This is a genomic window from Spirochaetia bacterium 38H-sp (assembly GCA_039023545.1).
In the GTDB taxonomy this organism is placed as follows: domain Bacteria; phylum Spirochaetota; class Spirochaetia; order Winmispirales; family Winmispiraceae; genus Rarispira; species Rarispira pelagica.
The window spans coordinates 346,028-461,370 of record JBCHKQ010000002.1; the positions used below are offsets into that span (position 1 = coordinate 346,028).

The following is a 115,343-nucleotide window of genomic DNA, read 5'->3' on the forward strand; positions in this document are numbered from 1 at the left end:
CGGAGACAGAATAGTTCTTGGAATATCAGGAGGCAAGGATTCTCTTGCACTGGCTCTTCTTTTGTCTCTGAGAAGGAAATGGCTCCCCATAGACTATGAACTTAGAGCTGTACAGATAGAATGGCAGGAATTTCCCATGACAGATGAGCAAGTCTCTCTCATAAAAAGTTTTTTTAATATCATAGATGTTCCTTATGTTAGACTAACGGAGACAATGTTCCCCGGCTCTTATAAAGACGATTTTAACTGTTATAGATGTGCAAGGAACAGAAAACGAATACTCTTTGATTATATGGCAAAAGAAGGGTTCTCCAAGCTAGCGCTGGGACATCACCTTGATGATATTGTTACTACAACAATTATCAATATGACCATGCGAGGAAAGCTCTTTACCATGATGCCTATCCAGGAGTTTTTTAAAGGCAAACTGCATATTATACGACCAATGTGCGAGATAAGAGAATCCGCCATAATAACAATAAAAGAGCGCCTTAATCTCCCTGTTGTAAAAGCCGCATGCCCGTATAAAGATACAAACCTCAGACTGTCCATACAACCTGTTATGGAGAACCTCTTTTCTCTTGATCCTCATGCCCGGGAGAAAATATACAGGTCACTTATAGAAATAAAACCAGATTATCTGCCTTACAGCTTGAAAACCTAGCAGGCTGGCATTACACTCTACATATAGAGGTTTTTATGAAGATACACAACTTGATGGAAGAAGTTGTAACAGATGCGGTACATAAGGTTGTACAAGAAGAAAAAGCAAGAGGAAAAACCGTATCCGAGGATTATATAACAGATATCGTATGCTATGTATTAAACAGAATCCCACCCAAATACGTATCTACAGGTAAGGGAATCGCATATAGCACCACAGAATACTTCTCCGATGCACAGCTTATGGTAGATATTGTTGCTCTTGCTACAGAAGGCTTCAAACGCATAACAGGCACTGAGCGTTCTTACTATCAGCATAACAGGAAATTTTTTCCCGATTCTGACAATGTATTCTTTATACCACTTATCAAAGGAAGATTGCTTTTTGGCAAGACCTTTGAACCTGCATATGACGTCGACATTATCCTTCTGCATGGAGACATGCCCGCTCACATGATAGATGACAGATGGCAAAATCCCTATAGAATCACCAGTTCACTCCCCGGCACATTTGTCTTTATGCCCGCTCCTTTTCCGGCAAAGGAAAAAGGACAGAAAAAGGCTTTTAAATTTTGTGTAAGCATTGATAAAGAGGGGTTTAATCCCATAAGACATTATTTTGACGTTGCCTCAGTCTCTGTTCCTAGAGAAACAGAACCGGATATAGAGCATAGTATTATTCTGTCAGACTTATACCTGTCAGAACCACATGATGAAGACTCCACATTCTTCTAGGTCTTTTTTTTAAATAGCCGCAGGCAGGAGAACATGCGCCTTTTCTTATACCGAACGCACAGTCCGCATACGCGGTCAGTGCTGCCTCCCGGCGGAAGCAAAGCAAGAGAGGCGCATGGGCGACGTTCGGTATAGAATTTTATTTATAGTATTCTGTGTGGAACCAATAATCGTATATTCTGCCCTGTCCTTCTGATTCTATAAACTCAAGAACTTTGTTGAGCTGTTTTCTTCCATGCTCCGCAGAGTTGGAAACCACAGCAGCACCAAATTCTGCAAAGCTATGACTGTCGTTGAGGTCTACTTCTGCAAAGCTTATTTTATATCTCTGTTGTACTTTTCTCTTGAGAGAGCTTATTATGCTTCTTTTTTCTTTTATTGATCCTATGGCAGGAAGCTCTATGATAATCCTGAGTATGTTTACTACCATTTTTACAGCAAATCTTCTATGTCCGATAGAGACAAATCCATTTCTGTCTCCGTGTTTTCTTCTATTTTCCTTGGCAATATTTCTTCGTTATATGCTTGTGCCAATTTAAAAACTTCATGCTCAGCATAGCGGGGATAGATTTTTACTGCAAGCTTGTATCCAGAGTCTGTGATGCCTTTTTGCATCACATATATGGGGTCTGTTACAGTGATAGCAAAATGTGGGGCATATATGAAAAGAAGGAAGAATACCGTAAGGATTACAGAGCTCATCATTATCAGGCTCGTGCTTGAGGACTGTACGTTTATCTGCCTCATGTCAAAGTATATATGCATATCTTTATCTGCTATATAAGCATAGTCTCCAGGACCTATAGCTTTTTTTATGATATCAAGCGGATATTTTGTATATAGAGGTTTGTCGTTTTCTTTTATCATGAGTATTTCTTCCCTGGAAGCTGCAAATTCTATAAGTGTTTTCTCAGGAAGGCTTTGTTTATTTTCCAGTATCAGACTACCCGCAGATATTGCCCTCTGTGTATATTCTTCCTCAGGTCCGTCAATACCCACTAATACGGGAAGCATGGAGAAAACAAGCATGACAAACAAAAGGGAGCTTACAACAAGGGTCGTTATTCTCGATATGTGATGCTGAGCCATTACTGACTGGATGTTCTTAAGCTGCTTTACCAACTTGAGTGTTCTAAGAAGTCTGAGAATCCTTGCAATTCTTATTATTTTTATGACCTTTAATATCTTGAGCTTTCCGGCAATACTGCTCATAACACTTGTACCGTAGAGTAAAGAAAGCATTGCAGGGCCTGAATTGAGAGTAAGAAGAGGAACAGAGGCAAGGAAATCTATCCAACCTTTTTCTGCCGTAAGATATTGCATGCCTTTTCCCCGAGCTATTGCAGAGAACATACGGGTAAAAAACTCTACAGTAAAAAACAGGTCAAAAACAAAGCCAGATATAAGTAGTATTTTTCTAATATTCCAGTCCCACATGGATATGTTTGCCACATCCTCCAATATGGTCTGAACTATTACAAGAAATATCGCTATTGTTACCAAGTTCTCCAGAATATTTGTTGTTTCTTGTTTTTGCTTCATACTCACCACCCGTATTCTGCTGATATTTTGTATAACTCATCCAGCATTTTGATGTCAAATCCGTATCGTCTGTAATTTTTTCTTATTGCATAAAACCAGCTCTTATCCGGTGTTTCTGCACCTTTGTCCACTTTTATATTGGGCTTGTATGTTCTACAGCGCTGAGAAAGCATGGAGGCAAGCCTTGCAGTTGCTTCTATCTTGTTGTTTTCTTCAAAGGACACATAGGAGTTAAGCACGCTTCTTATTACAGGCTCTGGTAGGGCCGGCAATTCTTTTCTTAGTACTGGGAATACCTTCTCAGTAAAAGAACTGCGCACAAGACCTCCCATTCCGCCGGAATGAGCTCCAAACTCTGGAGTTATAAGATATATGGCAGGTCGCAAAAGTATAACAAGATTGAGCATATTTTTTATTTCTTCTTTACCCATCTTGAGTTTTTCTACCTTAGTCAACTCAAAGTGTATATAGCTTTTTTCATCAAATATTGCATCTACATATCTTGAGGACACTCCGTAATGTACAGCCGAATGAGAACCTATAAAGATTTCCCTGGGTTCATTGCGCTCAAGAAGTTTCTTAAGAAGAGCAAGCACCTGTTCTTTTACAGAGGGAGAAGCCTGATAATTTCCATTTCCAAGCAGCGGAATAAAGTTAAGAGATATTCTGGAAAGTTGTTCTTCCAACAGAGGATACATAAGTCCATCCGTAATTTCTCTCAATGCCGTAAGAAGCTCAGAAAGAACCTGACTCCATGTTTTTCCTGGGAATTGTACACGGGTCAGTGTAGGCGCAAGGACTTTTGAATTTTGCGATAAAAACTGAATTATCTGTTCTTCCCTCTGAAGCGGAATTATTGCAGAGAGTGCGGGATTAGTAAAAAGATGTTTTACAAACTTTTTTGCCTGCTCCTGAGGGGCAACTTGTGTTTGAGTGTCCATTTTTTTCTTGCCCTCCTGTGTTCCTCATTTACATAATGAGCATTTTTAAAGAATAATACAAGAGGTGAGAAATTTTATAAAAAAAATTGTTGTGATATTATCTTTGTTACTTTCTGCTCTATCATTGATAGCTCAAAACACGCCCCCAACTCTTCCGGAGGAAGCACCAGAAACCCTCTTCTCTACAAATATAGACGATAATGATGTCAAACTCTTTGCTTCCGGCTCATGGAATATTAGGACGGGCTTTGCTATAGGTTATCTCATAGATGAGGATGGCAACTGGATATACGGCTATATGCCGGATAATACTGACAATGGATTTTTTTATCAGCAGGAAGCAGCTCTGTTTCTCTCTCTTCTTTTTATGGACAGACTGTTTCTGGACATTGTCCTTACGGACAATATGGAAGACAACCGCTACATTACAGGATATATCGGAAAAGAAGATGAGACAATAAGAAATATAAGTATTGGTAACGATAGAATTGCCTTTAAAAACTCTTACAGGTATATGGACATCTCTGCTCAAAGTCCATCGGATATAGGAATCTATGGTCTTTTTGCAACGAATAATAGCGAACATGAAATAATACTGCGACTGGATTCCACCTCGGATGGACATGTGAGATATATAGGCACATCTCTTGCAGAAGAAAAGTATCTTAATCTCTATCAATATATAAGAGGTAGATTTTTTATACTCCCGGATACCAATATTGATTTTCTTACCGTATATATAGAGGATGAGGATGGCACAATAACAGCCCCAGATGGAAGTAAATTTAGAAAAGCTACTGAGGCAGAGCTATCATACTCTCTGTCGGAAGGCACTCTGCAACTTAATACAGCCGCATCAACACGTATTGCTGTGTTCTACCAGTCTGGGGGTAAGGATGTGGGAGACAGCAGCCTGGGACGAGGGGCCCTCTGTGGTACATCAGGAGGCTTTCCCGACCCTACAGCTGGGAGTATTGACTTTGACTGGTCTCTTTCTTCTTATATGGGCTATAATGCAACCGACTGGCAAATAAAACTGGAGGGAAAAAACTGTCTTCTGGTTTATATACCCAGCGGGTGGACACCCTTTGAAGACTTATCCCACTATACTAACAATGGAGCTCAGGAAGTAAGGATAGTAGAAAACGGCTCTACAACAACCTCTTCCATAGAAGATGACTATATAATAAAAAACGAAGAATACATAGTAAGCATATACGCCAAAGACATCCCAGACACATCACCTGCTTCCCGCTATCCGTTATCAAAGCTATACCCAAAAATATACGGGCCTTATGCGATAAATAATTCTAATTATCCTTCTCATAAGCTGCTTCTTTTATCTCTGTCTTCTAACAACACAATCACTGCTCCTCGGGATGCAGTACCAGAGAGCATACGTGTATATGTAAACGGCAGAGAAGAAAGAAACGTACAAATAGACCCGTCCACTCTGCAGATAGACTTCCCCTACCCAATAAACAGCTATGACAAGGTGGACATATACTACAGGACAAAAAAAAGCAGCAATTATAATGACTTCCTGGCTGCAAGTGGTAATATGTGGACCATAGGAGACAATGCTTATATCAAGTTTGCCTCCATGCTTAGATATCCTATAAGCGACATACAATATGCAAGCACAGCCCAAGAAGCCAAGGCAGATATAATAAGCTCTGTAGAAGGAGCATATCAGGGGAAGATACTGGATACAAGAGCGGATATGGGGCTGATCTACAGCATAACCAATACCACAGGATATATAAGGCTCTTTTCTTCTGACAATACAAGTACAAGCCTTTCTTATTCTACAAGCATATATCCTGCAGCGCCTCCTGAGGATACCAGCGATTCCATGGACCAAGACTGGCAGCTTACAGGCATAGGTATAAGCGGGCTTGATGCATACAACAGAGGCATACTCTACTACAAAGACTTCTACCAGTACACAAGCTATGGCAGAGGAAGCCTCCAAGAATACACATGGTCACCTCCAACAACTCAGATTGCAGATTACGCAGACGGCCAAAAGCCAGGCCCATATATAGCCTCTGCCAGCACAGAAGGGAAATCCGATGCTATTATGGTAATGGATTTTCTCATGCAAAGCTCAGAAGAATGGATAGGAGCCCAGCTTGCAATGCCAGACAATACAGGAGAGATAAACTCCATATCACTTGACTATAAGGTGGCAGAACTTGTAACAAGCGGAGGAGAACAGCTAAACATCTATCTACAAGTAGGATTCCCTAGCGAGGATATAGATGATGACCGCATAATCGATGAAGAAACAAGCTCTTATTCTGCAGGATTTGATTTTTACGATGTTGCACACGATGTACGCATGGTCATAGGAACAGATGCAGCAAACCTTCCTGATATGGTAAAACAGAGCGAAGACATAGATGGTAACGGCATACTAGATAAGGAGAATCAATCTACAACTACAACATTTCTTTTGGCTCAAAACATAAGTTCTGTAAGTGGATGGAACAGTATAGATATAAAAATACCAGAAGCATTCCGTGCACGGATAAGCAGTGCAAGGGCAATAAGAATAATAATAACAAGAAACACAACAGGTATCACAACAAGCGGCAAAATACTATTTACCCCTCCGGTTATCAACAGCTCCAGCTTTTATACAACGACAGAAGACAGCGATGCACAAATAAACAGCATAAGCATAAGTGATACAAGCCTTACATCGAGCTCAGACCTTGTAAAAAACACATTTTCCTACGGAAATACGACACAAAAAGTAACAGAAATATCATGGAAGAATCTTGATACACATGGATTTACTGCAAAAACAGGCATCACGGAAATAGACAGCCGTTACTATAAAAAAATCTCTTTCTATGCAAAAAGCGACAGCAGTATTACAATAGATGTAACGATTGGAGCAAACAGTACAGAAAGCATAAAAGCAAGCGGAATTTCCCTTTCTGCAGACAGCACATGGCACCTTATAGACCTGGATATAAAAAACAGAACAGTATACGTTGACAATAGCATAGAAAGCAGTGCAAGTATAAGCTATACCCCCCTTGCAACATCTCTCAACCTGCTTACGATAGAAACATCAATACCGTCTTCAACATCTGGTACGCTTTATCTGGACGAATTGTACGCATCTGAGCCGGAAAACAGCCTAAGCCTTATAAGCTCATTGGATATAAGGCTCAACACAGAAGAAGATTTGCTGACATATGGCACGACAAGCATAATAGGACAGACAAGCATAACGCAAAATATAAGCACATATTATGAGATATTGCCGGATACAATTACAAGCCTGGACAGCTCCACAATACTATCAAGCAGTATCTGGATAGTACTCACAGAGATATACCTCGATATAAGCACATATGATAATTACATAAGCAGACTGGGTGCAGGACATAATATAAAAATCCCTATAGGTATAGCAAGCATATCGGAAAACTTCTATCACATAATAAAAAGCACTCAAAACACATCCCACGACATATCAATAGCCATAAACACAGAAAAGACAAAAATATCGCTCTCACACAATATGCACAACAAAGACACCACCCAGAAAAAAATATATACACTTGATACAAATACGGATAACAGACCGGTAACACTTGATACAAAAACAAAGCTTACACAGACAAGAGACCCTATAGACACAATAAACACAAATTATCCGGAAGCCTATGCAACAAGCTGGCAGCAAATAATCCCATACACAGACAAAGATGATATACAAAGGAGTACAGAACTAGAAATAATCCCCGGATTTTTGACAAACAATACAAAAACTGCACTGGAAGCAAAAATAAAACACACAAGCCTACCACAATTGTCAGAACAAAATACTCAGGAGGAGCTCAAACTATCAAGTACCATAGAAGTAGAACGCATAACACTAAGCCCCTACTACCTGCGCCATACAGAAACAAAGAAAAGTAACCAGACAACAAGCTATATAGAAGACTGGGAACAGGCACTCATAAGCATGCAGGAAATCCCGCTCATATTAAGCACTATCCCCTTCTACGAGCTATGGCAAGACAAAGAAGACATATACGCCGGCATTCCCTCCCCTTATACAAAAACAAGCCACAAGGCAGAAACCGGCATCCAAATAGAACGTCCGCCATTCCCTGGCATAGCAGATCTTTTTGTACCGCAAAGTGCAGGAATAAGCCTGGGAACAACATACACAAAAACAGGTGACAGCCTTGCCACAAACCGCAGCCAAGGCCTCAAGCTGGCATTCCTTGCCACAAATCTTTTTGGCAGCACAGCAGCCAAACCCCTTACTGAGGCCTATACAATGGACGAGTTTAGCCGCAGTCTGGATATAAAAAGAACCACACAAGTAGAAAGCTTGCAAACAACATGGCAAATAGACTGGACAGAAACTATAAGCCTTTTTACACGCATACCACGTGGACTCAACCTAACCAACACACTCAGTCTTACACTCGCAGAAAAAACCAGCTGGAGTAACACAAGCCAACTAGCACTCACATGGACGAGCCCCGCCCCTTCATGGGCAAACAATCCGCCCATAGAAGCCTGGCAGCACACCCCACCGGAGCTAGAACACACAGAAAACCTGAGCCTCATAACAGAAAGCAACACCACAGGCGACATGGACTACACAATATCGGTCACCCACACAACCGGACTCGTATACGGCACATCTGGCAGATTTAACCTATATTTTAACAACACAATCCAAAAAAAAGATAAAATTATGCTAATTGGCTGGATATTGGGTGCAAATCTAACTCTACAATTTTGAAAAACACATTATACCGAACGTCGTAAGCGCGCCATAATAAAGTAAAAAAACAAGCAAGGGCGTGCTTACTCCTGCCTTCGGCGAATATAAAGCAAAAACAATAGCATCCAGAAGCCCACTGCCGGAGGCAGCGCAGGACGCGCCAGCGTCCTTGCGCGTTCGGTTATAAGATTCTTTAAAAAAAAACAAAAAGGGAATACAAGAAAAACTATTATTTTTGTACTATAGTTATATAATGGCTATAGTCACCATAAGGTGAGGGAGGATTTATGAAAAGAATAAAACAGTTTTTGTTCATAGCTACGCTTTTTACTGCTCTTTTTGCATGGGCACAGGAGAACACACCGGCTCAGAATGACTCTGCCGGGCTGGGCTTTGCTATGGGGATATCTCTTGGTGTGTCTACATTTCCCAATTCCGACGGAACGGTGGAGAGTTATAACTCCATAGGGCTTGTTCCAGACATTTCTATAGGCAAGTTTGGTATAGGATTCAATATAGAGCTCAATTACAGATTTGCGGACAGCAATGGCAATCCTGGTTTTGAAGTTAGAACAGAAGATTGGGTACCAAACAGTAAAACCAATTTTTTTGAGCTTTATCTGCCTAAGATAAGATATATACGTTACGGACAGAAAGGAGAGCCCATTTTTATAAAGGCCGGTACTCTGGACGGAGTAACACTGGGGACAGGTTTTCTGGTAGGCGGTTACAGCAACGGTACGTTTTTGCCTGATTTGCCTGTCTGGGGATTGGTTTTTGACCTGGATGGTAATCTTTTTTCTTTTCCTTTTATCGGTATGGAAACCTTTGTTGCCAATTTATCTGCCTTTGACCTCTTTGGCGGGAGGTTCTATATAAGACCGCTTGCAATAACGGACATCCCCATTATAAAAGATTTGCAGGTTGGTACAACCTTTGCCATGGACAGAGATCCGTATTATTATCTCAAGAAAAACTCTGAGTATACAGGTCCCACATCTGCCAGCGAGCCTGTTATGATATGGGGTGCGGATGCTATACAGCCTATTCTATCCAATACAATTGCAAAGCTGTCGGCATTCGGCGATGTGGTTATACAGAAGGATACAGCGGGGAGCATGCTTGGTGTAGGAGGAAGGCTTTTCGGATTCCTTACTTACGGAGCTCAGATGAGATTCCTGGGCAAAAATTTTATACCCAGCTACTTTGATGTAGCTTATGACCAGTACAGAGCCGCAAAATATGCTGTATATACCAGAGAGGTAAGTATCCCTGCTTATACGGGCTGGCTTGCATCGCTTGGCTTCTCTGTGCTTGAGGATAAGCTGGCTTTTTCTGCAACAATGGATGGTCCCATAGGCTCCAGCGAGATTAAGCCACATCTGCTGGCAAGTTTTGTACTTGGAGAAGGGATATTACCAGGATTTTTCTTTGATGCTGTCTACGACAAAACCAATATAGACAGTTGGGATGCAATGGCAAAATGGCAGGAAGACTCTTATATGAAACTTAATATTCATTATAAAAGCGGTCCTGCTGTACTTACTCTGTTCTATAATCTGCGTTATGACCTTACAGATACAGGCTATGAGCCTGTTGTTTCCAGTGGAACAGAGGTTTCAATCCAGTTTTAGGAGGATACTATGAGAAAACTATTTATATTGCTTATTGTTTTTGCAGTGCTGTTTCCTGTTTTTTCTCAGGAAGTCACTGCTGTACTTGAGTATTTTGATGACCCTGCAGAGCTTGAGATAACAGATGCTGATGGTTTTACCGTGGAGGGAATATACTTTGGGATGCCAATATCTGAGGGGGAGACTATAAAGACATATAATTCTTCTGCAGAGCTAAGTCTTGATCCCAACGGGACAATCATCAAGCTTGCTCCCAATACTACGTTTTCTGTAACCACATTGCAAAAAGAAGATGGACAGGAAAACAGCTTTAACATCGCTCAGGGTAAAATGAGAGCTGTTGCCGCCAAGGTAAAAAAAGGTGGATACAGGATATCAACTCCAACTGCTGTATGTGGAGTAAGAGGCACCGACTTTGGTATCAATGTTGTTCCAGGACAAGAAGAAAGCCTGTTTGTGAGAGAAGGGCTCGTAGCCTTTAGCAAAGGAGGAGAAGAGATAGAGGTAGGAGCAGGTCAGATTGCTAATGCTCTTGCAGAGACTTTTTCTGCTGTTCAGATGTCGGCAGAACAGCTCTCACAGCTTTATAGCGACCTTGACTTTAATGTACTCAATCCAGACGATGTACCTCAGGCAGAACCTGCCAAAGACGAAGCTGAAAACAACAAAACAGAAGATACATCAGCTGCGGATACTGGAGATATGGGACAGCAAACTACTGCCAATAAAGAAGAGACTGGAGGAGCAGAACCACAGGAAGCTGCACAGGAAAATCCTTTTATGGAGTGGCTAAGAAATGCTGTTGGTCTTGAAGTTGGCTCCGTTACCATAGATGGGCAGACCTATTCCAAAGCCATTCTTCAGCCAGTTATAGCATTGGGTAAATTTAAAGCAAGCCTATATCTTCCAATAATATACACACGGGATATGTTTGATCTCAACGATTGGTACAGACCCAAAGGCAATAACGAATGGTCCTTTGGCAGTGATTATGACTGGGGCAAAGAGCCTGTAAATGGTCTTGCGGATTTCTTTGCAGATTTGGCTCTCAAAATAAGGTATATAGAATACGGCAAGCAAAGAGACCCATTCTTCTTCAAAGTAGGCAACATAGAGGGTGTAACCACAGGACATGGTATACTCATGAACAATTACACCAACAATACGGAATTCCCTGCTGTAAGAAGAGTGGGACTTAACCTAGGTATAGACTCTGGCAAGGTAGGAACAGAGCTTATACTCAATGACCTGGCAGAGCCAGAGATTTTTGGAGGAAGGCTGTATGTGAGACCTGCTGCTCCAACTTTTAAAGCTGCAATAGGACTTACAGCCATAGCCGACATTGACCCTGCAGGAGATATTTCTTCCGATACAACAGATCCTGTTTCAAAAGCAGCTTTGGAAACAGATCCTATTTTTCTTAATCTTGCACTTGACCTCGATATTCCCGCGTTTGAGACTGAGCTTGCAAGTCTGATATTCTTCAGTGATGTAGGCGGCATGCTGCCATTTATAAGAAACTCATATGGCGGCATACAAGCGGGTTTTAGCACAAGCAGTCTTGTGTATCAGAAGAGCAGTACAGAGGCTGAGCTCAGAAACTACGGATTTACTGCTGGACTCTTTGGTAACATTGCAATAATGACATACAGGCTTGAGTACAGATATTTTACAGGCACCTTTAAAAACGGCTTCTATGGCCCGGATTACGAAAGAAAACGAGCAGAATATGCCAAGGAACTTGTATCTTACCTTATGGATTCTTCCAATCCCGATTTTCACAATACAACCATGGGTATATACGGAAATGCAGGCTTTAATATAGCAGATAAGGTAACCTTTAATGCGGGATATTTCTGGCCCTGGGCACTGGATTCCAACGGCAATGTACTTACATCAGATGAGGATGAACTCAATATGGGACTTATCTTGGAAAAAGGGCTTGTTCCTGTTCCTAGGCTGGAGGACATAAGTGCTGCTTTCTATTACACAAGAACGCACTTTATCCCAACAATTTTGCAGAAAGGCGACTTTAAGGGTACAGGACTTTTTGATGCCAACACTGTTTTTCGCGGAGAGATTATATGGGCTGCAGCCCCTACACTTGATATCGTTACTATAGTAACAACTAACATTATAAGAAACTCCGATGGAAGCATTGCATACGATGACAACGGAGCTCCAAAATGGGCACCATCCATATCTATTGAAAGCAGAGTACACTTTTAATATATTGTATGCATGAATAAATCAAAGGATAAAGCCTCCCCCAGAATACATATTCTGAGGGAGGCTGTTTTTAAAAAGATAGCAGCTGGAGAAGTAATAGACAGACCGGCTTCTGTTGTAAGGGAGCTCTTGGATAATTCTATCGATGCCGGTGCTACCGACATAATCGTAGAAATAGAAGACGGGGGATTAAAAAAAATAGTAGTAACAGACAATGGCTCAGGCATTCATCCAGATGACCTTGAGATATGTTATCTTCCTCATACCACTTCCAAGATAGAAACCGAATCAGACCTGATGGCAATACGTACTCTCGGCTTTAGAGGAGAGGCTCTCTCCAGTATAAGCACAGTATCCATAACAAAGATATACTCCACATATCAGGATAACACAGAGGGGAAATACATCATTCTAGAGGATGGAAAAATAAAAGAGAAAGGACCTGTCGGACTTCCCCGCGGTACGCGCATAGAGATAGAACGTATATTTGATAACTATCCAGCAAGAAAGAGATTTTTAAAAACTCCAGCAACAGAAGCTGCAATGTGCAAGAAGGTTTTTTTGGAGAAAGCTCTATCCTTCCCTGATATAAGCTTTAAACTCATAAAAAACGGCAATATGGAAGTATTTTTGCCACAATCCGACATGACAGAAAGGATTGCCACAGCATATCCGACAATTTTTACAAAAAGCAGGATAAGAACACTGGAAGAAAAATCAGGCAATATTTCTATAAAAGCAGTTCTTCTGTCCCCGTCTTTTCCTCAAAGGGATAGAAGAAACATATACATATACATAAACGGAAGAAATATACAAGAATACAGCCTTGTGCAAGCAATAAGCTATGGATACAGAGAGGTACTACCTGGAGGACAATACCCAGCTGCTGTTCTATTTGCAGAAATACCTTCGGGAGAAGTAGATTTCAACATCCATCCTGCAAAAAAAGAGGCCAAGATTAGGATTCTACCTGAGCTTCATAGTCTGGTATCAAAAACAATACATAAAGAGCTAAGAAACTGGCTGATGCCTACAAGTAATGCTCGTAGCAGTATAAAGTCTGATGATAAAGATACTCAGAAAAACTTTAATATTACTTCAGAAAAACATGACAGGAGTACTTTTTTTATTCCTCAAAATTATTCTTATAACGGTCTAAACATATCAGAAACAACCACTGCTTACAGACATAAAAAAAAGCCTGATCTCTGGACAGTCAAAAATTTCAATCAACCGGACATGATAAAAAAGATAAAAGCAGTTAAAACAGGAGAGGAAACAAATATAAAGTATCTAGGTCAGCTTTTTAATCTTTTTCTAATAATAGAAAAAAACGATGCTCTTTTCCTCATAGACCAGCATGCAGCACATGAGAGAATACTATATAACCAACTCAAGAATAATCCTGCTAGACAAAAGCTTCTTATACCTCATACCTTTACAGTAGAAGAAGAGGAACTTAACACCATAGAAAAAAAAAGAGAAGAAGCAACAAATCTTGGTATAGAATATAGTATGGCAGACAATAAATGCATAATAACACATCTGCCTCAAACAATAAGCAATACACCTGTAATAGCAGAAAAATGGCTAAGACAGCAAAGCACAAACTCGCCGGAGGTAGACGGATATGCTACCATAGCTTGTAGAGCAGCTATAAAAGAAGGAGAATTATTGGATAAAATAAGTGCAACAGAGCTTGCAGAAAGGACTTTTGAGCTTCCTGAGCCATATTGTCCTCACGGTAGGCCTGTATGGATAAAAATAACAAAAGAAGAATTGCTCAAAATAATAAAAAGAACAGTATAAGTCGAGCAGGCCTTTTAGGCCTGCCTTTATTATAAACCAGATAAAAGAGATTCTATCTCGGCTTTCTTATCATAATCAGGTTTTTTTGTAAGAAGTGTGGATAGAATCTTTTTGGCTCCATCCTTTTCTCCAAGAGATATAAGAATCTTCCCCAGCTGATAATAAGCATCCCAATAGGTAGAATCTATCTTGATAAGATCTTCCAGGACCTGTGCAGCACTATCTAGATCCTTGGCATCCATATGAGCAAGAGCAAGATTGTACCTTACAAGAGTATCTGCAGGATTTGCCTCTATGGCAGCTTTGTAGTGCTTGATACTCTCACTATAAAGCTTTTTACGTGCATATAAGTTACCAAGATTGTTATTAACCTCAAAAGATTTTGGCTCAATTTTATATGCATCCAAGAGATAAGACAAAGCTTTATCATAATCCCCCTTGTCCTGGTACATAATACCAAGCTGTATACGAGGTTTTACATAAGAAGGATTGAGCTCTATTGCATTGTTAAAAGCAGCTTCGGCTACAGAATAAGCTTTTATATTATATGCTGCAAGCCCAAGAGTATATTGATATTCTGGTACTTTGGGACTTTTCTCGACGGCTTTCTGGGCATAGGTAAGAGCATCTTGCGATTTGTCTTGTTCTATAAGAACAAGAGCAAGGTTATAGAAAGAAACTGTATCGTCCGCTCCTTTTTCCGTAGAAATAGCCTTTTTTAACATCTTCTCTGCATTCACAGGGTCTCCGGCATAATAATATGTAAGACCAAGACCCCTAAGAGCACGATATTCATCTGGAGAATATGCTATAATTCTTTTATAATAGGTCTCAGACTCCTTGTACTTCCCCTCGTCCCTGAGATATTCACCCAACTTAAGAAGTGCTCCGGTATTTTGAGGATCAAGAGCAATAACACTCAAAAACTCCTTTTTTGCCATGGCTCTATCAGAAAGTTTCTCATAAGTAAGAGCTAGATTATAATGTGCATTAATCCATGAGGGCATGATTTCCAGACATCTAGAAAAAGAAAGTCTTGCATCGTTAAACTTTTGCTTACTGAGTGTTGGGTTGCTTCTCTGCTTAGAAAGCCCCATCATATACTGGACCTTCCCTAGCTCATATAGACTTTCCGCACTTTGTGGATTTAAGGCCAGAGCTTTTTTAAACTGTTCCTCGGCACTCTCATAGTTTTTGTTGTCAGAATATATTTTTCCAAGAACATAATAGGACTGCCATACATTTTTGTTGGTATCTATAGCCTCTTGAGCTTTTTCTACCGCACCTTTGACATCACCCTCTTCATAAAAACTTTCTGCCGTATAAGCAAGAGCAGTAGCATGATGCTCTGATTCTTTTATGCTATCCTGCAAATCTATACCAAGAACATCGGAAAACTTCTGTCTTGCTGCAACATACTGCTGCTCTTCAAGAGCTTCTGTTCCTTCCTTTATTAGAGCCTTTATCATCTCTTCTTTTTTTCTCTCTTCTTCACTCAGTTTTGCAAGTCTCTCTTCTTCTTTTCTTTTCTCTTCTTCTGCCCTCCTTCTTGCTTCTTCTTCCGCTTGTCTCTGCTTATCAGCAAGACTCTCCGCCTGATTATTTGCGTTTTGCGATAGACTTTGACTTAATTGGGACAGAGAGCTGTTTAGTCTCTCCTGCTGCCTTGCAAGTTCATCCAATTCTTTTTTCCTGAGGTCTTCTTCATAAGCCTTCTTTTCCTCAAGTATTTTATCCTTAAGCTCCCTAACTTCTTTGTCTCCCGGATTTTTGAGCAAAAGTGCATCCAAAATATCCAGTGCCCTCTGGTACTCATTTTGTTCTGCATATTCTTTTGCAAGGACCATTGCATTATGTCTTTCTGCATTTTTTGCATCTACAATAAGAAATGCTATTCCACCTACAAGCAAAAGAAAAAACACTATACCAATGCTTATAAAAAGCATTTTTTTTGTTTTATCATCTTTCTTCATTTTTTCAGTCTTTATCTCGTCCAAATCAGTCCTCCTAATCCGCAAGCTCAAGTTCTTCGGAGTAATCCTGTACTCCCTCTGTCCCTGCGTCAATATCCTGAGTCTCTTCTGCAGCAGAATCAAGAGACTTAAGTACAGAATCAAGGAGAGCCTTCTGTCTTGCCTCTTCTTCCTTCCTTCTCCTTTCTTCCTCTTCTTTCTGTCTCTGCTCTTCTATAATTTTTTGGCTGAGAAGAGATATCATTTTTTCTATATTTGCGCGTTGTGATGTATCCGGCTCAAGACGCAGATACATGGTATAATCATCTATGGCATCCTGATATTTACCAAGTTTTACTCTCATATTTGCTCTGTTGAGATAAGGGTTGGAATAAGTTGTCTTAAGCCCAACCGCCTCGCTATACATAAGCTCTGCGGTATCAGGCGTCCCCATGGATACATAAACGTTCCCAAGATTAAAAAAGAACACCGCATCATATCCATCCGTATTATCAATGCCTTTTTTATAAATATCAACAGCCTTTTTATAAAGACCCAGCTTATGATATATTGCTCCAAGATACAAATAGATCCTAGGATTAGCTTTTTCTTGCTCTAGAGATGATTCTAATAGAGGTAAAGCCTGCTCAAGATTATTTTGCATAAAAAGATCTTCTCCTCTTTTAAACAAAGATTCATCCTGTGCATGCAGAGGCATAACTGTAAATATTATAAGAAATATAAAAAGAAACCTTTGTTTGACAATATCAGCAAAAAAAGTTAGTCTTTTATAAGCAGAGAATAAAAAGATATGCATAAAGGATAAATGACCTATGTCCATGTTAATTCCTTTTATTATAATCGGCATAGGAGTCGGAGTATTTATTTTTTTGATGCTCAGAACCATACTCCTACCTAAAAGAATAGCCTCCATAAGAGATCTTCTCAACCAGGAGAAATATAATCAGGTTATAAAAGCATGTAAAAAGATAATAGAGAAAAATCATAAAAATGCAGAAGCACATTATATACTGGGAATGGCATATTTAAAAAGCAATAGACCAGAATTAGCTTTGATGGAGCTTAAACTGGTAAATTCTATAGGAATATTTACAGATTATTGCCCGGAAAAAGAATTCCGAGAAACCATAGCAAAGCTGTTTAAAGAATTTAATCAGATCGAAGAAGCCTTAAAGGAGTATTTGCTTCTTATAAAGAAGTTTCCTTCCAACTCTTTATACTATCTAAATGCAGGAGAATTATTCGAAGAAAGAAATCAGCAAGATAAAGCCTTTATATACTACAAAAAAGCAGCAGATATAGATCCAAGGAACTCAAGAGCATTCTATAAAATAGGCGTAAGCCTATACAGAATGAGAAAAACACAAGAGGCAAAAAAATATCTTGAGAAGGCAATACAACTAGATCAGAGCAATCTCAAGGCCTATTATTATATTGGAAGAATAGCAAAAGAAAATAAAGATTATAGAACCGCTCTTATAGCTCTGGAAAAATCTCTAAGAGACCCCGAGTACAAGATTCGATCTCTCGTAGAGCGCGGAGCATGTTATATGAGTATGGGAGATTATGATACCGCAAGCTTGGAACTAGAACGAGCAATAAAACTATCGAAAGAAAACACATCCCCGGAATTTCTTTACTCTAAGTACTTCCTCTCCATATGTTATGAGAAACTAAGACGTATGGAAGAAGCAATAACACAATGGGAGGAAATATACGAGATAAATCCAAAGTTTCAAGATGTGGCAGAAAGATTATCACAATATCAGGATATCCGGCAGGATGACAGAATAAAAGATTTTCTTACATGCAGTGACGAACTTTTTATGGAAATATGCAAAGGCATAATAACAGCTTTAAACCTTTCCATAAGCAGTATAAAATCCATTCCTGATGGAGCGGAGATAATCGCAATAGAAGCAAACAAAGACTGGAGAAATACCAAGAGCATACCCAAACTGATAAGAATACTCAGAAAAACAGAAATACTGGATGAATCAGCTGCAAGAAATCTGTACGAATCTCTCAGACAGCAAAACATTATGGCAGGTATAATAATAACTAGTTCTCCTATATCCAATCTGGCAAAGCAATTTGCAGAGACTCGCCCCATATATCTCTACGATATGGAAAAACTGAGACAGATATTAAAAAAAATAGACATGAATACTGGAGAATTTAAAGGATGAAAATACTTTGTGTTTCCGATGAAGTTGACCCACTTGTATACAGCCCCAGAGCAAAAGAGCATTTTCCGGATATAGACTTCATTTTAAGTGCCGGTGATCTTCCCATGGAATATCTGGGGTTTATTGCCAGTACCTTTAATAAACCACTCTTTTTTGTATTTGGAAATCATAACCTAAAATATCTGTCCATGTTTACAAACAAAATAAGAGCTACTCCATTTAATACTGTGGACATATCTCCTCATAAATTCGGTTCTACTTATATTGATGGCAAAATTACAAGATATAAAGATATAATAATAGCAGGAATAGGCGGCTCATATAAATACAATAACGGCCAAAATCAATTTACAGACTTTCAAATATACGTGAAATTGATAAAAATGATTCCAAGACTATTATACAATAAGATAAGATACGGCAGATATCTAGATATACTCTTAACTCATTCGCCACCTTATGGGATAAATGATAAACAAGATATCTGTCACAGAGGATTTAAAGCCTTTCTATGGTTTATAAAAACTTTTAAGCCCTCATATCTTCTGCACGGACACGTACACTTATATAACTCTCTGGAAACAAGAATTTCACAGTATTATAATACAAAAATAATAAATGTATTTAAACATTATCTCCTGGAGGTATAGATCACAATATGAATGATTTTATACGAGAAAGAGCAAAGAGAGATTTTGAAAAAGCAAGAATGCAGGAGTTTATAGATAGGATAACAGGAATATTTAATCCTCAAGCAACAGAACTCCTTTCTCTAGATGATGTAAAAGAAATAATAAAACCCCGAGGAGAAAAATATCTTGGAATAAAGACAGTTGAAATAGACAAAATAGTTGGCAGCGAAGGCAGATATCTGGATTTTAACAAAAAATTCTTACCAAAACACTCTATAACCAGAAACCGTTGGGAAAGTATAGATTCCGCTCATCTCAAATATAAAGAGCTTCCTCCGGTAAAGCTATATGAAGTAGGAGGAGTATATTTTGTCAGAGATGGCAATCATAGAATATCCGTTGCAAAATCAAGAGATGCAAAATTCATAGATGCAGAGGTAACAAGTCTTAACTCTCACATAGAAATCACACCTGACATGACAATAAATGACATAATAAAAAAGGTTATAGAATACGAATACAAAGACTTTAAGAAAAAAACAAGACTCAAAGAAATATTACCAGATGTGGACATATATTTTAGTACCCCTGGTAGATATGACGAATTATATGAACACATACTTGTGCATAAGTATTATATAAATATGGACAAGGATTATGAAATTCCCTTTGAAGAAGCACTAATATCATGGTACAAAAATGTATACAAACCAATTATAGATATAATAAGAGAAGAAGACATATTGGATATGTTTCCTGATAGGACAGAGGGAGACCTTTATATATGGAGTGTGAGACACTGGGATGATCTTAAGAGACAGTACGGGCAAAACTATGATTTAAAGGATGCTGTAACCAAGTTTGCGAGAGAACATGGCTCATCCGGGAATAAACCTTTAAAAAAATTTTTTAAGACAATCCTTAGCCCATTTTTGGCAATAAAGAAATTTTTTACAAATCAAAATAAGTAATAAGGACCCGTCATAAGCCTGTAGTCCTCTCCCTCGTATACAGCAAAAATATAAGCTATATTAGTATCAAAACTATCCTTGGCTAGGGAACCTCCTGGATCCAAAGTCCTAGAAACTATCATTCTGCCCTCCGTAGAATAGCCAAGAATCATTATTGCCTTATCGGAGAGAGACTGGATATTTAGGTCTGATAACTTTATGGAAGGAAAAGCAGTCTTTTTAAACAAACGAGGATGCTCCTTTATAGTATAGCTTGTCTCATCCTCTCTTCCGGCATAATCTCTTACGATTATTTTATATTTTCCTGCAGGAATGCTAATACCATATGGAGGCAGGATATTGAAACTTATCCACTGCATCCCCTCATGCTGTATATTTTTCCATGTATCCCCTTTTATTTCCCAATAAAGCCCATTGTCATCGGAAGATATTATTATTTTTTCTATATCACCTATTCCATCTTTGTCATCAACAGCCACTGAAAATAAAATAGAACTCTTTTGATATCCTTTTAAAGGCTCTAAAGTATACAACAAACTCATATCAACTTTTAAAATTCCTGGAGGAGAACCAGAACATGAAACAACAAAGCCGACAAACCAGAAAAATAATAATATTTTATTTTTTAATTTCATGATTATATTTTTACATATTGTCAGATAAAAAAAAAGATATAAAATATTGACATTTAAATAAAGTTTCTCAGATACTCTTATATAATTTGCAATCATTACAAAAGAGGAGTTTATGAATTATCTGGAAATAGCAATAGAGTGCGCAAAAGAAGCGGAAAAAATACATAACTATTATAGAAAAGAAGGTTTTACAGTAGGGACAAAAACATCTCATAGAGATAGAGTCACAACAGCAGATATAGAATCGGAAAAAACAATAACCAATATAATAGAAAAATATTTTCCCAATCATAATATCATAGGAGAAGAAAATAGCTATCCTGAGAAAAAATCTGAGTTTACCTGGGTGATAGATCCACTTGATGGCACCAACAATTATTCCAGAGACTTCCCATACTACGGAGTTTCCATAGCATTGCTGCAAAACAATGTTACAATCTTAGGAGTAGTATATAATACAGTATGTGGTGAGCTCTTTTATGCGGAAAGAGGAAAAGGAGCTTATCTCAATGAAACAAGGATACAAGTATCGGATACAAAAAGAATAAAAGACAGCCTCATTATTACAGGATTTTATCAGACACAAAGTAAGGCGGTACTAAAAAATCTGGATGTTGTAAAAGCCTTTTTTCAAGAAGGTATACTTGGTTTGAGAAGAACAGGTTCGGCAGCTTTGGACCTATGTCAAATTGCAGCAGGAAGAGCAGATATTTTCTGGGAACCTATTCTTAATGCATGGGACTTTAAAGCAGGCGAACTAATAGTACAAGAAGCAGGTGGTATGTGTACAGATTACTCAGGAAACACTCTACCATTGGCAAAAAGTACAATTGTAGCTACTAACAAAATTTTGCATAAAAAAGCCATAGAAATAATAAATAGCAGCCTGCAAAAATAAAAAAGGCGCCGTTGGCGCCTCTATTTATCTTCTGGAAGATTCTTTTTCCTGAAGTTTCCTGATTTTTTTCTGAAGCTTACGCTCCATGGCCTTTTTCTTCTCGTTCTTTATCTTAGAAGGTTTAACATAGAATTCTCTCTTCTTCCATTCTCTGATGACACCCTCTTTCTCAACAAAACGCTTAAATCTCTTTAAGGCCTTTTCCAGTGGTTCATTATTGTCTACAGGAACGTGGATGATAGTAATCACCTCCCCTCTCTTTAATTTTGTTTTATTTTAATCACTTTTTTTATAATGTCAAGAAGGCTGCAACCTATAAGAGAAAAAGGACTAACCGGCACACCGGCAACTCTGACTTCCCAGTGTAGGTGTGGACCGGTAGAAAGCCCTGTTGTACCAACCGTGCCTATAACAGTACCAGAAACAATCTCTTCCTCTTTTTTGACAAATATTTTATCCAGATGGTAATAAAGAGAATATACACCAGGAGCATGACACACAACAACTGTATTTCCTGTCACTATTCTATTCTCTGCCATCATAACTCTACCATAAACAGGCAGTATAACAGGGGTACCTTTCTCGCTGGCTATATCTATACCACTATGCCGAGAATAGGCTTTTTCTCCATCACTATAGACAAATTCTCGTATATCACCGAAATAAGAAGAAAATCTACCGGACCCTACAGGCATAAACCATGTATCAAAAAGTCCACCATGATAATCCTCAAACGACACAATAAGCTCATACAACATCCGAGACTCATATTGGCGTCTTTTAGAAGTATCCTCACGTATGCTAGTTAAAGTTCTGTCAAGCTCAATAGTCTCAGAACGATAAGTCTGTGTAAAAAAAGGCACTGTTTTTTCTATAAGAATTTTGGAATCTGCAGAGAAAATGATGGACAAATCTTTATCTGCAATCTCATATCCGTATGGAACAGCAAGAAAAGCATAGTAAGTATAAGCAGAATCAGGAAAAAGAAACATCGGTGAAGAAACTATTTTCTCATTTTTATACATAATAGAAACAAAAAAAGAACCGGGAAAATTGTCTTCTGCATACAGAAGAACAGGAAAAGGAGTAGCCTCTACTATAGCAAGAGGAACATTAGCTCTAATATCCGCAGCTATAGAAAACAAAATAAAAAAAAACGTAAAAATAAAAAAGAATCTGCAAAACCTTAACATTTTTTTATATCCAGAAGAACAAGCTGTAAACTTTCTCTGCTATTATAAAAATTTCTTCCCAGAGTAAAAAGAACATCCACCCTATCTTTGGCAGAAAAATCTCTATTTACCCTATCGGAAGCATTCCAAAAAACAGCAGGCCACAGAGAATTCCCCATAAAAAGCTGCAGTTGCAGATGATTGCTCTCTTTACCTACAAATCTAATATCTTCTATTCTTGCATTCCTATACATAAAATGAATAGGACTATTACCCTCTCCGTAAGGCTCAAAAAAATCCACAACTTTTATCAAATTGGGAGTCATCCATTTTTCAGGAATTTCAGCATCAACATCTATTACAGAATCCTCCGCTCCTGTTGTATCTAGCTCTGCAACCAGCACCTTAAGTCTATCTATCAAAGAATCAAGCTTTGAAGGATGAACAGAAAATCCTGCTGCAAAATCATGTCCGCCATACTCCATAAGCAAGTCTTCGCAAGCTGTCAATACATCAAGAATTGCAACACCATCGGGACTTCTTAGAGATCCAACCAGCCTGTCCTCATCCAAAGGTGCTACAATCCCGGCAGGAACATTAAACTGCTTGGAAAGCCTGGAAGCCAAAATACCAGTTATTCCTCGTTGTACAGAATCATCATAAACAAGCACAAACTTTCCTTTAAATTCATCAAAACTGTTACGTGCATACTCCTGGATACTATTCCATGCAGAATCACCTATTTTTTTGCGTTCGTTATTGAGAGAAATTAGCTCTTCAACAATCAACTCCGCTTCTTTGGGAGAATCACTCAAAAAAAGTCTGACAGCCTTATCCGGCTGCCCCATTCTACCGGACGCATTTATAATAGGAGAGACACGCCATAGGATATCCCTGGTAGACAAACTCTTGCCATAAAGCCCCTGCTTTGCAAGAAGAGCTTTGAGCCCTACCCTTTCGGTAGAAGAAATAAGATTGAGCCCTTTCTTCACAATAATTCTATTCTCATCGTTAAGAGGCATGAGATCGGATAATGTACCCATGGTTGTCATATCTAGAGCCTTGTTTATAACAGAAAAAACCCCTGACACATCAAGAAAAATACGCAAGAATAACATAAACAATACATCTATTTCTTCGCGTCTTTTATTGTCAAAAATATTTCTCTTGAAAAATTCTCTTATTCTTAACAGTGTATATCCTGACAGATTGGGAAAAGCCTTATAAACAGAATCCGAAATATCCATTGCAGAAAGCTCTACAGAAGTCCCAAAAGTAGCAGCAAAAAGCCTTTTTTGCAAAGCAATATCAAAAACATAAATCGGTGAACCAGCCAATAACTCATAAGTCCTTGTTTTATCAAGAGAAAGCAGCCCCGGAACGACATGCTCTATAAGCCTCTCAGTGACAATAAAATTCTCAGCCTTTATCACCTCTACAATCATCACATCATTACCGGGCCTTATATTTAAGAGACAAACTTCTCTATTAAAGAAATCAGAAAACCCTATTTTGAGAGCCCATATAAACTTGAGAGCAACAGCACAACCTGCGAGATCCCTAAAAGGATACCCAGAACCTTCCACCTTGGGATTTATTATCGCATAAGCAGGAGGCAAAACATCTCTTGGAATATGATGATCTAAGACAATAACATCTATACCAAGCTCAGAAGCTCTGGCTATCTCATCATGATTGGAAATACCGCAGTCCACAGTAATTATAAGAGAGCCACCACTGGCAGCATGCTGCTCAACAGCATCCAGAGACAAACCATACTGCTCATCTCCCATAGGAAGCTGCCATTCTACCTCATACCCCATGCTCTGCAGAAACTCCACAAGAATTACAGTAGAAGAAATACCATCAGCATCTCTATCTCCAAAAACAAGAATCTTTTCTCCCTCATCTCGAGCAGCAATAACCCTCTCTACAGCTTCAACCATATCCTCAAATAGAAAAGGATTATGCAAAGAAAACAAATCGGAATCCACAAAAAACTTAAGATCAGATGGAGAAATAATCCCCCTTCTCACCAAGATAGCAGAAGTTAAAAGATCCAAACCATATTTTTTTGATATATCAGAAACAAGAGACTTATCAATATCCTTCTTTTCCCAACGCATAAAAACTCCGTGCAAACAGAAATAATTCCCCAAAATAGAAATAAATATTATTCCTCCAATAAACTACACAAAGAGAAAACAAAACTCAATACTTTATATTGGACACTAAGCCTTATCCGCCCCTATAACCTCAATAACAATGGAAGAGCTATCATAACTTGTAACATTATCTCCATCTTCTGTATCCACAACTACAGCAGAACGCAATTTATCCGTAACCTCATCTAAAACTTCCTCAGACCTCCCCCATACCCGCATAACGACATCACCTGTAGAAACACGCTCCCCTCTCTTTCTCACACACTCCACCCCAACATCCGGCAAAACACTATCCTCCACACGACTTCTTCCCACCCCCAACGCAACCCCAGCCATCCCTACAGCCCTTGCATCAACACTTACAACCACACCATCATGCTCAGCCCTAAACTCCCGACAGACTTCTGCCCTATAACGCCCCATACGCTCCTCCACCCACGAGACATCACCACCCTGGAGTTCTACATTACGGCAAAACCTATCATAAGCAGAACCATCATCAAGAGAAGCAGCAAGCATAGAAGCCCCCTCATCCGCATCCCCCGCCAGACCTGCAAGGACAAGCATCCAACCACCCAGCACACAAACAAGCTCTCGCACATCCTGAGGCCCTGCGCCACGCAGAACCATAACTGACTCCTCTACCTCCAACCAATTACCAACCAACCTACCAAGAGGCTGACTCATATCAGAAACAACAGCCACACCCCTGCGGCCCAGACCTCGTACCCCTGCAACAAGGGAGGAAGCGAGCCTTCTAGCATCATCCACAGAAGTCATAAAAGCACCACCACCAGCCTTAACATCAAAAACAAGCCCCCTTGCCCCCTCGGCACACTTTTTGGACACAATACTCGCAGTAATCAGGGGGACAGACTCCACAGTCGCAGTAACATCCCTGAGAGCATACATTCTCTTATCCGCAGGAACCATATCCTCGGACTGACCAAACATAACAAAACCACACTCTCTCAAAACCCGCTCCACCTCTGACACAGAAAGCGCCGTCCTGTATCCCTCAATGGACTCAAGCTTATCAAGCGTTCCCCCCGTATGTCCCAGAGCCCTCCCGCTCATCATAGGCACAAAAGCCCCACATGCAGCAACAGCAGGCGCAAGCACAAGCGACACCTTATCGCCAACCCCACCCGTAGAATGCTTATCCACAAGCGCATTACCCAGATGAGAAAAATCAAGAACCCTGCCAGACTCCATCATAGCACGCGTAAAAACAGCAAGCTCCTCATCTGCCATTCCCCTAAAGAAGACAGCCATGAGAAAAGCAGACATCTGATAATCCGGAACCTCTCCCTTGGCATAGGACGACACAAGAAACTCAATCTCGTCCGGAGACAACCCGCCCCCATCCCTTTTTTTTGCAATAATATCGACAACCCTGTAACTCATAAAAAAATTCTAATACAAAACAAACAACAATAAAAGCAAAAACAAAAAATAATTTATACCGAACGTCGGGACTGCTCCCCCTTACAGAATTTCCTTACCGGAGGCAGCGCAAAATGCATCTGCAGGCTGCGCGTTCGGTATAAGAGCGCAGTCCCTCCTGCCTGCGGCACAACCCCTTACAAGCAAAATACAAGAAAAACTATTCCACAGGCTCAAGCCTCCCCCCCCCCAGCAACACTCAACTCACTGATACACGTATCCTTATATCTGGCACCCGGATACACATCCAAAATCATAAACCTAGCCACAAAAAATAGAAAAACACTGTCTAGCCTCCTGTACCTTGAATAAAGCCTTACAATAAGTTCAATCCTCTGACTTTTTATACTACCCTCAAGCTCAATGACCTGAAAAAATCAAGTACAGGCTCTACGGAACGATAGAAATAATCATTCTCCAAGGCAAAAGGTATATCGTAGAGCCTAATCTCAGTCAACTTTAACCCATTATTTGACTTATGCAAAAGCCGTTTTTCACAATAATAGAAAGCTTATACCATAGAAACTTTATACTGTCATAAGGAGGAATATCAGAATCCACAAAACAATATACATATTCTCCTATACCATCCCCTGTAACACTCTCACCCCAAGTAGTCTCAGAATCCCCATCACAAAGATTTCCTACCTCATACGCATCCACAGCCCTTCCCGATTTTATAATTCTGGCAGAGAAGTTTTCCCCGGATTGGCAAAGCAGCTGTCGTGCATAGCGATGAGCTCTTCTGTCTCCCTGACATCCTGAGCAAACAAAAGCCCACAAAGAAAAACAACACAACAAGAAACTGTCGCATAATAAGACACCTCCCTTGTATCAGAATAGCAGTAGATAATTTTCGGTATAACATGTAGTAGGCACAGAATATAAAAAAGGCCGGCTGACAGCCGGCCTGCTTTTGGGGAGGCGACCTTACTTAAAAAGTAAGACCATAATTATAAGGGAAAAGAGCCTTTCCCTCATCTTCTATCTTAAGAGGTAAATCCGATACAGAACGTGGCCATGCAAAAGGAAGCTTGCCAACAGGCTTAAAATCACCCATTAAAACATCAGCAACACCAGCACCTTCTGTTCCAGGAAGCCATGCCGCAACAACAGCATCAGCATAATCCAGAACTTCATTAATCAATATAGGCCGCCCCGACAAAATTATCAAAGCTACAGGAATATTTTTTTCTGCAGCAGTTTTGACAAGGCGCACATCCGTAGCAGAAAGCTTAAGAGACCTATTATCTCCTTTCATCTCGGCATAGGGATTTTCACCTACAACAACAACAGCAACATCTGCATCAATCTCATCAGAAGGAGAAAGATTCTTATGATAAACTATCTCCGTAGAATCGCCTGCAACCTCACGCAAGCCCTCCAGAATAGTAGTACCCTTGGTAATATTACCGCTCTTTCCCTGCCAGCTTATTGTCCAGCCGCCACACTGAATGCCAATATCATTGGCTTTGGACCCTATAACAGCAATCTTAGCCCCCCTCTTGAGAGGCAGGACAGACTTATCGTTCTTTAACACAACAAGAGACTTACGCACAGCCTCTCTGGCAATAGCCCTATGCTCAGCAGAACCTACTACATCAGCAGGAGCAGACACGACAAAGGGATTATCAAAAAGCCCCAGTCTAAACTTGGTAAGAAGAATATGATAAACAGCATCATCAATCCTGCTCATAGGAATCTTCTTTTCTTCAACAAGCTTGAGCATGGTAGAATAAAAGTCCTTGTAGCTATCAGGAATCATAATCATATCAAGCCCAGCATTGATAACAGTCTCAAGCTGCTGGGCAAGCGAGCCCTTAAGCTCCGTATGGGCAGCCCAGTCGGAAACAAGGAGTCCGTCAAAACCAAGCTTGGCTCGCAGCACATCCATTATAAGATGCTTGTTAGAATGCATCTTGACTCCGTTGATACTAGAAAAGCTTACCATAATAGTTGCAACACTATTTTTTACGGCATCTACATAGGGTACGAGATGAATATTTTGGAGTTCTTCCTCTGTAATCTTGGCATCACCACGGTCAACACCACCCTCCGTACCTCCATCTGCAACAAAATGCTTGGCAGTGGCAAGAATAGTATCCGGTCTGCCTAGAGAAGAAATATCTGAGCCCCCCTGAAAACCGCGAATAGCTGCAGCACCAAGCTCTGCTACAACTGCGGGGTCCTCGGAAAAGCCTTCGTAAGTTCTTCCCCACCTCTCATCCTGTGGAACAGTCACACAGGGAGCAAAGGTCCAGTGGATTCCTGTTGCAGCAACCTCAAGAGCAGTGGCACGCTCTATGCGTTCTACAAGCTCAGCATCACGCGTAGCACCAAGTCCTATATTATGGGGGAAAATGGTGGCACCGTAGACATTATTATGCCCGTGTACAGCATCTATCCCATAGAGGAGAGGAATTCCCAGCCTTGTGGAAAGAGCCTTCTTCTGATAGCCCTCAACCATGCTCCTCCATGCCTCCACTGTATTTCTGTAGGGAGCCGAGCCTCCTCCACTGAGAAGAGCACCTAGTTTATACTCTGCAATATCTGCCTCTGATGCAAGAAACTGTCTGTCTACCATGGCCATCTGGCCAATCTTTTCCTCTAAGCTCATATACTGCAAAAGATCTCTAGCTCTATCCTCAGGAGAAGCAGAAATATCTTTATAAAGCGCATCAGAAGGAGGAGCCTTTTCCTCCGTACTGCCCACTCCAACACAGGACGCTACAAGAAAAACCATAAAAACAAGCAAAAAAACATAAAAAATCTTTTTCATAAAGCCCTCCGGGTAAATACTACCATAAGAATATGTTTCCGTAAACAGCAAAATTGATTACAACAACTTTCTATTATAGTTAAAAACTTATACTTATTCCACATGCACGGTATAAGGTTTATGGAAGCAATGTCCACAATAAATTTACTCACGCATCGCCAAGGAAAGTGTTTGCAAAAATAGAATCAAGTAAAACTATAACAATAAATCTCATTTTGCCAAAGACAGGCGCAGCAAGGCTGCGCCGTTCGGTTTATGTATTTTATTTTTTTTCTTTAGGCCATTTGTCGTACATGTGTTCTTTGAGTATTTCTTCTGGTATGTCTGGCTTTTCTTCCAGTGCTGACGGGTCTGATAAAAAGTCTTTAAACATATTAATCGTATTTGCCCAGTAGATTCCCTCAGAAACCCTGTCATCAACTGTAAACTTGGCCTCCATTATGGTCTTTTCTACTACATTACCATCTTCTGCGGTAACCTTTTTTTTCTTCATTTTGCCCATGACAAAGAATACAGAGGCCGTGCCCCACTCATAAAGATGATGGAAGGGAGCATCCAAACCAAGACTGGAGAGGTTGGCAAGGAACAGGCTGGTGTAAAGCGGGTCAGTCTCAATCATGGATTTTGGCGCAATGCCAAAATAATCCAGAAAACGAAAAACTCTCACTATGGTGTTGACAATAAAGCGCGGGAAACTGGTCACGAGGTCCATCTCTTTATCCGTATCATTGCCAGACTTATCGCGTGCAGCCTTTACGCTAGCATGAAGCTTCTCAGCGACATCTGCAATAGTATCAAAGGGACTAAAGGCTATCTTGGTTGTACTCTCCTGCCCCTCCTCTGTGAGGTCCTTCTTTACTACAAAAGATATCTCGATTGCTCTGCGCTGGTAGATAAGCCTACCAGAAACAAAGCGATTTGCCTGAGGTCGAAAAGCTATGGTCCTTACAGCTGCAGCAAGAATCACGTGGAAAAGACTTATAACTTTTTGCCCTGGTTTTCTTCTGCGATTATAATCACGGATATATGCCAGAGTCTTGTCCAGCTCTATCTCATCCGGATAATATACAGCAGACTCATTGCGTCCTTTCATAACATAAGGATTTATCTTTCTAAAGCCAGGGAGATCTTTTATAAGTATACCATCCCAACGATGTCTTATTCCCATAAATCCTCCTGCCATAGGATACAATATTTTTTGCTATATAACAAGTTTGTTTTATAACATAAAATATACCGAATGTCGTACCTGCTCCATGCATGGTAAAGGCGCAGGTACTCCTGCCTGCGGCATGGTATAAATAATGCCTTTTTTGCCTAAGGCAGTGTCTGACTGCATCCTGCAGTCAGACACGTTCGGTACAAATGCCTATTTTATAAATTGATTATTGTTAAAAGCAAGATTAGTCCAACTTGCCTGTAAGCTGCCACCAGAGTCTGATAAAAAAATCTGCTATGATTCTCCATATGCTGCCGCGCTCTACACTGACAGGGGATATTATTGGGCAGCTGTCAAGTGTACGCTCGCCATCTGTAAGTCTTGCCGTGCCTAGTATGTGGCCGTTTTGCATCGGGGCAAAATAGGTTTTTTCTATATCGGCTTCCAAGCGGAGCGAGGAGAGTTTGTCTTTTTTTATGGTGGCTGTCAGGGGGCGGCTGAGAATAGGGGTTATGGTTGTGATTTCTCCTCCCCATATTCTTAGTGGTCTAATATCGATTGTGCTTTTTTCAACGCGTATATAGCTGGAAAAGCCCCAATCCAGAAGCTGTGCGCTCTGTTTGTCGCGTTCTTCCAGTCCGTCCCAGTAGGTGGGAGCAAAAATGCCAAGAACAACAGAAATAAGCCGCAGTCCTTTTCTTTCGGCTGTTGCAACCAGATTAAAACCGGATTCTTCTATATATCCTGTTTTTAGACCGTCCATTCCTAGGTAGCTTGCAAGCAGCTTGTTTCTGTTGTAGAACAATCTGCCTCGATATTCCACATATGGGATGGAGTGATATCTTGCAAGTGCATATCTAAATCGTTTTATATAATCCGCTGCAAAAAAAGCCATGGAACGCGCGGAGATGCGGTTTTGGACAGAGAGTCCAGAGGGTTCTGCAAAGTGCATATCAGCATAGCCCATAGAGCTAACCAAAGCGTTCATTCTATCTGCAAAAGCGTCTATGGAGTCATCTATTATGAGTGCCAAAGCATAAGCTGCATCATTGGCAGAATACACAAGAAGAAGGCTGAGGAGCTCGTCAAGCTGTATCTTTTCTCCGGGAGTAAGGTGTGCAAGAGAAGCATCTGGAGGAAATGGTATTTCTGCAAGTTTTTCTGGAACAGTAACACTACCTTCCGAAATCTCTCCCCTATCTAGCAAATCGAGTACAATATAGGCTGTAACAAGTTTTGTTATGCTTGCCGCAGGAAGAATATCAGAGGTATTTTTTTCAAAAAGTATGGTTTTTGTATCCGAATCTATGAGAATTGCAGAGCGAGCACTCAGAGAAGGTTCTGCAAAGAGAAAAGAAAGCTGCAATAATATTATAAAAATGGCTACGCAGGTTTTTATACGCATAAACAGCACATTCCCGTCAAGATAATCTTACGGGAGTCCTCCCGGTATCATAGATGATGCAGCACGAGAAGCAATAGAGACAGCAAAGTTGCAGACAGTTTCCATATCTTTTCTATTTTGTAAGGCAGAAGATAGAGCAGCAGTAAAAGCGTCTCCACAACCTGTTGTATTTATACTGGTTACTAGCGGAGGAGATAGCCTTTTTATTCCTATATCTGGAGAAAAAAACATAACATCGTTTTTTCCATCCGTTATCACTGAGATTATTTTGTTGTGTTTATATAGTTCTGTTATTTTTTCTGCTATAATGGTCTCTGATACTTTGTTGTTTTCAGGGAAGAAGGTTTCTATAAACTCATCTTTGTTTATTTTGAGTAAAAAACCGCCTTCTTTTAAAAGTGGCTCAAGATAAGGGCCTCTGGTATCCACAATCACAGGTATGTTTTTATTCTTTGCAGCTTTAAAAAGGTCTTTATAAACATTCTCAGAATATCCCTTGGCAGGTTTTCCGGAAATAATAAGCAGTTCTGATTTTTTTAATATGGCAAGCCCTTTTTTTATAAGCTTTTTTTCCGTATCAAAAGAGACCTTCTCCGCTTCTTCCACCAGCTCCGTAGTTCTTCCGTCCTCCACAATTGTGGTACATATTCTTACTTCTGCTGAGGAAGGGACAATATTGAGAGAAAGTCCTTCGTTCTTTGCAAGATTTAAGAATATGTTCTTGAAGCTTCCTCCAGCATGAGTAAGAACAGTGGATTCTTTTCTAAGGGCCTTAAGTGTTCTTGCAACATTGAGACCTTTTCCGGAGGCATGGGTAAATACTGATATAGCTCTATTGACCTTTCCGGTTTTAAAAGATGAGAAAAACATGGTTCTTTGTATCGTTGGGCTGGGTGAGACTATAAAAATCATATCAACAAAGACCTTCTTTGAGAATTTCTCTTACTTCTTGAGATGTAAAAGTACAGGGGTGATTCTTATGGGAATATATATTGAGTATATAATCTATATCGTCTGTTTTTATTCTTATAGGCGAAAATGTAACCTGTGCCTTGTCAAAAAAAGCATCCAATATCTTTATAAGTTCATCTGGAGAAGACCTATAGCCACAGGATAAAAGAGAGGTTATTTTTTTTAGCTTGTCTAGTATGATGAAATCCTTGTTTTTCTCAGACTTTTTAATAGTACGGTATAAAACAGGCATTATAAGCCTAGCACAGGCTTCTCCATGAGGTATTGGCAACCTTGCGCCTACAGGTCCTGCAAGTCCATGGACAAGCCCCAGTCCTGCTCGGCTAAGAGCAAGCCCGGAATAATAAGCAGCTTCTGCCATCTTTGTCCAGATACTGATATTGGAAGTACCTGTAATTATATGCTCAAAGGCCTGACCAGCCAACTCAAGACCACGTACAGAATATTCTTCTGAGACAGAATCGGAGGCTGTAGATAGATATGCCTCCACCAGCTGGCTTATGGCATCCATCCCAGAAAAAAACGCAGTATGTCGCGGAACAGAGATAAAAAGCAATGGGTCTATGACGGCAAGGTCCGCAGCATAGTCTGGATGCCTTAGAGATTTTTTATATCCATATTCTCCTGGCTCCGAAAGAACGGCATTATGAGTTGCCTCGCTTCCCGTGCCTGCCGTAGAAGGTACCAGAACAAGAGGCAGTCTTCTGCCATCTGGCTTTAGGCTGCCTATCCCCTCAAGATATTCTTTTACAGGATGCTCCATAAAAAAAGCAGCACTTGCTGCCTTGGCAAGGTCCATGACACTTCCGCCGCCTATTCCTACAACAGCCTGACAACCTGTTTTTTTTATAATAGAGGCAGCATTCTCTACCATAAAAGGAGAAGGCTCTCCTGTTACCATATAAGTCTCACAAGTAAGTAAAGAGTTTATATCAGACAGAAAAGACCTTGCATACTCGTTTTTTAAAAACAGTGTTTTGCTGTGGCATAAAAGAATTCTTTCTGCACCATGTGTATTGGCAAGATATTCTTTAATATGGGATATAGCACCTTCTTTTATTACAACGTGAGGTTTTTCTCCCGGCATACTGTCTATTGATACGGACATCGTAATTCCTTGTCAACAGGATGAGAAGAAGTCTACCGGCTTGGTATTGTTATATGTCTGTTATCAGGCTCACTTGCCTGTCTGTATAATATTGCTACGTTACCTATAACTGATACCTCGTAGGCTCCAAGAGTCTCTGTTATTTTCCTACATATATACCTTTTATCCTCTTTGTTGGCAACAAACCTTATCTTTATAAGTTCCTCTCTCTCAAGCGCATCCTCTATCTCTTTTAAAACCGCAGGAGTGGCACCGGCCTTACCAAGGAAAACAACAGGTTTTAGATCATGGGCAAGTTTTGCAAGATAGCTTCTCTGATAGCCTTTTAGTTCCATTAATTCCTCCGTCTATATTGTAGCCTGTAATCAGATTGTACGCAATTGCCCACTATTTGCTTGCTTTTACACAGTATTGGTAATACAATATATAGTTAGAGGTTTTTGATATTTTTAAGGAGAAGCAAATGAAAAATCTGTTGCTTATGTTAAAAAACATAATGCAAACATATCCCAATATGCCTGCTCAGTATGTTAAGGATAAAGAAGGAAAGTTTAAGCCTATAATGTACCCGCAGTTGTGGGATGATGCCATAACTTGTGCATTAGGACTTAGGGCCATAGGATCGGGTGAAGAAAATGAACCAATAGCACTAATCTCCGAAAACCGAAGAGAATGGCTTATTGCAGACCTGGGTACAATGGCAGCTGGTGCTGCGGATGTTCCTAGAGGCTGTGATGTTACACAACAAGAGCTGGAATATATACTCACAAAAACAGAATGCAAGACTGGTTTCTTTGAAAATTCCACACAATTAAAAAAAGCTCTTGCAGGAAACGGCTCTAAATATCTTAAAATCGCAATACTTTTCGATTGGGATGAGGATTTTTCTCCCCCTTCGTCCGTTACGATAATAAATTTCTATGACCTTATGGAGGAGGGGAAAAAGGCTTCTCGTGAGGATAGAGAAAAACTGATAAAAGAAATTGACAAGATAGAAAGTAACCATCTTGCAACAATAATATTTACAAGCGGAACAACAGGAGAACCCAAGGGGGTAATGCTGTCTCACGGAAATTTCCTACATCAGGTAAAAGGTGTTCCTTTGCTCATAAATGTGGGGCCCGGAGACATATGGCTTAGTGTTCTGCCTGTATGGCACTCCTTTGAGCGTGTTATGCAGTACGTTGCACTGGGAACTGCATCCGCAATTGCCTATTCCAAGCCAATAGGAAGAATAATGCTTGCAGACATGGCTGAGTTAAAGCCTACATGGCTTGCCTCAGTGCCGAGGATATGGGAAAGCGTAAAAAGAGGCGTGTTAAGCAATATAGAAAAAGGACCATCTGTAACCAGAGCTATATTTAACGGAGCACTTGCAATAGGTAAGGCATTTGCCGTATCAAGACACCTTGTAAAAGGCGAGTTTCCACGATTTAAAAAGCGTCCACGCATTCTGGATTTTGCAGCAGGGATAGTTCCTTTTATAATTCTTTTTCCGTTTTATAGCCTTGCAAAACTAATCGTATTTAAAAAGCTGCATGATAAGCTTGGAGGCCGTTTTGTTGCAGGTATATCGGGAGGAGGTGCGCTCCCACCGGATGTGGATTCCTTTTTTGATGCGGTTGGGATAAAGGTTTTAGAAGGCTACGGGCTGACAGAGGCAGCTCCTGTTTTGGGCGTAAGAAAACAAAGTCATCCGGTACCTGGCACAATAGGCCCTGTATTTCCCGGGACGGAGATACAAATCAGGGATAAGGATGGAAACGTCTTAAAACCGGGACAGCAGGGCATAATCTTTGCGCGTGGTCCTCAAATTATGCTTGGTTATTACAAAAACCCCCAGGCAACAAAAGCTGTTTTGGATGATCAGGGCTGGCTAAATACTGGCGACATAGGCATGTTGACATGGGATAACGAGCTTAAGATAACAGGCAGGGCAAAGGACACTATCGTTCTGCGTGGAGGCGAGAATATAGAGCCAGCACCTATAGAAACCAAGCTCAAGGAGCATCCACTTGTCTCCAATGCCGTTGTAGTGGGACAGGACAAGAAATTTCTTGCTGCCCTACTCTTTATAGATACAGAAAGCCTCAAAACATGGTGTGAGCTCAATTCCCAGGACTTTGACGACAATATCTACAGAAACCCTGTTCTGGAACAGACTCTCATGGAATTTATATCTGCAGAGATAAGCCATCACAACGGTTTCAAAAGCTTTGAACGGATATACCGTGTAGCAATTCTACCTGACAACCTTAGCGTTGGCGAGGAACTGTCCGCAAAACAGGAGATTAAGCGTCACGTAATTCTGGAAAAATATAAGGAGACAATAGAATCTCTTTTCCAATAAAACCGAACGCACAGAGACGCTAACGCGTCCTGCGCTGCCTTTGGCAAAAGGAATTTGAGCGGAGAATACTGCTATGCTTTTTATCTGCCGCAGGCAGGCAGAACCGCGGAACTCCCCCATGCTCTTCTATGCATGACGCGGTTCTGCCGTTCGGTATTGGAAGTTTTTATCTTATCTGCTAGTTTTAGGAATGCCTTCTCACATAACTCATGCACTCATAGTCTGGGATGCTTATGGAAGGGTTTTTGGACCTATTGGAGACAAAAAAGAGATATCGGACTCACCTCAGCTAAGGGCGCTTACTCTGGGAGCTCAGGGGCCGGACATTTTTTTCCATAATAGACGCACGATGCCTTCTGGGATATCTATGGGGAGCCTTGCTCACAGGAGGGATTACGGACTTATAAGCGAGGCAATGCTCCGTAGAACGGCAGAAAGCAAAGTACAATCGGAAGAGCTTATGTACGTTGCAGGCTGGCTTAGTCACTCAGTGGTAGACAGGATCTTCCATCCTTATGTTATATATCGCTCCGGCTGGTTCTCCAGCAAAAGCGATGCTACAAGGCGTTATATACGCTGGCATAGTATGCTAGAGCGTATTATGGACAGAATACTTCTGGAGAGTCTGAGAGGGGAGAATGTGTCTGACTACGATATGTATGCACTCTGCTCTATAGGGGATACCATACCATTGTGGCTCAAAAAACTGCTTGTATACTCTTTTAAACAGGCTTACAGGGAGGTAAGGCGTGATAAGAAGGTTTCTCTCAGGGTAGCCAATGCATATGCGGATACTATGGCTTTCTACAGGGATATTCATCCATCAATAAAAGAAAAGCTTTCTCCGTATCTTGCAAAGAGACCTACCAGAGAGACAAAAAAACGCTCTGTAAGCCTTTTGCACCCGCCTTTTTCTCCAGACTTTGATGTGCTCAACTTGGAGCATTCCATATGGTACAGCCCTTTTTGCAAAGAAAAAAAATATACCTCATCAGTTATGGAGCTTTATGAAACAGCAGTAAAAAAGGTCTCGGATATCTTCTCTTTTATAAAGTCTAGGAAAATAGAAGACATACCGCAGGAGATACTGGATACAAGCAACCTTAGCAGCGGAGAAGAACGCGGTAGGCAGACACCTCTATACAGCAGTCCGTTTCCAATGGACAGCTACATAGAAAAAGTAGTGGATTACTATGAAAAATATGATAATTTACTTTGAGCTTTTTACAAGTGAGATAAAATCCTTCTCGGGAAGCGGTCTAGAATAATAAAAGCCCTGAAAAATATGACAATTAAACTGTTTTAACATAAATATCTGCTGCTCCGTCTCAACGCCTTCTGCAATAACAGTAAGACCAAGCCCCTCTGCCAATGTAAGTATGGCATGTATTATTGCAAGGTCTTCTCCCTTGTGAGGAAGCCCTGTTACAAAAGAGCGATTTATCTTGACAGACTTCACGGGATATTCTTTGATATACTGAAAAGTAGAATACCCGGTACCAAAATCATCTAGAGATATCCCGACACCTATGTTTTCCACTTCTCTAAAAAAAGCGTCCTGACCCGCATTTTCCAGAAAAGAACGCTCTGTTATCTCCAAGCTGATATATTCCGGATTCACTCCATTATTGTGTATACTATCCATAAGGACAGTAAGAAGACCATTATCCTTAAGCTGCTGGGGAGACAAATTTATAGACATGGTAAGAGGCGGCAAGCCCTTATCCTGCCATCTTCTCCATGCGGAGCAGGCTTCCTGTATTACCCATTGTCCTATAGGCAATATAGCACCCGTATCCTCTGCAATATCTATAAAGGACGAAGGAGGCAGTAAACCTTCTTCAGGATGATTCCACCTTATGAGAGCCTCTGCACCGGTTATCATGCCATAAGCATTGACAAGAGGCTGATAATAAAGCTCAAACTCTCTATCCCGTAAAGCCTTGCGGATATCTCTCAACCTGCGCATCTTTCTTGTGGATTCTTCGTGTATATCATCAGAATAAAAGCAAAACCCACTTTTATTTTTAACAGCCTGATGCAATGCTGTCTCGGCATGCTGAAGCAGTTTTGCAATCTCCGTAGCGTCATCAGGATATATGGATACTCCCACGGCTGCTATAATATATACCGGAGCATTTTGTACGATAAACGGCCTGGAAAAACTATCCATGACACGCTGTGCAAATACCGCTATCTCCGTCTGGCTGGGAGAACCGTTTATCACAAAGAGGAACTTAGTATCATCTATATGAAACAGCTGGTCTTCCTCCCTCTTGAGCTCATCAAACCTGAGCGCAATCTCTCTAAGAAGTGCATTTCGTACTGGATGACCGTACAGATCTGTAATCTCATCTATATTTACAGGACTCACAACCAAAAGAGAAAATCTGGCAGTATTATTAGACGTAATTTTTTTACCTAACTTTTCGTAAAAAGATTCTACAGAATCAAGACCTGTTATCTTATTCTTATGTATGAGTATATCAACCTGATTTTCCAGCTCCTTCTCATGACTGATATCTTCCATAAATCCAACAACAACAGGATGCCAGCTTCCATTCTCCGCCATATAAGAAAGACCATATAAACGCACATAACGCAATTTCTTATCTCTGTTCTCCACTCTGACATCTATGGAAAAGCGTTTTCCTACGGGAGAATCGGATATATTCCTAAGAGTATCTTTTGCAAGCTCAACATCATCCGGATGCAAATTCTCAAAAAGTACAGAAGAAGGATAAGCAACATCCGGCTCCACCCCTATATCAAAGAGAGCACAAAAACGCTTACTCATTATAAAAACATCTTTATGGGGAAGATACCTAAAAAATCCCTCATCTGCAGTATCAATAGTAAAACCAAACTCTTTTCTAAGCTCTCTAAGCTCTTTTTTATGTCTGCGCAAAATCTCAAAAACCACACCTCCGCCAAGAGTAGATAATTCTATGATCCTGAGCATCTCTGTAAAAAACATATAGCCGGAATAGTGTGTAAATCTAAGCATCTCAAAGAAAGAAACAGTTAATACAGCAAGCACAATACCAGAATATTTAAAAGGTTTATAGAAAGAAACAACAAACGGGAGATAAAAACAAACTAGGCTGTACATACCCCATACCGGCAGAAAAAAAAGAAAAAGCAAAACCGAGATAAACCAGCTAATCAAGCTAGGAAAAAGAGATATGACTGATTTTAAAGAAAAGCCATGTTTCATATCCGTATACAAGATATCATGCAATCGCAAAGCGTGCAAGAAAATTAATTTTTTTGACTTTTTTATGCTTTTTGACTTTTTTACAGCTGTGCTGCGAGGTGCTTTAAACTGCATTCTCCCTCCGGTTGCAAAACAATATAAGTTTATCAATTATAAGAGGGAATATCAACACTGACCCCAAGCTGCTCAGCAAGCCCCATGAGCTCCATGACATTTACATCCCCGCCCCTGGACTCCAGGGATTTCTCTGCAGTATGCAGCATCTGCTCTATTATTGCAGCCGTATTCTGGAAAAAATCCTCCTGTTGTCTTGTTGACAACTCTATCCTGTTAAGAAGCTCTTTGCTGGCAATAGACTCCTGCAGAAGCTGTTGTATGGCAGATGTAATCTCAGTTACAGCATCGGTGCTCTCCCGTATACCTGTTTTTTCCCTGCTTGCATATTCTTCTACCTCGCGTATATCCTCCAAAATCTCAGACGCAACCTCCTTTACCGCCTTACTCGAATCTATAGTCTCATGTGCAAGCTTTCTTATCTCTCCGGCAATAACACCAAATCCTTTTCCAAGCTCACCTACATGAGCAGCCTCTATGGATGCATTTAAAGCAAGAAGCTTGGTTCTATCCGCAACCTCTGTTATGAGCTTTACCATATCTGCTATAAAAGAAGAGCGCTCTCTCAATTTTTCCACCTTTACAGATGCCACATCTATCTGTTCCTTTATCATCGCAATTCTGGAGGAAGCCGAATCTATGTTTATCTGACTTTTTGTAAGAGCAGACACCATCTCTTCTACAGAACGCAAAAGCCTTTCTCTTGCTGTTTCTATAGCCCGTGCAGAAGAAAGCATAACATCTGTATCAAGAGCTGACACAGCACGGCGGAACCCTTCTATAACAGTATGTAATGCCATTATAAGTTCCTGATGAAAGACTTTTTCTTCCATAAGCTGCATTCTGGACTCATCCTGTTGCTTTAACCTATACAGATAGCAGTTATCAGCACGATTAAGACCATTATATATGGCTATAGCCATCTCCCTGCAAGAACGATAACCACAAGCAGAACAATTCTTTATATCTGCTTCAGAATCCTTCTTAAGTTCCTTATATATCTCAACAATAACAGAATCATCTACATCAAGCACAAGACTTTCCATATCTTCTGATTTTGCTTTATACTCGCGCATATATATCCCAGGTTGCCAATACTTTGATATGGTATTTTTGAGAACCCTTGAAGGTTCTTCATTAAAAGGGAGCCGTGACAAATATCTTTTTCTAGCATCCTCAGCCCTCTTTTTTATCTTATATTCCAGCACATCGCGCTTTTCTTTATAGAGAAGAGTACCTGTACCTCCGTTACACCCAAGCTCACAGTTAAGACAATCCACAAGTACAGGACTATATTCGGTATCTACAATATCCGTAAGTTCATTAAGATAAGAAAAGACAGTGTGTGCACCTTCTATCTTTCTTATCCTATCTCTCAAAGACGGGTTTTCTCTTATTACAGTCTCAGTAAGTCCGCCAGGAGAAGAAAAAAGCACTGCACGCTCTGCAGGGTCATTGTCATAATCTATCTTCGGATATAAAGATAAATCCACAGAATTATCGGATAAATATCCTGCCAGAGAAAACATGGTTACATTTAATACATCTTCTCCGCAGGAAACAAACTCATGCTTCTTTGCAACACATGGAGATATAGCAATAACTCTGTGTCCGGCATATTTCTTGTAAAAAGTTCTTATCATCTTTATGGTATGCATCATAGGACTATGTGCAGGCGCAAGATACGGGATAAGAGTAGGCTGATAGTGCTCTATATAATTTACAATGACCGGACATGGTTGAGCTATCACAGGATATCTGTCCGTTGTTTTTAAGTACTCGAGATATGATCTCACACAAAGTTCTGCGCCAAAGCTGACATCAAAGACAGCTGCAACCCCTTTTTCCTTTAACCATGAGTTTAAAGAAAGATAAGAATCAGGGAAATTGGCAGCCACAGAAGGTGCAACAATTGCAACAACTTTTTCTCCTGCTGCTAAAAGCTCCATGGCTTCGTCAAAATCATCAACAGGATAACGTGCTCCGTGACTACAAGCCTTGATACACGCACCACAAGCTATACACAGATCAGGATTTAGATGGACAGAGTCCCCTGCTCCATCATTACAGAATTTCACAGGGCATACAGATATGCACCTATGACAATTGACACACTTTTCTTTATCTATTTTTATGACCTGTTTCATGATATCCCTCCTGTCCTTCCATAAAATATGACAGAAGAAAGAGGGATATCACTTTAAAATTTAAAACGAAAAAAAATTATCAGGAAAGAGATAGAAGAATTCTCTCAAGCACCTTCTGTCTCTGAAGAGGTTTAACTATAAAGTTCTTAGCTCCCAGCATAAGAGCTTTTTTTACAAGATCATCTCGTCCAAGAGCACTTACTATTATTACCCTCGCAGACTTATCAAACTCCATAATCTTTTCCAGAGCGGTTATCCCGTCCATCTTGGGCATTGTAATATCAAGAGTTACAAGGTCTACATTGGGAGCAAGCTCTTTATACTTCTCAACAGCCTCTTCTCCAGTATTGGCCTCTCCGACAACTTCAAAGCCAGCAGAGGTAAGAATCTGTCTGAGCTGCTTTGTAACAAAAATAGAATCATCAGCTATAAGAATCTTATACGGGCTTCCATCAGGTTTTATACCCTCAAGCTTAACATCACTCACAAAAAAGCTCCTTTATCAAAGCTTAAAATAATAGTAAATAAAAAAAGGATTATCATCAAGAGATTATCGAAAAAACTAATCCTTTCCTAGCCTGGCAACCCTGCTGTTAAGTCGGTTAAGCCTCTGAGCAATAAGTCTGGATAAAAAAATGCCGTAATGCGGATTATTTTTAATAGCATTTACAAAATCCTGCTTGGAAACCTGTATCAACCTGGAAGGTTCCCTGGCAATTACTGTTGCAGTGCGTCTATTGTTAAGAAGAAAAGACATCTCTCCCAAGAACATGTCGGCAGGAGTAAGAGAAGAAAGATACTGCCCTTCCGAATAGACATCCAATTTGCCTGATACAATATAATACAAATAATTGGAAGGCTCTCCTTCCGAAAAAACAACCTCCCCTGGATTAAAATCCATCACTTGTCGTCTGGAAAATATTCCTGGAACAAGTGATCCTTTTTCTACAGCATCATGGCTTATAGAAAAAGAAACCGTATTACCTGACTCATTAAAAGAAATATTATCGCTGTAATTAAGTGCCATACGTATACCATGGCCATGCAACTCACCGCTAAACTCAGGTTCCTTCTTTACCTTTTCTATATAAGTCTGCCAATCAAATCCATCACCCTCATCCTGTATAGTAAAAACACTTCTTTTCTGACCAATCTCATAAGAAATATAAACACGCCTTCTTCTTATCTCAGGATCATTCTTTTTCTCCTGAATAAGAGAAAGAATATCTCCCTTCTCCATCAGCCACTTAGTCTTTTCCTCATAATCTATCCGGCAATTGCCATGCTCTATAGCATTGATAAGAAGCTCAAAAAGAATAACAACAAGCTGCTGTTTTTTCTCAAAGGTTATATAACCAGCATTATACAAAAAGTTGCTCACAAGGTTAGAATAAGTCTTTGCATCAAATGGATCGTTTTCCATAACAAGCTCGCCGCTCATCCCTCCTAAGAGGACTTCCTGAAAATGCCTCTGAAACAATATCTGCTTATTCTGTAAAACAAGCTTTAATGCACGATAGAAATAAGTTATAAACTCTTTTCTCTGTATATTACCTATACTGTTTACCTGCCTGGCAAGAGCCTCCGCCTTCTCCTCATCCTTTTTCTTATGCACAATAAGCACTCCACCGTAATGCAGCCATGGGTCCTGTTTCATAGAATCCAGAATAGAATCGGAATCTATCTCCTTATCAGAAATATTGATCAGCACAAGATCCGGGAGATCGTACTTTAATATCTCTATTGCCTTTATATTATCCTCGCAAAGTATTGGAACAAAAAAACCCCTAAATTTCTCACATACTTCTATGGCATATTCGTTGATTTCGGAATCCGAAGATAACACAGCGATGGAAATCATGAAAACTCCTCGTAAATACGATTTTTAATAAAATAATATCTCATAGAAAAATAAAAATCCATATAAATTTTGTTCTTTATTATACACTTTTGTTTTTTAATTATTATAATATAAGAAAGAACAATAAGAAGCGCAGAGAAACAATATGGCAAAAACAAAATTTACAGAAACAGAACTGAGGGAACACATAGAATACCTGGCTAATACCAATAAAGACCACACAGAACTCTCTGACTATATAAACCTTGCCTTACGATTTAACAACTATATAGACTCACAGCATCCTGATATAATAAAAATAAAAGCACTGCAAAAAAATCTGGAATCAGAAAACAAAAGAAAAAATCTGATAGACAAATTCATGCCTTCATTCACAGAAACAGCATTGGAAAATATAGAAGACAGCACAACCAGAATAGCAGGCATAGCTTTTGCAGATATTGCAGAATACAGTTTTTTATCCAAATTTCTAAGTCCCAAAGAAAATCAGATACTCTTAAACGGACTATTTACCGCATTGATATCCATCCTTTTAAAAAACAAAGGCATACTCAATAAGATAGAAGGGGACAGTCTGATGTTCTGTTTTTTTTCTCAGAATGAACCGCATGCAACAACAGAAGAAGAAGAGTGTGAAATAGCGGAAAAACTCTTTAATACCTGTATAAAAATGCAAAGAGCTGTAAATCTATTTAACAAAACAGCCCCGGAATTAATAAAAGAGCAAAACACACAAGAAGAAAAAAACGCAATAAAAGACGCATATTCAATACTATCCGCTATGCGAGAAGACGAGATAATTGCAAGAGCATTTAATGCTCTGTTTCAAATAAAAATAAGAGTCGGTGCTGATATAGGAGAGGCAAGTCTAGGAAACCTGGGATCACCGGAGTTAAAACACTTTGATATAATAGGAGGTCCAGCCATAGGAGCAAAAAGAATGGAAACATCCTCTCCTATTGACGGACTTAGAATATCCAGAAGAATGTATAACCTGCTTGAAAAAAAACACATACCAGAAAAATACGCCAGACAATTCCGGGCAGAAGCAAAAAAACACGACGGATACTATTCTACTATAAAAACAGAAGAAATATTCAGGGAAAAAGAAGTCATAATATACGACAAAAACAACCAACAAATACCCTCGGTGTCCATACAAGTTAACCCTTTACTTCCTGAGGACATATGCAAACAAACAGAAATGCTACTGGAAAGAAAAGAGGAATTTGCAATAGAAAGAATACTCAATACAATACGTTATTACAGAGGAAACAGACTTGTAATACAAGCAATAGAAGACCTGTTTAAAAGAAAAGGCATAGTACTAAGAAAACACCTCATGTATAAATTCCTTGCACCAAAACAATACAAAGCATTTAAGCAGCAATATCCAGAAAAACAGGAAAGAATAGAACATATAAAAGAGAACATGTCGCTTTTTACCATCTTTTCCCTCTGTGGGATGTATCAGGACAGATACAGCACAAAAACAGAAAAAAAAGCCATAACAGCCGTAAGCAGAGAATTCTCAGAATACGACAGGTTTATAAACACAACACTTACAGAAGCACAACAAAAGTTTAAAACACAATCAAAACTCAAGATGGAAAACATATTCTTTGACTATGTAAGACTACCCGTCATAATGGCACACATACAAGCATCTCTTATGGAGTGGCTATACAAAGAAATTCCCCAGGAATTGGGAACAAGCACCTTGCTAAAAGCAGAATGACTTAGAGATAAGACTTAATAACCTTACCAGTAAGCTCAAAAGATTTCTCAAGCTCCGGCAGAAGAGTGCGACACTTTTCTACATCGCCATCCTTGGCCGCAGCCTCAACCTTTGCCGCTATATCACCGATATGCTTCATACAGAGATTCCAGCTTCCTCCCTTTATACCATGAGACTCCGTACGTACAGTCTCCATATCCCCGTCATCAAGAGCCTGTTTTATAAGCTCTATCTGAGTAGGAATTTTATCCAACACAGACGCAAGCACATTTTTGAGAACATCGGCATCCTCCATAAACGCTTCAAGAGCACCCTTATAATCAAAAACATTCTTATCCTCTATCATAGATTCTCCGATCTCAGAATTTTCCTCAAGTTCTTCCAACTCTTCTATAACAGATACCGAACGGGCGTCACCCTCACGGTTACCGCCCTTTTTTTCGTTATTGGGAACAAGCCACTTAGCCAATACAGACACAAGATCATCTTTCTTAAAAGGCTTGGGAAGAAAATCATTCATTCCCGCAGCAATACAACGCTCCTTATCCTCTTTAAAGGCATTGGCAGTCACGGCTATAATAGGACCTTTGTATCCGCGCTTTCTAAGCTCTATAGTTGCATCTATACCATTGAGCTCGGGCATTTGCATATCCATAAAAACAAGGTCAGGATTTACAGAAAGCCCTTTATCCACAGCCTCCCGACCATTATTTGCAATATCAACATCATACCCCATCTTAGAAAGAATAGTGAGAAAAAGCTGCTGATTGACAATATGGTCCTCCGCAACAAGCAAGTGATATCCTCCAACAGCAAGCGAAGAGACATCTCTTCCATCTGCCTCCTCCACAATATCAAGCTCCATAGTCTCAGACAGAACCTTAAAAACATTTTTATAAAGCTCTCCCCTCTTTACAGGCTTAGAGATATAAGCATCAAACCAGTGCAAGAGCTTCATCTTAGCCTCAGTACTCTCACCCATAGGAGTCATAAGAATCAACTTGGTATCATTGATACTCTTATCGGCGTTAACCTCACTTGCAAACTGCCAACCGTCCATACCCCTAAGCCATAAATCCACAAGCACAAGATCAAAAATCTCTCCGCGATTAGCTTTCTCCCTCATAAGCTTAAGAGCCGCTTCTGCACCGGTAACATGCTCTATTCTCTTAAAATAAGGAGACATATATTTTCTGATAATAGCAGCGGCATCATCATTATCATCAAGAATAAGAAGGCTATCAGCATCCCCATCAAACTTGGGAATATCATAGTCACTTATAACAGGAAAAGGAATAAGAGCCCAAAAAGTACTCCCAATACCCTCCTGACTTATAACACCTATCTCTCCTCCCATCATACCAACTAGATTTCTTGAAATTGCAAGCCCAAGTCCCGTGCCACCATACCTGCGAGTTGTGGACTCATCTATCTGAGAAAAAGCTCTAAACAACCTGTCCTTCTTATCATCCGGAATACCTATACCAGTATCCTGCATCTGCAGCAATATCCAAGCAGTAGAATCCAATCTTTGAACCAGCCTTGCACTGCATTTTACAAATCCCTCAGAAGTAAACTTGACAGCATTGCTCGCAAGATTGACCATAATCTGTCTTACCCTGAGAGGATCCCCCTTGACCACTCTGGGAACATCCATATCTATATCAAGTATTACCTCAAGCTTTTTCTTATGAGCCTGCAGGCATACCATTGATATTGCCTGCTCAAGAGCCTCATGCAAGTCAAAGTCAATAACCTCAAGAGGAAGTTTTCCAGCCTCTATCTTGGAAAAATCCAGTATATCATTGATAAGAGCAAGCAAAGCCTCTCCGGAAAATCTAATCTGCTGCACATAATCTCTCTGCTCCTCATCGAGATTGGTATCCTTAAGAAGCTCTGCCATACCAAGAATAGTGTGAAGAGGAGTTCTTATCTCGTGACTCATATTTGCAAGAAAAGCAGACTTGGACTGAGTTGCTCTTATTGCATCCTCTCTTTCTCTCTTAAGCTGTTCCTCCGTAAGTTTCTGATTAGTCTGATCAAAAACAGAGATAAAAATTTTATCCTGCTCTTTAAAAGCCCACATTCTAAACCAGTAAACAAATCCGTCACGCCTTGAGAATCTACATAATATAGAAGATTGTCCGCTATCTGTTTGTCTAAGCTTTTCTATAAAAGAAGACAAAACAGGCTCATCCTCATGATATGCCAAAGAACAAAAGTTTACACCGGAAAGTTCATCTTCGCTCCAATCTATAAGCTCTACAAAGGTATTGTTAACAGCAATTATCTTTGATTCCTCCGATAGCACAACCATACCTACAGGCGCTTTTTCCAGCACATTGATTAGTATACTTGCCGATAAGCTGCTCAGATGATCCACATCATTCTCCTAGAAACTGGATTTTATAACTTCTATTGTTTTACGTAGAAGCCTATCCGGTTTTAACGGTTTTACAAGATAGCTTTTTACCCCGTATTGGAGCGTCTTAATAACTGTCTCTTTTTTGGAAAGAGCAGACAGAATTATAATAGGAAAATCGACCCCTGTTTTTTTGAGCATCTCCAAGGTTGTAAAACCATCCATCTCAGGCATAAGCAAATCAAGGAAAAGAAGATTGCAGGAAGATATGGCCTGAGAATCCACAAGAAACTCCCTACCGTTATTATATGCCTTAACATCTATTCCCGTATTGCCAAAAACCTTTTTTACAATATTCTGGATGACTATATCATCGTCGACAACGCAGAAAACAAGTTTTTTACCTATATTGGAGAGAGCTTTCTGATAATTATCAAGCTCATTTCCCGTATCTTCAACTCTCTCGCTATCAAAGCGCATATGGAATTTTTCTTCTTTGCCGGTATCGGTATGACTCGACGCAAGAAAGTTCTCCTGTACTGTCTGAGTATCTTTATCTATAAATTCATCAGCCTTTTCTCCCAAAAGAGAGTCCATTATCTTATCCAGAGATTCTGCAACTTCAATTTTGTTAAAGTTTTCATTACGGGCAAGATAGTCTTTTATAAAAGAATTGTTGGTCAGAACCTTTACAAGACGCTGTTTTGTTCTTGTGACTTCCATTATTATGTTAAAAAGCGTTGCAAGCTTTATGGAGTCATCTCCCGTCACATCCAGACTGCTCATAAGTACAAGCACCCTGGGTATTTTTATCTTATATAAAGATAAAAGTTCTTCCAGCTTATAACGCAAAAGTTCTATTTTTTCTTTATTAAGCCCCTGAGCAATTTCTATAAAGATAATCCCTTCGTTGACATGAGCTTCTATTATACACGGAGTATCATCAAGGATCACCTTAACTCCAAGGAGTTCTGAGATAGCCTTTAACAGGGCATCTATTTTTACAGGCTTGGTAAATACTTTTCTTATTCCTGCCTTGGCCAGCTTAACTATAGTAGTTTTTTCCATCTGGTTGGATGTAAGAATCAAAGGTATATTCTTGGTATTGGGATGTTGCATTTTCTGGTTGATAAACTCATCCGGATCCATCCTGGACATAAAATAATCGGCTATAACAAGATCAGGGAGCTCATTGCGCATCTTTACAAGAGCATCAAGCCCATTAGCCGTACTTATTATCTCAAACCCATACTCGCCTAGTTTTTTTTCTAGATATTCTCTGAATTGTTCTGACTCATCCACAATGAGAATCTTTTTTTCTGTACCTCCGTCCAAAGCCATTGCCCTCCTCCCATATTAACTATAAATTCTCTCATACTCTTATTCAAAGTATAATTGGATTTTTTTATAAAAATATTATACATTAAGAATAGAGTTTTTTGATTTTTTTTTCAATTTTAGAGGGTATCTTTTGAGAAATATAAGAATACTTTTTATTGCTGCTTTATTTTTATCTTTTGTCAGATTATATGCTATAATGCCGCCTATAAATGGCGGAGAGACAAGACAGCTTCCCTCATCAAAGACGGATACTCCTTATATAACCGGAGAACAGCCTGCCAGGGTCGCAAACTCCGGAACAGGAGGTCTTCCTACAAAAGGTACTGTAAAAATACCTGTCCTTGTTGTGTCGTATTCTGATCAAGCAATATCAAGTGTACCTACCATACAATCCGCTTTTACTAGTGTTACCAATTATTATAGCGATATGTCAGGTGGCAAGCTTATTATTAATTTTGATATAATATCGGGAATCACTCTTTCTGCTGCTCATGATACATACGGTACCAATCAGACATATAAGGGTCAGCTTTTGGATACATATGCTGGTACCATGGTGATAGAAAGTATGCTTGCAGCCGATAGTGCTATTGATTTTTCTCAGTATGATAACAACGGAGATGGTTCTCTGGATGTTGTGGTGGTAATCCATCCCGGAACAGGAGAGGAAAACGGTTCTTCCACAGATATATGGTCGCATCACTGGAATATTGCAACAGCAACCCAGATAGAATATGACTGGGATGCTGCTAACGGTGATATTCTTCTTAATCAGCTTACGGATCCCGGATATTCTGACTCAGATAATGACTTTCGTCCTGAGTTTGATGGGGTGGAATCGGACTTTTATATTCTTGTACCAGAATACTCTGGCGGTGGAACAAGCACCACTATTGGCGTCTATGCTCACGAGCTTGGCCATGCTCTGGGACTGCCGGATTTATACGATACGTCCAATCTTACGGATGGGGTTGGAGACTGGAGTCTAATGGGACATGGGGCATGGCTGGGTATAACTCCAGGAGATACTCCTGCTCCCCTTGATCCGTGGTCTCTTGATTTTCTTGGCTGGGGAAATGTTGTAACTGTTGATTTTGCTTCTTTTATGCCGTTTTTTACTGGACTTTCTCCTCTTATTGTTGCTGCGATAGTAATGCTGTTCTTTATGCTTATGGTATACTGGTTTTTTATACATAGAAAGCTTTCGGTATTTGTAATTGGTTTTGCTCTCATTTTTATTCCTGTGTCCTGTGCTGTGATTCCTCTTGCCAAGGCTCTTGACTTACCTGATTATCTTTCTTCTCTCACTGTTGTAAAAGTTCCCCTGCATGATGCGCAAAATATGGAATATCTGTATCTTGCAAATTATAGCAAGGTAAACTCAACCACTTGGGATGATTATTTACCTGGAAAAGGTATTCTTGCCATACATACGGACAATGAGCTTATAAATCAGTCATATCTGAGTTATAATGTAGTCAATAATACCTATGTTAATGACGGAAAGATGGGGGTCAAGGTCATAGAGGCTGATGAAAATTCTGAGCTTATGACAGCAGGTGGAACACGCGGAGAAATCACGGATCTTTTTGCTTCTCCGGACTATCCCGATATCATTGCCATAGAACTCAATGAGGATTGGATTTCTCCTATAACAGTGAGAAATATAAGCTCTCCTGATTCTACTATGAGTCTTGAGATATATAACTAAGGTGTTGGCAGGCAACATAAGCTGCCTGCTTTTTACTTTATTAGCTTATTTTTTTACTTTTACTATCTTGAGAGGCTTTTATTCTAAACTTGATGGCAAATATTATGCTTTTATGTTGTTGTAAAAATTGGTGAGCTTTATTCTTATGCTGTCTATTTTTCCTGCGGGATTTTTTATTTTTGTCGTTTTTATAATTTTGTTGTTAATTATATTATCTTCTATGCGGTTCTTTATTCTGCTTTTGGTATGATTTTGTATTAATTTCTGCTTCCTTCCCAATATGTGCCTAAGGCAGGAGGAACTGCGCCTTTCTTGTTGCACTTTTACTTATATGGCGCAGGTCCGACGTTCGGTTTTAATTTTTTTATAAAATTATTGTCTCTATGTTGTCGGTTTTAGGTTTTGTCACTATATTTTTAATGACCGCCAGTCATAAAAATACGCACAGTCAGGAGGTCTTATGGGTACGAGAGAAAGGAGAGAAAGAGAAAAAGCAGAGCGGAGACAGTTTATCTTTGAGCGGGCGCGGGAGCTTTTCCTAAGTAAGGGTTATACAAATACGAGTATGGATGAGATTGCGGATGTGTGCGAGCTTAGCAAGGGGACGCTTTATCTGTATTTTAAAAATAAGGAAGAGCTGGCTGTAAGTGTCGTAAACTCTGTGATTTCTGAGCTTCGCTCTGTGCTTGAGCGGGCGGTTGAGGGAGCGGTATCAGGTATGGAGGCGCTGCAAAGGGTGTTAGGTGCCTACAGGGCTTTTTTCCGTCAGCATGTCAATGAGTTTTATTTTTCAGCGAGTCTGGAGCTTGTTGCGGGGAAGACAGGAGCAAAGAATGCCCGTTTTGATGATGCATATTCCGGGGTCGAGTCTCTTTTGTCCGTACTCGTGGGGGTTATAAAACAGGGGATGAGAGATGGCTCCGTGCGTTCTGATATAGATCCTCAGAAGGCAGCTTTTGCTGTTGCCAGTATTGTAAAGGGTTTTTTGCAGTCTATGGCTGCAGGTCAGCCAGACAGGCTTTTATCTCCCCAATATAAAAAAGAAGAGCTAATAGATTATAGTCTCAATCTTTTTCTGGATGCATTGAGACCGGAAAGGAGTACTGTATGAAGCGTATTGCTTTTATTTATAGGCATCCGTGGGTTGTTATCGCGGTTATTTGTGCTATTACTGTTTTTTTTGGCGTATGGATTCCCGGTATAGAGCTTGATAACGATACTTTTCATTTTATTCCCGATAATCATCCGGAGAGAATGGCTTTTAAAAATACTGAGGATCTCTTTGGCGAAGCTATCGGTATGGTTGTAGGTATAGAGGTGGAGACCGGTTCTATTTTTGACAGGGATGTTCTTGGTTTTGTGGATAAGCTTACAAAAAAAATTGAGGAGCTAGATCAGGTAGGCGATGTTATGTCCGTCACCAATGCGGATTATATCGCCGCAACTGCTGAAGGTATGGAAGTTGTGCCTATTGTAGACTCTGTAAACTCGGATGAAGATATAAAACTGCTCAAGTCAAGGCTGCTTTCCTGGGATATGTATGAGGGGGTTCTATATTCTTCTGATTTTAAAGCTACTCAGATTATTGTGCCTATAAAAAGTACTAGTACAGAGGATGAGAGAGAAGCAATTTACAGGTCCATAAAGCAGGCAATTGCCGACTATGCTGTCCCGGGTGTTAAGACTTATGTGGCAGGTACGCCCGCAATGACTGTGCTTATCAGTCATAATATGAATACAGATATCAAATTGCTTATTCCTCTTGTCATTCTTGTTCTTACGGCAAGTCTTTTCCTTTCTTTTAGAAGACTGGGAGGTGTAATTCTGCCTCTTGTCACAGTGGTTATAAGCACTATCTGGACAGTAGGTCTCATGGCTCTTCTGGGTATAAAGCTTTCTCTTATTGGTACGGTCATCCCCGTTCTTATGGTTGCTGTAGGCAGTGCATACGGGATTCATATCATAAGCCATTATTATGATCTTGTACGAGATAAGGGCACCTCTGTCTCAGAAGATGTGCATGTGGAGCTTATTGTGGAGACTGTACGGGATGTGGGTAAGCCTGTTCTCCTTGCAGCTATTACCACCATGGTAGGCTTTGGTTCTCTGGCATCAAGTCAGGTAAGGCCGATTCAGGAGTTTGGAATATTTAGCGCCTTTGGTGTTCTAGCTGCACTTATAGTTGCCGTAACGTTTATTCCCTCTATTTTGCTTGTACGTCACAGAGCCCTCAAATCCGCAGAGCAAAAGAACGGTAAGGAGGATGGGGTTGACAGGTTTATGCTTTTTCTCTATAGGCTCTTTTCCAGCAAAAGGGCAAGCATAATTCTTCTTGCAATAATTGCAATAGGCTTGGGTATTTATGGCACAACATTGCTGGATAAAGACAATGTGCTTGTTGACTACTTTAAGCCAAACACGGAAATAAGAAAAGCTGATAAGTTTTTTAGAGAAAAGTTTACCGGGACAAAATCCTTTGAAATCATCGTGGATGGAAAAGCATCTGGAGCTCTGACAGATCCTGACGTACTTGTTGCTATGGATGGTCTGTCATCTTATCTCAAGGATAAATATCCGGAAGTAAAAAAAGTAATATCTTTTTCCGATTTTTTAAAGCGTATAAATCAGGTGTTAAACACTCCTCCGGAACAGCTTACAGAAGAAAAAACAACTCCCATAGAAAAAGAATCTTCCCTATCAGTATCACAACAGGAAGGAAGCAATTCGGGTTTCTCTTCTCTGAGTTTTTTCTCAGATGACAGTAAGAATAATAATGCTAATACTTCTTCTTCGGAGCAGGATAAGACAGCAAGCTCAGACACAACCTATGACAATTCTCTATTCTTTTTTGACAGCTCCGATACAACAGACAGTCCTTCTGATACAAGTAGGCAAGGAGAATCAGTCTATAGTTCCCATTCCAATATAGAAGCCTCCTACACTACTGCAAAGCCAGGTATAAGCGATATAGAGTTTGCAAGACTGCTAAATACTGCATATGCCATGGCTGACTCTCAGGATATAAGCGCAAGAGAGCTTGTAAAGCTTATAAACAGAGAGCTCAACTATATGGGAGCAGCTTATTACGAGATTCCCCACGAACCGAAAAAATACAGTTTAAGCAGTAAAGAAGAGCTTTCCAACCTGATATCACAGTATTTACTTCTCTTTTCCGGTAACTTATCCTCATGGACAGATGATGCAATAGAGCCGTCTATGGCAAAGATAAGCGTTCAGATATCAGATACGGGCTCCATAAAGCCATATATGATAGCAAAGGATGCGGAAGAATACGCAAAAAGGCACTTTCCCCAAGGGTACAGCATACGTACAAGCGGTGTTGCCAAGGTAGAATACGCACTGACAGATCTTATTGTAAAATCACAAGTTATAAGTATAGTTGCATCTCTTGCTCTCGTCTTTCTTATAATTGTAATCAACTTTAGGTCTGTTGTTGCCGGTATATATGGACTCATACCTCTGGGGATAACCGTTCTTCTCAACTTTGGAATTATGGGCATACTAGGCATAAAATTGGATATATCCACATCCATGGTAGCTTCCCTTGCCATAGGTATAGGCATAGATTACACAATCCACTTTCTCAACTATTACCATAGAGAAAGGCTAAGGACAGGCGACAGCAAGAAGGCAAGCAGCAACAGCATAAAAGGCGTGGGAAAAGCGATTGTGTTTAACGCTGTTTCTGTTGCAGCTGGATTTTTGGTTCTGCTTCTATCCAGATTTACACCACTCAACTATCTGGGGCTGCTTATCGCAATAACAATGCTTACATCCAGCACGGCATCCATAAGCCTGCTGCCTGCATTGTTTTCCATAAAAGAACCGGCTTTCCTTAGAAAGCCAATAAATAGTTACGGAGGAGAAAAATGATAAAAAAGAAAACAGCAATTACAGCTCTTATTTTTGCAGTAACAATCAATCTTTTTGCCCTTGACGGCAGAGAAATAATGCAAAAAGCAGAGGATTCCGTAAAAGTTGACTCAACTCATGCGCTCGTTCAGATGAGCCTTACGGATAAAAACAACAAAGAATCCGTAAGAATACTGGAGATGTTTGAAGCCAAGGATAAGAACGGACTATCACAGAGCCTTATAATCTTTCATAAACCAGCATCAGTTGCAGGCACACGTTTCCTTGTGCAAGAACAAAAGGGACGCTCGGATGATAAGTTTATATACCTTCCCAGTCTCAAAAGAGTAAGAAGAATCGCAGCCTCAGAAGGAGGACAATCCTTTATGGGCTCAGATTTTAGCTACGATGACATGTCGACACGAGATATTGATGAGGACACCCATACACTCCTAAGAGAAGAAAAATACAATGGCCAGGACTGCTATGTAGTACAATCCATACCCAAGAATCTCAAGGAAGCACAATACCAGCTTAGAATATCCTGGGTAAGAAAAGACAACTTTATGCCTGTTAGAGTGGAACTGTACGAAACAAAAGACCGGTTAAAAAAGGTTTTGACAATAGAAAAGCTCGAAAAAATAGACGGAGTGTGGACACCAATCATAACAAAAATGGAAAACATAACAGATAAACACAGCACTACTCTGACCATGCAAAAGGTAGAGTACAACAAGAAACTTCCTGATGCACTGTTTACTCAGAAATTTCTTGAAACAGGGAGACTGTAATGAGGAGGATAACAATGAAAAAAATCGCAATAATAACAGCCGTATTTTTTATTGCTTTATCCGCATTTGCGCAGGAAGACTTTTCTTTCTTTGACACTATCTCAGGGACAGAATCAAGCATGCTAAAAATATCAGGCAACATTGATACTGAGCTAAGATTCTTTACTGATCCTGATAAAAGCATAGAAAAACAGGACATAGCAGAAACCAGCGGCATAGGACTGGACATAAGCTACGATGGCCAATCCTCAAGAGCAATAGCAAGCCTAAGTTATGACCAATCCTACGATTTTACCACACAAGCAGGACGTCAGGCAGCACTAAGCGACATGATAAAAGAGGCATACATCCAGCTTTTTTTATCATGGGCAACAATTGACATAGGATATAAAAAGATTGTCTGGGGAAAAGGTGATAAGGTGCACACCTTTGACACAATAAACCCTACAGACTATACGGACTTTATCAACCCGGACTATCTGGATAGAAAAAAAGCAGAAAACATGCTTCACATAACAATCGCTCTCTCCGATTTTGCAAACTGGGAGATTGTCTATGTACCCAGTTTTACACCCGACATCTTCCCTCAGGAAGGCAAGTGGGTACAATACGAGTTCTCAAGTCTATCAACTGCCATAGAAGATGCAATCAACCAGGGCGCAACAGCCTATGCCACAACAGTTACTGCAGATTATATGAGTGCGGGATTTAGCCTTACAGAAGCACAAACACTTGCCAAACGCGATGCGCAGCTATGGGCAGCACAACATGCAGAGCAAGCCTTAGTCTATGACAACCCAGAAGGCCTTGACTCCTTTATTGCAGCTAGCAGGATAAACGCAAGCTTTGCTGGAATAGACATGGGACTGTCCTATCAATACACATACGACCGACTGCCCGTAATAGACACAAGCAAACTCTCAACAAACTACCAGGCCACAATCACTTACAACAGGCTGCAACTGATAGGCGCGGAGCTTGCAACAGCACCAGCTGGATTTAACATAAAAGCAGAAGCAGCCTACTTCCTCACAGAAGACACAGACGGCACAGACCCACTTGTGAGGAACAACCGCATAGCATACCTTGCAGGAGTGGACAAAGACATCATCCCGGACATCAATATCAACCTGCAGATAACAGGAAGCTACGTTCTGGGCACTGACAATATAAAAAAAGGCGATACGGACTACAACGCAGACAGCAAGTATAGCACAACCATCATCAACGCAGGACTTACCGGCAACATGCTCAACAACAACCTCTACTTGGAAGCAGCAGGAGCCTATCAAATAGAAACAACAACCTGGATGCTAAGACCACGCCTGGAGTACAACATAGACGATAACACAAAAATAGGCATAAGCTACACATACTATGCAGGAGATAAAGACACACTATTTGGCCAGTTTAACTCATCATCATTTCTTAAAATATACAGCACAATAAAGTTCTAAAATTTATACCGAACGTGCGGGATGCTACTGCATCCCGCACTGCTTTTGAATAAAACACTTTTCAATACATAGAAACATAAGAATATTTTTTTGATATTTTTGAGTTTTTTGATATTTTTTATAAGAAAAATACAAAAAAACATATTTTTTATTAAAAAAGTAAAAAAAATATTGAAAACAAAAAAAACAAAAGCTATATTCATAAAAAATCAAATCAAATGGAGGAACTATGAAAAAGCAAAAGTACTCATCGTACTGCTTCTTCTCACTCTCTTCCTTGTTTCCTGTATAACATTTAAACTTTCGGGGCACAGGTAACAAAGGAAATTCCCTCTTATGAGGTTGTGGGGGAATTTGACATCACAGTTAAAGTAAATGAGTTTCTTGGTAACTCGGGAGGCACAAACCTCTTAAACCTATCAGCAGATGCAATGGATACTGCTATCTACGATGCAATCCAGAGAGAAATACAGAAGTATACAGGTGATGCCGCAGTAAACGTGATAATAGAGTACAAAGCAGAATTTCTCGACCTTCTTCTTAACAATTTCACTTTTGGAATCTACGCTCCTGCAACAGCTCACGTAACAGGAACTATTGTAAAATACAAATAAAAAGACAGCCAGGGGAGAGTTTTCTCCCCTGTTTTTTTGACAATCTGCTATTTTTAAGAAAAACATATGAAGAATAAAAAAACATTGATTAATATTTTCTTTTTTTTCACTTTGCTTTTTATTTCCTGTGGTAATAATACACAGCAGATAGAAACTGCTTATAAAAAGCTTGTTATGGCTGCTCGTGCTGGTAACAGCAAATATCTACAGGAAAGACTGCCATTTCTGTCCGCTCTATCGAATAGTGAAAACCAGGAAATGGTTTCTTCTTTTATGCTTGCTCTCAAAAAAGATATTCCGTATAAAATAAAGTTTGAGTCAGAAGATATGGCAATTTTACAGAGAAACGATGGCTTTATACTGGTTTTTTCCAGGTCAGAAGACGGAAAATGGGTAGTTGCCAGTGATTTTACTATGAAAACAACAATAGATATAATCCCTGCAAAAAAATAATCTCAATTTTGCCGCAGGCAGGTGCAGGGGCTGACTCAATCTCCCTCTCTTCTTTACAGTCAGCCCTTGCACCGTTCGGTATAAAATACTATTGAAAAAATGTGACATATTAATCTATATTCTTATAAAATCGTAAAAAGGAGTTGGCGTGAGTATAATTGTTCCAAAAAAATCAGCGGTTCTTGACGCCATGGAGAGTTTTATCCTGTCCGTATCAGGCTGGCGCAAGGTTTTTGCAGCATCAGGATTGGAGAATGATCTTGCAGAGGATATAAGCCCTGAGGATATGGTTCTTGCCTTTTGCGCAGGAAGGGTTTTTGCAGATTTTTTTGCAACTCGTATGGAGGATGGGCGGTTTGTTGTACTGGGGCGTGACACAAGGCATACGGGCGATGCTATAGCAAGATGTGTTTTTGCGGGTTTTTTAGAGGCGGGTGTTGACTGCCGTTTTATCGGAATTACAGCAGCTCCTGAGATTATGGCTCTTTCTGCTGTGGCAGAAGATACTGGGGGTTTTGTCTATGTCTCCGCAAGCCATAATCCGCCAGGGCATAACGGTATTAAAGCCGGCTACAATGGCGGTGTTCTGGATGCAGAGGAAGCGAGCTCATTGATAGAAGATTTTAAAATCCTTGTAAACTCGCTTGAGGATAAGGATATCCAACATATCATAAGCTTGATAGATAAAACAGAGATTGTTAAGGATGAGGAGCTCAAAAACAGAGCAAAATCTTCTTATCTTGATTTTATATCTTCTGTGATATGCGGCTTTTTTTATAATAAGGACATGGATTCCTCTTTATCCGCTATCAAGTATGCACTGAGTAATATAAGGCCTTCTATAATAGGAGAACTCAACGGAAGTTCTCGAGCTCTTAGCATAGACAGGGACTTTCTAGAGAGCCTCGGATGTTCTGTGTTTATATATAACAATATTCCAGGTGATTTTGCCCATGATATTCTCCCAGAAGGAGAGTCTCTTGCTCTGTGTGCAGAGCTTGTCTCGGAGCAGGCTAAGAAAGAAAAAAAGGATGTTGTAGGCTATGTTCCTGACTGTGATGGAGACAGGGGGAATCTTGTGTTTGCAGATCAGGAGGGCAACGCAAGGATTCTGGATGCCCAGGAAGTCTTTGCGCTTGCTGTACTTGGTGAGCTGGCCTTTGCCAGTGTCGTTAATCCAGGCAAGCCTCTGGCTGTTGTTGCAAACGGGCCTACATCCATGAGGATAGAGGAGATTGCAGAGGCTTTTGATGCACAGGTCATACGGGTAGAAGTTGGAGAGGCTCATGTCACAGGTAAGGCTGTCGAGCTCATAAAGCAGGGGTATGTCGTGCCCATACTGGGAGAGGGCTCCAACGGGGGCAGCATTGTTCCTCCTGCCAGAGTCAGAGATCCGCTTGCAACAATAGGCTCAATCCTCAAGCTTATTGCACTAAGAGATGAGCCTTATGCCCTTTTTAAAAGATGGTGCAAAGCTAGAGGGATAAATTATAAAAAGGATTTTTCCCTGTCCGATGTTTTGGCTTCTCTTCCCGCATACACTACAAGTACCACAGGAGATAATGGCGCAAGTCTGAGGATAAATACAAAGGATATGAGCTCTCTCAAAGAACGTTATCAGAATATTTTTGCAGATGAGTGGGAACAAAGGAAAAATGAGCTCGCATCCATGGGAATATATTCTTATCACAGAGAAATATATCTTGCCGGCAACAGATATGTTGACAGTACTCTGCCATTCTCCTTACCCGGAGAAAAGGGCGGCTTTAAGATGATGCTCAAAGACAAGGAAGACAGACCTGTAGCCTTTATGTGGATGAGAAAGTCAGGTACAGAGCCTGTCTTTAGAATCCTCGTGGATGCAAAAGGCGACAACAGAAAGCTTGCAGAATATCTTTTTAACTGGCAGAGAAACCTGATAAAGAAAGCCGATTCTGCCTGACCTAAAGAGAAGCTCATAATAAGGTGCGGGATTCTATTTTTCCGCACCTCTCTTGTCAAGTTGGGAATTTCTATATATAACTGTTAACAAAGCCATGAAACAGGTTAACCTTACAAGAAAAAATATTTTGTCCGCATTAAGAGAAACATCTGATGCTGTATCGGGGCAACTTCTTGCAGAGAAGCTGGGGCTTTCTAGAGTAGCAGTTTGGAAGCATATAAACAGTCTGATAGAAAAGGGCTACGGTATAGAGAGCACTCCAAAGGGATACGTTCTGACAAACGACGGAGATTTTCTGTATCCATGGGAGTTTGATAGCAGGCTGTCCGTTTTTTGGCAACATAAGTGCAGCAGCACTATGGATATAGCAAGAAAGCTGGTAGAAGAAGAATCCGAGCATTATGACATAGTTATAAGCGACAAGCAGGATAAAGGCAGAGGAAGATACGGACACTCCTGGATTTATACGGACAAAAGCATAGCTACAACATTTATTTTAAAAAAATCCATAGCAATGCAGGATATATGGAAAGTGCTTTTTGCAGCATCACTTGCCGTGTCAGAAGAACTTGAGGTAGATGGTATAAAGACCAGCATACACTGGCCCAACGATATATATGCAGGAGACAAAAAGGTTGCAGGTATACTCATGGACATATCTGCAGAATACATGCTCGCCACCAATATAAGGATAGGGATAGGGATAAATACAGGCAAAAAACCCGATATAGATAATGCCACATCCGTAAAGATAAGAAGAAAACGTGCAGACTTTATATCTTGCGTATTCTTCAGACTTACGGAGCTTATAGAGGCTGATAAAAACAGCATTACAACAAAAGTAAAAAACAAAAGCGATATATGGGGAAAAGAAATAGAAGTACACAGTTTTGGAAAAAGGATACGAGGTATTGCAAAGGACATAGGCAAGAACGGAGAGCTTATACTAGAAAACAAAAACAAAGAACGCATAAACATATCCGATGGGATATGTACAATAGGGTAAATTTTTTACAGCATAGCCTGTAAAGTTTACATATAATTTTGGAGGAATTATGACAAAAGAACAGAAGAAGATTTTTGCTGTTGTAAGCATTGCTCTTTTTGCAGCTTTTACTGCAGTAGGTGCACAGATAGCAATTCCTATAGGACCTGTTCCCATTGTTCTTACCAATCTTTTTGTGCTGCTGGCAGGACTTGTCCTTGGACCTTATTTGGGAGCTGCATCCATTGCACTCTACATACTTGCGGGAGCAATAGGACTTCCTGTTTTTAGCGGAGCAAAGGGCGGTCTAGCTCATATTGCAGGTCCTACAGGAGGATATATAATAGGCTTCTTGCTTGCTGCTTTTATAGCTGGCCTAATAACAGGGAAAGAGAGAAATACGGTAAGAATGATAATCGCTGTTATCGCAGCAAGCCTTGTTATATATCTCATAGGCGTTCCCTGGCTTAAGTTTTCTCTGGGAAAGAATTGGGGCTGGGCTTTGGGAGCTGGAATGATACCCTTTTTAATAGGCGATGCAATAAAGGCTACTGCCAGTGTTCTTATCACTATAGGAATAAGACCTCTGCTTAAGGCTCAGAACATATAACATGATTACAATAAGGGGATTATGCCATTTTTTTCCAGATGGCACGCCGGGGCTTGACAATATAGAACTGGACATCACCAAGGGTGAGAAAACTTTGCTCGTAGGCAAAAACGGCTCCGGCAAAACCCTTCTTATGCGGCACATAGCAGGACTTATAGAACCACAAAAGGGAGAAATACTTATAGACGGACTGTCGCCGTACTCGGATACAAATGCCAGAAAAAAAGTGGGCATTGTTTTTCAGGATGCGGACTTACAGCTTGTAAGACACAGCGTATACGATGAGATTGCCTTTGGGCCAGAAAACATGGCACTGCCAAAATCAGAAATAAGGGACAGAGTAGAGAGAACAGTAAGTCTCCTGGGACTGGGACACATCATACAAAGACATCCCAGAAGTCTCTCTGGAGGAGAAAAAAGACGTGTCAGCATAGCCAGCGTGTTGGCAATGGAGCCGGAGTATCTCTTCCTTGACGAACCTTTTGCCAATCTTGACTGGCCCGGAATCCTATCTGTTTTGGATAGCATAGAATCGGTACATAAGACAGGCTGTACCATTGTGCTCATTTCCCATGATGTTTTGTGGATAAGAAAATTTGTAGATACCGTGGTACTTATGGACAAGGCAAAAGTCATTGCAAAATCCTCATTTGAGCAGATTGAAGACCTACTGAGAGAACACGGAGTTCTTCCCCCAAAAGACATGATAGGACTATGAAATCCTTAGCACTCTTTAACTACAACACTACTTCCAAGCTTCTTGCAATGCTGGATGCCAGAGGGAAATTCCTTATATTCCTATGGCTCAATCTAGCAAGCATGTTTGCTTCCTATACATTTCTTGCATTACTTTGTGCCTCCGCATTGTTGATTGCCAGGATAGAAGGCACAAAAGGGCTACTTCGGTCCATGCGCGGGATTATGTTTCTTGCCATCCTAGTACTGCTCGCAAGGAGCATAAGCTATGAAGGAAAAGAACTGATAAACCTATATGGTATAAAAATAAGCAGAGAGGGATTATTCTATGGCATTATTTTTGCCATAAGACTAGTACTTATGGTCATATGGGCTCATCTTCTCATATCTTCCACAAGAATCAACGAGCTGGAAGCAGCAATTGCCAGCATAACACGCCACATCCCCATAATGGGGAAATTTGCCAACCACATTGCAGGAGCCCTAAGCCTAATGCTGTCATTTTTGCCACTAATCACTTCAGAAGCCTCATCTATATCAGAATCGTTAAAAGCAAGACATCTCTATCCATCAAAGCATCCCATACGCTATATAGTCGCGCTAGGCTCCACACTGCTAGCCAACATGCTGATAAGAATTATTACTATGACAGAAGCCCTTTATGTACGCTTTTATAACTTTGACACAATGAGACAGCTGCCAGATAAAGAACACCTCAAACCCGCATTGGCGCTTACACTTATAGTCATTGCAAGCTTTCTGCTATTTATTGACCGCACAATACTAAGCCCTCACTTATCCGTTCTTCTAAGCTCTTTATTCTGAGTGACCTGCCATACCCTTCCCCAAAAAATTCAACTCCTTTATACCGAACGTCGGGAGCGCATCTATAAGGAAAAAAAGTAAGAAAAACACGCTCCCTCCTGTCTGCAGCACATATGAAACAAAAAAACAAAAGTCTCCCTTCCCTTCTTTCTTCGGCCGGAGGCAGTGCGGGGACGCAATGCGTCACCGCACGTTCGGTATAGAAATTGGAATGTATTTTTGCTTGAATATGCTCCATTATGCTGTTATCGTGTGCTTTGTGAAAGCTGTTTTTTACGATTACAGAACGGATAACTGGATTTTTTTATCATCACCTCTTATGTGCTTTTATGTATACAAAACAACAGAGATAGAAGAGATTCTGCGTGAGGTAGAAGATTATGTCCAGAAAGGCTATTTTGCCGCGGGTTATGTTGCCTATGAGGCTGCCAAGGCTTTTGACTCTGCCATGCACTGTCATAATTCTTATACAGAGATGCCACTAGCTGCTTTTTGTATTTTTTCTGAGATACACAGAGAAAATCTTGCAAAACCTGAAGCAGGTACGGGGGTTTTTGATGTTATATATGATATAGGACGCTCCCAGTATCTGGATGCTTTTAAACGGATAAAAGACTACATACAGCAGGGGGATACCTATCAGATTAACTACACCATGAGACTCAGTGGCAAAGTGCTGGGTAGTCCATACGGACTTTTTTGCAGGATTGTAAGCGATATGGGAAGGGCTGTGCCGCCTTATTGTGCTTTCTTTGATATGAAGGAGATGGCTGTATTGTCTTTTTCTCCTGAGCTTTTTTTTGAAAAGCACGGAGAAGTTCTTGTGTGTAAACCCATGAAGGGTACGCAAGAACGCTCGTATGATACCAAGACGGATATAGGGTTTGCAAAAAAACTGTATCTGTCACAAAAAGACCGAGCAGAAAATATCATGATTACGGATATGATAAGAAACGATATGGGAAGGATTGCGGATAAAGGCACTGTTACAGTTCCTGCTCTTTTTTCTATACAGGCTTTGCCTTATGCATACCAGATGATAAGTACTGTAAAGTGCAGAACAAGCGCTTCTTTCTACGAGATTTTGAAGGCAATGTTTCCATGTGCATCCATAACTGGAGCGCCCAAGATAAGATCGATGCAAATAATAGCAGAGCTAGAAAACAGTCCACGTGGGATATATACTGGTTCTATGTGCCTGCTTACACCGGATTATATACAGTGTAATGTTGCTATAAGGACAATGTCCATTATCGATAACCAATTTTTATACGGAACAGGAGGGGGAATAGTATGGGACTCGGATCCGGCATCAGAATATGGGGAAGCCCTGCTCAAGGCAAGCTTTCTGGAGCAATACCGCCTGGATTAGCTCTCATAGAAAGCCTTCTGTGGGAACCTCACAAAGGCGCTTATCTTAAAGAGCTACACGCAGAGCGGCTTATTTCAAGTGCAGAGCAACTTGGCTTTGACTTTGACAGAGAAGAGATTCTGCAAAAGATAATAAGCATAGTAGACAACATACAGGCCAGCCGTCCGCAAAAACTAAGAATTGTTATGAGCCAAAACGGAGAAATAAACACAGAAACCATCGATGCTCAATCAACAGCACCGACAGTACCGGTAAAACTGTTTCTCAGCAACAGACCTATCCCACAAGCCGAGTGGTGGCTGTACTTTAAAACCACTCATAGGCCATTTTACGAGCATCAGAAACGCATCCAGCAAAAAGAGCACCTTTTGTTTTACACCAAGGACGGATTTGTAACGGAGACAGACTTTGCAAACATCATAGTAGAAAAAGAAGACGGCACTCTAGTAAGTCCACCGGTAGAAACCGGACTTTTGCCAGGAACAATGCGCCAACATCTTCTGGAAACAGGCATCATCAGAGAAGAGGCCATAAAGCTCAAAGAGCTCAAAGGCAAACGCCTCTTTATATGCAACAGCGTAAGAAAGATTCTTCCTGCAGAGCTTACAGTATAAAGAATACAAAACATTGGGAACACAGCCAAAGTAGTAACTCCAGACTGTATCCTCTCCTGTCTTAGGCAGACATACAGCACAACACAGAATAGCCCACAGCAAAACACTTCCCTAGAGTCAAAAAATCAGTAATGCTTTATTTTTATATTCCCCGATACGTGGGAGATTTCTCCTGCTCTTCATAATACATGGACTATATATGAAAATATTAATATTATATCTTCAATTAAATATTGGAGGAAGCTATGAATAAAACAGAAAAGCTAAAACAGCTACCTGTATCCCTTTTTTCCATTATCATGGGGCTTGGAGGGTTTACAATTGTGCTGCAAAGGCTTAATCAGAGCGGTATATTAAAGCTAAATATTGGATTGTATCTATTATGGTTTACTGCTTTGATTTTTTCACTTATCTCTCTTATCTATCTTGCAAAACTGATAAAATATCCCAGAGTCGTGCAACAGGAGTTTGCCAATCCTATTGCGATAAACTTTTTTCCTTCTTTCTCAATAGCTATTCTGCTGCTGGCACTTGGTTTTGCTACAGTTAATCAGGAGATTTCAAAAATTCTGGCAATAATAGGCATTGTTCTCCATTTTTTATTTACGGTAAGGATTATTTCTGTATGGATGTTTCATGATAAGTTTGAGATTGTCCATATGAATCCTGCCTGGTTTATCCCCCCTGTAGGGAATATAATAATCCCCCTGCTGGGTAGTTCTTACCTTCCCACCCAATTGCTATGGTTTTTCTTTTCTGTCGGTATCTTCTTCTGGTTTATACTGCTGGTTATATTCTTTAACAGGATAATTTTTCATCATCCACTGCCTGACAAGCTTCTTCCCACTAAGTTTATCCTGATTGCTCCGCCTGCCGTGGGCTTTATAGCTTTTGCAGAACTAACAGGAACTTTGAACCCTTTTTCCTATATTCTTTATTATTTTTCTCTCTTCTGGGCAATTATTCTTTTTAGCAGTATCAGGTCTTTTCTGACTATAAAGTTTGAGCTGTCATGGTGGGCTTATTCTTTTCCTCTCGCAGCCATATCACTTGCTAGTCTGCTTATGACAAAGATGACCGGGGTTTTGTTTTTTAAATACTTGACGCTTGTATTTGCTGTAATACTAAGTGTTCTCATAGTGTATTTGGTTGTAAGAACAACAATAGCAATTGTAAAAAAGAAGATATAATCCGGATAGAAAGTTATATAACAGATAATGCCAAGACACTTTGCAAAATATCGACAGAAGTGCCTTGTTTTTTGCCACAGGCAGCAGGGGATGCAAGTGCATCCCCTGCGTTCGGTATAATGTATATAGTCTTACCTGATAAGGAGAATAAATACTGCAATACGCCCTTAGGCATGCTCTTTGGCAGGTGTACGTCTGTCCAACCTATCAAGTTTTTCTTTGAGGCTTGCAAAGGTGCGGGCGTTCTCTTCTCCTCGCGATTTAAGCTCGGACGAGGATGTGCGTATGTCCTGCTCAAGTGCAGAAAGTCCCTCTACCTCTTCTACAAGCAGTTTTACGGATTCTTCTATCTTTTTAAGGCTGTTTGCACTCTCTGATAAATCGCCATCCATCTTTTCTATGGCAGAATTAACCTCTCTGTTGATTGCAGAAAGGTTCTCCACAGCATGTTCTATAAGCTGATAGCCATTGAGAGACTCTGCCATTCCCTCAAGTATCTCAAGCAAAGCCACTCTGACTTTTTCTACCTTTTCCAGTATGAGAGAAAAAAGCTTCTGCATCTCCTCGCTGGAGGTAACGGACTCGGATATAAGCTGATTGCTCTCATGCAAAGTCTTTCTTATAATCTGTGCGTTGATGTTGCTTTCTTCCGCAAGCTTTCTTATCTCATCAGCAACAACCGCAAAGCCGCGGCCGGCATCGCCCGCATGAGCAGCCTCTATTGCCGCATTCATCGCAAGCAGGTTGGTACTCTCCGCAATCCCCTCTATAACGCCGACTATGTCCAGTATATTAGCAGAATTGGTATGAATCTTATGAAAATACTCTATAGCAGAGCCAAAGCGCTCAGCTCCCTCACGGGAAACCTTGATAAGCTCATTGACATCATCCTGCCTGGAACGTGCGGAGACACTGATTGCCTCCACCTGAGCCTTGAGCTGTTCAACCGTAGAAGAAGTCTCCGATACAGCCTCTGTCTGCTTCTGCATACTGTCAAAAACCTGATTGCGGGAAGCCCTAACAAGCTCCTCCGCCTTACCTGCATGAGCAGTATAAGCAGAAAAATCCGCTACAGAACGACTTATGGTATCTATACGGTCAGAAAGCTTCTGAGCAATACCAGCATTCTGCTCAGCATTACTTAGAAGATGCCTTCCTATATCAAGAGCAGAAGAAGCCTCATCTATAACCGCATGCAGACTCTGATACTGCCTCTCAGAATCCTCCGCCCTCTTCTGAATATTATGCAAAGCATCAAGCTGCACCTTAAAAATCTGAGCAGCAAAAACCCCCGTAAAAATCATAAGTATAAGAGATATAAGATACTCGCTCAAACCATCCGGCTGCCCCAAAGCTATAAGAGCAGGCCTGACCCGCAAAAAAAACTCAAGAGTCTGCACAAGCACAACATAAGAAATGACAACATAAACCTGCCAGAAAGCATAAGCAAGCATAGGCAGTACAACCAAAAAAGGGATAAGATAAGTAGACTGCACATAAACATCCGAGGGACAAGAAATATCCCTCAAAAGAAACAAGATAGCGGCAGCAATACCTACTACACTCATATTACCGCTGCTTACAGCCTTAAACCTGCCATGATACAGCATAAAAAGAAAAACAAAAAACAAAGCAGCAACAACGATCTCAGCCAGCCCCATAAGAACCGCACCACCTATAAACCTTACGGCAGCAATAATCAAAAACCCGATTCCCAGAAACAAATCCAGAAAAAAAAGCGACTTAGCTTTCTCCTTTTCTATTATGGAAGCATCACCATAAGCCCTGTCTAAAAAAGAATCAAACACCCTAAACCTCCCATTTATTTAAGCTCATTATATACAAAATGATAAATAGTTTCAAAACATTTTTATAAACCGAACGGCAAAATGCGCGCCATACAAAGAAAAACAGGCAGCACTGGCGCGCATCTGCCTGCCTGCGGCACAAAACAAAGAAAAACACAGTAGCAAAACAGAATAAACAGATATATACTGACAAAAGGCAAGGAGCATCAAATGCACTTTAAAAAAATGACAGGGAAAAACTGCTATCTCTCACCTATCAATCCGGAAGATGCAGAAAAATTTACAACATGGCTCAATGACCCGGAAGTAACTCGTTATCTCAAGACAGCTACACACATTATTTCTCTACATGGAGAAAAAGAATTTCTGCAAAACCTGGCAAAAGAACACGTCTATACAATAGTAGACATAAAAACGGACAATCCCATAGGCACCGTAGGATTGGCACAAATGGACCACATAAACAGAACAGCGGAGATTGGCATATTTATAGGAGATAAAAACTATTGGGGTAAAGGTTATGGCACAGAAGCAATGAGTCTCCTGCTGGATTACGCCTTTAAAACATTGGACCTATATTCCATATTTCTGAGAGTCTATGAGTATAACGAGAGAGCCATAAGAAGCTATAAAAAGATAGGCTTTAAGCAAATAGGCACAAGAAGGAAAGCCCTGAGACGAGACCTAAAAGTATACGACATAATATACATGGACATATTGTCAGAAGACTTTTATCACACAACACAATAAAAGAGAGTACCATGTCAAAGATAAAAGAATCCATAACACTGCTAACAAAAGCTGCCAGAGGATTTGGCAGCTGGGACTAGGGATAAACAATACCCTGGATCACTTTGTGGAGATAAGAAAATGACAGAAAAGACAGTATCAAAAAATCCATTTACAGGAGAACAGATAGCAGAGTTTGCTGTAACAAAAAAAGAAGAGCTTTTTTCTATCGTTGACAAGGCAAGGGAGGCACAGAAAAAATGGGAAAAAACTCCGATAAAACAGCGCATAAAAAGGATAAAAAAAATAAAAGACTATCTTGCTGCAAATGCTGATAAGATAGCAAAGCAAATTTCCAAGGAAAACGGCAAGACTCCTACGGAGGCACTTGCAACAGAAGTTCTCCCTGCATCAATAGCGGTCTCATATTACTGCAGAACAGCAAAAAGGTTTTTAAAGCCATACAGGCCGGCGGGTTCAAGCCTTCTGCTTTTTAACAAAAAAGCAGAGATAATATCTCAGCCTTACGGTGTAGTTGGCATAATATCCCCATGGAATTATCCTTTTTCTATCCCCTTTTCTGAGGTCATAATGGCTCTGCTTGCAGGCAATGCAGTAATTTTAAAAACAGCAAGCATATCACAGCTTGCCGGAAATATGATAAAAGAGGCTGTTGCAGTCGCAGGCTTGGAAGAGGGAATTTTTAACCTTGTCAATCTTCCGGGTAGGATAGCAGGAGATACCTTTATAGAAGCTGGCATAGACAAGCTGTTTTTTACCGGCTCTGTAGAGACAGGAAGATATCTTGCAAAAAAAGCAGGAGAAAAACTCTTGCCTATTTGCCTGGAACTGGGAGGAAACGACCCTGCTATTGTTTTGGAGGATGCCAATCTTGTACGTGCTGCGCGTGGTATTGCATGGGCTGCTTTTCAGAATGCGGGGCAGTCTTGCGGAGGCGTAGAGCGGGTATATGTGCAAAAATCCGTGTATGAGAGGTTTTTGTCTCTTATAACAACTTATCTCGATTCATTAAAATACTCTCTTGATGGCTCGGAAGATGCAGATCTCTCTGGTATGTGCACTATTGCTCAGGCAAAAAAGGTAGAAGAGCATATAAAGGATGCTGTAGAAAAGGGTGCCAGAATTTTTTATAAAAAGCTTCTGCCTAAGGAGATATCTTCCCATCCGCTTGCACTTCCCCCCCTTATTCTCACAGAGGTAAATCACAATATGCAAATTATGAGAGAAGAAAGCTTTGGTCCTGTGATAGGTGTTATGGCTTTTGAGAGTCACGATGAGGCACTTACTCTTGCAAACGACTCGTCTATGGGGCTTACTGCTTCCGTATGGACAGGCAGCAAAAAGTTTGCACGATATTTTGCAGAGAATCTTGAGGCTGGTGTTATCAGTATAAATGACCATCTTATGAGCCATGGTATGCCGGAGCTGTCCTGGGGCGGATGGAAGGACTCTGGTATAGGGTGGACACACGGTAGACTAGGTTTTGCGGAGTTTGTCAGGTTTAAGAATATTTGTGATGACAGGCTTGGAGAGCTTTCCTGTGAGTTGTGGTGGCCTCCGTATAGGGATGGGGTATATAGGGCTCTTCTTTCTGCTATAAAAGCGGTATATGGGAGGGGTTTTTTTGCACGTATTGGAGCGTGGCTCAGGGTGGCTAAGGCTTTTATAGGAATGTTGTTTAAAAGATAGTTTTGCCGGAGGCAGTGCGGGACACTTTTGTGTACCGCACGTTCGGTCTTATTTTTTCTTGAGTTTCATAAGTTCTACAGGGGAGAAGTCCAGGTGTGTGCGGGTTGTGTCTCCTCCGGGTATTATCTTACCGTATTCTCCGTCATATCCGGCACTTGAGTTTATTTTTCTGTTTCTGAGGTTTGCTATTGCTTTTGCCAGTTTTGGGTCGTGTTTTTCTATGTTTTCCAGAGGGAGTTTTATCAGGATGTTGTACTCGGCTCCAAGTGCCGCAAGGGTTGTGATGTATTTATGATTAACTGTTTTTGTGGCAACGCCGCGGCCTGTTATGTGAGATATGAGCTCAGGCAGAGGGATGAGTGAGGTATAGGGCGGGTGTTCCTCGGGGTTAAGGCTGTCTCTGTCTGCAAGCTGCGCAACGCGGTTTTGCACGCCTATTGTAAGTTTTTTGCCACAGACTGGGCAGAGGCCGTTGTGCTTGAGGGTTCCTACTGGAGTGAGCGATATGCCGCATTTTCTGTGGCCGTCATGGTGATATTTTCCTTCTTCTGGAAAGAATTCTATAGTGCCAAGAAAGCCTTTTTTTGTTTTTATCGCCTGTCGTATTGCAGGGAGGGATAAGTTGGTATCCAGAATGTTGGCTTCGCGCCCTATGTTTTTTGCAGAGTGGGCATCGGAATTGGATACGAGCGTAAAGGGGTCAAGAAAGCTACACAGCCAGTTCATGGGAGGGTCGGAGGAGAGTCCTGTCTCTACTGCATAGATATGAGGGGTCAAATCTCCGTAGCAGGCTTCTATGCTATTATAACCAGAGCGGGAACCAAGAACAGAGAACCATGGTGTCCAGATGTGAGCAGGGATAAAGAGTATGTCAAGGTCTGATTCTAGTGCAAGGGCAAGGAGTTCTCTGCTGCTAAGTCCAACTATGGGGCGTCCGTCGGATGTGATGTTTCCGCGTTTGCCAAGTTTTTTGGAAAACTCTTTTGCTTTCTCAAGAGAAGAAAAAATACAGAGATGATGCACTTTTCTTACTTTTTTACCGTCATCGGTTTCATGGCTGTAGATGGTGCTTATCTCCGCTGTTATTGCAAAGCGTGTAGGCTCAACACTGTCTATCCACGGTATACCGGCAAAGTCTTCCGGTATAGCAAAAAAAGATGGATTAAGCATGTAGAGTCCTTCTTCTGCAGGTATAAGCTGCTCTGCAAGCTCATCAAGCCATGCAGGATGAGTGGCATCGCCTGTGCCTACTACAGCTATGCCTTTGAGCCTTGCCCACAAATCAAGCTCAGACAGGGTGAGATATTTGCTTGTTCCTCTGGAAAAACGAGAATGTATGTGCAAATCCGCAAAATACTGCATATTTCCTCCCCCTGTCACAACAACAGGCTTATTGTTTTGTCAATAATAGCATAGAAGAAAAAAACATAACAGGCGGATATAAAATAAAGCATAGTTTATACAAAATCACTGCTACATAAGATTGGAGAAATAGAGAAGTATTAACTTAGATATGTTTATTCATCATCCCCATATATTCTCTCAAACAACATAGAAAACCTCCCAGGCATCATAATCTCCTGCGCGCTTCTTAGAGCAAAATCATCCGTCATGCCAGCAATATAGTCAAAAACAACCCAGTCCTCCTCTTCTCTCCTTGTATACACATCGCGCATCTTACCCACATAATCGCCAAACTGTCTGGCAAGCCTATTTTTCTCCGCAGCATATGCAGTAACGTCCCAGTTGTGTCTGGAAAAAAGCTCAGAGAGATAAGAGTGCAGAAGGTTGAGAATCCTCTCAAAATACTCGTGAAAAGCTGTGAGCTGCTCGCTTTTATAAATCTTTTTATAATTAAACCTTACAAGCTCCAGTGTAGCCTCGTAAACATCAGGAGAAAACCCTATAACCCCGTTATCCATAGAATAAGAAACAAGATCACGCACAAGAGTATCTATAATACTACTGTTGGAAGCCCCCAAGACCTCTCTCACAACACCTGGAATATCATCCTTCTTTATAATCTTAAGCAAAACAGCATCCTCGAGGTCTCTGCCCATATAGGCGATTTTATCGCTCATCCTGACAACACAGCCCTCCCAAGTAGAAGGATAAGAAGAAAGAGAATTAAACCTGGCAGGGTCTGTATCAGAAGTACGCGGTCTAATCTCCCTCTCAAAGCGCTCTCCACAATGCATGGCAATACCATCTCTTACAGCAAAACACAGGTTGAGCCCCTCACCGTAACCTGCAAGAGTATCCACAACCCTGAGACTGTACAACTCATGATGAAACTCCTTGCCTCTTGGCATCTTCTTTGCAAGAATACTCTCCCCAAGATGGCCAAATGGCGCATGCCCCAAGTCATGACCCACGCCAATTGCCCATGCAAGATCCGTATCAAGTCCCAGCGCCCTGCAAATAGTAACCGCGACAGTCGCAACATGCATAACATGCTCAATCCTCGTACAAATATGGTCATTCTCCGGAGAAAAAAATACCTGCGTCTTATGCTTGAGCCTTCTAAAAGGATAAGAATGTATAATCGCCGTAGCATCCCGAAAATAAGCACCGCGGGGATCCGTATCATCTGCATCACGCAGTCTAAGCCTGGACTTATAAAGCTCGTCACCAAAAGGATTATCAAAAAAAAGGTTATCCATAACAATAATTTACGCAATAAAGAAATAACAAGCAATAACAAAAACACATAATACCGAACGGAGGAACTGCGCCCTATAGAGAAAAGCAAGAAACAAAGCGCAGCTCCTCCTGCCTCCGGCAAATATCAGCACAAAATAAGCAGCAAAAAAAAATACTGGAGCACACTAGCTCATACACTCCCGCAAATCAGGAAACCATGGAGAAAAATTCTCCTGCAAAATCTCAGCAGCAAGGTCAGCTGCACAGGCAGCAGAAGAAAGAACAACAGAGTCGCTTGTTGCAACAACACCCTCATGTCTTTTTAACTCATAATCTGCACTATCCACAAGTACAGCCTCTGCATGAATCTTATAGCTTGAAAAAAGCCTATCCAATCTAACAGCAAGCTCCGCACTATGAGACACCGGCTTATCAAGGAATACGACTATCTCTCCTTGGATATGCTGCCTACAAAAATCACACAGAAGCTGTTCTGCTCTGTCAAGCATATCCTGTTTTTTTATGCTGCCATGTATCCCGCCTATATCCCTCACAAAGCTATCCGTAGATATAAAGACGGTTCTGCCGGTAAGATAGTTTACTATTGTCAGCAAAACATTGTACCCATCTATGATAAGCTTTCCGTTTATATCTTTTGCTGATATTTTCTTTTTTGCATTTTTTTCCGACTCATAAGAGGGCAAAACACCTCTATAGAGTATCATTCTCTGCTCTCGCGATAATCTGTACTTATTTCCTACAAGGCTGGCAACAGCCTTCTCAGGATAGCCCATATCAAGAAAAAGCCTGTAATCCTTTGCCGCTTGCAAGAAATCCTGCGTAAAAATTGACTCTCTCACAGGTTGTATCCTCAAAAATAAACAGCACAGAGTATTGTAAGACTTCCCAGTACCGTATAGTTTTTGTATTTGCTGCCGGATAGTATGCATGCATAATATGCGGTACAGCTTCCCGCCCAGGTCATAAGTAGGTCTGTAATATCCGGTTCTCCGTAGCCAAGCATATCCCACAGTTCTTTTGCCGCACCAGATGATATTCCCGCCCCAAGCGCAATCTCACGCAAAGGAAAATCGACCGATTCTGCAAGTGCTCCTACAATCCATGTTATGCCAGCTCCCATAAAAAAATGCTTCCCTTTGTCTGACATTTTATCCCAGGCGGAAATAGTTGTAGAGATAGAAATAAGCATGAGCATTGTCAAGGTTGCTTTTTTCATATCTGATATATACGAGGGTTTTTTATATACAGGGGTTTATCCTGTCGGGCTGTTTTTATCATACAGGGGGTGGCCGGTGTTGTCATTTTATCTTCCTTATCTTTGTTTATATTAGCCTCATTTGTGCTGTGCTGCAATCTTTTTCTTCTGCCAGAGGCAGTGACGTAACGCTGTGCGTTACGTCACGTTCGGTTTTTACATAAATAAAATGTGCAGGATAGATTGACGCATACTGATGCATGGCATATTCTGGTTGTATGACAAAAGAATGCTGGTTTTTATTGCTTGTTTTTCTGCTTTTTTTGTCTGTAACTGCGGTTTATTCCGATGAGATTCCTACAGACGACATCTACTCCGCTTTTTCTGCATATAGGGAAGCTTTTTCCAGTCTTTTTCCCAGAGAGGAGGGCTCAGGGGAGGAGAAGACGCTAAGAGAGCTTATCAAAGAAGAGTTGTATGAGTTAGGTATTCCTTATGCTGATATGCCTATAGATAATATAGAAGGGTTTCATACTTTCTCCAGGGATATTCTAGCTACAGTGGATACAAGGAGTCCTGTTACTGTATGTCTTGTTGTGCCAGTTAACACTTATAACGGGATGAAGACTGTAGAGTATCATTATGCTTCTATTGCTTTTGCACTTATTCTGCTGGATAGGATAAGTAGAAATCCGCCTATGAGTTATAATTTGGAGGTTCTTTTCTCTGGTGCAGAGTATTCTTCTCATGCTTTTGCAGGGACTTTTTCTTATATTAAGTCCTTACGGGACAGACAAAAGCGTGTGGTATTGTATCTGAGTATAGAAAATATAAGACAAAAGCCCAGGATTTATCATACCGGCGGAATAAGGAAGTCCCCGGCCTGGCTGGTAATGTCTGTACTGAGGTCAGCAGAGGCACGCAATATCGATATGGGGTTTTCTTCTTCCAGTATATATCAGATGTTGTCAATGATATACAAGGATGCTACTCCGTTTTCTTCTCTTCTTAGCAATTTGTATACCCAGGGGATTCCTGCAATAGCAATTGCAAACGATAAATCATCTCCTATCATAAAAGACGAGAGGCAGGCAGTAACTGATATTATGGCTATGCTGGAAGATAGTATAAAAAGAATCCCGACTGATTACAGCACAACATGGGAAAATCATTATCTGGTTGTAAAACTGCCTTATATGCAATATCTGGTTATAAGAGAGTATTATTATACACTGTTTATCTTTTTGAGTATAGTGCTTATTTCTGCCATTGCTTTTACACGATACAGGAGCATAAAGAGATATTTTAAGGCTTTGACAAGTTCTTATGGTACTCCGCTGGTTTTTGTGATACTCACTATCTTCCTTATGCTGGCAACCCTGCTTGACAGAAGTATTTTGGAATTTAAGGGATATGATAGACTGATAGAACTCAGACTTATCGATTTTGTTTTTTTAAAGCTGTCTGTAAGTATTTTTTTGTTTTCCTTATTTATATGGATAATACATATTATTCCCATACGCCTTGCAAAAAATACTCATTTTTATACTGCCAATGCTCTGCTTTTTCTTGCAATAGATATGGCAATATTTGGCAGTATTCTTCTCCCTCTTGCACTGTTTTTCTTATGGGCAATAGTATGTACCCTGTTATTTTCTTCTTCTAGAAATATTTTTCTCAGAGTCTTATTCTCTTTGTTGGCTCCCCTGTGGTTTATCAGGGCTTTTGCAATTATGCTCACAGAAGCAAGACAGCTTGCAAGATTGATAGTTATTCCAACCTTAAGTGGAGATCTTTTTCTTGCTTTTCTTCTACTTCCTTTTTTCCTGCTTCTTATGAGGCTTGATATCTACATACATAACAAGAGAAGGAGAAAGGGGCGTCTGCTTGTTGTGGTCATAAGCATAAGCCTTGTAGCCATAGTTGCTTTTTCTACAAGACTGCTTTTAACCCCCATATTTGCCAATAACATAAAACAGCCTGTGGATGTATACACTATATCATCGGATAATACTAATACTGCAAGTCTCAATATAGAAAGCCCTGCATATCTTCCGGATATGACCATAAAATATGCAAATATATATCGAGGGCTTAGTTCTGCAAGAATAAAAAAACTCTCGTTTCTTATCCCTCCGCCAAGAGAAGAAGTAATATCATATGATTACAGTATAAAAACCTTTTTGGGCAGAAAGATAATTAGGTTATATATCAACAGCAAGAGGCCAATAAAAAAGATAAAGATAGAAGTAACAGGAAGCGGCGATATCCCCATACTGGATTGTAATTTTCCATATATATCTACAGACAAGAATACTGCAATTATAAACATAGGCAAAAATCCTCCTCTTCCTCTGGAAATAATCCTAGGGATAAAAGAGTCAGATAGAGCAAGAATGGTTATACATACAACAACTGATGAGACTGCAATTCCCGTAGAAATAGATGCTGAAAATATAGAAATAAATAGATATGGCAAATATATAAAAACCCTTGACCTATGAAAAAGACTGTTTTTTTTCATGTGGATTTGGACTCTTTTTATGCCTCTGTAGAAAAGGTAGAAAATCCGTCTATATCTGGCAAACCTGTAATAGTAGGCGGACTTCCTCCTAAGCGTGGGGTGGTATCCGCCTGCTCGTATGAGGCAAGAGCCTACGGCATAAAATCAGGCATGCCCATAAGCCAGGCATACAGGTTATGTCCTCACGGTATATTTCTCCCAGTCAGAATGAATATATATGCAGAATATTCCAGAAAAATAATGGATATTCTCAAGGATTCTTGTCCCGAGGTGAGGCAGATATCAATAGACGAGGCAAGCCTGGATATGAGTGGTATGGAGCTTATAACGGGTAATCCAGAGAAAGCCGCAAGAGACATAAAAAATAAGATAAAAGAGATAACAGGGATAACAGCATCCATAGGGATTGCAGCCAACAGATATATGGCAAAGATTGCCTCAGATATGGACAAACCCGATGGACTTGTAATCATAGAAGAGGGAGCAGAAAAGGAAACAATAGCAAAAATCCCCATGGAAAAACTGTGGGGTATAGGAAAAAGTACGCTGGCTCTTCTGCATAAAAAGGGTATAGACAGTACTATCAAGCTGCAGAACTGTCCCTTAGCAAAGCTTATAAGTATAGCAGGCAATTCTTTGGGAAAATTTTTATACAGCATAGCAAGAGGAGAAGATCCCGGGATATATAGTACATATAGCAAAACAAAATCCGTAAGCAACGAGAGAACCTTTGATAAAGACATAAGCACGGAGGAAGAAGTGCAAAAAAGTCTGCTTAAGTTGTCAGAGATGGTGATGAAACGCCTCATAAAAGAAGGAGAAACAGGGAAAACAGTCCAGATAAAGATAAAATACAACGATTTTACTCTAACATCAGCACAAATTTCCCTGCCGGAGCCTATAAGATGTACAGAAGAACTATATCATACAGCTTTGTATCTTTTTACACAAAAATGGAACAAGATAAGTCCTATAAGGCTCATAGGAATAGGCGTATCCGGTGTGAAAAAAGAAAAAGACCTGTATCAACCTGCACTTTTTATGCAAAAAGAGGACAAAAAAAATAAGCTGGAAAAAGCAATAGTAGATCTGGAGATAAAAAAAGGCAAAAAAATCTTTACCAGAGCAAGACTGCTTGGAAAAGATGGCCTTTAGATAAAATAAAGAAGAGGAGAAAATACAATCATGGTATCCTTTTTATCTCTTTTTACCCCAATGATAAAAATATTTGTTCTTGTTGCAATGGGCTTCTTTTTAAAAAAGACAGAACAGTTTCCCCAAGATTTTTTTGATCAACTGAGCAAGCTGCTGGTGAGATTTTTTTTACCTATATACTTTTTTGCAAAATTTGCAAAAACAGACCTCAGCCTGTTAAAAGATGCATGGCTTTTTCCTGTTTCCGCAGCAATAATAGTGCTTGCCGCCATGGCAATAGCATTTGCCAGCTCCATTCTGATCCCGGCAAAAATACTGCCACGGGAAGAAAGAAAAGCATATATCGCCTTATCCGCTTTTGGCAACTCTGGATATCTGCCCATAACCAACTTGGAAATCCTAGCGACAATACCGCTTATCATGCAAAGCTTTGGCAAGGACCTGCCTGGCATATACATAGGTGCCTATCTCATAGGCTCAAGCACCCTACTTTGGACAGCAGGCTACAGTCTGATAACTAATACAAGGATAACCTCTGTAAAAAAACTCCTCACCCCTACAGTAAAAGGCATACTCCTCGGACTACTTATTCCCCTCACAGGCATACAACCAATAATACTCAGCAACAAACTGCCATTTCTCAGCATAATAGACACATTAGGGGACATGGGAGCTACAATAATGCCACTCATCCTAATCTGTCTGGGCGCAATGCTAGCTGGCATATCAGTCAACACTACAGAAGCAAAACGATACACAGGAATCGCACTTGCCATATCCGGCATAAGACTCATAGCCCTACCAATCCTCTTCTATGCAAGCTACTTTTTATTTCTCAAGACAACAGCCATAAGCAAACCCGCACTCTGGGTACTCTTCTTGGAAACACATACACCTACAGCCACCAACCTGTCAGTCATGGCCATGGGAGCAAACCAGCACCGGGACATAACCGGCATAACACTTTTTGTCGCATACATTGTATATCTATTTATATTTCCTATTTCTCTTTCTATTTTCCTGGGACTGGTTTTATAAAACATTTTTTATACCGAACGGTTTGACCGCAGAACAACAGGCAAGAGCCCCACAAAGCGGTCAAACCTGCCTGCCGGCAAAAAACAGAAGAAAATAAACCAGATAAGATTACAGATTATAATAAAATATAGATATAATGCATGGCAAGAAGGTTGAGCCTGCAAGTATGGGATATATGAGTGGGAAGTAAAATCCATAACGGAAAAGTACAGAAACGTATGTGGATAGCTGGATAGGCTTTAGATAGTGGCGGTCTGAGATTGGCAAAATATAAATTGCCATATCAGATGACACCAACCCCATGATGCTGACAGGACCAATGATTGACAGGCTGGAGAAAACAGGCAGAGAGTTTGAAGATGCTTGATTTATGCAGGCCCGGAAATAATCCGGGATTTTTTTTGCAAGTCTTCTCTGTGCCAAAGGCAGCACAGACCGCGCAGCGGGCTGTGCGTTCGATCTTATTATTTTTATAAAAATATATCAATATTGATATTGACCTATCTTGTCATTTCTCTTATACTATTTTATATATACAATTTTATCTATATTTATTTTTTTATATACGGAGGAAATAATGAAATACCTTATAATAGGTGGTGTTGCAGGCGGAGCCACTACTGCGGCACGTCTCAGAAGACTTGACGAGAAGGCTGAGATAATTCTTTTTGAAAGAGGCAAATATATTTCTTACGCTAATTGCGGACTGCCTTATTATATTGGCGGGACTATTTCTGACAGGGAGATGTTGTTTGTCCAAACTCCAGAGAGCTTTGGTACAATGTTCAATCTTGAGGTAAGGGTCGAGCAGGAGGTTACTGCTATTGACCGCGACAGCAAACAGGTTACTGTTCTTAACCACAGAACAGGAGAAGAGTATAAGGAATCTTATGATAAGCTTGTGCTGTCCCCTGGCGCAGAACCTATCAGACCTCCTATTCCTGGTATCAATGATGAGAGAATTTTTACACTAAGGTCAGTGGATGACACGGATACGATTTATGAGTTTATAGAGGAGAACAAGCCCAGACGTGCAGTAATTGTCGGAGCAGGTTTTATTGGGCTTGAGATGGCAGAAAACCTGCATCAGCGAGGGCTTAAGGTAACCATCGTGGAGCTTGCACCCCAGGTTATGAATGTGCTTGATTTTGAGATGGCTGCAGAGGTGCACCAGCATCTTAAGACCAAGAATGTTGCGTTCTTCCTAGGTGATGCTGTTACTGCTTTTACAAGAGAAGGTAATACGGTAAAGCTAAGTCTTAAAAGCGGCAGAACTATCAATGCAGATTTTGTTCTTCTGTCCATAGGCGTAAGGCCTGATACTACTCTCGCAAAACAGGCCAATCTTGAGATTGGAGAAAGAGGTGGGATCAAGGTAAATAAGTATCTACAGACAAGCGATCCAGATATCTATGCAGTTGGTGATGCCATAGAGTTTAGAAATCCAATAACAGGAAAGTCGGGTCCCACCTATCTTGCAGGGCCTGCAAACAAACAGGGAAGAATAGCTGCAAACAATATTGTGGAAGGCAACAAGTATGAATACAAGGGTGCAATTGCAACTGCTATAGCAAAGGTATTTGACCTTACTGTTGCATCCACAGGAATGCCAGAAAAGGTATTAAAGGCAGAAGATATCCCCTACCAATCAATAATCATACATCCTGGCTCTCATGCAGGATATTACCCCGGTGCAATGCCAATGACGCTCAAACTTGTCTTTTCACCAGCAGGCGGAAAGATACTTGGCGCTCAGATAGTAGGCTACGACGGTGTTGATAAGAGAATAGACACAATAGCAGCCCTACTTCAGAAGGGAGGAACTATATACGACCTCACAGAACTTGAGCATGCATATGCACCCCCCTTTTCGTCAGCAAAGGACCCCGTCAACATGGCAGGCTTTGTTGCACAGAACATACTGGAAGGCAAAAGCAGACACATTCAGTGGTATGATATTTTGGAAGCACCTATAGGAGAATACTTCCTTATAGACGTACGTACCCCAGAAGAAAACGCGCTGGGTACAATAGAAGGTTCTGTAAACATACCTGTGCAGGAGATAAGAAACAGGCTGGATGAAATACCACGTGACAAGAAAGTCGTACTCTTCTGCGGAGTTGGACTCAGAGCATACATAGCAGAAAGAATCCTGAGACAAAACGGCTACACAGAGATATACAACCTCTCCGGAGGATACAAAACCTTCATGCACATGACTCAGAAACAGAGCAATGAGGACATATTTGAAGGCGATGTGATAGAAAAAGACGACATACTCTATCAAAGAGGAACAGCACAACAACAGCAGGCAGTCTTTGAAAAACGCACTGTAGAAGTGGATTCTTGTGGCCTCCAGTGCCCTGGTCCCATTATGAGACTCAAAAAAGAGATAGAAAAACTATCTCCCGGAGACAGAATCGTACAAAAAGCAAGCGACCCAGGCTTTGCACGTGATGTGGAATCCTGGTGTAAGCTTACTGGGAACCTCCTTATAGGAGTTGAGACAGAAAAAGGCATAATCACCGCAACAATAGAGAAAGGCATACCACAGAATGCAGAAAACAGTCAGAGCGGTGGAGACGGTGCAACAATAATCTGCTTCTCCGATGCACTGGACAAAGCCCTTGCAGCCCTAGTACTTGCACAAGGCGCAGCAAGTGCAGGCAAAAAAACAACAATGTTCTTCACATTTTGGGGACTCAGCATACTCAAAAAACAGAAAAAACCCCGCGTAAAAAAAGACCTCATGGGACGCATGTTCTCATGGATGCTTCCTTCCCACAGCAAAAAGCTAGCACTATCCAAGATGAACTTTGGCGGCATAGGCGCAGGCATGATGCGCAGTAGAATGAAAAAGAAAAACGTAGAAGCTCTGGAAGAAATGCTGGACAACGCAATAAAAGCCGGCGTACGCATAGTAGCCTGCCAGATGTCCATGGACGTAATGGGCGTAACAAAAGAAGAACTCATAGACGGCGCAGAAATAGGCGGCGTAGCAACCTACATGGAAGCAGCCTCAAAAAGCAACGTAAACCTATTTATATAAAACCAATACAATTTATCACATAAAACAAAAAGAGCTCCAAAATGGAGCTCTTTTTTCTATCCTATACCGAACGACAAAACCGCACCTCATAAAGAACAAAACAAACACAGGTGCGGTTTTGTCTGCCCGCGGCAAATAAAAGAGAACCTGAAAAGCATATAAACAAAAAACTATATACTGGCAAAACATTATAAAACCTGCTATACTCCCGCCCATGTCAGAAAGAAAAGCGGTTTACAAAAGGCTTAAAACACTCCAATTTTTATACTTCTTCTCAAGCGGAAGCGCAACACCATTTTACAGCCTGTATCTCAGAGATATAATCACATATCAGGACGGAAGCCCTGCCTACCCTCTCATAGGACTAATAATATCCATAAACGGACTTATGGGACTCTTCTCAAGCCCCATAGCAGGATACATGGCAGACAAGCTAAAACTTACAGGAAAACTGATAAGCCTTTTTGCAGGGATAACAGCAATAGGCGCAGCACTCATGGCATCTCTTCCATTATTTAAAGCCGCACAAATACCGCTTATAACACTTACAGCTATTGGAGTATTTGCCAACATAATAATGGGACTTGCATCAAGACCAATAGTACCGCTGATAGACACCGAGACTATGGCTGCACTAAGAGAAGACCCTGACAGCGGAACACACGAGTTTGGCAATGCAAAATGGTTTTCATCCTTGGGATGGGCGACAGCACTAATAATATCAGGAACAATACTCCACTTTGCACCATACCTTTTTCTAGCACTGGCAACTCAGAGTGCAGCATATCTTATACTATCTCGCATAGCAATAAGAGGAGACAGACCCGCAAAACCAGGACCTGCACCAGACCTTGGAATATTGGCAAAAGACAGGCCTTTTCAGCTTCTTGTGACATTTATAATAATGATATCCATAGCGACCACAAGCTCCTACAGTTTTACAAGCTACATAATAGAAGCAGCAGGCGGAGGCTATCTGCTAATGGGCATTATACTAGGATTGGGCACCATAACAGAAATACCTCTCTATAGAAAAAGCAGCAAACTGTTAAAAAGATACGGCAACATACCCGTAATATCTATAGGAGTAAGCATACTGGCATTAAAGCTAATCGCCTTTGTGCTTATAATGCCCCTTGGGATACCAGTTCTATTATTCTTTATCCAGCTTCTTCACGGAATAGGATACAGCCTCTACAGTGCGGGAACAGTACACCTCATAGACCTGTTATCTCACCACAGTCTCAAAGCAACATATCAATCTCTGTATCAGTTCTCCTGGGCTGCAGGCTCCTTTCTGGGCTCGCTTTTTGCAGGCTTTGTCGTTGGCATAGGCGGTTCTCCCCTGCTAATGGGACTTGATGCAATGATAATGATTGTTGCAATCGGATTTGCCTTCTTTATAATGAAGCCAAGGATAAAAACGGCAATAGCAGAAAGGTAATAGAGATTTTCTACATTCTGGAGATAATTATCTTTTTTTTCTTGACAAGTGTAGTATAAGGTGTAAAATAATGTTAACGATAACAACAAAAAAGGTGCAGGCCGCCACCTGCACCAAATAACAAAACCCATAGGAGGGCTAAATGAAAAACTTATCAAAACTAGCACTGATTTTTTTTACTCTTCTGTTGTTAACAATATCATGTAACATAGAAGAAATCAATCAACTAACTGCTCAAATACCTATAAGAACTATTTCTGTAGGAGACAGTTGGATAATAGAGGCTGAGAACTATGTTGCAACAAACGGAGTTACGACAGAAGCATGTTCTGAAGGCGGATTAAATGTAACATCCATAGATACAGGTGATTGGATGGCCTACAACAGTATGTACTATGAAGAAGGAACATATCTTATCGAGTTTCGGGTAGCTGCAAAAAAACCAGGCGGAAAAATGAGCGTAGACCTTGATTCTGGCTCCATAGTAATAGGGGGAGTTGATATACCAAGAACAGGTAGCGATCAGACGTGGACTACTGTCTCTACAACAGTGTTTATTCCAGGGGGTGATCATGCTCTTGGGATATATGCCTCATCAGGCGGATGGAATCTCAACTGGATAAAGTTCACATATCAGGGAAATGACTCAAGTTCTACCACGCCTAGTGGAACATATACACTTGTATGGAGTGATGAGTTTGACGGTATAAACCTGGATACAAACAACTGGTCATACGATACAGGTGGAAGCGGCTGGGGGAATAATGAACTCCAGTACTATACAGACAGAACAGATAATGTGAAGGTTCAAGATGGATATTTGCAAATTACTGCACTCAAAGAATCCTATAGAGGGAAATCCTATACATCAGGCAGAATAAAGACTCAAGACAAGGTATTTAAAACTTACGGAAAGATAGAAGCAAGATTAAAACTATCCAGCACAGGAAGTGGACTATGGCCTGCTTTCTGGATGCTTGGTAACAACATATCCTCTGTGAGCTGGCCTGCTTGTGGAGAAATAGACCTGATGGAGCATGTAAACCTTGACCCAGATGTATATGGCACTGCACACTGGGATGTAAACGGTAATCATGTTTATTATGGTAACAGCTATACCGCAGACATAACCCAATGGCATATTTATTCTATAGAATGGGATAATACTGCAATACGCTGGTACATAGATGGAGTACAATATCATGAGATGAATATTACAGACAACGTAAATAGCACAGAAGAATTTCATGCACCTTTCTTTCTGCTGTTTAATATAGCTGTAGGCGGAAACTGGCCAGGATTTGATATCGATGATTCTATGTTTCCTGTAACAATGTATGTTGATTGGGTAAGATGGTATCAACTGCAGTAAGCAATATCCAAGGGATTTATTACTAAGGCATGCCTTTGAGGCATGCCTTTTTATTTATTATCTTACTGCTCTGCAAGCCATCTTTCTGCAGCTTTCATATCCTGACAAAAGGCTTTTGCTCCGCGGTTTACACAACGTTTTCTCCTAGTCTATCGGAGTCTATTATCCAAGGTTCTCCCACTTTATAATTTTCCGTAAGAATGCAGAGCATATATGTCTTTTTGGTCTCTTTATCTTTATTGGCATAGACTGTTATATGCCCTCCCCTTATTGATTCTCTAGATAAACCCAACACAATTGTATATATAAGGGGTATCTTTCTTGGCAGCTATAACAAGAAGCCACGGCTTATATTTTGATAAGGAAACTATGGTGATGATATGCCTTCTAAAAAAATTAAAAATCCAGATATTATTGTCCAATGAAAGCGCGCAGTACTTACAATTAGCTGGATTTACTAGTACCAACCAGGTCTGGAGCTATAGGGCTCAGGTTATAGGAGATTAAAATACACCCTTTGCCGCAGGCAGGCATAAGCGTGTCAGGCTTGGCTTATGTGCTAAGGATGGCACGCTTATGCCGTTCGGTATTGTTTGTTTTTATGTTGTATTTATTATAAAACAAGGATATAATTCTTATATGCAAGACGATACTATTATGGGTTCGAGTCCCATAGGTAAAAGGCTGGAGTCCACTGGCAAAAAGGAGAAGACTTATTGTCTGGTTTTTGGTAACAAGAATCTGCCTATTGTGGGCAAGATTACTATCGGCAGGGCTCCAGACAATGATGTTGTTATCGATAATAAGCTTGCAAGCAGATACCATGCGTTTATCCAGAAGATTAAAAACATCTGTTATATCAAGGATCTTTCTAGCACCAATGGTACATACGTTAATGGCAAAAAAATCCCCACGGATAAGTACGTTCGCCTTTCTCCTGGGGATGAAGTGACTATTGGTAAAACAAGTCTTATTGTGCGATAGTTTAGTAGCTTGTTTCTTCTTCTATACCCAAGAAGGCGGGGTCTGTCAGTCCTGCGCGTTCTTTGAGGTAGGATGAGGGTCTAAATACAGGCACGGGTGTTGCAGGTTTTGCAGGGATAAGGATTTCTTCTCCTGTTGCAGGGTTTCTGCCCATTCTTGCTTTTTGTGCGGCTTTTACTCGGAGCTGCAGTTTACCAAGTCTGCCAAGACGTACTTTTTCTCCCAATAGCATTCCTGTTTCTATGAGAGACAGATAATCTTCTATTATTTTTTTTGCCTGTTTCTGGGTGATGTCGTTTTCTTTTGCTATCTGGCTTATTATTGCTTTTGTTGTAAGCTGTTCTGCCGATGAAAGCTCTGGGTTAATTGTTCTGTTTATTTTTACAAATCCGTTGGTAAGATAGGTTATAGCTTCTCTTAGTCTTAATATCTGATCGTCTGTGCTTATATCGTCCTTAAAGACTGCTATTTTATATATTGCAGAACTCTGTCTGATAGGTGCGTTTTCAAAACTTGCTATATGGCCTTCTTTTATGTCATCTGCAAGTTGTACGGATGCTGCAGATACAGAGGCAGGTACATCTGTTCTGAATTTTACGGAATAGTAGTTAAAGCTCCTGCCTTGTTCCGTAAGAGGTCCAAGTCCTATAAGAGAGCCGGAAAATGTGAGCAAAAGTGCTGCTCTTTTGTCATCTCTGGCAAGCCAGGATAGGTTCTCCATCCCCAATCCCTGTATTTGGGATACAAAAAGCTTGTACTTGCTATGCCATAGTTCTGCATAGAGCTCTTTTTTTTCCTCGGACAGATTCTGCCCTTCTTCTGATAGAAGCATTTCTATCTGTTTTTGAATCTCCTGCGGTAATTGGTCAATTTTTTTTTGTTTCATTTTTTTTTGAACCCCTTTTTTATGAAATTGTGTTAATATTATTATAGTATAAACCTGAAGGGGGCGTTATGGAAGTATTTAATTCTTTATCTCCTGTTATCCAGGAGCATATCAAACAGATGGCAAAAACTTCCGGCATGGAAGCAAGCGATGAGGCTTACGAGAAGCTAGCTTCTGCATGGAGGGAGAAAGAAAAAATTTTTCTGGATGCTGTAGAAAGACACGATTTTGAAGAAGTTTCTTTTTTTTCCAAGGATGAGGAAAGAGGGGCTCTTATTCTAACATACTCAGGTTCTCTTCTTTCTTTAGGGCCTCTTGATGATGGCAGAAGACGTGCTGAGTATACCTCTATAGGATTAAGGGTGGATGTTCCCGATTCTGCTGTAAAAGAGGGCTCTGTTATCGAGAATGATATAGAGACGGATTCCGTGGTTGTGTTTTCCACAGGGCCCATACAACAGAGTTCTCCTGTCTATAAGATTGCCATCAGCACAAAGGGGCTTGATACGGATGAGGCGGAAGAAGTGCTTACAAAGGTTGTACAGGAAATATCGGAAGAGTTTGCAGAAATTAATAAGACTATTGCAGACTGATGATACGTTTTAAAAAATCTCTGGAAAGTGTCCTCAATCGAACGTCCCTGCCCGAAGCAGGGGCGTATTTGTTGCTTTTGCGTAAGACTATACAGACTCTTCTCAATATGAAATCGTCTGTCAGACCTCTTGCAAAAGATGGGCTTCCCGGAGGGCTTGTATACTTGAGCAAGAATATTCCCACTGTTATTGTGCCAGATTTGCATGCCCGTGGTGGATTTTTCTATAGGGTTTTGTGTTTTGAGCCTCTTACCGGCACTTCTGTTTTGGACATGCTTTTTGAGGGTAAAATCAATGTGCTTTGCGTCGGAGATGGTTTTCACTCCGAGGCACGCGGCAGAGCACGCTGGAAAGAGGCCTTTGATGAGTATGCCACAGGTTATAAGAAAAGAAATGCCATGGATGAAGAGATGAGGGAAAGCTTTTCTCTTATGGAAATGGTAATGATGTGTAAAAATAAATTCCCCGATAATTTCTTTTTTCTCAAGGGCAACCATGAGAACATTGCCAATGAAGAAGGGGATGGGAATCATCCTTTTAGAAAATATGTTTTTGAGGGAGAGATGGTAAGAGAGTATGTTCTGAGATTCTACGGGGAAGAGTTTCTGGATACTTTTGCCAATTTTGAGCATATGTTACCGATTCTTGCCGTAGGCAATAATTTTCTGACAGCTCATGCAGAGCCTATGGAACCTTATACAAAAGACGAAATAATAAATTATAGAGAGAATCCACATGTTGTTTATGGTCTTACATGGACGGATAATGATATGGCTGATGAAAACAGTGTAGCCTTAATGCTGAGAGATTTTCTGCCGGATTGCAGGAATGCTGTATTTTTTGGCGGGCATAGACCTGTCCCAGAGCGTTTTTTACTTAGGGCAGGCGGACTGCATGTGCAAATACATAATCCGGATAAAGAATCTGTAGTGTTTATGCAGCCTGATAAGGGTTTTGATCCGGACAGCGATATAATCGAGCTTAGATAGAGGAGATGATTATGGAAAATGGCGAGGAAAAAAAATATATAAATCAATATCAGGTTATTTCTCTTCTTGCGCGGGGAGGTATGGGAGCAGTATATAAGGCCATACATCCAAGCCTAAAAAGACATGTTGTGATAAAGAAACTTGCAATCAAACAGAAAAAAGAAATTGTAGAGAGGTTTAAGAGAGAAGCTAAGATTCTTCTTGACTGCAAGGATCCCAATATAGTTCATGTTCATGACTATTTTGTAGAAGGACGGTCTCATTATATTGTTATGGAGTATATAGACGGGATGTCTCTTGATTTATTGATAAAAAAGAGACGATATCTTTCTATCCCTGTTGCAGCATATATATTTCTCAATGTTTGCAGAGCTTTAAAATATGCTCATGACAACGGTATAATCCATAGAGATATAAAACCTGCCAACATACTACTATCAAAGAACGGAGATATAAAGCTTGCGGACTTTGGTATAGCAGCCCTGGATACGGATGAAGACGAGGGAATAACAAGAGAAGGAATGACCCTTGGCACTCCGTCATACATGCCGCCAGAACAGTTTAAAGACTCCAAGCATGTGGATAAGCGTGCTGATATATATGCCATGGGAGTCATGCTCTACGAGATGCTTACGGGTAAAAAACCTTTTCCTGGCAATTTTTCACCGGAAACAATAGTTCTTATACAGAAAGGCAAATATCTTTCTGCAAAAAAGATAAATCCGGATATTCCTCCTGCCATAAACAGAATCATAAAAAAGACAATCAATCCCAATCCTGAAAGACGATTTAAAGATGTCTCGGCTATGATAAAAAGGCTGGAAAAGTTCTTAAAAAAATATGACATAGAAAAAATAAAAAAGGTTATTGCTTCTTATGTGAGAGAGCCTGCAAAAGCAGAAATAGATATTATGCCTACAAGGCAGATATCAACGATTGTTGCTTCTATAAGTATTGCAATAATCCTGGCAGCCACTGGTTCTTACTTTTTATGGCAGTCCGGAGTCCTACAGAAGAATATTCTATCGTCTGTTTACGGTGGCTTTAATCTTGTTGTAAGGGTACCAGCTGTGATAAACAATCCCGACGACCTTTTTATCAAGGCTAATCTGTTTATAGATGATAATAAGGATATTCCACCGGCACCCTACCCTTATATAAAACTTGATCTTGATAAAGAGCAATCAGATACAAGAACTCTGGTTTATAAAAGCAAAAATATTTATATTTCTCCAGGAATATACAGAATAAAACTGGCAGTAGACAGCAGAATATACTGGCAGACAATATCCCTAAGACCTTTTTCTTCTTATACGGAGAAAAAGAAAACACAAAACATAATCATAGACCTCATGTCCCCTGTGCCAAGGCCTCTTACTGTACATACAAAAGTGGAAGATGCAATAACAGAGAGACCAATTTCTGATGCAAAGATAGAGGTTCTGCATGCAGGCAGGTGGAAAAACTTAGCAGAGATAAAAGAAGGAGAACTGTTTACAGGACAGGTTTATAAATTCAGAGCAATGGCGGAGGGATATTATACAGAGAATTATTCTTTACTCATACGGCCGGGACAGGACCTGCTGTATCTCAATGCTCGACTTGTGCCAATACCTGCTAAACTAAGTATAGATGGACCGTCAGGTATAACTCTTCTTATAAACGGCACCAGATATATTCCACAAGCAAATAGAGATAACCCATGGCATAAAATTGATTACAGAGGTGGGAAAGAAGTGCTGGAGCTTCCAGCTGGAAGATACGAGATAGAGGCAAAAAAAGGTAAAAAAGCAGCAAGGATTGTATTGGCACTCAAAGCAAATGACAGAATAACAATCAATATAAAAGAGAACAAAAATAGCTTAATAATAAACAAGGAGGAATGAGATGTCTCTTACACAAAAAAGGATAATAATGTTATGTCTGGGAGCTCTTGGCGGTGCTATGCTCTGGCCATTGATCCTAAGCATCCAGTCGGTACAGACAGCATTTCCCAATTATCTGGTTTTTCTAATAGTACAGGGAATGATTTTTGGTCTTATCTTTGGTAGTATTTTTGGCTCCTTTGAAGGAATCGTGGTATCATCCAGAATCAAGGCTCTTAAAGGGCTTTTGCTTGGAGCAGTGGCAGGGCTTGCCGCAGGGGCTCTTGGCATCTTACTTGGACAGCATTTTCTGTTTTCTGCAGCAGAAGGAGTTATAAAGGGCTGGAAAACAGCAGAAAAAACAGGTCTCATAATAATAAGCGGAGTAAGCTGGGCAATAACCGGTGTGTTTGTATCCATGATAGAGGGACTCAGAGCAAACTCTCTCAGAAAGCTAATGGCAGGGCTTGCAGGCGGGATAACCGGAGGCCTCCTTGGCGGAATACTTTTGGAAGCCATCAGGCAAAGCAATCCAGAAAACAGCCTCGCACTACTTGGCGGGCTCATGCTCTTTGGCCTTTCTTTGAGTGCCTTCTACACATTTTTTGAAAACAGCTTTTCATGGGGAAGCATCAAGGTTCTAAACGGACCGCTCAAAGACAAGGAATACCTTCTTGTAAAAACTCGTATGAGTATAGGAAGCGATCCCAAGTGCGACATAGTACTTGCGGATTATGCCAATGTTAAGCCTTTACATGCATATATAAGCATAAAGAAGGGAAAGATAACACTTACCAGAGCCGATGCAGATGCAAAACTTACAGTTAACGATATGACAGAAGCGGAAAAGATTCTACGCAGAGAAGACGTCTTTTCTATAGGCAATGCCAAGTTTATATACGGTATATTTGTCTAAGGAGGTAAACATGAAAAAGACAATAATTGCTGTATTTATACTGCTGTGTATAACAGCACTTAATGCACAGAATATAAGCATAACACAGATAGACACAAGCTCTCTTCTGTTGTCTCAGACAGTAAGGGCATACATATTTGCAGATAACCTACCAGGGGGGAGAATCCTTGATACAAAAGACCTGATAGTAAGCGAATCTGCAGACAACAATACGTGGCAAAAAGTACCCGTAAGAAAAGTAGAAAGAGACATAAACAGAAAAGAAGGCATCAGTTTTTATCTTCTACTGGATAACTCAGGCAGCATGTGGGACAACCTTGCAGGAGAAAAAACAGATAACCCCGATGATTTTCGCATAACACACGCAAAAAAAGCAATAAGGGATTTTCTTCCTCTACTGTCGCAGAAGGATAGAATATCCCTTGCAACTTTTAATAGAAGATATAATCTGCTGCAGCCAATAACAGAAAATCCAGCTAATATACAGACAGCACTGGAATTGATAAAAAAGCCGGATAAGGAAGAAGCATACACAGAGCTTTACATGGCTGCAGAAGAAGCGATAGAAAAATTCCCTGTAGAAACAGGAAGACGCGCTCTCATAATCCTATCTGACGGAGAAAACTTTCCTCCGGCAGGTTCAGGAAGCCATACCAATCCTGACTATGCAATAGAGCTTGCAAGAAAGAAAGGCATAACATGTTATGTCGTACACTTTGGCACAGAAAAAGACCCGCTGATACACGAGCTTGCTTACCAAAGCGGCGGCACAGTCTTTGATGCACACAATGCAACAGAGCTTGCAAGTATATATACGACAATACAGGAGCAAATACTTCAGGAATATGCAATAAGCTATTACGCCTCCATGCAACCGGGAGAACAGCGCTATGTGAGAATAGAGCTTGCCGGTACGGACAAAGAAGCACAACAAAGCTACTATACAGGTACCATCCTAAGAAGCAGAACATCTGTGAGCATCTGGCACTATCTTTTGCTTATAATACCTGCTGCATTATGGATTGCACTTATTCTCTTCCGCCTTGAGAAAGAGACGGATACGGCAGGCCTACGCCTTCTTTACGGTGCACCCGGCACAAAGACAAAGATGTTTCCGGTGAGCGAGGGCAGGACAATAGTCGGAGGAGACGCAACTGCGGACATAACCCTAAGCGGTAACCCCAACATGCGCCCTCAGGCTGCAACCATAGTCTTTGACCCCAATAAGAAAAAATACGTGGTAGAAGCAGACACAGACCTCACTATCAACAATCAGCCCGCTACAAAAAAAGAGCTCAAACCAGGAGACGTGCTTAACATATCTGGTACTGTAGTTGTGTTTGACGCACCAGAGGAAAAAGACAAAAAGAAAAAATAAATTATACCGAACGTCGCAAGTCGCCCTATGGGGCGACATAAAGCAGATGGGCATACTTACTCCTGCCTGCGGCAAATATAATGCAAAGCAGGCAGTATTTTTATGCTTTTCTCTTGCCAGAGGCAGCACGGGCCGAGCAGAGCGAGGTCCGTGCGTTCGATTTAATTTATTTTTTTTAAACAAAGTCGTAAAAGCACTTGAAAATCTGATTGTCCAAATATAATGTACAGCTTATGAATGTTGTTATTCCCAAGGTATTAAAGACGTGTAAAATTATGTTACCGTCAAAAAAGGCGGATATAGCAAAATGGCCGGTTATAGCTTGTGACCAGTTTACTTCCCAGCGTTCTTATTGGGAGAGTCTGGCAGACCAGATAGGTGATGCGCCGTCTACGCTCAAGCTTATTCTGCCGGAGGTGTATCTGGAGGATACGGATGTTAGTGGCAGAATCGATGAGATCCATAAAAATATGCATGCTTTTCTCGAGCAGGGCTTGATGGAGGAACTTCCGGAGGGAGCAGTAATCACAGAAAGAACAACAGTTTACGGCAGGAAAAGAACCGGGCTGATTATTGCTGCGGATTTGGAGGCCTACTCTTATACAGATACTAAAAATGCTGCGATTCTTCCCACTGAGGCAACTGTCCCGGAGAGGATACCACCTAGACTTGAGGTAAGACGAGGCGCCGTGCTTGAGCTTCCGCATGTCATGCTCCTCGTGGACGATAAAGATAACCGCTTTATGCAGACTATCAAAACACTGCAGAAGAGAGAGGTGTATGATACAAAGCTGCTTAAGGAAGGAGGTCATGTAAGGGGCTGGTTTATAGAAAAGGATTTTATTGCTCCCCTACTTGAGGATTTTTTGAGGGGACTTGCAAATGAACATGACGGGATTGTTGCCGCTGTAGGGGACGGCAATCATTCTCTTGCTACGGCAAAAGCTCTGTGGGAAGAGAAGAAAAACAGCGGAGTAAAGGACGGACATCCCGCAAGATATAGCCTTGTGGAAGTTGTAAGCATTCATGACCCGGGCCTTGCATTCGAACCCATCCATAGACTTGTTTTTGACTGCAATGCCGACACAACTATGGATATGCTATCTGATGTCACAGCTGATTCTCAGGTGCTCAATACAAAACTGACAGATAACATGCAAATACAACAGGATGAGATAATAATATCAGATGGTAAAAAAACTTATAAAGTAAAGCTAAATCAGGACAGACTTGCTGTAGAACAGGTGCAATACGAGTTGGATAAGCACAACAATATCAAGATGGATTATACTCACGGGTATTTGCATACCATGGAGCTTACAGAAACAGGTAAAAATACAGCAATATTTCTACCTGCCATTCCAAGAGAAGAGGTATTTGCAACCATACAAAAAAGAAAGGTTTTCCCTAGAAAAAGCTTTTCCCTGGGAGAAGCGGAAGAAAAACGATACTATCTGGAAGCCCGTCGCATAGAATGAAAGCCTCCACTGTTTCCCATATAGACTTTTCTCTTCTCTGAGACTGACGGAGAAACAGAAGGAATAAGAATCCAGCTTAAAGCAAAAACAATCAGTCCTACAGAGAGGGCTACTGCTCTTATAAACGGTGTTCTGTCTATACCCGTATCTACGGGATATATGATTGTTCCCGGGCTCATATGAGTGACAGGAGGAGATATACCTTTTAATAAGATAAGGCCTTCATCCTCTTCCAGCAGATAAAGCGATTTTGCATGATTCTTTATCTGCTCACTAGATGTGCTTAAAAGGACAAGTTTGTCCTCCAGTTGTTTGTTTTTTAAAGACAAACTTACGATATTATCTGACATTGCCTCATGGACTTTTTCTAGTTTATTATAAGATATAATACCCGTCTCACCCCATATAAAAAGTCCAATAAAATATATAAGACAGCCAATATAAGCGGAAACAACAACTCTCCATTTCATTACTATTAAAACGGCAAATGTCACATGGACTTTATAAAAAACAAGATACTTCTATGTAAAAAACATAGATAAAAAAGGATTTTTATTTCATTCATTGACATTGATTGCAAGCTGGCATAACATATTACTTAACAGGCAAAAAAAATGTGCCGATAAGCAAAAAAACAGACCCGAGATAGGGGCAGACATGGCAGAAGAAAAAAAATCATTAGAAACAACAGAATTGGAAGAATATGGAGTATGGGTAAAAGAGGGACCGGAGGATATATCGGAAGACGAGCTTTCTCAGCTTGACATAGAAACTGATGAATCCCCTTTTATCTCAGAAGAAGAAAATAATCTTATAAACGATATAGAAGATAATAAGGAAACTCCAGAAATTTTTCTAGAAGGGCAGGATGAAGACTTTTCCTTTGATATTTCAGATATGCCAGAAATAGAAGAACAGAAAGATGCTGAGCCTACAGCTCAGGAAGAAAACTTTGACTCTCCCATACGAGATGAGCAGGAAGATTTTTCTATGAACTTCGGTGAGGATATAGATACGGAAACAGAACTCTCTTTAGAAGAAAATATAACTGACATAGAAACGGACTTGGAAGGTATTGATTTTTCTTCAGAAGATACTGTTTTTGATACAGAAGGGGTTAGTGATACTGAGGAAATTGCAGAAGACTTTGAGGATTTATCAGAAACAAAAGATTCCGGAGAAATTGCAGAAGACATAGTCGGGATGGATATGCAGGACTTTTCCACAGAAGAAAATACAGATTCCGATGCGTTTGACTTGTCAATAGAAGAGCTATCAGAAGAACAGGAGTCCTTTGATATAATGTCCGAGCCCGATGCAGAAGAAACCGTAAGTATCGATATGGCAGAAGAAAATGCTGCAACAACAGAAGAAGAGCTCCCTGATTTTTCATCCGACGAGCTTGAGAATATAGAAATAGAAGAGTTTGAAGCAGAAACAGAAACCCCATCGGACTTACAGGACTCTTCGCTTATGGATATTGACCTAGAGCTGCCTGGAGAAGATAACTCAGAACCCGTGGAGCTGGAAGCCCAAGATAATGGATTAATGGAAGAAATAGATCTCTCAGACATGGATTTGGGAGAAATATCAGAAGAGTCCATGGAAGAGGAGTTTGCTGCAGAAGAAGAACCTGATTTTATAGAAGAAGATTTGGAAGAACAGGTTATAGAGACAGCATCAATAGAGGATACAAACCTTGGGGATTACCAAGACTTCCAACCGATTGAAGCAGCAGAAGAAGAGAACAGACATGTGGAAAAAACAATATCAGCAGAAGAGGATATTGAGCTGCCTGAGCTGCCTCAGGAAGAAGATTTTAATGATATAGAGGCTGTTACAGAGCATATAAGTGCTCCCATAGAAGAAGAAAGCTTTGCAGAAGAAAATATTGCTCCTATGCAGAAAGCAACCCCATCAGCACCTGTCGTACCGGAGACAGATAATAACATACTTGCAAAGATAGAACAGGAACTCTCATCAATAAGGAAAGAGCTCTCTGACCTCAAGGCAGAATTAAGCCAGCTTAGGCCATCCACAACAGAGGAAAAAGCACCTCAAATAGAAGAAAAAATAGAAGCTGCTTCCGGTGGATTTTTTGAAGAAGACATAGAAGAGGACGAAACCATAGCTCTTACCGGCGAAGAACTTGACAATATTCTCAGTACTGCGGAGATAGAAGAAAAGGAAGAGGAGGGCCTTTCTACAGAAGAAATAGAGGACGCTATAGGAGAAATACCGCTCAAAGAAGAAGAAAGAGAAATCATAGAAGAATATAACAAAGAACTGGAAGAATTTAAGAACGAAGAGATTCCCATCCCAGAAGAAGACGAAGAAGAGATACCCAATATAACAGAAGAAGAAATAGAACTAACACTCAACACAGAAGAAACAGAAGATGAGATAGAACTAGGAGAAGGACTTCCTATAGATACGGATATATCGGAAGAGATGCCAGAAAACAATGAGATAGAAGAAATAGAGCTTGATATGCCGGAAGAAGCAGAAATACAGGAAGCAATAACAGAAATACCGGAAAGTGCAAAAGAAGAAGAAATACTGCCACCCGGAATAGAAGAAATATCTCTGGAGGAAACTCCTGCAGAAATAGAAGAGCAACAAGAAGAACCGGAAATAGAAATTAGTACTGATGATGGCGAGCCTGATACGCTTTCGGAAGAAGATGAGATAGAAATTCCACAAGAAGAGATGGAAGAGCTGGAGATAGAAATTCCAGGAGAAGAAGAATACGGAGAATTCCAGGAAATATCTACAGAAGAGACTGTCCAAGAAGAAACTCGCGAGGAAGAACCCACAAGCGAACCAGAAGAAATCCAAATAGAAGAAGAGATACTACTGCATAGCGAAGAACCTATAGAAATCAGCTCCCCTCTGCCAGAAGAAATAGACATGGAGGAAGTACAACAAACTGCAGAACAGGCAAAAGCAAAGGAAGCAGAGCCTCTACCGACAGAACTAAAAGAGGAGCTAAAGGCAGTACTCAGCTATATGGATCAGCTCCTAGAAGCACTTCCGGAGGATAAGATAGAAGAATTTGCACGTTCACCCTACTTTGATACTTATAAAAAACTGTTTGAAGAACTTGGTCTTGAACAATAGGAGACAATATGGGACTCTTGAAAAAAGTAAAAGAAATAGAAACAAAAAATATAGCAGCAGATAACTCCAGTCTTTTTAAAAAAGCTTTAAAGTATAAAGACAACATCAATATACTTAGCAGACTCGGAGAATCTGCTGCAGAAATAGAAGAAGAAAAAAAAAACTATATACGGATTATATAGCTGTACAGCATAACATAAACATCAACCTGTACAAAGAAATACAAAAGCTGGTAAACACACTCACAACATCGGAAGCATGTCTTATATATCTCATAAAACTGACAAAAGAGATAGAAGAACTTTTTGATACAAATAGAATATCCATTCTTATACAGTCTCATAACACCGGAACATACGAGCCATGGATAGTAAGAGGACTTGACAACACAAGTTCTCATAAACTGTCATTCACAGCAGAAGAACTTGCAGAAATATTTGAGGATGGCAAAAAATTTAGAAAATTTACAGACAATGACAGTAATATATTGGAAAAAAAACTATCATCAAGAGATTATGCCAACCTTAAAAATCCCTTATTGATAGCTTTTCAACCAACAGTACGAGTCAATACTCCTGTTGCATTGCTATTTATAGACAACAGTATCCTCACAGACAATCTTCCTCTCACAGAAGCAATAGTATCTATGATACATGAGCTTGCAACACCAAGACTAACAGAGATACATAGAGAACTATATCTTAAGAATCAAGTCTATAAAAAGCTTAATATGACCGAGCTGGAACAAAAGCTGGAAGAAGTAATAACACAAAGCCCTACTTCCATCTATTTTGTTGCATTCTCAGTAGCTCATCTTTCTACCTCCGGAATGATAGAAAACAAGAAACTAGAACACATACGTTTTCTATCATATATCCATGCTCTCATGGAAAGCCTCATAAGCGACATAGGAGAAATAATAGGATATAATGAGGATAATATAATCTTTACAATAACCCGCGAGAGTATAGACATAGAACTGCTTGTACACCAGTGCTGGAATACAATATGTATGCATATAACAGCAGACAAGTGCCCTGCTCCAGTCAATGCCAGATGGACACAATATCCTGGCAAATCAACAAGCATAAGCGAAATAATAGAAACACTGCTCCATTAAGATGACAAGACAAAGACTCCACTCTGCCTATAATCCCCAGAAAGAAGCAGAAAGGTTTCTGGATAACATCCAGGAGCTAAAAGAACACAGACCATCTTGCATAATACTCATGGGAGCAGGAGAAGGATATATATACAGCGAGCTAAAAAAACGATTTACCAACATAAAAATAATAAGAATATTTTACTCTCGGGAAATACCTGTCAATAAAAATCTCCCAACCGGACATCTAGACTGGATTCCCGGCGATACATATGATTTAAAAAACTTTTTATACCATACAATAGAAGACAGAGATATCCCTGGAATAGTCATAATAGAATGGCCTGCATCGGCAAATATATGGAAAAAGGAAGCAACAAAAGCAAAAGAAACTGCTATCCAGTTTATAAGAGAAAGAACAGGAACAATATTGACATCCATTGCAAGCGGTAGAAGATGGTTTGAAAACATTATAAGGAACATACTGTTTATTGAAAAAATAGCAGCAATAGAAAGCTGGCCGGAGGAAATACTTATTCTTGCATCTGGACCTACACTGGAGAAAGTTCTGGATACCCCCATACAACACACCACCATTGCACTCCCTTCCAGCCTCTGCTCGCTTGCCTTTCGCAATATCAAACCAGATGCTGCAATAAGCACCGATGGCAACCACTATGCAAAAATACATCTTGTCCACCTTGATCCTGCTGTTCCACTCTTTGCAGCATTCACAGCAGCCCTCCCCCTAAAAACATGCAAAAACACAAACATAATACCCATAGCACAACACACAGCTCTGGAAACCCCGCTTACAACACTTCTTCCCTACCCCCATCTCAACCTGCCGCCACACGGCACAGTAGCCGGCACCGCATTGCAGTTGGCCATAAACAACAACACAAACCATATTCTAATAGCAGGATTGGACCTTGCCTCATACGATATGCAGCAACACAGCCGTCCTCACAGCTTTGACCCCATATGGGAAGAAAACACAAAAAGAATTACTCCTCTTTTTACAAAAAAACTCATCAGCATACTCGACACAACAACAAGAATAACAAACACACCTTGGAGAAAAAACCGCGCATTAGAAACCTATGCAGGCTGGTTCTCGCATCTCACACCACCTGCACATATAAAAATAACAAGAATAAACCCCAGTCCTATAGAAATCCCGGCATTCTGTAATACAGACACAATCCCTTCTCCAGCAAAAACAAAAAAATTGAGAATAAAACAGGAAAAAACACCGGACAGTACAGAAAGAAAAAAAATAGCAAAGAAATACATAGAAGAAATAAGAGAAACAGCAAGAGAAGCAATAAAAGAAAAAAAACATACAGAAATAGGACTGGCAATAGGAGGAAAAATATACTACGACATACAAAAAAACAGCGATACAACAGAAAAAACAATCAAAGCATACAGACAACAGATAGATAAATATATAGAAAACATAATAGAAAAATATAACCTGCAATGATACAAGAAAAAAACCTTATTACATTAAAAAAAAGCAACCCCTCTGCATATGAGAAGCTAAAGAAAACATCTCCCAATCCTGGACTAAAAAAAGAAAACGCAAAAAACGGTACTCCCATACCCGTACTGGAAACACCACAAATAAAAAAACCCCTTGCTTCCTATGTAGACCCGCAAAGAGAAGCAGAAAAAATAATAAAAAGGAACCAAGCCTCAGGACATATCATAATAACAGCATTGGGAGCAGCATATCACATAGAAGAAGCACTAAAACTAGAACAAACAGAACACATAACAATAATAGAACATGACAGTACAATAACAAAAGCACTCCTTGCAATACGAGACATAAGCCACATACTGGAAAATCCTGCAGTAAGCCTTCTTGTAGAACCCACGAAGGAAGAACTCATAGACCACATATATAGCACCTTTAACCCTGCAATAAATACAAAACTAAGCATAATACCAATGCCTCAAGCCACAGAAAAAGCAAAAAACAACCAAGACAAAAATCTGCAAACAATCAGAGCACTAGCAGAACAGATAGCACAAGAGACAGCAACTCAAGCCAACTTTGGCAGAATATGGCATCACAACTGTCTCAGGAACCTCCAGTATCTCTCAAAGAACACAACAATACCGAATTTACCTGACACAATAATAATAGCAGCAGCAGGACCCAGCCTAGAGAAAACACTCTCAAAACTCCCATCCATTCCAATAGTAGCCACAGACAGCGCACTCCCCTTTTTACACGCCATAAACAGACCACCTATACTTGCAGCAAGCATGGACTGCCAATACTACAGCACATACCACATAACAGGCATAAGCCCCTCCTATCCACTTATACTTGACCTATCCAGCCCCCCTGCTATCACAAGAAAAGTAGAAAAAACCATCCTCGCAGCAAGCAAACACCCCTTGCACCAATACTTTGCAGAAAAACTCAACATCCCCTCGTACCCCACACAAGGCAACATCACAGCAACCCTAACACACCTTGCAATCCTAAATGGAGTTACAACAATCCACATAGCAGGCGCAGACTATGCCTACCCGCACATCACTCCATACCAGAGAAGCACCTATCACTGGCCATACCATCTTAGTCGCATAACACGCCATGCAAACCTACAGACAGCCCTCATAGAAACCTGCCTTGATAAAACCCCGCCAGGCACAATCACCCCACCCATACTCACATCATACAAAAACGCACTGATAACAAGCCTTATCAACTTCGGATGCAGCATAGAAACACCCTCTCAAGGCCACTACATAATAACAACAAAGAATCGTAGCCAAACACAAATCACACAAGTCCCCTCAAAAAAAGAAACATCAAGAATCACAGCACAATACATAGAAAAAATAAAAAACCTGCCCCCTTTAAAAACATCAATCAGCTACCATAACCTTGAAAAAGAGCAAAAAAACCTCTGGACAACACTCCTTCCGCTCATGCTGTACATAAAAAAACATAACAACAACAAAGATCTGGAAACAATAAGCAAACTCACCCTAGCAGAAGCAACCGAAAATTATACCGAACGGTCTTACCGCAGCAAATAAAAGAACAATAATAAGAAAAGCTGCGGCAAGACCTGCCTGCGGCAGCCCACCTGCCCGCTTTACAAGCCATAAAAAACACCATAACCTAACAACATGGAACTACTATCACCTGCAGGAAACATAGAAAAACTAAGATACGCCTATCACTACGGCGCAGATGCAGCATACATAGGACTCAACGGGCTCTCGCTTAGAGCAAGAGCAGACAACTTTACAGCTGAGCAATCAGAAGAAATAAAAAAAATAAAAGGCAAAAAAAAGCTCTACTGTGCACTCAACATATACTTCCATCCGGAAGACATAGACAACCTGGAAAACAGAATAGATGAGTTAAAGCAATTTCCCATAGATGCATTTATAATAAGCGATATAGGACTTCTGCCTATTATGAAAAAACACTTCCCAGACACGGACATGCATCTCTCAACACAAGCAAACTGCACCAACCACCTTGCAGCAAAAACATACTACGATATGGGCTTTAAAAGAATAATAACAGCAAGAGAACTCAGCCTGAATGAAATAAAACGCATAAAAGACCACATCCCAGAACTCGAGATAGAAGCATTTGCCCACGGAGCAATGTGTCTTGCCTACTCAGGGAGATGCTTCCTAAGCGCATGGATGGCAGACCGCTCTGGAAACAGAGGAGCATGTGCACACTCCTGCAGATGGGAATACAGAGTACTGGAAGAAAGAGAAAGACCTGGAGAATACTACCCAATAGAAGAATACGACGGATATACAACAATCATGTCCTCACAGGACATATGTATGATAGACCATCTTGAAGAACTAAAGCAGGCAGGAGTCGACTCCATCAAGATAGAAGGCAGAATGAAATCCCTTTACTACGTTGCAATAGTAAGCCGCGCATACAGAAAAGCATTGGACGCATTGGATGGGAAACCAATAGAAAACCTGCAAGAATATAAAGAAGAACTCCATAAAGTAAGCCACAGACAATACTCTACAGGATTCTTTTTCGGTAAAAGGGATATAGAGAAACCTGCAGACCATACAATGTTTCCACCCCGCCACATATTTATGGGTACTGTGGGAAAAAAAGAAGGTGATAATATCTGGCAAATTATTCCCAAAAACAAGATAAATGTAGGAGAAGAGCTTGAGTTTATAGGGCCGGACATAATAGGGATAAAAGATAAAAGCTACATACTTCTTGATAGTGACAAAAATCCTACAGATTTTATTGCACATAAACGCGAAGGCTATATCAAGACAGATGCCCCTCTTGAGGAAGGTTACATAATAAGAAAGTCAGAATAAAAGCAGCTTGAGCCTGGCTCAAGCTGCGTTCGGTATAAAGTTTATTTTTACTTAGATTTATTAACACATTCAAGAAAAGCATAAACAGCAGGCAAACTTTTTCTTCTTTTTTTTACGGCAAAGCCTACAAGGTACGGCTCAAGCGGAGGCTCAGTATCCACTATCTTTATACCCTGCTTGAGAGGGCTTTTTTCTAAAACAAGACGAGGAACAACACCTATGCCAAGCCCAAGATTGACCATGGCAAGTATTGCCTCATTACCTGCAACTTCGGCATATACTCTGGGGCTCATCTTCTGATGAGAAAACCATCTGTCAAGACGAAGTCTTGCGGGCTCACGCTCAGGCAATATAAGGGGGAGAGAAAGCGGACCGTTTCTTTTAAGCTCCCTGGTAAGCGGGCAATCAGCCGCCGGCGCAACAAATACAAGCGGTGTTTCTACAACAGGAAAGAAATCAACATCACGAGGCAGAGAATCCGGTTTTGCTATTACTCCTATGTCAACACGATCATCAAGAACAGCAGGTAAAGCCTCTGCCGGAGCCCCTGTTTCCAGTCGGATGTGCACGTCAGGATAGCTGGATGTAAACGATGTAAAAAAACCAGGAAGGAGGCTGTAGCAGGCAGTAACAGAGGCAAAGATACTAAGCTCACCTGATACCATACCGCTCATTCTGGCAAGTTCGCTCCGGGCTGCTTCCCATGTATCAATGATGCTCCGTGCCCTGTCAAAGAAAAGCCTGCCCTCCTGAGTAAGCTCAACCCGCCTTGTATCGCGTCGTATAAGCACGCTGTTTGTTTCTTCTTCCAGGCGTTTAATAGCACGAGAAAAGGCAGAGGGGCTAAGGTTGCAAAGTTTGCTGGCTCTGCCAAAATGCAATGTCTCAGCAAGAGCAATAAAACAGGATAGGTCTTCTATATTCATAAAAACCTCATATTGCAAAATATGCAATATATTATACAATATAAATCACTTTACGCAACAGTAAATACATGTTATATTGTATAAAACTATTTTAAAGGAGAGCGCAATGCTGGATTTTGAAACAAAAGTCTTTAAGAAAGAAAAGATAAAGCTTGCAGGTACAGAAGAGTATGTTGTTCAGGGAGGAAGAGATAAGTTTCATCTCCTTCCCAAGGCATTTGAGGGAATCAAGCAGATAGGTGTTATTGGCTGGTCTTCTCAGGGGCCCGCCCAGGCTCAGAACCTGAGAGATTCTCTTGAGGGTACGGATATCAAGGTAAAGGTTGGACTTAGAGCCGGTTCCAAATCCATGGAGAAGGCAAGAGCAGCCGGTTTTACAGAAGAAAACGGCACATTGGGAGAGATGATGGAGGTAATCAAGGAGTCCGATCTCCTTATTCTTCTTATCGCAGACTCTGCTCAGGCTCAGCTTTACAAAGAAATATTTGCAGCACTTAAAAGCGGTGCCACACTAGGGCTTTCTCACGGTTTCCTCATAGGATACCTCGAAAGCATAGGTGAGAAGCTTCCTTCCCATATAAATATAGTTGGCGTATGTCCCAAGGGTATGGGACCATCTGTAAGAAGACTTTACGAACAGGGTAAAGAGGTAAATGGTGCAGGAATCAACTCAAGTTTTGCAGTTGTCCAGGATATTGACGGACGCGCAACAGATATTGCTCTTGGCTGGGCTGTAGCAATAGGTGCACCTTATGTTTTTGCAACGACTCTGGAGATGGAATATAAGTCCGATATATACGGCGAACGTGGTATACTTCTTGGTGCTGTACACGGTATAGTGGAAAGCCTCTATCGCTGGTATACAGACAAGGGTATGGATGAGAAAGAGGCTTTTAAACATACGGTTGAGACAATAACAGGTCCCATATCCAGTACAATATCCAAGAAGGGAATCAAGGCTTTATACGAAAGCTTTAACGGTGAGGACAAGAAAACCTTTCAGAAGGCATACAGTGCTGCTTATGGTCCTCTCTTTGAGATACTTCTTGAGTGTTACGAGGAAGTAGCAAGCGGTAATGAGATAAGGTCTGTTATCATGGCAGGAGAAAGACTCAAAAGATTTCCATTCCGCACAATAGATAATACAAAGATGTGGAAAGTGGGAGAAGAGGTAAGGAAAGAACGTAATGAAAACGAGATTCCTCTTGATCCATATACAGCAGGTGTTTATGTGGCAGGTATAATTGCACAGGTTGATGTTCTAAGAGAAAAAGGGCATGCATACTCCGAAATAGTCAATGAGTCAATAATAGAAGCCGTAGATTCTCTTAACCCGTACATGCACTATAAGGGAGTTGCATTTATGGTAGATAACTGCTCCACAACAGCAAGGTTAGGTGCAAGAAAATGGGCTCCCAGGTTTGACTATAACCTCTGGCAAAATACGTATCCTCAGTCAGAAACAGGCAATATAGATGAGAAGCTTATTTCTGATTTTGAAAAACATCCTGTCCATGAGGCTCTTGCTGTGCTGAGTAAGTATCGTCCTCCTGTAGACATAGTGGTTCTAGGTTAATAATCATAATATCATAATAACGGCCGGATATATGATCCGGCCTTTTTTATACAAAATCAAGCTTGTTTTAAAGAGAAAGACAGGTTACAATATCGTAAAATAAAGGAGTTAGTATGAAAAAAGCATATCTGTTGCTTGTTTTGTTATTATTTCCAATTGTAATCTACGCGGAGGATATCTCCGGAGAATGGATACTAAAAACAGAACTAATACAGATAATAGAAAACGGGCAGATAATGGGGTTTGCCAACCCCAAAAAGGAGGCAAGTATAAGCAATATAAAGATAGAAAATACAAGTATAAGTTTTACATACGGTAAAACAACATATAAAGCTTCTTTTTCCCAAAAAGACAGGTACCTAATCTTATCACTATCTAATAAGAAAACCCCCATCATAATCACCATAATCCCGCTTAAAAATGGCAACTACAAGTTTAGCTATTGCATGGATGCAACAAGAGAACCGGCATCTGCAACAGGTACTCAGCTTTTTATAAACTATATAGGAACAATGATTCCTGCTCAGAAGCTCAATCAATAAAAATCTCTAAAAACTCCAAAAAATATGATTTTTTCATAATATTCTATCATTTATCATAAAATTTTCACAATATCTGTAAGTTTAAAAACATCTCAAAAATAAAATATTGTAATAAAAGAAAATAAATCATAAAAACTTGGCACAATTATTGCTTTTATGTTAGCAAATCCAACCATGGAGGAAGGAATGAAAACAACAAGAAAAATTATGATAATTACAACAGTAATACTGATTGTATTTGTATCATTTTCATGTGCTAATCCTGTAAGTGCAGAGATAGAAAGAGTTGCAACCAATGCAACATCTACCGACACTCAGGCTACAAGCAATACAACAGACGCCATAGATACGTCTATATCTTCCGGGGAATCGGTTACCATAAGTTCTACATCAGAACTGCCAACTGCATCTTCTGCTACTTTGGGTACAACATCAGCTACCTCTTCTGTTACGGTAATCGATCTTTCTGGGACTTTGAGCACAGCAATAGGGATTTCTTCGATAGACTCTTCTTCTGCAAGTATTACAACAGATGCCACCGTAACTTCTCAGCCTGTAACTTCCAACAACAATGGTACTCAGCCCAATGAAAGCGGTGCTACAACAGCTACAACAGCTACAACAGCTACAACAGCTACAACAGCTACAACAGCTACAACAGCTACAACAGCTACAACAGCTACAACAGCTACAACACAACCTGCACAGGGGCTTGCATCTGTAATAGCAGAAGCATCCATAAGCAATGTAAAAGTAGAAGGCAATACACTTATAATAACAACAAAAGCAGCAAGTTATGAACTTAAGATTAACAGTGTAAAATCTCTAAAGGATGACCTTAAAACACTTACAAAGAAAAACAAGAAAGATAAAGAGCTTAAAAATACAACAAAAATATTGGACAAGATTTTAAAAGATGTAGAAGAAAAAGAGAAAGAAGACAATAAAAATAAAGAAGAAAAGAATAAAAAGCATAAGGATTAGAACATAGCATCTCCTCAAGAAGAAAGGCTGCCGTAACAGGCAGCCTTTCTTTTATTTTTACTTTTTATCTCTCCCCAGAACAACTAGCAATTTTCTGAGTAGCCCCAATTTACCCCACAAAAGCCAGTAAAAAAACAACACGGCACCAAGAATAGGAATACCGAATATTATAATACGCAGCAATATAAATACAAAACCAACAAAAAACGAAACCACATCAAGCCACAAAGCGGATAAATAATCATAGAAAGAAGGATAAGCAGTGCTTGTCTTCTCAGGCGGTAGTACTAAATTTACCCTTAGGATAGAATAACTAACATCCTTATCATAACGCCTCTTCTGAGCTTCCATATTCTCTATCCTGCTTCTCACATCGCTAAGATACTGCTCAACCTTGAGAATATCCTCTATGTTCTTTGCCTGACCAAGATACTGTCTGTACTTCTCTTCAAGTACATAGGCATTCTTAAGCCTGGTCTCAAGGTCATAATAACTGTCCGTTATATCCTCTACATTCTGGTTACTGGAAAGAACTCTCCCGAGTCCGCCTATCTCCTTAAACAACATGTCAAACTTATCTGCAGGAACCCTTAGCTCCATATAGACCTCATCCTCACGCATGTCTGTGCTGCTAATATAACCACCAATCTCAGTAATGTTATTTTTGATTTCATCTGCAGTATTAGCAAGCTCTTTAACCTCAAGCCTAATATATCCCTGACGTATTAGCTTTCTTTCCATTGCAACCTCAGCTGGAGGTGCAGCATTTGTCCTGGAAAGTGTATCAGAAGCAAGAGAAAACTCCTTTGCCGGAGATTCTGCCTTGGGTGCAGCAAGTCCAGAAAGCCCGTATTCTCCTGTTTTCTGGCTGCAAGATGCGAGCAATAACACAAAAAAAACTGATAACAATATCTTTTTCATAATCCCTCCGTCTTCTGTTTCAATTATTATAACATAATAAACTCATCAATGTTACCTTGATTTTAAAAGCGCACAAAATCATATTAACCGAACGGAGTCCTGCGGACTCCTGCCTTCGGCTATTATACTGTGAAAAGACCCCCTTCCAGTGCCGCAGGCAGCAGAGGACGCAGGAGCGTCCTCTGCGTTCGGCATGAAAAATAGATATTATTTTAGCCAGCAAGAGAAAAACGTTCGATAATGCGACCCAGGGCAACATGACAAGCTGTTTCTGTTCTGAGAATCCCGCTTCCAAGAGAGAGATTTTTATAACCATTATCAAGAAGCATATCTCTTTCTTCTTCTGTCCATCCTCGCTCTGGCCCTATGGCAAGGCTTATAATTCCTGCAGAGATTTGCGCAGAGACAGATTCCTGCCGCGTATTCTCATCACAGATAAAACGAATATCTCCGGATACAAGCTCTATGGCTTTTTTTAAAGACGGAGCAAGTTGTATATCTGGATAATTGGTTCTTATGCCCTGCTCACAGCCATGCAGAACATACTCCATGTAGTTATTGTTTTTCCAAATGTTGCTGGAAAGATAGGATTTTTCCGTAAGTTTTGCAGGAAAAAAAACCAGCTTTTCTATGCCAGCTGCAGTAAGGTCCCTTAGTAGCCTTTTTGCAACAATGGGTCTTACAGCTGCAACAAGAAGCCGCACGGGAAGAAGCGGCGGAGGCTCGTCTGTAAAGGTACAAGAAAGCTCTACACAATCAGGTGTTATGTTATTGATAAAAGCACTTCCCATAAGTCCGCCGACTACCCCCACTCTGAGAGAGGTATTTCTATCTGCTTTTAATATATCTGTGATATGTCTTGCTCTTCTATCTCCAGAAGGAAGTACAATCTTTTTTTCGGCATTTTCCAAGATTATAATATTCATATTATTTTGTGATAAAAGAACTTATTTCTTTTATATATAACGGAGATACACCAAGAAGTTTCTCCAACAGCAATCCATCTATCATAGCCATAAGCATGGCAGAACGAATTTCCATGTCCTCTTTCTCTAGCAAAATTTTGGACAGCGCATCCTTTAGAATATTTCTCCATTTGCTATACTCCTGCACAAACCTTCTTCTAAGAGGTTCGTTACCACTTATTGCATCATGCAGGAGGTACAGGTGTACTGGACCTCGTGTGTTTCCTCTGAGAAGCAGGCTAAAGACTATCTTTATTATTTCTTCCGGAGGAGCATCGTCTTTTATCTTATCCACCCAGGAGATGATTTCCTCTGTTATTCTCTTTATATGTCTTTCTGTAAGGTCAAATATAAGATCGCTTTTTGTAGCATAATAATAATACAGAGTTCCCTTACTCATGCCCAATTCTTTTGCAATATCAGCAAGACTAGTGTTGGCAACCCCTTTTTTTCTTATAACCCTCACTGCAGAGTTGAGAATTCTATCTTTACTGTATTTTGCACTTTTACCCATTTATACTCTCCGCCAATTTTCCAACTCTCTTTTTAAAACATTTTCAAGTTCTGTTAAAGCCTCAATAAGAGAATCCAGAAGCCGCTCGGCTTCTTCTATATCTTTATCTTTACCGGCTTTTTCCAGTTCTTTTGCAATTGCCTCACAACGCTTTGCCCCTATATTTCCGCACACACCCTTAAGGCTGTGTCCAGCACGTGCTATCTCCGACATCTCAGAACTCCCCTTAAGTGCATCAAGCATAGTGATTTTGTCGGGAATTTTATTTACAAATGCGGACATAAACTCCGCAAGCATATTTCGATTACCCGCCATTCTGAGAAGAGCTTCTTTTTTATCAAAAACAGGTTCCATAGCTGTATCGTGCTTAGAAACATGAGCCTTGGCACTTGAGGATATAAAGCGCAAAGCGTTTTCCGCTTCTTCTCTGTTGTATTTTTCCCGGGCATCCCCATCCGCTACTGTATTTATTATACGAGCTATTTCATCCGCACTTACAGGCTTTAACAATATTCCGTTCATTCCTGCATCTTCCACCTTTTTCTTAACCTCAATAAGAGCATGTGCTGTCATAGCAAAAATAGGAATGCTGCATGCTTTATTCCCAGATACTCCAGATCTTATCGCCCGTGTACAAGAGAAACCATCCATATCCGGCATTTCTATATCCATAAAAATAAGGTCGACTCTTTCTGTTTTTAAAAACTCTATTGCAGCAGAGCCACTTTCTACACAATAGACAGAATGTCCCATTGCTTCTATGAGTTTCTCTGCAACAAGGGAGTTTAACTCATTATCTTCAACTACTAGTATACTTAGAACCCTAGAAGGAGTTTTTACAGATGATATTTTATCATATGTTTTTTCTATGACATCGGTATGTTTAAGTATGATCTTACAAGTAAAGGTACTCCCTCTTCCTAGCTGGCTTTTTGCAACAATAGTGCCCCTCATCATGGTGGCAAGCTTTCTTGATATGCTGAGCCCAAGCCCTGTTCCCCCATAGCGTCTCGTGATAGAAGAATCCGCCTGACTGAAAGGATCAAAAATAGAAGAAAGCTTTTCCTCTGCTATTCCAGAGCCTGTATCGGATATAGAGATTTCCAGCTCATAATCTTCTTCATACAGATGGGACAAATTAACAGAAAGTTCTATAAAGCCCGCATCGGTAAATTTTACAGCATTGCTTAGGAGGTTTACGATTATTTGCTGTATCCTCACGGGATCTCCCATATACCCTCTGGGCATGGACTCGGGAATATGCAGTCTCATATCGAGTCCTTTTTTTGCAGCCAGCGGTAAAAACATCTTCCATATTCTTTCTATAAGAGAAACCAAATCAAAACCTATATTTTCGAGCTCGATTCTTCCGGATTCTATTCTTGACATATCCAATATATCGTTTAACAAATCAAGAAGAGAAGATGCAGAGCTCTTTATTATATTTACAGACTCTTTAAACTCAGAAGGAGGATTGGACATAAGAAGAAGATCTGTCATTCCCAAAACCGCATTGAGAGGAGTTCTTATCTCATGACTCATGCTGGCAAGGAAAGCGCTCTTGGCAGCATTTGCCTCTTCTGCCTGTTTTTTTGCCTCCTCTGCTATTCTCTGAGCTTCTTTATATGCAGTTATATCCCTGGTTATAACTGCAACATGGGTTACACCCTCATCTTCAAAGTAGGGGTTATAAGAAACCTCAAGATCTCTCTCCCCCAGATTGCCAAAGGAAAACCTGTCTTGAATAACAATCAGTTTGCCGGAGAAAGCCTCTTCCAAAGGAGGTTTTATTCTATTAAAAAAAACATCATCTCCCCATAGTTCTCTGACCGGCTTACCAACAAATGCTTCTCTCGGCATGCCATATGCCTCGCAAAAAGAATCATTGACAGCCTCATAGATATAATCCTTACTTATAAGAGACATAAAATCATGTGCTGCATTTACAACAAATTTATAGCGTTCCAGTATATCCTGAGCATATCGTTGCGCCGTTATATCCTCAAGAAGCTGAATAACCCCCATAAGATTACCATCGGAATCTTTTTGCGGAGTGGCAATAACGGAAAACACGCGTTTTCCAAAGGCAGTGTTTCTTTCTATAACAGACTGATGTAAATTACCATCAGAGAGAACAGCAGATACCGGACAATCACTGCAGGGTCTATCCGTACCCTTCCCGCATATGCCAAAACAAGGAAGACCTTCTGTATCCCACGGGAAAAGAGGGAACCATTCTTCCATTTTTTTGTTGCGAGCCCTTACCTCATAATCGGTTCCCAAGAGCAGAATTCCAACCGTAATATTATTTATTACATCTCGATATCTTTTCTCGCTTTGAGTGAGAGCCTCCAGAGCACTCCTTTCTACCGTAACATCGGAAAAATAAAGAAGAGTGCCAATTTTCCTGGTTCTATCTTCTATAGATGTAACCTTGACATTAAAAAGAACAGAACCAAGCTGAAAATCAAAACTCTTTATTCCGGCTTCAACATTCATAAATATTGCGGAACCTGGAAAAACCGACTCTATTTCTTTTAGTTTCACCTCGTCCAGAGTAACAGCTGCCAGCCTTTCGCAGGAACGATTGATAAAACGGATTTTTCCGGAATTATCCAAAACAACAACAGGGTCAGGGATAGCATCAAAGATAAGCTCACGTGCAACAGGCAAAATATCATGTCTTGCACTGTGGAGCATAAGAACAAGAAGAGAGAACATGCCAACAACAAGACAAAGGGAGTACATGACAACAGACAAAAAAGGTGCAAGAGCAAAAGGAAATATAAGGGGCGAAGAAGATACGACTACAGAAAAAACTCTAAAGAATGCCCTGTTATCTGTATGCAGCATAAAGGCTGCACTTAGCCCGCTAAATATGGAAAATATTCCCACAATATATTTTGCTACAAGAAATATAGTTCTATCCGACATACCAATGAGCTCGGGAATAAAGAGAAACAACAGAATAACCACAAACGCTGCAATAGGGACAGCAAGTCTTCCTACATAGCTAAAATTATTCTTACAATATGAGTTTTCAAGTACTGCAAGAAACCATACCCATGGCAAAAATACAAAAGTAGAATACCACAATAAAGAACTTGCTGTCCTATCCGTAGCCACCTCCTGCCTGATAAGAAGCAAAAAAACCGTCACAAAAAGAACTGCACAAAAAACAGAAATAGATGCCCTACTTCTTACGGGAAGATAAAGAGATAAAAGCAGGACAAGAAAAGCAAGAAAAAAAACAATCCAGACAAGCATACATTATAGCATACAACAGAAACAGGCTTTTACTCAACAAAGGTACAGTAATATTTATGGCAAAAAAAAAGCTGCCATCAAGGCAGCTTTGGGGAGAGAAGGATTCGAACCTTCGAAGGCAAACGCCAGCAGATTTACAGTCTGCCCCCTTTGGCCACTCGGGAATCTCCCCACGCTCAGGAGCCAACTGTCGGACTCGAACCGACGACCCCGAGATTACAAGTCACGTGCTCTACCAGCTGAGCTAAGTTGGCTCGTTGCTTGGTGCTATGTGTATACCCTAAAAAAAAGGATATGTCAATACCTGAAATAAAATAAAATAAAAACAGGCTAATTTTTATCTTTACAAAGAAGCTCCAAATATGGTCTTTCTTCTATAGAGGAAGAAAGACCCATATCTTTCATAAAAGATATTATTTTGTTTTCTGCAAAAGAAACATTATCTTCATCCGTAACTATCTCAACTTCCAAAAACCAACCAAGATGTCCCACATTGCATAACTCTATACACATATCATCAGAGACATATTTCCAACCTTTTTTTTGTTTTGAACACAGAAAAGAGAAGCCCAGATAATCCAGAAACTGTTTAAATGAGATAATATCATCTACTGTAAATTCTATTTCTTTGTTTTTTTCCGTACCGTTTTCTATTGTTTTTTCTTTTGAAGTGCATGTCCATTTCTGATTTTCTCTTCTTAGCCGTACTTTTTTAGAATTTTTAAGGGAATTGTAATCATCACCAGAAACTATCCAGTAATATTGGTCTTCTTTATCTATTTCTATCCCTAAACCATATTTTTTATCAAGTACTCTTTTGATACTATCCGGCTCTTCTATTCTTGCTTTCTGCTCTACTTCCATACGCATAACAAATCCTAATCAAAGACTACAGTCCTGTTTCTAAAAACAAGAATCCTGTGGTCTATATGAAGCTTTAAAGCCCTGGAAAGAACGAGTTTTTCTATATCCCTTCCTTTTCTTATAAGGTCGGGTATACCATCCTTATGGCTGACTCTTACAACATCCTGTTCTATTATGGGACCTTCGTCCAAGTCTTCTGTTACATAGTGGCTTGTAGCTCCTATTATTTTTACACCTCTCTCAAAAGCCTTATGATAGGGCTTGGCACCTGCAAAAGCAGGTAAAAAACTATGATGTATATTGATAATCTTATTCCTAAACTCTTTTACAAACTCAGGAGAAAGAATTTGCATATATCTTGCAAGAACAACAAGATCAATATTGTTTTTCTTTAACAGTGATATTTCTTCTTTTTCAAGTTCTGTCTTATTCTCACGCTTAACCGGAAAATAATAAAATGGAATATCAAAGTATTCTGCAATAGGCTCGGCATCCTTATGATTACTTAGGATCATGGCGATATCCGCATCGATTTCTCCCTCTTTATTTCTAAGGAGTATGTCATACAAACAATGGTCAAACTTGGAAACAAATATTGCCATGCGTGTTTTTCTATCAGAAAACTCTATACGCCAGTCCATATTATACTTTATAGCAATAGGCTCAAAGGCCTGTGTGATCTTGTCTCTGGGAATATCAAAATCAGAAATGTCCCATGCAACACGCATAAAAAACGTATTGGTCTCAGAATCATTATGTTGATTGGAATCCGTTATATTACCGCCATATACTGATATAAAGTGTGTGACCTCGGCTACAATGCCTTTGGAATCTGGACAGGAAAACAAAAGTATTGCTCTGGGTATGTTCTTATCAGTCATAACCGGATTATATGAGGAAAAAACAAGTATGACAAGATAAAAAGACCGGAGATTACTCTCCGGGATTTTCTTTCTCTTTTTCTGTATATAATTTATCTATAAATTTTACTATTTTCCACTGCTCATTCTCAAGAGCAATATCACGCACACTTTTTTTTCTTTTCTAAGTCCTGGCCTCAATATCAGCACCATACTCAAGAAGCATTTTAAAAATATCAAAATGACCGTATTTAGCTGCAGTCATAAGAGGCGTCCAACCAAACTCGTTCTTATAATCAAAATCAGCACCATGCTCAATAAGATATCTGCATACCTCTATACGGTTATTCTCTACAGCATATCTTAAGGCTGTATATTCCTTTTTGTTCTTATAATCGATATCCGCTCCGTTCTCAACAAGAAGACTAACCTTCTCCAAATCTCCGTTTTCTGCAGCATACATAAGAGCTGTCTTACCCATAATATCCATAGAATCCACATTGCCACCTTCTTCTATAGCACGTGCAAGCTCCCCTGACGAACCTGTCTTTACAGCTTCAAGAACCATAGAACTGAAGGAAAAAAACAATAGAGAAACAACAACAAGAATAATAACTTACTTTTTCATAGCACAATTATACACTTACAAAAAAATGCTATCAAGCACGCAAGCATCTCATACCTTTAAAATACCCAGACAATATGATATAAGGCATAGAAAAACTCAGTAAAATGCGTATAATAATCAATATAAAATACAGCAAGGAATAACAATGACAAGACTCATAAGCATTGCACTTGTTGCAGCGGGCGGAGCATTGGGAGCACTCGCAAGATGGGGCGTATCCTCATGGGTATCCCAGCGCTTCTACGGAGCAATCCCGTGGGGCACATTTACCGTAAACACAATAGGCAGCTTTATCCTTGCGTTTCTTGCAATGAGCGCAGAAATAGGCCTCGTTTCCCCCCAGCTTAGAGTTTTTGCAGCCATAGGTTTTTTGGGAGCATTTACAACCTTTTCAACATTCAGTGTGGAGACACTAGGACTTATAAGACAGGGACAATATCTCAATGGCTTTATCAATATAGGAATACAAATCATAACAGGCTTGCTTTTTGCCTTCCTCGGACTTATTGCAGCAAGAGCACTATGGACAAGCCTATTAAAACACTAGGAGGCGTCATGAAAAAAATGACAAAACTCACAATCTACACAACAGAAGAATCCCGCTACCACAATACAAGTCTGGTGCATGCAATAACAGAAGAATCAAGAAAAAACAAGCTGGCAGGCTGTACAGTATACAAAGGTAGCCTTGGTTATGGGCAACACAGGCATATGCACGACATAAACATCCTTGCCCTATCGGAAAACCTGCCTGTAATAATAGACATCATAGACACACGCGAAAAAATCGATACAATCCTACCTTTTATACAGGATAACCTTAAAAACGGCATATATACACTGACTCAAGTGGAAGCCT

At 40.4% G+C, this 115,343-nt stretch carries 93 protein-coding genes and 2 tRNA genes (2 of these 95 running past the window's edge); 54 read left to right on the forward strand and 41 right to left on the reverse strand.

The annotated features are described in order from the left end of the window. Both WKV44_05495 and WKV44_05500 read left to right on the forward strand, forming a co-directional pair. On the forward strand, nucleotides 1–664 hold the 3' portion of the coding sequence (locus WKV44_05495) for an ATP-binding protein (protein MEM5947989.1). 119 nt of this gene lie to the left of the window's left edge; the window shows 664 of its 783 coding nt (coding positions 120–783); its start codon lies beyond the left edge, outside the window; its stop codon occupies nucleotides 662–664. A gap of 35 nt (nucleotides 665–699) precedes the next feature. Beyond that, complete coding sequence (locus WKV44_05500; GenBank protein MEM5947990.1) at nucleotides 700–1,398, forward strand: late competence development ComFB family protein; 699 nt, start codon at nucleotides 700–702, stop codon at nucleotides 1,396–1,398. Nucleotides 1,399–1,537: 139 nt separating this feature from the next. Here WKV44_05500 and WKV44_05505 read toward each other — a convergent pair whose 3' ends face one another. Genes WKV44_05505 through WKV44_05515 form a run of 3 tightly spaced genes read right to left on the reverse strand, consistent with a single transcriptional unit; the run spans nucleotide 1,538 to nucleotide 3,881 of the window. Beyond that, the gene (locus tag WKV44_05505) at nucleotides 1,538–1,828 is read right to left on the reverse strand and encodes a DUF503 domain-containing protein (GenBank protein MEM5947991.1); all 291 of its coding nucleotides are present in this window, start codon (nucleotides 1,826–1,828) and stop codon (nucleotides 1,538–1,540) included. A gap of 2 nt (nucleotides 1,829–1,830) precedes the next feature. Continuing rightward, entirely contained in the window at nucleotides 1,831–2,940 is a 1,110-nt protein-coding gene (locus WKV44_05510; protein ID MEM5947992.1) for an ion transporter, read from the reverse strand. Between the two features lie 2 nt (nucleotides 2,941–2,942). Next, on the reverse strand, nucleotides 2,943–3,881 hold the full coding sequence (locus WKV44_05515; protein MEM5947993.1) for a hypothetical protein: 939 nt from the start codon (nucleotides 3,879–3,881) through the stop codon (nucleotides 2,943–2,945). Nucleotides 3,882–3,945: 64 nt separating this feature from the next. Here WKV44_05515 and WKV44_05520 point away from each other — a divergent pair, with 64 nt between their 5' ends. From WKV44_05520 to mutL, 4 genes are all read left to right on the forward strand, one after another. Beyond that, nucleotides 3,946–8,664, forward strand: a complete 4,719-nt coding sequence (locus tag WKV44_05520; protein ID MEM5947994.1) for a hypothetical protein — start codon at nucleotides 3,946–3,948, stop codon at nucleotides 8,662–8,664. Between the two features lie 269 nt (nucleotides 8,665–8,933). After that, nucleotides 8,934–10,280: a hypothetical protein gene (locus WKV44_05525; protein MEM5947995.1), complete on the forward strand. Its 1,347-nt coding sequence runs from the start codon at nucleotides 8,934–8,936 to the stop codon at nucleotides 10,278–10,280. A gap of 9 nt (nucleotides 10,281–10,289) precedes the next feature. Then, nucleotides 10,290–12,509 carry a FecR family protein gene (locus tag WKV44_05530; GenBank protein MEM5947996.1) on the forward strand — a complete coding sequence of 740 codons (2,220 nt, stop codon included), beginning with the start codon at nucleotides 10,290–10,292 and terminating at the stop codon, nucleotides 12,507–12,509. A gap of 12 nt (nucleotides 12,510–12,521) precedes the next feature. Further along, nucleotides 12,522–14,318 carry a DNA mismatch repair endonuclease MutL gene (gene mutL / locus WKV44_05535; protein MEM5947997.1) on the forward strand — a complete coding sequence of 599 codons (1,797 nt, stop codon included), beginning with the start codon at nucleotides 12,522–12,524 and terminating at the stop codon, nucleotides 14,316–14,318. A gap of 29 nt (nucleotides 14,319–14,347) precedes the next feature. Here mutL and WKV44_05540 read toward each other — a convergent pair whose 3' ends face one another. After that, entirely contained in the window at nucleotides 14,348–16,315 is a 1,968-nt protein-coding gene (locus WKV44_05540) for a tetratricopeptide repeat protein (protein ID MEM5947998.1), read from the reverse strand. Between the two features lie 10 nt (nucleotides 16,316–16,325). Beyond that, nucleotides 16,326–17,111 carry a tetratricopeptide repeat protein gene (locus WKV44_05545; GenBank protein ID MEM5947999.1) on the reverse strand — a complete coding sequence of 262 codons (786 nt, stop codon included), beginning with the start codon at nucleotides 17,109–17,111 and terminating at the stop codon, nucleotides 16,326–16,328. Here WKV44_05545 and WKV44_05550 point away from each other — a divergent pair. Genes WKV44_05550 through WKV44_05560 form a run of 3 tightly spaced genes read left to right on the forward strand, consistent with a single transcriptional unit; the run spans nucleotide 17,104 to nucleotide 20,083 of the window. After that, nucleotides 17,104–18,480: a tetratricopeptide repeat protein gene (locus tag WKV44_05550; protein ID MEM5948000.1), complete on the forward strand. Its 1,377-nt coding sequence runs from the start codon at nucleotides 17,104–17,106 to the stop codon at nucleotides 18,478–18,480. The two genes, WKV44_05545 and WKV44_05550, sit on opposite strands and share 8 nt — an antisense overlap. Further along, nucleotides 18,477–19,130: a metallophosphoesterase gene (locus WKV44_05555; GenBank protein MEM5948001.1), complete on the forward strand. Its 654-nt coding sequence runs from the start codon at nucleotides 18,477–18,479 to the stop codon at nucleotides 19,128–19,130. Before WKV44_05550 ends, WKV44_05555 begins: the two co-directional genes overlap by 4 nt. A gap of 8 nt (nucleotides 19,131–19,138) precedes the next feature. Beyond that, on the forward strand, nucleotides 19,139–20,083 hold the full coding sequence (locus tag WKV44_05560; GenBank protein MEM5948002.1) for a transcriptional regulator: 945 nt from the start codon (nucleotides 19,139–19,141) through the stop codon (nucleotides 20,081–20,083). On the opposite strand, the gene WKV44_05565 is transcribed toward WKV44_05560, so the two are convergent. After that, the gene (locus tag WKV44_05565) at nucleotides 20,071–20,718 is read right to left on the reverse strand and encodes a hypothetical protein (GenBank protein MEM5948003.1); all 648 of its coding nucleotides are present in this window, start codon (nucleotides 20,716–20,718) and stop codon (nucleotides 20,071–20,073) included. The genes WKV44_05560 and WKV44_05565 overlap by 13 nt on opposite strands. A 112-nt stretch (nucleotides 20,719–20,830) precedes the next feature. On the opposite strand from WKV44_05565, the gene WKV44_05570 reads away from it, so the two are divergent. Further along, the gene (locus WKV44_05570; GenBank protein ID MEM5948004.1) at nucleotides 20,831–21,616 is read left to right on the forward strand and encodes an inositol monophosphatase family protein; all 786 of its coding nucleotides are present in this window, start codon (nucleotides 20,831–20,833) and stop codon (nucleotides 21,614–21,616) included. Between the two features lie 24 nt (nucleotides 21,617–21,640). Here the strand turns inward: WKV44_05570 and rpsU are convergent, their stop codons facing one another. The 11 genes from rpsU to WKV44_05625 form a co-directional block, all read right to left on the reverse strand. Further along, nucleotides 21,641–21,856 carry a 30S ribosomal protein S21 gene (gene rpsU, locus WKV44_05575; GenBank protein ID MEM5948005.1) on the reverse strand — a complete coding sequence of 72 codons (216 nt, stop codon included), beginning with the start codon at nucleotides 21,854–21,856 and terminating at the stop codon, nucleotides 21,641–21,643. Nucleotides 21,857–21,876: 20 nt separating this feature from the next. Continuing rightward, nucleotides 21,877–22,761: a M23 family metallopeptidase gene (locus tag WKV44_05580; GenBank protein MEM5948006.1), complete on the reverse strand. Its 885-nt coding sequence runs from the start codon at nucleotides 22,759–22,761 to the stop codon at nucleotides 21,877–21,879. 41 nt (nucleotides 22,762–22,802) lie between these two features. Continuing rightward, nucleotides 22,803–24,914 carry a single-stranded-DNA-specific exonuclease RecJ gene (gene recJ, locus WKV44_05585; GenBank protein MEM5948007.1) on the reverse strand — a complete coding sequence of 704 codons (2,112 nt, stop codon included), beginning with the start codon at nucleotides 24,912–24,914 and terminating at the stop codon, nucleotides 22,803–22,805. 105 nt (nucleotides 24,915–25,019) lie between these two features. Next, a complete protein-coding gene (locus WKV44_05590) occupies nucleotides 25,020–26,360 on the reverse strand; it encodes a thymidine phosphorylase (GenBank protein MEM5948008.1) in 1,341 nt (446 codons plus the stop codon). A gap of 498 nt (nucleotides 26,361–26,858) precedes the next feature. Next, on the reverse strand, nucleotides 26,859–27,182 hold the full coding sequence (locus WKV44_05595; GenBank protein ID MEM5948009.1) for a hypothetical protein: 324 nt from the start codon (nucleotides 27,180–27,182) through the stop codon (nucleotides 26,859–26,861). Between the two features lie 151 nt (nucleotides 27,183–27,333). Beyond that, nucleotides 27,334–29,178 (reverse strand): glycoside hydrolase family 3 N-terminal domain-containing protein, encoded by a 1,845-nt coding sequence (locus WKV44_05600; protein ID MEM5948010.1) that lies wholly within the window; start codon nucleotides 29,176–29,178, stop codon nucleotides 27,334–27,336. Nucleotides 29,179–29,440: 262 nt separating this feature from the next. Next, nucleotides 29,441–30,346, reverse strand: a complete 906-nt coding sequence (locus tag WKV44_05605; GenBank protein ID MEM5948011.1) for a 2-oxo acid dehydrogenase subunit E2 — start codon at nucleotides 30,344–30,346, stop codon at nucleotides 29,441–29,443. Between the two features lie 235 nt (nucleotides 30,347–30,581). Beyond that, the gene (locus WKV44_05610) at nucleotides 30,582–31,742 is read right to left on the reverse strand and encodes a D-alanyl-D-alanine carboxypeptidase family protein (GenBank protein ID MEM5948012.1); all 1,161 of its coding nucleotides are present in this window, start codon (nucleotides 31,740–31,742) and stop codon (nucleotides 30,582–30,584) included. A 27-nt stretch (nucleotides 31,743–31,769) separates the two neighbouring features. Beyond that, nucleotides 31,770–32,654 (reverse strand): PfkB family carbohydrate kinase, encoded by an 885-nt coding sequence (locus tag WKV44_05615; GenBank protein MEM5948013.1) that lies wholly within the window; start codon nucleotides 32,652–32,654, stop codon nucleotides 31,770–31,772. A 1-nt stretch (nucleotide 32,655) separates the two neighbouring features. Beyond that, nucleotides 32,656–33,822 (reverse strand): iron-containing alcohol dehydrogenase, encoded by a 1,167-nt coding sequence (locus tag WKV44_05620; GenBank protein MEM5948014.1) that lies wholly within the window; start codon nucleotides 33,820–33,822, stop codon nucleotides 32,656–32,658. 32 nt (nucleotides 33,823–33,854) lie between these two features. Then, nucleotides 33,855–34,157 (reverse strand): YhbY family RNA-binding protein, encoded by a 303-nt coding sequence (locus WKV44_05625; protein MEM5948015.1) that lies wholly within the window; start codon nucleotides 34,155–34,157, stop codon nucleotides 33,855–33,857. A 128-nt stretch (nucleotides 34,158–34,285) separates the two neighbouring features. On the opposite strand from WKV44_05625, the gene WKV44_05630 reads away from it, so the two are divergent. Both WKV44_05630 and WKV44_05635 read left to right on the forward strand, forming a co-directional pair. Continuing rightward, nucleotides 34,286–36,172, forward strand: coding sequence for a long-chain fatty acid--CoA ligase (locus tag WKV44_05630; protein MEM5948016.1), 1,887 nt, complete (start codon nucleotides 34,286–34,288; stop codon nucleotides 36,170–36,172). 190 nt (nucleotides 36,173–36,362) lie between these two features. Next, entirely contained in the window at nucleotides 36,363–37,391 is a 1,029-nt protein-coding gene (locus WKV44_05635) for a hypothetical protein (protein ID MEM5948017.1), read from the forward strand. On the opposite strand, the gene WKV44_05640 is transcribed toward WKV44_05635, so the two are convergent. The 4 genes from WKV44_05640 to WKV44_05655 form a co-directional block, all read right to left on the reverse strand. Beyond that, nucleotides 37,383–39,389 carry a bifunctional diguanylate cyclase/phosphodiesterase gene (locus WKV44_05640; GenBank protein MEM5948018.1) on the reverse strand — a complete coding sequence of 669 codons (2,007 nt, stop codon included), beginning with the start codon at nucleotides 39,387–39,389 and terminating at the stop codon, nucleotides 37,383–37,385. The genes WKV44_05635 and WKV44_05640 overlap by 9 nt on opposite strands. Nucleotides 39,390–39,535: 146 nt before the next feature. Further along, a complete protein-coding gene (locus tag WKV44_05645; GenBank protein ID MEM5948019.1) occupies nucleotides 39,536–41,650 on the reverse strand; it encodes a [Fe-Fe] hydrogenase large subunit C-terminal domain-containing protein in 2,115 nt (704 codons plus the stop codon). Nucleotides 41,651–41,729: 79 nt separating this feature from the next. Then, on the reverse strand, nucleotides 41,730–42,137 hold the full coding sequence (locus tag WKV44_05650) for a response regulator (protein MEM5948020.1): 408 nt from the start codon (nucleotides 42,135–42,137) through the stop codon (nucleotides 41,730–41,732). Between the two features lie 75 nt (nucleotides 42,138–42,212). Continuing rightward, complete coding sequence (locus tag WKV44_05655) at nucleotides 42,213–43,511, reverse strand: cyclic nucleotide-binding domain-containing protein (GenBank protein ID MEM5948021.1); 1,299 nt, start codon at nucleotides 43,509–43,511, stop codon at nucleotides 42,213–42,215. 145 nt (nucleotides 43,512–43,656) lie between these two features. Between WKV44_05655 and WKV44_05660 the strand changes: the two genes are divergently transcribed. Beyond that, the gene (locus WKV44_05660) at nucleotides 43,657–45,249 is read left to right on the forward strand and encodes an adenylate/guanylate cyclase domain-containing protein (protein ID MEM5948022.1); all 1,593 of its coding nucleotides are present in this window, start codon (nucleotides 43,657–43,659) and stop codon (nucleotides 45,247–45,249) included. Between the two features lies 1 nt (nucleotide 45,250). On the opposite strand, the gene WKV44_05665 is transcribed toward WKV44_05660, so the two are convergent. Both WKV44_05665 and WKV44_05670 read right to left on the reverse strand, forming a co-directional pair. After that, nucleotides 45,251–47,632, reverse strand: coding sequence for a response regulator (locus WKV44_05665; GenBank protein ID MEM5948023.1), 2,382 nt, complete (start codon nucleotides 47,630–47,632; stop codon nucleotides 45,251–45,253). Nucleotides 47,633–47,641: 9 nt separating this feature from the next. Further along, nucleotides 47,642–48,952, reverse strand: coding sequence for a response regulator (locus WKV44_05670; GenBank protein ID MEM5948024.1), 1,311 nt, complete (start codon nucleotides 48,950–48,952; stop codon nucleotides 47,642–47,644). A 130-nt stretch (nucleotides 48,953–49,082) separates the two neighbouring features. On the opposite strand from WKV44_05670, the gene WKV44_05675 reads away from it, so the two are divergent. The 15 genes from WKV44_05675 to WKV44_05745 all read left to right on the forward strand — a co-directional run bounded on the left by WKV44_05675 (nucleotide 49,083) and on the right by WKV44_05745 (nucleotide 66,085). Further along, nucleotides 49,083–50,663: a M6 family metalloprotease domain-containing protein gene (locus WKV44_05675; GenBank protein MEM5948025.1), complete on the forward strand. Its 1,581-nt coding sequence runs from the start codon at nucleotides 49,083–49,085 to the stop codon at nucleotides 50,661–50,663. 460 nt (nucleotides 50,664–51,123) lie between these two features. Then, nucleotides 51,124–51,774, forward strand: coding sequence for a TetR/AcrR family transcriptional regulator (locus WKV44_05680; GenBank protein MEM5948026.1), 651 nt, complete (start codon nucleotides 51,124–51,126; stop codon nucleotides 51,772–51,774). Next, nucleotides 51,771–54,557, forward strand: a complete 2,787-nt coding sequence (locus WKV44_05685; protein MEM5948027.1) for an MMPL family transporter — start codon at nucleotides 51,771–51,773, stop codon at nucleotides 54,555–54,557. The genes WKV44_05680 and WKV44_05685 overlap by 4 nt, the downstream gene beginning before the upstream one ends. Further along, a complete protein-coding gene (locus WKV44_05690) occupies nucleotides 54,554–55,327 on the forward strand; it encodes an outer membrane lipoprotein-sorting protein (GenBank protein ID MEM5948028.1) in 774 nt (257 codons plus the stop codon). The genes WKV44_05685 and WKV44_05690 overlap by 4 nt, the downstream gene beginning before the upstream one ends. A gap of 14 nt (nucleotides 55,328–55,341) precedes the next feature. Further along, entirely contained in the window at nucleotides 55,342–56,784 is a 1,443-nt protein-coding gene (locus tag WKV44_05695; GenBank protein ID MEM5948029.1) for a hypothetical protein, read from the forward strand. Nucleotides 56,785–57,128: 344 nt separating this feature from the next. Further along, nucleotides 57,129–57,398 (forward strand): hypothetical protein, encoded by a 270-nt coding sequence (locus WKV44_05700; GenBank protein ID MEM5948030.1) that lies wholly within the window; start codon nucleotides 57,129–57,131, stop codon nucleotides 57,396–57,398. A 66-nt stretch (nucleotides 57,399–57,464) separates the two neighbouring features. Further along, nucleotides 57,465–57,851, forward strand: a complete 387-nt coding sequence (locus tag WKV44_05705; protein ID MEM5948031.1) for a hypothetical protein — start codon at nucleotides 57,465–57,467, stop codon at nucleotides 57,849–57,851. 148 nt (nucleotides 57,852–57,999) lie between these two features. Next, the gene (locus WKV44_05710) at nucleotides 58,000–59,793 is read left to right on the forward strand and encodes a phosphoglucomutase (protein ID MEM5948032.1); all 1,794 of its coding nucleotides are present in this window, start codon (nucleotides 58,000–58,002) and stop codon (nucleotides 59,791–59,793) included. 94 nt (nucleotides 59,794–59,887) lie between these two features. Beyond that, a complete protein-coding gene (locus WKV44_05715; GenBank protein ID MEM5948033.1) occupies nucleotides 59,888–60,799 on the forward strand; it encodes a biotin--[acetyl-CoA-carboxylase] ligase in 912 nt (303 codons plus the stop codon). A 49-nt stretch (nucleotides 60,800–60,848) separates the two neighbouring features. Continuing rightward, nucleotides 60,849–61,388: a biotin transporter BioY gene (locus tag WKV44_05720; GenBank protein ID MEM5948034.1), complete on the forward strand. Its 540-nt coding sequence runs from the start codon at nucleotides 60,849–60,851 to the stop codon at nucleotides 61,386–61,388. Between the two features lies 1 nt (nucleotide 61,389). After that, the gene (locus WKV44_05725) at nucleotides 61,390–62,106 is read left to right on the forward strand and encodes an ABC transporter ATP-binding protein (GenBank protein MEM5948035.1); all 717 of its coding nucleotides are present in this window, start codon (nucleotides 61,390–61,392) and stop codon (nucleotides 62,104–62,106) included. Beyond that, complete coding sequence (locus WKV44_05730; protein MEM5948036.1) at nucleotides 62,103–62,909, forward strand: energy-coupling factor transporter transmembrane component T; 807 nt, start codon at nucleotides 62,103–62,105, stop codon at nucleotides 62,907–62,909. The genes WKV44_05725 and WKV44_05730 overlap by 4 nt, the downstream gene beginning before the upstream one ends. A gap of 259 nt (nucleotides 62,910–63,168) precedes the next feature. Then, a complete protein-coding gene (locus tag WKV44_05735) occupies nucleotides 63,169–64,281 on the forward strand; it encodes a chorismate-binding protein (GenBank protein ID MEM5948037.1) in 1,113 nt (370 codons plus the stop codon). Next, nucleotides 64,203–64,895 carry an aminotransferase class IV gene (locus WKV44_05740; protein MEM5948038.1) on the forward strand — a complete coding sequence of 231 codons (693 nt, stop codon included), beginning with the start codon at nucleotides 64,203–64,205 and terminating at the stop codon, nucleotides 64,893–64,895. Before WKV44_05735 ends, WKV44_05740 begins: the two co-directional genes overlap by 79 nt. Nucleotides 64,896–65,140: 245 nt before the next feature. Further along, complete coding sequence (locus WKV44_05745; GenBank protein ID MEM5948039.1) at nucleotides 65,141–66,085, forward strand: SLAC1 anion channel family protein; 945 nt, start codon at nucleotides 65,141–65,143, stop codon at nucleotides 66,083–66,085. A 167-nt stretch (nucleotides 66,086–66,252) separates the two neighbouring features. Here WKV44_05745 and WKV44_05750 read toward each other — a convergent pair whose 3' ends face one another. Continuing rightward, entirely contained in the window at nucleotides 66,253–67,893 is a 1,641-nt protein-coding gene (locus tag WKV44_05750) for a methyl-accepting chemotaxis protein (protein ID MEM5948040.1), read from the reverse strand. Nucleotides 67,894–68,103: 210 nt separating this feature from the next. Here WKV44_05750 and WKV44_05755 point away from each other — a divergent pair, with 210 nt between their 5' ends. Both WKV44_05755 and WKV44_05760 read left to right on the forward strand, forming a co-directional pair. Next, nucleotides 68,104–68,643 carry a GNAT family N-acetyltransferase gene (locus WKV44_05755; GenBank protein MEM5948041.1) on the forward strand — a complete coding sequence of 180 codons (540 nt, stop codon included), beginning with the start codon at nucleotides 68,104–68,106 and terminating at the stop codon, nucleotides 68,641–68,643. A gap of 120 nt (nucleotides 68,644–68,763) precedes the next feature. Then, nucleotides 68,764–70,332, forward strand: a complete 1,569-nt coding sequence (locus tag WKV44_05760) for an aldehyde dehydrogenase family protein (GenBank protein MEM5948042.1) — start codon at nucleotides 68,764–68,766, stop codon at nucleotides 70,330–70,332. 48 nt (nucleotides 70,333–70,380) lie between these two features. On the opposite strand, the gene WKV44_05765 is transcribed toward WKV44_05760, so the two are convergent. The 4 genes from WKV44_05765 to WKV44_05780 form a co-directional block, all read right to left on the reverse strand. Further along, nucleotides 70,381–71,694 carry an endonuclease Q family protein gene (locus WKV44_05765; GenBank protein MEM5948043.1) on the reverse strand — a complete coding sequence of 438 codons (1,314 nt, stop codon included), beginning with the start codon at nucleotides 71,692–71,694 and terminating at the stop codon, nucleotides 70,381–70,383. A 155-nt stretch (nucleotides 71,695–71,849) separates the two neighbouring features. Beyond that, the gene (locus WKV44_05770; GenBank protein MEM5948044.1) at nucleotides 71,850–72,995 is read right to left on the reverse strand and encodes an HD domain-containing protein; all 1,146 of its coding nucleotides are present in this window, start codon (nucleotides 72,993–72,995) and stop codon (nucleotides 71,850–71,852) included. 165 nt (nucleotides 72,996–73,160) lie between these two features. After that, nucleotides 73,161–73,835, reverse strand: coding sequence for a DUF434 domain-containing protein (locus WKV44_05775; protein ID MEM5948045.1), 675 nt, complete (start codon nucleotides 73,833–73,835; stop codon nucleotides 73,161–73,163). Between the two features lie 11 nt (nucleotides 73,836–73,846). After that, nucleotides 73,847–74,212 (reverse strand): hypothetical protein, encoded by a 366-nt coding sequence (locus WKV44_05780; protein MEM5948046.1) that lies wholly within the window; start codon nucleotides 74,210–74,212, stop codon nucleotides 73,847–73,849. A gap of 257 nt (nucleotides 74,213–74,469) precedes the next feature. Between WKV44_05780 and WKV44_05785 the strand changes: the two genes are divergently transcribed. The 6 genes from WKV44_05785 to WKV44_05810 all read left to right on the forward strand — a co-directional run bounded on the left by WKV44_05785 (nucleotide 74,470) and on the right by WKV44_05810 (nucleotide 84,773). Continuing rightward, nucleotides 74,470–76,695 carry a hypothetical protein gene (locus tag WKV44_05785; protein MEM5948047.1) on the forward strand — a complete coding sequence of 742 codons (2,226 nt, stop codon included), beginning with the start codon at nucleotides 74,470–74,472 and terminating at the stop codon, nucleotides 76,693–76,695. Then, nucleotides 76,692–77,870 (forward strand): DNA polymerase IV, encoded by a 1,179-nt coding sequence (gene dinB / locus WKV44_05790; GenBank protein ID MEM5948048.1) that lies wholly within the window; start codon nucleotides 76,692–76,694, stop codon nucleotides 77,868–77,870. The genes WKV44_05785 and dinB overlap by 4 nt, the downstream gene beginning before the upstream one ends. Nucleotides 77,871–77,900: 30 nt before the next feature. Further along, complete coding sequence (locus WKV44_05795) at nucleotides 77,901–78,908, forward strand: AEC family transporter (protein MEM5948049.1); 1,008 nt, start codon at nucleotides 77,901–77,903, stop codon at nucleotides 78,906–78,908. A gap of 577 nt (nucleotides 78,909–79,485) precedes the next feature. Continuing rightward, nucleotides 79,486–81,957, forward strand: a complete 2,472-nt coding sequence (locus tag WKV44_05800) for a CoA-disulfide reductase (GenBank protein MEM5948050.1) — start codon at nucleotides 79,486–79,488, stop codon at nucleotides 81,955–81,957. A 214-nt stretch (nucleotides 81,958–82,171) separates the two neighbouring features. Continuing rightward, nucleotides 82,172–83,401, forward strand: coding sequence for an MFS transporter (locus WKV44_05805; GenBank protein MEM5948051.1), 1,230 nt, complete (start codon nucleotides 82,172–82,174; stop codon nucleotides 83,399–83,401). Between the two features lie 142 nt (nucleotides 83,402–83,543). After that, nucleotides 83,544–84,773 carry a family 16 glycosylhydrolase gene (locus WKV44_05810; protein ID MEM5948052.1) on the forward strand — a complete coding sequence of 410 codons (1,230 nt, stop codon included), beginning with the start codon at nucleotides 83,544–83,546 and terminating at the stop codon, nucleotides 84,771–84,773. 127 nt (nucleotides 84,774–84,900) lie between these two features. On the opposite strand, the gene WKV44_05815 is transcribed toward WKV44_05810, so the two are convergent. Beyond that, complete coding sequence (locus WKV44_05815) at nucleotides 84,901–85,065, reverse strand: hypothetical protein (GenBank protein MEM5948053.1); 165 nt, start codon at nucleotides 85,063–85,065, stop codon at nucleotides 84,901–84,903. Nucleotides 85,066–85,412: 347 nt separating this feature from the next. Between WKV44_05815 and WKV44_05820 the strand changes: the two genes are divergently transcribed. After that, nucleotides 85,413–85,757 (forward strand): FHA domain-containing protein, encoded by a 345-nt coding sequence (locus tag WKV44_05820; protein ID MEM5948054.1) that lies wholly within the window; start codon nucleotides 85,413–85,415, stop codon nucleotides 85,755–85,757. Nucleotide 85,758: 1 nt separating this feature from the next. Here WKV44_05820 and WKV44_05825 read toward each other — a convergent pair whose 3' ends face one another. Continuing rightward, nucleotides 85,759–86,643 carry an HU family DNA-binding protein gene (locus tag WKV44_05825; GenBank protein ID MEM5948055.1) on the reverse strand — a complete coding sequence of 295 codons (885 nt, stop codon included), beginning with the start codon at nucleotides 86,641–86,643 and terminating at the stop codon, nucleotides 85,759–85,761. A gap of 68 nt (nucleotides 86,644–86,711) precedes the next feature. Here WKV44_05825 and WKV44_05830 point away from each other — a divergent pair, with 68 nt between their 5' ends. The 6 genes from WKV44_05830 to WKV44_05855 all read left to right on the forward strand — a co-directional run bounded on the left by WKV44_05830 (nucleotide 86,712) and on the right by WKV44_05855 (nucleotide 93,862). Further along, the gene (locus tag WKV44_05830) at nucleotides 86,712–87,236 is read left to right on the forward strand and encodes a hypothetical protein (protein MEM5948056.1); all 525 of its coding nucleotides are present in this window, start codon (nucleotides 86,712–86,714) and stop codon (nucleotides 87,234–87,236) included. Further along, on the forward strand, nucleotides 87,236–88,225 hold the full coding sequence (locus WKV44_05835) for a metallophosphoesterase (GenBank protein MEM5948057.1): 990 nt from the start codon (nucleotides 87,236–87,238) through the stop codon (nucleotides 88,223–88,225). The genes WKV44_05830 and WKV44_05835 overlap by 1 nt, the downstream gene beginning before the upstream one ends. Before the next feature lie 11 nt (nucleotides 88,226–88,236). Further along, nucleotides 88,237–90,111 (forward strand): serine/threonine-protein kinase, encoded by a 1,875-nt coding sequence (locus tag WKV44_05840; GenBank protein ID MEM5948058.1) that lies wholly within the window; start codon nucleotides 88,237–88,239, stop codon nucleotides 90,109–90,111. A 1-nt stretch (nucleotide 90,112) separates the two neighbouring features. After that, entirely contained in the window at nucleotides 90,113–91,006 is an 894-nt protein-coding gene (locus WKV44_05845) for an FHA domain-containing protein (GenBank protein MEM5948059.1), read from the forward strand. 10 nt (nucleotides 91,007–91,016) lie between these two features. After that, nucleotides 91,017–92,384: a VWA domain-containing protein gene (locus tag WKV44_05850; protein ID MEM5948060.1), complete on the forward strand. Its 1,368-nt coding sequence runs from the start codon at nucleotides 91,017–91,019 to the stop codon at nucleotides 92,382–92,384. A gap of 233 nt (nucleotides 92,385–92,617) precedes the next feature. Further along, nucleotides 92,618–93,862 (forward strand): DUF1015 domain-containing protein, encoded by a 1,245-nt coding sequence (locus WKV44_05855; GenBank protein MEM5948061.1) that lies wholly within the window; start codon nucleotides 92,618–92,620, stop codon nucleotides 93,860–93,862. On the opposite strand, the gene WKV44_05860 is transcribed toward WKV44_05855, so the two are convergent. Next, on the reverse strand, nucleotides 93,835–94,332 hold the full coding sequence (locus tag WKV44_05860; GenBank protein ID MEM5948062.1) for a septum formation initiator family protein: 498 nt from the start codon (nucleotides 94,330–94,332) through the stop codon (nucleotides 93,835–93,837). The two genes, WKV44_05855 and WKV44_05860, sit on opposite strands and share 28 nt — an antisense overlap. 187 nt (nucleotides 94,333–94,519) lie before the next feature. Here WKV44_05860 and WKV44_05865 point away from each other — a divergent pair, with 187 nt between their 5' ends. From WKV44_05865 to WKV44_05890, 6 genes are all read left to right on the forward strand, one after another. Then, nucleotides 94,520–96,982, forward strand: coding sequence for a hypothetical protein (locus WKV44_05865; GenBank protein MEM5948063.1), 2,463 nt, complete (start codon nucleotides 94,520–94,522; stop codon nucleotides 96,980–96,982). An 8-nt stretch (nucleotides 96,983–96,990) separates the two neighbouring features. Beyond that, the gene (locus WKV44_05870; GenBank protein MEM5948064.1) at nucleotides 96,991–97,164 is read left to right on the forward strand and encodes a hypothetical protein; all 174 of its coding nucleotides are present in this window, start codon (nucleotides 96,991–96,993) and stop codon (nucleotides 97,162–97,164) included. Between the two features lie 305 nt (nucleotides 97,165–97,469). Further along, nucleotides 97,470–98,102 carry a hypothetical protein gene (locus tag WKV44_05875; GenBank protein ID MEM5948065.1) on the forward strand — a complete coding sequence of 211 codons (633 nt, stop codon included), beginning with the start codon at nucleotides 97,470–97,472 and terminating at the stop codon, nucleotides 98,100–98,102. A gap of 1 nt (nucleotide 98,103) precedes the next feature. Beyond that, entirely contained in the window at nucleotides 98,104–99,573 is a 1,470-nt protein-coding gene (locus WKV44_05880) for a 6-hydroxymethylpterin diphosphokinase MptE-like protein (GenBank protein ID MEM5948066.1), read from the forward strand. Further along, nucleotides 99,570–101,150, forward strand: a complete 1,581-nt coding sequence (locus tag WKV44_05885) for a 6-hydroxymethylpterin diphosphokinase MptE-like protein (protein MEM5948067.1) — start codon at nucleotides 99,570–99,572, stop codon at nucleotides 101,148–101,150. The genes WKV44_05880 and WKV44_05885 overlap by 4 nt, the downstream gene beginning before the upstream one ends. A 93-nt stretch (nucleotides 101,151–101,243) precedes the next feature. After that, nucleotides 101,244–102,437, forward strand: coding sequence for a U32 family peptidase (locus tag WKV44_05890; protein ID MEM5948068.1), 1,194 nt, complete (start codon nucleotides 101,244–101,246; stop codon nucleotides 102,435–102,437). Nucleotides 102,438–102,484: 47 nt separating this feature from the next. On the opposite strand, the gene ilvY is transcribed toward WKV44_05890, so the two are convergent. Then, nucleotides 102,485–103,363 carry an HTH-type transcriptional activator IlvY gene (ilvY, locus tag WKV44_05895; GenBank protein ID MEM5948069.1) on the reverse strand — a complete coding sequence of 293 codons (879 nt, stop codon included), beginning with the start codon at nucleotides 103,361–103,363 and terminating at the stop codon, nucleotides 102,485–102,487. A gap of 106 nt (nucleotides 103,364–103,469) precedes the next feature. On the opposite strand from ilvY, the gene WKV44_05900 reads away from it, so the two are divergent. From WKV44_05900 to WKV44_05910, 3 genes are all read left to right on the forward strand, one after another. Next, nucleotides 103,470–104,939 carry a ketol-acid reductoisomerase gene (locus WKV44_05900; GenBank protein MEM5948070.1) on the forward strand — a complete coding sequence of 490 codons (1,470 nt, stop codon included), beginning with the start codon at nucleotides 103,470–103,472 and terminating at the stop codon, nucleotides 104,937–104,939. Between the two features lie 113 nt (nucleotides 104,940–105,052). Next, entirely contained in the window at nucleotides 105,053–105,481 is a 429-nt protein-coding gene (locus WKV44_05905; GenBank protein MEM5948071.1) for a hypothetical protein, read from the forward strand. A 186-nt stretch (nucleotides 105,482–105,667) separates the two neighbouring features. Further along, complete coding sequence (locus WKV44_05910) at nucleotides 105,668–106,465, forward strand: hypothetical protein (protein MEM5948072.1); 798 nt, start codon at nucleotides 105,668–105,670, stop codon at nucleotides 106,463–106,465. A 57-nt stretch (nucleotides 106,466–106,522) separates the two neighbouring features. On the opposite strand, the gene WKV44_05915 is transcribed toward WKV44_05910, so the two are convergent. From WKV44_05915 to WKV44_05955, 9 genes are all read right to left on the reverse strand, one after another. Beyond that, nucleotides 106,523–107,386, reverse strand: a complete 864-nt coding sequence (locus WKV44_05915) for a DUF4349 domain-containing protein (GenBank protein ID MEM5948073.1) — start codon at nucleotides 107,384–107,386, stop codon at nucleotides 106,523–106,525. Between the two features lie 212 nt (nucleotides 107,387–107,598). Continuing rightward, complete coding sequence (locus WKV44_05920) at nucleotides 107,599–108,312, reverse strand: RsmE family RNA methyltransferase (GenBank protein MEM5948074.1); 714 nt, start codon at nucleotides 108,310–108,312, stop codon at nucleotides 107,599–107,601. 1 nt (nucleotide 108,313) lies between these two features. Then, complete coding sequence (locus tag WKV44_05925; GenBank protein ID MEM5948075.1) at nucleotides 108,314–108,865, reverse strand: TetR/AcrR family transcriptional regulator; 552 nt, start codon at nucleotides 108,863–108,865, stop codon at nucleotides 108,314–108,316. Further along, nucleotides 108,866–112,132 carry an ATP-binding protein gene (locus tag WKV44_05930; GenBank protein ID MEM5948076.1) on the reverse strand — a complete coding sequence of 1,089 codons (3,267 nt, stop codon included), beginning with the start codon at nucleotides 112,130–112,132 and terminating at the stop codon, nucleotides 108,866–108,868. It lies immediately after the preceding gene. Between the two features lie 89 nt (nucleotides 112,133–112,221). Next, nucleotides 112,222–112,304: transfer RNA gene (locus WKV44_05935), tRNA-Tyr, on the reverse strand. Nucleotides 112,305–112,313: 9 nt separating this feature from the next. Continuing rightward, nucleotides 112,314–112,386: transfer RNA gene (locus WKV44_05940), tRNA-Thr, on the reverse strand. 76 nt (nucleotides 112,387–112,462) lie between these two features. Beyond that, complete coding sequence (gene cyaB, locus WKV44_05945; GenBank protein ID MEM5948077.1) at nucleotides 112,463–113,002, reverse strand: class IV adenylate cyclase; 540 nt, start codon at nucleotides 113,000–113,002, stop codon at nucleotides 112,463–112,465. Between the two features lie 8 nt (nucleotides 113,003–113,010). Further along, entirely contained in the window at nucleotides 113,011–113,877 is an 867-nt protein-coding gene (purU, locus tag WKV44_05950; protein ID MEM5948078.1) for a formyltetrahydrofolate deformylase, read from the reverse strand. Between the two features lie 163 nt (nucleotides 113,878–114,040). After that, complete coding sequence (locus tag WKV44_05955; protein MEM5948079.1) at nucleotides 114,041–114,424, reverse strand: ankyrin repeat domain-containing protein; 384 nt, start codon at nucleotides 114,422–114,424, stop codon at nucleotides 114,041–114,043. A gap of 205 nt (nucleotides 114,425–114,629) precedes the next feature. Between WKV44_05955 and crcB the strand changes: the two genes are divergently transcribed. Both crcB and WKV44_05965 read left to right on the forward strand, forming a co-directional pair. Then, entirely contained in the window at nucleotides 114,630–115,031 is a 402-nt protein-coding gene (crcB, locus tag WKV44_05960) for a fluoride efflux transporter CrcB (protein ID MEM5948080.1), read from the forward strand. Nucleotides 115,032–115,039: 8 nt separating this feature from the next. Next, nucleotides 115,040–115,343: the 5' portion of a DUF190 domain-containing protein gene (locus WKV44_05965; GenBank protein ID MEM5948081.1), read on the forward strand. The gene runs 20 nt beyond the window's last position; only the first 304 of its 324 coding nucleotides appear in the window; it begins with the start codon at nucleotides 115,040–115,042; the stop codon falls past the right edge of the window.

Excerpts from the sequence above, each read along its gene's own strand:
- WKV44_05500 (MEM5947990.1), top strand. The coding sequence starts at position 700 with ATGAAGATACACAACTTGATGGAAGAAGTTGTAACAGATGCGGTACAT.
- WKV44_05505 (MEM5947991.1), bottom strand. The coding sequence starts at position 1,828 with ATGGTAGTAAACATACTCAGGATTATCATAGAGCTTCCTGCCATAGGA.
- WKV44_05510 (MEM5947992.1), bottom strand. The coding sequence starts at position 2,940 with ATGAAGCAAAAACAAGAAACAACAAATATTCTGGAGAACTTGGTAACA.
- WKV44_05515 (MEM5947993.1), bottom strand. The coding sequence starts at position 3,881 with ATGGACACTCAAACACAAGTTGCCCCTCAGGAGCAGGCAAAAAAGTTT.
- WKV44_05525 (MEM5947995.1), top strand. The coding sequence starts at position 8,934 with ATGAAAAGAATAAAACAGTTTTTGTTCATAGCTACGCTTTTTACTGCT.
- WKV44_05530 (MEM5947996.1), top strand. The coding sequence starts at position 10,290 with ATGAGAAAACTATTTATATTGCTTATTGTTTTTGCAGTGCTGTTTCCT.
- mutL (MEM5947997.1), top strand. The coding sequence starts at position 12,522 with ATGAATAAATCAAAGGATAAAGCCTCCCCCAGAATACATATTCTGAGG.
- WKV44_05550 (MEM5948000.1), top strand. The coding sequence starts at position 17,104 with ATGTCCATGTTAATTCCTTTTATTATAATCGGCATAGGAGTCGGAGTA.
- WKV44_05545 (MEM5947999.1), bottom strand. The coding sequence starts at position 17,111 with ATGGACATAGGTCATTTATCCTTTATGCATATCTTTTTATTCTCTGCT.
- WKV44_05555 (MEM5948001.1), top strand. The coding sequence starts at position 18,477 with ATGAAAATACTTTGTGTTTCCGATGAAGTTGACCCACTTGTATACAGC.
- WKV44_05560 (MEM5948002.1), top strand. The coding sequence starts at position 19,139 with ATGAATGATTTTATACGAGAAAGAGCAAAGAGAGATTTTGAAAAAGCA.
- WKV44_05565 (MEM5948003.1), bottom strand. The coding sequence starts at position 20,718 with ATGAAATTAAAAAATAAAATATTATTATTTTTCTGGTTTGTCGGCTTT.
- WKV44_05570 (MEM5948004.1), top strand. The coding sequence starts at position 20,831 with ATGAATTATCTGGAAATAGCAATAGAGTGCGCAAAAGAAGCGGAAAAA.
- recJ (MEM5948007.1), bottom strand. The coding sequence starts at position 24,914 with ATGCGTTGGGAAAAGAAGGATATTGATAAGTCTCTTGTTTCTGATATA.
- WKV44_05590 (MEM5948008.1), bottom strand. The coding sequence starts at position 26,360 with ATGAGTTACAGGGTTGTCGATATTATTGCAAAAAAAAGGGATGGGGGC.
- WKV44_05600 (MEM5948010.1), bottom strand. The coding sequence starts at position 29,178 with ATGAAAAAGATTTTTTATGTTTTTTTGCTTGTTTTTATGGTTTTTCTT.
- WKV44_05605 (MEM5948011.1), bottom strand. The coding sequence starts at position 30,346 with ATGGGAATAAGACATCGTTGGGATGGTATACTTATAAAAGATCTCCCT.
- WKV44_05610 (MEM5948012.1), bottom strand. The coding sequence starts at position 31,742 with ATGCGTATAAAAACCTGCGTAGCCATTTTTATAATATTATTGCAGCTT.
- WKV44_05615 (MEM5948013.1), bottom strand. The coding sequence starts at position 32,654 with ATGATTTTTATAGTCTCACCCAGCCCAACGATACAAAGAACCATGTTT.
- WKV44_05620 (MEM5948014.1), bottom strand. The coding sequence starts at position 33,822 with ATGTCCGTATCAATAGACAGTATGCCGGGAGAAAAACCTCACGTTGTA.
- WKV44_05625 (MEM5948015.1), bottom strand. The coding sequence starts at position 34,157 with ATGGAACTAAAAGGCTATCAGAGAAGCTATCTTGCAAAACTTGCCCAT.
- WKV44_05630 (MEM5948016.1), top strand. The coding sequence starts at position 34,286 with ATGAAAAATCTGTTGCTTATGTTAAAAAACATAATGCAAACATATCCC.
- WKV44_05635 (MEM5948017.1), top strand. The coding sequence starts at position 36,363 with ATGCCTTCTCACATAACTCATGCACTCATAGTCTGGGATGCTTATGGA.
- WKV44_05640 (MEM5948018.1), bottom strand. The coding sequence starts at position 39,389 with ATGAAACATGGCTTTTCTTTAAAATCAGTCATATCTCTTTTTCCTAGC.
- WKV44_05645 (MEM5948019.1), bottom strand. The coding sequence starts at position 41,650 with ATGAAACAGGTCATAAAAATAGATAAAGAAAAGTGTGTCAATTGTCAT.
- WKV44_05655 (MEM5948021.1), bottom strand. The coding sequence starts at position 43,511 with ATGATTTCCATCGCTGTGTTATCTTCGGATTCCGAAATCAACGAATAT.
- WKV44_05660 (MEM5948022.1), top strand. The coding sequence starts at position 43,657 with ATGGCAAAAACAAAATTTACAGAAACAGAACTGAGGGAACACATAGAA.
- WKV44_05670 (MEM5948024.1), bottom strand. The coding sequence starts at position 48,952 with ATGGCTTTGGACGGAGGTACAGAAAAAAAGATTCTCATTGTGGATGAG.
- WKV44_05680 (MEM5948026.1), top strand. The coding sequence starts at position 51,124 with ATGGGTACGAGAGAAAGGAGAGAAAGAGAAAAAGCAGAGCGGAGACAG.
- WKV44_05685 (MEM5948027.1), top strand. The coding sequence starts at position 51,771 with ATGAAGCGTATTGCTTTTATTTATAGGCATCCGTGGGTTGTTATCGCG.
- WKV44_05690 (MEM5948028.1), top strand. The coding sequence starts at position 54,554 with ATGATAAAAAAGAAAACAGCAATTACAGCTCTTATTTTTGCAGTAACA.
- WKV44_05695 (MEM5948029.1), top strand. The coding sequence starts at position 55,342 with ATGAAAAAAATCGCAATAATAACAGCCGTATTTTTTATTGCTTTATCC.
- WKV44_05705 (MEM5948031.1), top strand. The coding sequence starts at position 57,465 with ATGAAGAATAAAAAAACATTGATTAATATTTTCTTTTTTTTCACTTTG.
- WKV44_05715 (MEM5948033.1), top strand. The coding sequence starts at position 59,888 with ATGAAACAGGTTAACCTTACAAGAAAAAATATTTTGTCCGCATTAAGA.
- WKV44_05720 (MEM5948034.1), top strand. The coding sequence starts at position 60,849 with ATGACAAAAGAACAGAAGAAGATTTTTGCTGTTGTAAGCATTGCTCTT.
- WKV44_05725 (MEM5948035.1), top strand. The coding sequence starts at position 61,390 with ATGATTACAATAAGGGGATTATGCCATTTTTTTCCAGATGGCACGCCG.
- WKV44_05730 (MEM5948036.1), top strand. The coding sequence starts at position 62,103 with ATGAAATCCTTAGCACTCTTTAACTACAACACTACTTCCAAGCTTCTT.
- WKV44_05740 (MEM5948038.1), top strand. The coding sequence starts at position 64,203 with ATGGGACTCGGATCCGGCATCAGAATATGGGGAAGCCCTGCTCAAGGC.
- WKV44_05745 (MEM5948039.1), top strand. The coding sequence starts at position 65,141 with ATGAATAAAACAGAAAAGCTAAAACAGCTACCTGTATCCCTTTTTTCC.
- WKV44_05755 (MEM5948041.1), top strand. The coding sequence starts at position 68,104 with ATGCACTTTAAAAAAATGACAGGGAAAAACTGCTATCTCTCACCTATC.
- WKV44_05760 (MEM5948042.1), top strand. The coding sequence starts at position 68,764 with ATGACAGAAAAGACAGTATCAAAAAATCCATTTACAGGAGAACAGATA.
- WKV44_05765 (MEM5948043.1), bottom strand. The coding sequence starts at position 71,694 with ATGCAGTATTTTGCGGATTTGCACATACATTCTCGTTTTTCCAGAGGA.
- WKV44_05770 (MEM5948044.1), bottom strand. The coding sequence starts at position 72,995 with ATGGATAACCTTTTTTTTGATAATCCTTTTGGTGACGAGCTTTATAAG.
- WKV44_05780 (MEM5948046.1), bottom strand. The coding sequence starts at position 74,212 with ATGAAAAAAGCAACCTTGACAATGCTCATGCTTATTTCTATCTCTACA.
- WKV44_05785 (MEM5948047.1), top strand. The coding sequence starts at position 74,470 with ATGACAAAAGAATGCTGGTTTTTATTGCTTGTTTTTCTGCTTTTTTTG.
- dinB (MEM5948048.1), top strand. The coding sequence starts at position 76,692 with ATGAAAAAGACTGTTTTTTTTCATGTGGATTTGGACTCTTTTTATGCC.
- WKV44_05795 (MEM5948049.1), top strand. The coding sequence starts at position 77,901 with ATGGTATCCTTTTTATCTCTTTTTACCCCAATGATAAAAATATTTGTT.
- WKV44_05800 (MEM5948050.1), top strand. The coding sequence starts at position 79,486 with ATGAAATACCTTATAATAGGTGGTGTTGCAGGCGGAGCCACTACTGCG.
- WKV44_05805 (MEM5948051.1), top strand. The coding sequence starts at position 82,172 with ATGTCAGAAAGAAAAGCGGTTTACAAAAGGCTTAAAACACTCCAATTT.
- WKV44_05810 (MEM5948052.1), top strand. The coding sequence starts at position 83,544 with ATGAAAAACTTATCAAAACTAGCACTGATTTTTTTTACTCTTCTGTTG.
- WKV44_05820 (MEM5948054.1), top strand. The coding sequence starts at position 85,413 with ATGCAAGACGATACTATTATGGGTTCGAGTCCCATAGGTAAAAGGCTG.
- WKV44_05825 (MEM5948055.1), bottom strand. The coding sequence starts at position 86,643 with ATGAAACAAAAAAAAATTGACCAATTACCGCAGGAGATTCAAAAACAG.
- WKV44_05830 (MEM5948056.1), top strand. The coding sequence starts at position 86,712 with ATGGAAGTATTTAATTCTTTATCTCCTGTTATCCAGGAGCATATCAAA.
- WKV44_05835 (MEM5948057.1), top strand. The coding sequence starts at position 87,236 with ATGATACGTTTTAAAAAATCTCTGGAAAGTGTCCTCAATCGAACGTCC.
- WKV44_05840 (MEM5948058.1), top strand. The coding sequence starts at position 88,237 with ATGGAAAATGGCGAGGAAAAAAAATATATAAATCAATATCAGGTTATT.
- WKV44_05845 (MEM5948059.1), top strand. The coding sequence starts at position 90,113 with ATGTCTCTTACACAAAAAAGGATAATAATGTTATGTCTGGGAGCTCTT.
- WKV44_05850 (MEM5948060.1), top strand. The coding sequence starts at position 91,017 with ATGAAAAAGACAATAATTGCTGTATTTATACTGCTGTGTATAACAGCA.
- WKV44_05855 (MEM5948061.1), top strand. The coding sequence starts at position 92,618 with ATGAATGTTGTTATTCCCAAGGTATTAAAGACGTGTAAAATTATGTTA.
- WKV44_05860 (MEM5948062.1), bottom strand. The coding sequence starts at position 94,332 with ATGAAATGGAGAGTTGTTGTTTCCGCTTATATTGGCTGTCTTATATAT.
- WKV44_05865 (MEM5948063.1), top strand. The coding sequence starts at position 94,520 with ATGGCAGAAGAAAAAAAATCATTAGAAACAACAGAATTGGAAGAATAT.
- WKV44_05870 (MEM5948064.1), top strand. The coding sequence starts at position 96,991 with ATGGGACTCTTGAAAAAAGTAAAAGAAATAGAAACAAAAAATATAGCA.
- WKV44_05880 (MEM5948066.1), top strand. The coding sequence starts at position 98,104 with ATGACAAGACAAAGACTCCACTCTGCCTATAATCCCCAGAAAGAAGCA.
- WKV44_05885 (MEM5948067.1), top strand. The coding sequence starts at position 99,570 with ATGATACAAGAAAAAAACCTTATTACATTAAAAAAAAGCAACCCCTCT.
- WKV44_05890 (MEM5948068.1), top strand. The coding sequence starts at position 101,244 with ATGGAACTACTATCACCTGCAGGAAACATAGAAAAACTAAGATACGCC.
- ilvY (MEM5948069.1), bottom strand. The coding sequence starts at position 103,363 with ATGAATATAGAAGACCTATCCTGTTTTATTGCTCTTGCTGAGACATTG.
- WKV44_05900 (MEM5948070.1), top strand. The coding sequence starts at position 103,470 with ATGCTGGATTTTGAAACAAAAGTCTTTAAGAAAGAAAAGATAAAGCTT.
- WKV44_05905 (MEM5948071.1), top strand. The coding sequence starts at position 105,053 with ATGAAAAAAGCATATCTGTTGCTTGTTTTGTTATTATTTCCAATTGTA.
- WKV44_05910 (MEM5948072.1), top strand. The coding sequence starts at position 105,668 with ATGAAAACAACAAGAAAAATTATGATAATTACAACAGTAATACTGATT.
- WKV44_05915 (MEM5948073.1), bottom strand. The coding sequence starts at position 107,386 with ATGAAAAAGATATTGTTATCAGTTTTTTTTGTGTTATTGCTCGCATCT.
- WKV44_05920 (MEM5948074.1), bottom strand. The coding sequence starts at position 108,312 with ATGAATATTATAATCTTGGAAAATGCCGAAAAAAAGATTGTACTTCCT.
- WKV44_05925 (MEM5948075.1), bottom strand. The coding sequence starts at position 108,865 with ATGGGTAAAAGTGCAAAATACAGTAAAGATAGAATTCTCAACTCTGCA.
- WKV44_05930 (MEM5948076.1), bottom strand. The coding sequence starts at position 112,132 with ATGCTTGTCTGGATTGTTTTTTTTCTTGCTTTTCTTGTCCTGCTTTTA.
- cyaB (MEM5948077.1), bottom strand. The coding sequence starts at position 113,002 with ATGCGTATGGAAGTAGAGCAGAAAGCAAGAATAGAAGAGCCGGATAGT.
- purU (MEM5948078.1), bottom strand. The coding sequence starts at position 113,877 with ATGACTGATAAGAACATACCCAGAGCAATACTTTTGTTTTCCTGTCCA.
- WKV44_05955 (MEM5948079.1), bottom strand. The coding sequence starts at position 114,424 with ATGGTTCTTGAAGCTGTAAAGACAGGTTCGTCAGGGGAGCTTGCACGT.
- crcB (MEM5948080.1), top strand. The coding sequence starts at position 114,630 with ATGACAAGACTCATAAGCATTGCACTTGTTGCAGCGGGCGGAGCATTG.